This window comes from Oceanobacillus jordanicus (genome assembly GCF_022095695.1).
GTDB lineage: Bacteria > Bacillota > Bacilli > Bacillales > Amphibacillaceae > Oceanobacillus_B > Oceanobacillus_B jordanicus.
Window position 1 is genome coordinate 1 of the sequence record NZ_JAIFZM010000004.1, and the last position, 115,343, is coordinate 115,343.

The 115,343-nt window shown below is 38.1% G+C and carries 123 protein-coding genes, 5 tRNA genes, 1 pseudogene and 2 riboswitches (1 of these 131 running past the window's edge); of the genes and pseudogenes, 107 read left to right on the plus strand and 22 right to left on the minus strand.

Annotation, left to right across the window (positions count from 1 at the left end; all coding sequences use genetic code 11):
- Window positions 1–5: 5 nt before the first annotated feature.
- The 9 genes from aroE to K3T81_RS05750 all read left to right on the plus strand — a co-directional run bounded on the left by aroE (window position 6) and on the right by K3T81_RS05750 (window position 7,173).
- Complete coding sequence (gene aroE / locus K3T81_RS05710; protein WP_238019035.1) at window positions 6–848, plus strand: shikimate dehydrogenase; 843 nt, start codon at window positions 6–8, stop codon at window positions 846–848.
- Between the two features lie 4 nt (window positions 849–852).
- On the plus strand, window positions 853–1,143 hold the full coding sequence (gene yhbY, locus K3T81_RS05715; RefSeq protein ID WP_106896987.1) for a ribosome assembly RNA-binding protein YhbY: 291 nt from the start codon (window positions 853–855) through the stop codon (window positions 1,141–1,143).
- A gap of 16 nt (window positions 1,144–1,159) precedes the next feature.
- Window positions 1,160–1,726, plus strand: coding sequence for a nicotinate-nucleotide adenylyltransferase (locus K3T81_RS05720; RefSeq protein WP_106896986.1), 567 nt, complete (start codon window positions 1,160–1,162; stop codon window positions 1,724–1,726).
- A complete protein-coding gene (gene yqeK, locus K3T81_RS05725; RefSeq protein ID WP_238018789.1) occupies window positions 1,716–2,291 on the plus strand; it encodes a bis(5'-nucleosyl)-tetraphosphatase (symmetrical) YqeK in 576 nt (191 codons plus the stop codon). Before K3T81_RS05720 ends, yqeK begins: the two co-directional genes overlap by 11 nt.
- Window positions 2,292–2,642 carry a ribosome silencing factor gene (gene rsfS / locus K3T81_RS05730; RefSeq protein WP_036572473.1) on the plus strand — a complete coding sequence of 117 codons (351 nt, stop codon included), beginning with the start codon at window positions 2,292–2,294 and terminating at the stop codon, window positions 2,640–2,642.
- A gap of 4 nt (window positions 2,643–2,646) precedes the next feature.
- Window positions 2,647–3,405 (plus strand): class I SAM-dependent DNA methyltransferase, encoded by a 759-nt coding sequence (locus tag K3T81_RS05735; RefSeq protein ID WP_238018791.1) that lies wholly within the window; start codon window positions 2,647–2,649, stop codon window positions 3,403–3,405.
- A gap of 93 nt (window positions 3,406–3,498) precedes the next feature.
- A complete protein-coding gene (locus tag K3T81_RS05740; protein ID WP_238018793.1) occupies window positions 3,499–4,092 on the plus strand; it encodes a helix-hairpin-helix domain-containing protein in 594 nt (197 codons plus the stop codon).
- Between the two features lie 220 nt (window positions 4,093–4,312).
- Window positions 4,313–4,888: a ComE operon protein 2 gene (locus K3T81_RS05745; protein WP_106896982.1), complete on the plus strand. Its 576-nt coding sequence runs from the start codon at window positions 4,313–4,315 to the stop codon at window positions 4,886–4,888.
- 2 nt (window positions 4,889–4,890) lie between these two features.
- Window positions 4,891–7,173, plus strand: a complete 2,283-nt coding sequence (locus tag K3T81_RS05750; protein ID WP_238018795.1) for a DNA internalization-related competence protein ComEC/Rec2 — start codon at window positions 4,891–4,893, stop codon at window positions 7,171–7,173.
- Between the two features lie 181 nt (window positions 7,174–7,354).
- On the opposite strand, the gene K3T81_RS05755 is transcribed toward K3T81_RS05750, so the two are convergent.
- Window positions 7,355–7,489 carry a YqzM family protein gene (locus tag K3T81_RS05755; RefSeq protein WP_036572483.1) on the minus strand — a complete coding sequence of 45 codons (135 nt, stop codon included), beginning with the start codon at window positions 7,487–7,489 and terminating at the stop codon, window positions 7,355–7,357.
- Window positions 7,490–7,800: 311 nt separating this feature from the next.
- Between K3T81_RS05755 and holA the strand changes: the two genes are divergently transcribed.
- A complete protein-coding gene (gene holA, locus K3T81_RS05760; RefSeq protein WP_238018797.1) occupies window positions 7,801–8,817 on the plus strand; it encodes a DNA polymerase III subunit delta in 1,017 nt (338 codons plus the stop codon).
- Window positions 8,818–8,910: 93 nt separating this feature from the next.
- Here the strand turns inward: holA and rpsT are convergent, their stop codons facing one another.
- Window positions 8,911–9,177 (minus strand): 30S ribosomal protein S20, encoded by a 267-nt coding sequence (rpsT, locus tag K3T81_RS05765; RefSeq protein ID WP_106896979.1) that lies wholly within the window; start codon window positions 9,175–9,177, stop codon window positions 8,911–8,913.
- Window positions 9,178–9,399: 222 nt separating this feature from the next.
- On the opposite strand from rpsT, the gene gpr reads away from it, so the two are divergent.
- The 39 genes from gpr to K3T81_RS05960 all read left to right on the plus strand — a co-directional run bounded on the left by gpr (window position 9,400) and on the right by K3T81_RS05960 (window position 50,305).
- Window positions 9,400–10,500, plus strand: a complete 1,101-nt coding sequence (gene gpr, locus K3T81_RS05770; protein WP_238018799.1) for a GPR endopeptidase — start codon at window positions 9,400–9,402, stop codon at window positions 10,498–10,500.
- Between the two features lie 106 nt (window positions 10,501–10,606).
- The gene (spoIIP, locus tag K3T81_RS05775; RefSeq protein WP_238018801.1) at window positions 10,607–11,782 is read left to right on the plus strand and encodes a stage II sporulation protein P; all 1,176 of its coding nucleotides are present in this window, start codon (window positions 10,607–10,609) and stop codon (window positions 11,780–11,782) included.
- Window positions 11,783–11,785: 3 nt separating this feature from the next.
- A complete protein-coding gene (locus K3T81_RS05780; RefSeq protein ID WP_238018803.1) occupies window positions 11,786–12,103 on the plus strand; it encodes a hypothetical protein in 318 nt (105 codons plus the stop codon).
- A 549-nt stretch (window positions 12,104–12,652) separates the two neighbouring features.
- Window positions 12,653–14,461 carry a translation elongation factor 4 gene (gene lepA / locus K3T81_RS05785; RefSeq protein WP_238018805.1) on the plus strand — a complete coding sequence of 603 codons (1,809 nt, stop codon included), beginning with the start codon at window positions 12,653–12,655 and terminating at the stop codon, window positions 14,459–14,461.
- Window positions 14,462–14,536: 75 nt separating this feature from the next.
- The gene (gene hemW, locus K3T81_RS05790; RefSeq protein WP_238018806.1) at window positions 14,537–15,694 is read left to right on the plus strand and encodes a radical SAM family heme chaperone HemW; all 1,158 of its coding nucleotides are present in this window, start codon (window positions 14,537–14,539) and stop codon (window positions 15,692–15,694) included.
- A gap of 151 nt (window positions 15,695–15,845) precedes the next feature.
- Window positions 15,846–16,877 (plus strand): heat-inducible transcriptional repressor HrcA, encoded by a 1,032-nt coding sequence (hrcA, locus tag K3T81_RS05795; protein ID WP_106896974.1) that lies wholly within the window; start codon window positions 15,846–15,848, stop codon window positions 16,875–16,877.
- A gap of 81 nt (window positions 16,878–16,958) precedes the next feature.
- Window positions 16,959–17,540, plus strand: coding sequence for a nucleotide exchange factor GrpE (grpE, locus tag K3T81_RS05800; RefSeq protein WP_106896973.1), 582 nt, complete (start codon window positions 16,959–16,961; stop codon window positions 17,538–17,540).
- Between the two features lie 30 nt (window positions 17,541–17,570).
- Window positions 17,571–19,412, plus strand: coding sequence for a molecular chaperone DnaK (gene dnaK / locus K3T81_RS05805; protein WP_238018815.1), 1,842 nt, complete (start codon window positions 17,571–17,573; stop codon window positions 19,410–19,412).
- Between the two features lie 269 nt (window positions 19,413–19,681).
- The gene (gene dnaJ / locus K3T81_RS05810; RefSeq protein ID WP_238018817.1) at window positions 19,682–20,809 is read left to right on the plus strand and encodes a molecular chaperone DnaJ; all 1,128 of its coding nucleotides are present in this window, start codon (window positions 19,682–19,684) and stop codon (window positions 20,807–20,809) included.
- Window positions 20,810–20,915: 106 nt separating this feature from the next.
- Window positions 20,916–21,854: a 50S ribosomal protein L11 methyltransferase gene (gene prmA, locus K3T81_RS05815; protein ID WP_238018818.1), complete on the plus strand. Its 939-nt coding sequence runs from the start codon at window positions 20,916–20,918 to the stop codon at window positions 21,852–21,854.
- 64 nt (window positions 21,855–21,918) lie between these two features.
- On the plus strand, window positions 21,919–22,689 hold the full coding sequence (locus K3T81_RS05820) for a 16S rRNA (uracil(1498)-N(3))-methyltransferase (protein ID WP_238018819.1): 771 nt from the start codon (window positions 21,919–21,921) through the stop codon (window positions 22,687–22,689).
- Window positions 22,677–24,023 (plus strand): tRNA (N(6)-L-threonylcarbamoyladenosine(37)-C(2))-methylthiotransferase MtaB, encoded by a 1,347-nt coding sequence (mtaB, locus tag K3T81_RS05825; RefSeq protein WP_106896968.1) that lies wholly within the window; start codon window positions 22,677–22,679, stop codon window positions 24,021–24,023. The genes K3T81_RS05820 and mtaB overlap by 13 nt, the downstream gene beginning before the upstream one ends.
- Before the next feature lie 118 nt (window positions 24,024–24,141).
- Complete coding sequence (gene deoC / locus K3T81_RS05830; protein ID WP_106896967.1) at window positions 24,142–24,813, plus strand: deoxyribose-phosphate aldolase; 672 nt, start codon at window positions 24,142–24,144, stop codon at window positions 24,811–24,813.
- 143 nt (window positions 24,814–24,956) lie between these two features.
- Complete coding sequence (rpsU, locus tag K3T81_RS05835; protein ID WP_010650937.1) at window positions 24,957–25,133, plus strand: 30S ribosomal protein S21; 177 nt, start codon at window positions 24,957–24,959, stop codon at window positions 25,131–25,133.
- A gap of 15 nt (window positions 25,134–25,148) precedes the next feature.
- On the plus strand, window positions 25,149–25,595 hold the full coding sequence (locus K3T81_RS05840; RefSeq protein WP_036572509.1) for a GatB/YqeY domain-containing protein: 447 nt from the start codon (window positions 25,149–25,151) through the stop codon (window positions 25,593–25,595).
- Window positions 25,596–25,832: 237 nt separating this feature from the next.
- Complete coding sequence (locus K3T81_RS05845; RefSeq protein ID WP_238018820.1) at window positions 25,833–27,161, plus strand: NfeD family protein; 1,329 nt, start codon at window positions 25,833–25,835, stop codon at window positions 27,159–27,161.
- Window positions 27,162–27,197: 36 nt separating this feature from the next.
- Window positions 27,198–28,190, plus strand: a complete 993-nt coding sequence (gene floA, locus K3T81_RS05850) for a flotillin-like protein FloA (RefSeq protein ID WP_106896966.1) — start codon at window positions 27,198–27,200, stop codon at window positions 28,188–28,190.
- 31 nt (window positions 28,191–28,221) lie between these two features.
- Entirely contained in the window at window positions 28,222–28,737 is a 516-nt protein-coding gene (locus K3T81_RS05855; protein ID WP_106896965.1) for a hypothetical protein, read from the plus strand.
- A 159-nt stretch (window positions 28,738–28,896) separates the two neighbouring features.
- Window positions 28,897–29,178, plus strand: coding sequence for a sporulation protein YqfC (gene yqfC, locus K3T81_RS05860; RefSeq protein ID WP_106896964.1), 282 nt, complete (start codon window positions 28,897–28,899; stop codon window positions 29,176–29,178).
- Between the two features lie 22 nt (window positions 29,179–29,200).
- The gene (yqfD, locus tag K3T81_RS05865; protein WP_238018821.1) at window positions 29,201–30,427 is read left to right on the plus strand and encodes a sporulation protein YqfD; all 1,227 of its coding nucleotides are present in this window, start codon (window positions 29,201–29,203) and stop codon (window positions 30,425–30,427) included.
- Window positions 30,428–30,429: 2 nt separating this feature from the next.
- Entirely contained in the window at window positions 30,430–31,395 is a 966-nt protein-coding gene (locus tag K3T81_RS05870) for a PhoH family protein (RefSeq protein ID WP_106896962.1), read from the plus strand.
- Between the two features lie 191 nt (window positions 31,396–31,586).
- On the plus strand, window positions 31,587–33,650 hold the full coding sequence (locus K3T81_RS05875; protein WP_238019037.1) for an HD family phosphohydrolase: 2,064 nt from the start codon (window positions 31,587–31,589) through the stop codon (window positions 33,648–33,650).
- A 1-nt stretch (window position 33,651) separates the two neighbouring features.
- Window positions 33,652–34,116 carry an rRNA maturation RNase YbeY gene (gene ybeY, locus K3T81_RS05880; RefSeq protein WP_106896961.1) on the plus strand — a complete coding sequence of 155 codons (465 nt, stop codon included), beginning with the start codon at window positions 33,652–33,654 and terminating at the stop codon, window positions 34,114–34,116.
- On the plus strand, window positions 34,106–34,465 hold the full coding sequence (locus K3T81_RS05885; protein WP_238018822.1) for a diacylglycerol kinase family protein: 360 nt from the start codon (window positions 34,106–34,108) through the stop codon (window positions 34,463–34,465). Before ybeY ends, K3T81_RS05885 begins: the two co-directional genes overlap by 11 nt.
- 293 nt (window positions 34,466–34,758) lie before the next feature.
- Window positions 34,759–35,661, plus strand: a complete 903-nt coding sequence (gene era / locus K3T81_RS05890; RefSeq protein ID WP_420830798.1) for a GTPase Era — start codon at window positions 34,759–34,761, stop codon at window positions 35,659–35,661.
- 94 nt (window positions 35,662–35,755) lie between these two features.
- Window positions 35,756–35,899 (plus strand): YqzL family protein, encoded by a 144-nt coding sequence (locus tag K3T81_RS05895; RefSeq protein ID WP_081779328.1) that lies wholly within the window; start codon window positions 35,756–35,758, stop codon window positions 35,897–35,899.
- A gap of 42 nt (window positions 35,900–35,941) precedes the next feature.
- A complete protein-coding gene (gene recO / locus K3T81_RS05900) occupies window positions 35,942–36,685 on the plus strand; it encodes a DNA repair protein RecO (protein ID WP_238018826.1) in 744 nt (247 codons plus the stop codon).
- Window positions 36,686–37,023: 338 nt separating this feature from the next.
- Entirely contained in the window at window positions 37,024–37,902 is an 879-nt protein-coding gene (gene glyQ, locus K3T81_RS05905) for a glycine--tRNA ligase subunit alpha (RefSeq protein ID WP_238018828.1), read from the plus strand.
- A complete protein-coding gene (gene glyS, locus K3T81_RS05910; protein WP_238018830.1) occupies window positions 37,903–39,987 on the plus strand; it encodes a glycine--tRNA ligase subunit beta in 2,085 nt (694 codons plus the stop codon).
- An 88-nt stretch (window positions 39,988–40,075) separates the two neighbouring features.
- Window positions 40,076–40,705, plus strand: a complete 630-nt coding sequence (ccpN, locus tag K3T81_RS05915; RefSeq protein ID WP_106896955.1) for a transcriptional regulator CcpN — start codon at window positions 40,076–40,078, stop codon at window positions 40,703–40,705.
- Between the two features lie 23 nt (window positions 40,706–40,728).
- A complete protein-coding gene (locus tag K3T81_RS05920; RefSeq protein WP_106896954.1) occupies window positions 40,729–41,532 on the plus strand; it encodes a pyruvate, water dikinase regulatory protein in 804 nt (267 codons plus the stop codon).
- Window positions 41,533–42,016: 484 nt separating this feature from the next.
- The gene (gene dnaG, locus K3T81_RS05925) at window positions 42,017–43,834 is read left to right on the plus strand and encodes a DNA primase (RefSeq protein ID WP_106896953.1); all 1,818 of its coding nucleotides are present in this window, start codon (window positions 42,017–42,019) and stop codon (window positions 43,832–43,834) included.
- Window positions 43,835–43,862: 28 nt separating this feature from the next.
- The gene (gene rpoD / locus K3T81_RS05930; protein WP_106896952.1) at window positions 43,863–44,987 is read left to right on the plus strand and encodes an RNA polymerase sigma factor RpoD; all 1,125 of its coding nucleotides are present in this window, start codon (window positions 43,863–43,865) and stop codon (window positions 44,985–44,987) included.
- A 98-nt stretch (window positions 44,988–45,085) separates the two neighbouring features.
- Window positions 45,086–45,616 carry a hypothetical protein gene (locus tag K3T81_RS05935; RefSeq protein ID WP_238018832.1) on the plus strand — a complete coding sequence of 177 codons (531 nt, stop codon included), beginning with the start codon at window positions 45,086–45,088 and terminating at the stop codon, window positions 45,614–45,616.
- A 103-nt stretch (window positions 45,617–45,719) separates the two neighbouring features.
- Window positions 45,720–46,115, plus strand: coding sequence for a cytochrome c550 (cccA, locus tag K3T81_RS05940; RefSeq protein WP_238018840.1), 396 nt, complete (start codon window positions 45,720–45,722; stop codon window positions 46,113–46,115).
- A gap of 103 nt (window positions 46,116–46,218) precedes the next feature.
- Complete coding sequence (locus K3T81_RS05945) at window positions 46,219–46,947, plus strand: tRNA (adenine(22)-N(1))-methyltransferase (RefSeq protein ID WP_161465604.1); 729 nt, start codon at window positions 46,219–46,221, stop codon at window positions 46,945–46,947.
- A complete protein-coding gene (locus tag K3T81_RS05950) occupies window positions 46,922–48,040 on the plus strand; it encodes a Nif3-like dinuclear metal center hexameric protein (RefSeq protein ID WP_238018842.1) in 1,119 nt (372 codons plus the stop codon). Before K3T81_RS05945 ends, K3T81_RS05950 begins: the two co-directional genes overlap by 26 nt.
- A 34-nt stretch (window positions 48,041–48,074) precedes the next feature.
- A complete protein-coding gene (locus K3T81_RS05955) occupies window positions 48,075–49,388 on the plus strand; it encodes a DEAD/DEAH box helicase (RefSeq protein ID WP_238018843.1) in 1,314 nt (437 codons plus the stop codon).
- 23 nt (window positions 49,389–49,411) lie between these two features.
- Window positions 49,412–50,305 (plus strand): deoxyribonuclease IV, encoded by an 894-nt coding sequence (locus K3T81_RS05960; RefSeq protein WP_106896946.1) that lies wholly within the window; start codon window positions 49,412–49,414, stop codon window positions 50,303–50,305.
- A gap of 41 nt (window positions 50,306–50,346) precedes the next feature.
- Here the strand turns inward: K3T81_RS05960 and K3T81_RS05965 are convergent, their stop codons facing one another.
- Window positions 50,347–50,631 carry a DUF2624 domain-containing protein gene (locus K3T81_RS05965; protein ID WP_106896945.1) on the minus strand — a complete coding sequence of 95 codons (285 nt, stop codon included), beginning with the start codon at window positions 50,629–50,631 and terminating at the stop codon, window positions 50,347–50,349.
- A gap of 162 nt (window positions 50,632–50,793) precedes the next feature.
- Here K3T81_RS05965 and K3T81_RS05970 point away from each other — a divergent pair, with 162 nt between their 5' ends.
- A complete protein-coding gene (locus tag K3T81_RS05970) occupies window positions 50,794–51,192 on the plus strand; it encodes a hypothetical protein (RefSeq protein ID WP_238018845.1) in 399 nt (132 codons plus the stop codon).
- 99 nt (window positions 51,193–51,291) lie between these two features.
- Here the strand turns inward: K3T81_RS05970 and K3T81_RS05975 are convergent, their stop codons facing one another.
- Window positions 51,292–51,600 (minus strand): hypothetical protein, encoded by a 309-nt coding sequence (locus K3T81_RS05975; RefSeq protein WP_238018847.1) that lies wholly within the window; start codon window positions 51,598–51,600, stop codon window positions 51,292–51,294.
- Window positions 51,601–51,674: 74 nt separating this feature from the next.
- Here K3T81_RS05975 and K3T81_RS05980 point away from each other — a divergent pair, with 74 nt between their 5' ends.
- The 11 genes from K3T81_RS05980 to phoU all read left to right on the plus strand — a co-directional run bounded on the left by K3T81_RS05980 (window position 51,675) and on the right by phoU (window position 60,315).
- Complete coding sequence (locus tag K3T81_RS05980) at window positions 51,675–52,301, plus strand: NfeD family protein (protein WP_106896942.1); 627 nt, start codon at window positions 51,675–51,677, stop codon at window positions 52,299–52,301.
- A 230-nt stretch (window positions 52,302–52,531) separates the two neighbouring features.
- Window positions 52,532–54,160 (plus strand): Na/Pi cotransporter family protein, encoded by a 1,629-nt coding sequence (locus tag K3T81_RS05985; protein WP_238018849.1) that lies wholly within the window; start codon window positions 52,532–52,534, stop codon window positions 54,158–54,160.
- Between the two features lie 308 nt (window positions 54,161–54,468).
- A tRNA-Met gene (locus K3T81_RS05990) sits at window positions 54,469–54,545 on the plus strand.
- 16 nt (window positions 54,546–54,561) lie between these two features.
- A tRNA-His gene (locus K3T81_RS05995) sits at window positions 54,562–54,637 on the plus strand.
- Between the two features lie 16 nt (window positions 54,638–54,653).
- A tRNA-Ile gene (locus K3T81_RS06000) sits at window positions 54,654–54,730 on the plus strand.
- Window positions 54,731–54,739: 9 nt separating this feature from the next.
- Window positions 54,740–54,832, plus strand: a tRNA-Ser gene (locus K3T81_RS06005).
- A 235-nt stretch (window positions 54,833–55,067) separates the two neighbouring features.
- Window positions 55,068–55,143 (plus strand) — tRNA-Phe (locus K3T81_RS06010).
- 225 nt (window positions 55,144–55,368) lie between these two features.
- The gene (locus tag K3T81_RS06015; protein ID WP_036572569.1) at window positions 55,369–55,980 is read left to right on the plus strand and encodes a superoxide dismutase; all 612 of its coding nucleotides are present in this window, start codon (window positions 55,369–55,371) and stop codon (window positions 55,978–55,980) included.
- Window positions 55,981–56,112: 132 nt separating this feature from the next.
- Entirely contained in the window at window positions 56,113–57,384 is a 1,272-nt protein-coding gene (locus K3T81_RS06020; RefSeq protein ID WP_106896940.1) for an MFS transporter, read from the plus strand.
- Window positions 57,385–57,456: 72 nt separating this feature from the next.
- A complete protein-coding gene (locus K3T81_RS06025) occupies window positions 57,457–59,532 on the plus strand; it encodes a peptidoglycan D,D-transpeptidase FtsI family protein (protein WP_238018851.1) in 2,076 nt (691 codons plus the stop codon).
- A 126-nt stretch (window positions 59,533–59,658) separates the two neighbouring features.
- Window positions 59,659–60,315, plus strand: coding sequence for a phosphate signaling complex protein PhoU (phoU, locus tag K3T81_RS06030; protein ID WP_036572576.1), 657 nt, complete (start codon window positions 59,659–59,661; stop codon window positions 60,313–60,315).
- Between the two features lie 33 nt (window positions 60,316–60,348).
- Here phoU and K3T81_RS06035 read toward each other — a convergent pair whose 3' ends face one another.
- Together K3T81_RS06035 and K3T81_RS06040 are read right to left on the minus strand one after the other, a co-directional pair.
- Complete coding sequence (locus tag K3T81_RS06035; protein WP_238018853.1) at window positions 60,349–60,900, minus strand: endolytic transglycosylase MltG; 552 nt, start codon at window positions 60,898–60,900, stop codon at window positions 60,349–60,351.
- Window positions 60,901–60,939: 39 nt separating this feature from the next.
- Window positions 60,940–61,155, minus strand: a complete 216-nt coding sequence (locus tag K3T81_RS06040; protein ID WP_036572581.1) for a hypothetical protein — start codon at window positions 61,153–61,155, stop codon at window positions 60,940–60,942.
- 422 nt (window positions 61,156–61,577) lie between these two features.
- Here K3T81_RS06040 and rpmG point away from each other — a divergent pair, with 422 nt between their 5' ends.
- From rpmG to K3T81_RS06065, 5 genes are all read left to right on the plus strand, one after another.
- Window positions 61,578–61,727, plus strand: coding sequence for a 50S ribosomal protein L33 (gene rpmG / locus K3T81_RS06045; protein WP_011066322.1), 150 nt, complete (start codon window positions 61,578–61,580; stop codon window positions 61,725–61,727).
- A gap of 64 nt (window positions 61,728–61,791) precedes the next feature.
- The gene (locus tag K3T81_RS06050) at window positions 61,792–62,346 is read left to right on the plus strand and encodes a 5-formyltetrahydrofolate cyclo-ligase (protein WP_238018855.1); all 555 of its coding nucleotides are present in this window, start codon (window positions 61,792–61,794) and stop codon (window positions 62,344–62,346) included.
- Window positions 62,347–62,430: 84 nt separating this feature from the next.
- On the plus strand, window positions 62,431–62,628 hold the full coding sequence (locus tag K3T81_RS06055; RefSeq protein ID WP_036572586.1) for a hypothetical protein: 198 nt from the start codon (window positions 62,431–62,433) through the stop codon (window positions 62,626–62,628).
- A 125-nt stretch (window positions 62,629–62,753) separates the two neighbouring features.
- Entirely contained in the window at window positions 62,754–64,292 is a 1,539-nt protein-coding gene (locus K3T81_RS06060; protein ID WP_238018858.1) for a rhomboid family protein, read from the plus strand.
- A gap of 91 nt (window positions 64,293–64,383) precedes the next feature.
- Window positions 64,384–64,881, plus strand: coding sequence for a GNAT family N-acetyltransferase (locus tag K3T81_RS06065; protein ID WP_238018860.1), 498 nt, complete (start codon window positions 64,384–64,386; stop codon window positions 64,879–64,881).
- A 203-nt stretch (window positions 64,882–65,084) separates the two neighbouring features.
- Here the strand turns inward: K3T81_RS06065 and K3T81_RS06070 are convergent, their stop codons facing one another.
- Window positions 65,085–65,951, minus strand: a complete 867-nt coding sequence (locus K3T81_RS06070; protein ID WP_238018862.1) for a hypothetical protein — start codon at window positions 65,949–65,951, stop codon at window positions 65,085–65,087.
- Window positions 65,952–66,093: 142 nt separating this feature from the next.
- Here K3T81_RS06070 and K3T81_RS06075 point away from each other — a divergent pair, with 142 nt between their 5' ends.
- The 4 genes from K3T81_RS06075 to K3T81_RS06090 all read left to right on the plus strand — a co-directional run bounded on the left by K3T81_RS06075 (window position 66,094) and on the right by K3T81_RS06090 (window position 71,051).
- Window positions 66,094–67,548: a spore germination protein gene (locus K3T81_RS06075; protein ID WP_238019039.1), complete on the plus strand. Its 1,455-nt coding sequence runs from the start codon at window positions 66,094–66,096 to the stop codon at window positions 67,546–67,548.
- A gap of 152 nt (window positions 67,549–67,700) precedes the next feature.
- Entirely contained in the window at window positions 67,701–67,913 is a 213-nt protein-coding gene (locus K3T81_RS06080; RefSeq protein ID WP_238018864.1) for a YqgQ family protein, read from the plus strand.
- Between the two features lies 1 nt (window position 67,914).
- Window positions 67,915–68,895: an ROK family glucokinase gene (locus K3T81_RS06085; protein ID WP_238018865.1), complete on the plus strand. Its 981-nt coding sequence runs from the start codon at window positions 67,915–67,917 to the stop codon at window positions 68,893–68,895.
- A 239-nt stretch (window positions 68,896–69,134) separates the two neighbouring features.
- Window positions 69,135–71,051, plus strand: a complete 1,917-nt coding sequence (locus tag K3T81_RS06090; RefSeq protein ID WP_238018867.1) for an LTA synthase family protein — start codon at window positions 69,135–69,137, stop codon at window positions 71,049–71,051.
- A 133-nt stretch (window positions 71,052–71,184) separates the two neighbouring features.
- Here K3T81_RS06090 and K3T81_RS06095 read toward each other — a convergent pair whose 3' ends face one another.
- Entirely contained in the window at window positions 71,185–71,361 is a 177-nt protein-coding gene (locus K3T81_RS06095; RefSeq protein ID WP_081779330.1) for a DUF2759 family protein, read from the minus strand.
- Between the two features lie 166 nt (window positions 71,362–71,527).
- On the opposite strand from K3T81_RS06095, the gene K3T81_RS06100 reads away from it, so the two are divergent.
- Entirely contained in the window at window positions 71,528–72,154 is a 627-nt protein-coding gene (locus K3T81_RS06100; protein WP_238018869.1) for an MBL fold metallo-hydrolase, read from the plus strand.
- Between the two features lie 44 nt (window positions 72,155–72,198).
- Here K3T81_RS06100 and K3T81_RS06105 read toward each other — a convergent pair whose 3' ends face one another.
- The 6 genes from K3T81_RS06105 to comGC all read right to left on the minus strand — a co-directional run bounded on the left by K3T81_RS06105 (window position 72,199) and on the right by comGC (window position 74,468).
- Window positions 72,199–72,441, minus strand: a complete 243-nt coding sequence (locus K3T81_RS06105; RefSeq protein WP_036572606.1) for a DUF2626 domain-containing protein — start codon at window positions 72,439–72,441, stop codon at window positions 72,199–72,201.
- Between the two features lie 197 nt (window positions 72,442–72,638).
- The gene (locus K3T81_RS06110; RefSeq protein WP_238018871.1) at window positions 72,639–73,022 is read right to left on the minus strand and encodes a hypothetical protein; all 384 of its coding nucleotides are present in this window, start codon (window positions 73,020–73,022) and stop codon (window positions 72,639–72,641) included.
- Window positions 72,988–73,449, minus strand: coding sequence for a ComGF family competence protein (locus tag K3T81_RS06115; protein ID WP_238018873.1), 462 nt, complete (start codon window positions 73,447–73,449; stop codon window positions 72,988–72,990). Before K3T81_RS06115 ends, K3T81_RS06110 begins: the two co-directional genes overlap by 35 nt.
- On the minus strand, window positions 73,394–73,744 hold the full coding sequence (locus K3T81_RS06120) for a type II secretion system protein (protein ID WP_238018875.1): 351 nt from the start codon (window positions 73,742–73,744) through the stop codon (window positions 73,394–73,396). The genes K3T81_RS06115 and K3T81_RS06120 overlap by 56 nt, the downstream gene beginning before the upstream one ends.
- Entirely contained in the window at window positions 73,731–74,150 is a 420-nt protein-coding gene (comGD, locus tag K3T81_RS06125) for a competence type IV pilus minor pilin ComGD (protein ID WP_238018876.1), read from the minus strand. The genes K3T81_RS06120 and comGD overlap by 14 nt, the downstream gene beginning before the upstream one ends.
- 9 nt (window positions 74,151–74,159) lie before the next feature.
- Window positions 74,160–74,468 carry a competence type IV pilus major pilin ComGC gene (comGC, locus tag K3T81_RS06130; RefSeq protein WP_238018877.1) on the minus strand — a complete coding sequence of 103 codons (309 nt, stop codon included), beginning with the start codon at window positions 74,466–74,468 and terminating at the stop codon, window positions 74,160–74,162.
- A gap of 414 nt (window positions 74,469–74,882) precedes the next feature.
- On the opposite strand from comGC, the pseudogene K3T81_RS06135 reads away from it, so the two are divergent.
- Window positions 74,883–75,095 (plus strand): annotated as a pseudogene (locus K3T81_RS06135) (IS110 family transposase); the annotation flags it as partial.
- 153 nt (window positions 75,096–75,248) lie between these two features.
- On the opposite strand, the gene K3T81_RS06140 reads toward K3T81_RS06135, so the two are convergent.
- Window positions 75,249–76,292 (minus strand): type II secretion system F family protein, encoded by a 1,044-nt coding sequence (locus K3T81_RS06140; protein ID WP_275949819.1) that lies wholly within the window; start codon window positions 76,290–76,292, stop codon window positions 75,249–75,251.
- The gene (comGA, locus tag K3T81_RS06145; protein ID WP_238018879.1) at window positions 76,243–77,265 is read right to left on the minus strand and encodes a competence type IV pilus ATPase ComGA; all 1,023 of its coding nucleotides are present in this window, start codon (window positions 77,263–77,265) and stop codon (window positions 76,243–76,245) included. The genes K3T81_RS06140 and comGA overlap by 50 nt, the downstream gene beginning before the upstream one ends.
- A gap of 140 nt (window positions 77,266–77,405) precedes the next feature.
- Between comGA and K3T81_RS06150 the strand changes: the two genes are divergently transcribed.
- Complete coding sequence (locus K3T81_RS06150; RefSeq protein WP_249226087.1) at window positions 77,406–77,585, plus strand: YqzE family protein; 180 nt, start codon at window positions 77,406–77,408, stop codon at window positions 77,583–77,585.
- Window positions 77,586–77,812: 227 nt separating this feature from the next.
- Here K3T81_RS06150 and K3T81_RS06155 read toward each other — a convergent pair whose 3' ends face one another.
- Window positions 77,813–78,592, minus strand: a complete 780-nt coding sequence (locus K3T81_RS06155) for a YqhG family protein (protein ID WP_238018881.1) — start codon at window positions 78,590–78,592, stop codon at window positions 77,813–77,815.
- Window positions 78,582–80,234, minus strand: a complete 1,653-nt coding sequence (locus K3T81_RS06160) for a DEAD/DEAH box helicase (RefSeq protein WP_238018882.1) — start codon at window positions 80,232–80,234, stop codon at window positions 78,582–78,584. The genes K3T81_RS06155 and K3T81_RS06160 overlap by 11 nt, the downstream gene beginning before the upstream one ends.
- Window positions 80,235–80,386: 152 nt before the next feature.
- Window positions 80,387–80,499: riboswitch (glycine riboswitch) on the plus strand.
- Window positions 80,500–80,502: 3 nt separating this feature from the next.
- Window positions 80,503–80,599, plus strand: a riboswitch (glycine riboswitch).
- A 144-nt stretch (window positions 80,600–80,743) separates the two neighbouring features.
- Between K3T81_RS06160 and gcvT the strand changes: the two genes are divergently transcribed.
- Genes gcvT through gcvPB form a run of 3 tightly spaced genes read left to right on the plus strand, consistent with a single transcriptional unit; the run spans window position 80,744 to window position 84,668 of the window.
- Window positions 80,744–81,856 (plus strand): glycine cleavage system aminomethyltransferase GcvT, encoded by a 1,113-nt coding sequence (gene gcvT / locus K3T81_RS06165; protein ID WP_238018884.1) that lies wholly within the window; start codon window positions 80,744–80,746, stop codon window positions 81,854–81,856.
- Between the two features lie 12 nt (window positions 81,857–81,868).
- Window positions 81,869–83,218, plus strand: coding sequence for an aminomethyl-transferring glycine dehydrogenase subunit GcvPA (gene gcvPA / locus K3T81_RS06170; RefSeq protein ID WP_238018886.1), 1,350 nt, complete (start codon window positions 81,869–81,871; stop codon window positions 83,216–83,218).
- A complete protein-coding gene (gene gcvPB / locus K3T81_RS06175) occupies window positions 83,211–84,668 on the plus strand; it encodes an aminomethyl-transferring glycine dehydrogenase subunit GcvPB (RefSeq protein WP_238018888.1) in 1,458 nt (485 codons plus the stop codon). The genes gcvPA and gcvPB overlap by 8 nt, the downstream gene beginning before the upstream one ends.
- Window positions 84,669–84,732: 64 nt before the next feature.
- Here the strand turns inward: gcvPB and K3T81_RS06180 are convergent, their stop codons facing one another.
- Complete coding sequence (locus K3T81_RS06180; protein WP_036572633.1) at window positions 84,733–85,104, minus strand: rhodanese-like domain-containing protein; 372 nt, start codon at window positions 85,102–85,104, stop codon at window positions 84,733–84,735.
- 206 nt (window positions 85,105–85,310) lie between these two features.
- Between K3T81_RS06180 and mntR the strand changes: the two genes are divergently transcribed.
- Window positions 85,311–85,730 carry a transcriptional regulator MntR gene (gene mntR, locus K3T81_RS06185; RefSeq protein WP_036572634.1) on the plus strand — a complete coding sequence of 140 codons (420 nt, stop codon included), beginning with the start codon at window positions 85,311–85,313 and terminating at the stop codon, window positions 85,728–85,730.
- Between the two features lie 75 nt (window positions 85,731–85,805).
- On the plus strand, window positions 85,806–86,696 hold the full coding sequence (locus K3T81_RS06190; RefSeq protein ID WP_238018890.1) for a patatin-like phospholipase family protein: 891 nt from the start codon (window positions 85,806–85,808) through the stop codon (window positions 86,694–86,696).
- 12 nt (window positions 86,697–86,708) lie between these two features.
- On the opposite strand, the gene K3T81_RS06195 is transcribed toward K3T81_RS06190, so the two are convergent.
- Window positions 86,709–87,089 carry an SA1362 family protein gene (locus K3T81_RS06195; RefSeq protein WP_238018892.1) on the minus strand — a complete coding sequence of 127 codons (381 nt, stop codon included), beginning with the start codon at window positions 87,087–87,089 and terminating at the stop codon, window positions 86,709–86,711.
- A gap of 258 nt (window positions 87,090–87,347) precedes the next feature.
- Between K3T81_RS06195 and K3T81_RS06200 the strand changes: the two genes are divergently transcribed.
- The 26 genes from K3T81_RS06200 to spo0A all read left to right on the plus strand — a co-directional run bounded on the left by K3T81_RS06200 (window position 87,348) and on the right by spo0A (window position 109,521).
- A complete protein-coding gene (locus tag K3T81_RS06200; protein WP_238018894.1) occupies window positions 87,348–87,875 on the plus strand; it encodes a YqhR family membrane protein in 528 nt (175 codons plus the stop codon).
- Window positions 87,876–87,993: 118 nt separating this feature from the next.
- On the plus strand, window positions 87,994–89,055 hold the full coding sequence (locus K3T81_RS06205; protein WP_238018896.1) for a M24 family metallopeptidase: 1,062 nt from the start codon (window positions 87,994–87,996) through the stop codon (window positions 89,053–89,055).
- A gap of 32 nt (window positions 89,056–89,087) precedes the next feature.
- The gene (gene efp, locus K3T81_RS06210) at window positions 89,088–89,645 is read left to right on the plus strand and encodes an elongation factor P (RefSeq protein WP_106896911.1); all 558 of its coding nucleotides are present in this window, start codon (window positions 89,088–89,090) and stop codon (window positions 89,643–89,645) included.
- Window positions 89,646–89,853: 208 nt separating this feature from the next.
- Complete coding sequence (spoIIIAA, locus tag K3T81_RS06215; RefSeq protein WP_238018898.1) at window positions 89,854–90,831, plus strand: stage III sporulation protein AA; 978 nt, start codon at window positions 89,854–89,856, stop codon at window positions 90,829–90,831.
- Window positions 90,776–91,288 carry a stage III sporulation protein SpoIIIAB gene (gene spoIIIAB / locus K3T81_RS06220; protein WP_106896909.1) on the plus strand — a complete coding sequence of 171 codons (513 nt, stop codon included), beginning with the start codon at window positions 90,776–90,778 and terminating at the stop codon, window positions 91,286–91,288. The genes spoIIIAA and spoIIIAB overlap by 56 nt, the downstream gene beginning before the upstream one ends.
- 121 nt (window positions 91,289–91,409) lie before the next feature.
- Complete coding sequence (gene spoIIIAC, locus K3T81_RS06225; RefSeq protein WP_036572644.1) at window positions 91,410–91,616, plus strand: stage III sporulation protein AC; 207 nt, start codon at window positions 91,410–91,412, stop codon at window positions 91,614–91,616.
- A 6-nt stretch (window positions 91,617–91,622) separates the two neighbouring features.
- On the plus strand, window positions 91,623–92,015 hold the full coding sequence (gene spoIIIAD / locus K3T81_RS06230) for a stage III sporulation protein AD (protein ID WP_106896908.1): 393 nt from the start codon (window positions 91,623–91,625) through the stop codon (window positions 92,013–92,015).
- A gap of 40 nt (window positions 92,016–92,055) precedes the next feature.
- Window positions 92,056–93,237 carry a stage III sporulation protein AE gene (spoIIIAE, locus tag K3T81_RS06235; RefSeq protein ID WP_106896907.1) on the plus strand — a complete coding sequence of 394 codons (1,182 nt, stop codon included), beginning with the start codon at window positions 92,056–92,058 and terminating at the stop codon, window positions 93,235–93,237.
- 11 nt (window positions 93,238–93,248) lie between these two features.
- Window positions 93,249–93,875, plus strand: coding sequence for a stage III sporulation protein AF (spoIIIAF, locus tag K3T81_RS06240; protein WP_106896906.1), 627 nt, complete (start codon window positions 93,249–93,251; stop codon window positions 93,873–93,875).
- Entirely contained in the window at window positions 93,872–94,501 is a 630-nt protein-coding gene (gene spoIIIAG, locus K3T81_RS06245; RefSeq protein WP_106896905.1) for a stage III sporulation protein AG, read from the plus strand. Before spoIIIAF ends, spoIIIAG begins: the two co-directional genes overlap by 4 nt.
- 15 nt (window positions 94,502–94,516) lie before the next feature.
- Entirely contained in the window at window positions 94,517–95,104 is a 588-nt protein-coding gene (locus K3T81_RS06250; protein ID WP_238018901.1) for a SpoIIIAH-like family protein, read from the plus strand.
- A 258-nt stretch (window positions 95,105–95,362) separates the two neighbouring features.
- Window positions 95,363–95,950: a hypothetical protein gene (locus K3T81_RS06255; protein WP_238018903.1), complete on the plus strand. Its 588-nt coding sequence runs from the start codon at window positions 95,363–95,365 to the stop codon at window positions 95,948–95,950.
- Between the two features lie 163 nt (window positions 95,951–96,113).
- Window positions 96,114–96,611 (plus strand): acetyl-CoA carboxylase biotin carboxyl carrier protein, encoded by a 498-nt coding sequence (accB, locus tag K3T81_RS06260; RefSeq protein ID WP_106896902.1) that lies wholly within the window; start codon window positions 96,114–96,116, stop codon window positions 96,609–96,611.
- A gap of 13 nt (window positions 96,612–96,624) precedes the next feature.
- Complete coding sequence (gene accC, locus K3T81_RS06265; protein WP_106896901.1) at window positions 96,625–97,983, plus strand: acetyl-CoA carboxylase biotin carboxylase subunit; 1,359 nt, start codon at window positions 96,625–96,627, stop codon at window positions 97,981–97,983.
- A 31-nt stretch (window positions 97,984–98,014) separates the two neighbouring features.
- On the plus strand, window positions 98,015–98,413 hold the full coding sequence (locus K3T81_RS06270; protein WP_238018905.1) for an Asp23/Gls24 family envelope stress response protein: 399 nt from the start codon (window positions 98,015–98,017) through the stop codon (window positions 98,411–98,413).
- 174 nt (window positions 98,414–98,587) lie between these two features.
- Window positions 98,588–98,968: a transcription antitermination factor NusB gene (nusB, locus tag K3T81_RS06275; RefSeq protein WP_106896899.1), complete on the plus strand. Its 381-nt coding sequence runs from the start codon at window positions 98,588–98,590 to the stop codon at window positions 98,966–98,968.
- A 14-nt stretch (window positions 98,969–98,982) separates the two neighbouring features.
- Window positions 98,983–99,831, plus strand: coding sequence for a bifunctional methylenetetrahydrofolate dehydrogenase/methenyltetrahydrofolate cyclohydrolase FolD (gene folD, locus K3T81_RS06280; protein ID WP_238018907.1), 849 nt, complete (start codon window positions 98,983–98,985; stop codon window positions 99,829–99,831).
- A gap of 2 nt (window positions 99,832–99,833) precedes the next feature.
- Window positions 99,834–101,186, plus strand: coding sequence for an exodeoxyribonuclease VII large subunit (gene xseA, locus K3T81_RS06285; RefSeq protein WP_106896897.1), 1,353 nt, complete (start codon window positions 99,834–99,836; stop codon window positions 101,184–101,186).
- Complete coding sequence (locus K3T81_RS06290; RefSeq protein ID WP_036572668.1) at window positions 101,176–101,409, plus strand: exodeoxyribonuclease VII small subunit; 234 nt, start codon at window positions 101,176–101,178, stop codon at window positions 101,407–101,409. Before xseA ends, K3T81_RS06290 begins: the two co-directional genes overlap by 11 nt.
- Entirely contained in the window at window positions 101,409–102,293 is an 885-nt protein-coding gene (locus K3T81_RS06295) for a polyprenyl synthetase family protein (RefSeq protein WP_106898523.1), read from the plus strand. The genes K3T81_RS06290 and K3T81_RS06295 overlap by 1 nt, the downstream gene beginning before the upstream one ends.
- Before the next feature lie 744 nt (window positions 102,294–103,037).
- On the plus strand, window positions 103,038–103,646 hold the full coding sequence (locus K3T81_RS06300; protein ID WP_106896896.1) for a hypothetical protein: 609 nt from the start codon (window positions 103,038–103,040) through the stop codon (window positions 103,644–103,646).
- Window positions 103,643–104,470 carry a TlyA family RNA methyltransferase gene (locus tag K3T81_RS06305; protein WP_238018908.1) on the plus strand — a complete coding sequence of 276 codons (828 nt, stop codon included), beginning with the start codon at window positions 103,643–103,645 and terminating at the stop codon, window positions 104,468–104,470. Before K3T81_RS06300 ends, K3T81_RS06305 begins: the two co-directional genes overlap by 4 nt.
- 205 nt (window positions 104,471–104,675) lie before the next feature.
- A complete protein-coding gene (gene ahrC, locus K3T81_RS06310) occupies window positions 104,676–105,125 on the plus strand; it encodes a transcriptional regulator AhrC/ArgR (RefSeq protein ID WP_036572680.1) in 450 nt (149 codons plus the stop codon).
- Between the two features lie 33 nt (window positions 105,126–105,158).
- A complete protein-coding gene (gene recN, locus K3T81_RS06315; RefSeq protein ID WP_238018910.1) occupies window positions 105,159–106,877 on the plus strand; it encodes a DNA repair protein RecN in 1,719 nt (572 codons plus the stop codon).
- 289 nt (window positions 106,878–107,166) lie between these two features.
- Window positions 107,167–108,471 (plus strand): SpoIVB peptidase, encoded by a 1,305-nt coding sequence (gene spoIVB / locus K3T81_RS06320; RefSeq protein WP_238018912.1) that lies wholly within the window; start codon window positions 107,167–107,169, stop codon window positions 108,469–108,471.
- A gap of 273 nt (window positions 108,472–108,744) precedes the next feature.
- Entirely contained in the window at window positions 108,745–109,521 is a 777-nt protein-coding gene (gene spo0A / locus K3T81_RS06325; RefSeq protein WP_106896893.1) for a sporulation transcription factor Spo0A, read from the plus strand.
- A gap of 102 nt (window positions 109,522–109,623) precedes the next feature.
- Here the strand turns inward: spo0A and K3T81_RS06330 are convergent, their stop codons facing one another.
- Window positions 109,624–110,970, minus strand: coding sequence for an aspartate kinase (locus K3T81_RS06330; RefSeq protein WP_106896892.1), 1,347 nt, complete (start codon window positions 110,968–110,970; stop codon window positions 109,624–109,626).
- A gap of 171 nt (window positions 110,971–111,141) precedes the next feature.
- Window positions 111,142–111,384: a DUF2627 domain-containing protein gene (locus K3T81_RS06335; RefSeq protein WP_238018914.1), complete on the minus strand. Its 243-nt coding sequence runs from the start codon at window positions 111,382–111,384 to the stop codon at window positions 111,142–111,144.
- A 135-nt stretch (window positions 111,385–111,519) separates the two neighbouring features.
- On the opposite strand from K3T81_RS06335, the gene K3T81_RS06340 reads away from it, so the two are divergent.
- From K3T81_RS06340 to bcd, 3 genes are all read left to right on the plus strand, one after another.
- The gene (locus tag K3T81_RS06340) at window positions 111,520–113,583 is read left to right on the plus strand and encodes a sigma 54-interacting transcriptional regulator (protein WP_106896890.1); all 2,064 of its coding nucleotides are present in this window, start codon (window positions 111,520–111,522) and stop codon (window positions 113,581–113,583) included.
- Window positions 113,584–113,699: 116 nt separating this feature from the next.
- Window positions 113,700–114,611, plus strand: coding sequence for a phosphate butyryltransferase (gene yqiS, locus K3T81_RS06345; protein ID WP_238018916.1), 912 nt, complete (start codon window positions 113,700–113,702; stop codon window positions 114,609–114,611).
- Between the two features lie 12 nt (window positions 114,612–114,623).
- Window positions 114,624–115,343: the 5' portion of a branched-chain amino acid dehydrogenase gene (gene bcd / locus K3T81_RS06350; RefSeq protein ID WP_106896889.1), read on the plus strand. 375 nt of this gene lie beyond the right edge of the window; 720 of the gene's 1,095 nt are visible here — the first part of the coding sequence; its start codon is at window positions 114,624–114,626; its stop codon lies beyond the right edge, outside the window.

Here is a 115,343-nt window from a genome sequence, read left to right on the forward strand (position 1 = left end):
AGCTTATGGTCTATCGTCTTGGGTTAATTGGATATCCGATTGAACATTCTCTTTCTCCATGGATTCATGAGTCCTTTATGAATCAAGTTAGAGTAAATGGTAGCTATAGACGAATAGAAATTTCGCCTGATAAGAACTTTCAGGAAGAGATTTCCATGCTAAAACAGGAAAATTTAAAAGGCTTTAATATTACAGTCCCTTATAAGCAGAAGATTCTTCCCTTTTTAGACCAGGTCGATCCCGGAGCAGCTGATATTGGTGCTGTTAATACAATTTGTGTTGAGGATGGGCAATGGATAGGATATAACACAGATGGCATGGGTTATTTACGGTCGCTTGTAGAAGAATATCCAGAAATAATAAAACAGGATAATGTACATGTTTTACTACTTGGTGCAGGTGGTGCTTGTAGGGGAATCTATCATGCTTTTGTGAATGCAGGTTTTAAAAACGTCGATATTGCAAATCGGACAATAGAAAAGGCAGAGGAAATTGCACTTCTTCAAGGTGAGGGAACCGTGACAGAAGTGTTCACATTAGAAGAGGCAGCAAGACTAACTGGACGGTACGATCTCATTATCCAGACCTCTTCAGTGGGTATGAAACCAGAAACGGATACATCAATTATTCCATTAAACCAAATAAAAAAGGGCGCAATCGTAAGCGATATCGTTTACCAACCGATTAAGACTGCTTTTTTACAGCAGGCTGATGATCTTGGAGCAAAGCTCCACTACGGGCATACCATGTTATTGTACCAGGCACAGTATGCTTTTGAAATTTGGACAGGCAAGCGCGTACCTATTGGTGAGATGGATAGTGAATTAAAAACAATATTGGAAGGATGATACGATGTTAACAGGTAAGCAGAAACGATTTTTGCGAGCTGAAGCAAATCAGCTTAAGCCTATTTTCCAAGTAGGAAAAGATGGGGTAAATGACAACATGATAGAGCAAATAGGAGATGCACTCGAGAAGAGGGAATTACTTAAGGTAAGTATTTTACAAAATTGCCTTGAGGATAAGCATACTGTTGCGGAAAAACTAGCAGAGGGAACGGGAGCGGAAATTGCTCAAATAATTGGAAACAATATTGTGCTTTACCGCGAGTCTGAAGAGAACAAACAGCTTTTACTTCCCTAAAGAAGGGGTGTTTTATATGAAGAAAGTAGGTATCCTAGGTGGCACGTTTGATCCTCCGCATCTTGGTCATCTCATGATTGCTGAGGAAGCGCGTGAAAAACTTGAATTAGAGGAAGTTTGGTTTATTCCTTCCTTTACTCCGCCACATAAAGCGGATCTAGGTACAACTGCAGAAGATCGTATGAAAATGGTTAATTGTGCAATTAGTAATAATCCCTTTTTTAAGCTGAATACAATAGAAATAGATAGGACGGGAAAATCCTATACGATTGATACCATCAAGCGTTTAAAGGAAATGCACCCTGATCATGACTTCTATTTTATTATCGGCGCAGATATGGTGGAATATTTGCCGAAATGGTATCAAATTGAAGAGTTAGTTAACTTAGTACAATTTGTAGGGGTTAAAAGAGCAGGATCGACATTAGACACGGATTACCCTGTAATAATCGTTGATATTCCTAGTGTTGACATTTCTTCCACAGATTTGAGGCAAAGGGTAAAATTAAATCAACAAATCACTTATCTAACCACAGAACGTGTGCAAGCGTATATTAAGGAGAATTATTTATATGGAAATTAGTAAGGCGAAGGAGCTTGTAGAGCCTCACCTAACAGAGGCAAGGTTTGACCATTCACTTCGGGTAGCAGAAACAGCGCGCTATCTAGTTGATCTCTATGGTGGGTCAAAGGAAAAGGCGGAGTTAGCAGGAATTTTACACGATTATGCTAAGTATCGTCCTTTAAAAGAAATGGAACAGCAAATCAAAGCATTTAACTTGCCTAACGATTTATTGGACTTTCATTCTGAGCTATGGCATGCACCAATTGGAGCAATTTTGGTTGAAGAGGAATGTGGCCTAAAAGACGAAGATATTAAGGGCGCTATCAAATACCATACAACTGGAAGAGCCAATATGACGAAGTTAGAAAAGATTATTTTTTTGGCTGACTATATTGAACCAGGAAGAAGCTTTCCTGGCATAGAAGAAGTTAGAGAGTCGGCGAAAACAAATTTGGAGCATGCCTGCTGGCTAGCAGTTCGAAATACAATACAATATTTAATAAGAAAAAATGCTAAAATCTACCCGGATACATTCCATGCTTACAATGATTTAAGCAGTCACATAAACGGAGGTAATGAATGAATGGAAAATAAGGAAATTGTAAAATTAGCAGCAAAGGCTTGTGATGACAAGCGTGCAGAAGATATTACGGCACTTGATATGAATGAGGTGTCATTAGTTGCAGATTACTTTTTAATTTGCCATGCAAACACAGAAAGACAGGTTCAGGCAATAGCGCGAGGTATTAAAGAAGCGATGGATGAGGCAGGTGTAGCTGTTAGTCGAATTGAAGGCCTAGAACAATCCAGATGGGTTCTTGTTGATTTAGGTGACGTTGTATGTCATGTGTTCCATAGAGAAGAGCGTGTTTATTATAATCTTGAAAGACTCTGGGGAGACGCAGAACGCCTTCAGTTTGATCATGAGGGCTAGATAGATGGCCTATAAACAGATGGCTAACGTATACGACCGCCTCATGGAGAGTGCACCGTATGATGCCTGGCTTGAATTTACGCAATACATCTTTAAAGAATATGGAAAATCCGTACAAAAAATCGCTGATTTAGGTTGTGGCACTGGTGAGATAACCAAACGACTTGCGATGGAGGACTATCAGGTGATAGGTGTTGATTATTCCTCTGACATGCTAGCATATGCGGAACAAAAGTGTAGTAATGCAGGCCTTAAAGTCCAGTGGTTAAATCAGGATCTAAAAGAATTACAAGGCCTTGGGGATTTGGATGCAGCTATTAGCTATTGTGATGTAATCAACTATATTACTGAGGAAAATGATTTAACAAGCGTCTTTCAAGGAGTGGCGGATAGCCTTAAAGAAGATGGGCTGTTCATTTTTGATGTGCATTCCATCCATCAAGTCGAAAATAACTACGTAAACCAAACCTTTGCAGATGTACTGGAAGATGCTTCCTATATTTGGTTCTGTCATCAAGGAGAGGTGCCAGGAGAAATGTTTCATGAGTTGACTTTTTTTCAGTATCAAGAGGACGACACATATGTACGATTTGATGAAAATCATCACCAACGGACATATAAACCGAATTTTTATATAAATTTATTAAAGAGGACAGGCTTTAAAAACATAAAAGTACACGGGGATTTCCAGGAGAATGAAGAAATTGACTTGGAACATGCGGAGAGAATCTTTTTTTCAGCTGAAAAAGGGAAGGATAGTTAAACTATCCTCCTCTTTTTTTGTTTGAAGGAATACGAGAGTTGGTATCGAATATAAAAGATATCCCCTAATTTTAATGAAAGGAGATGGAAAACGTTGTTAAAAACAGTAAAAAAAGCGGGGATCTTTATTGTCGCGGCTGCTGTTATGATCCTGTTTCTGTTTCTCTCAAGAGATAATTCTACTACAGGTGATAAAAACCTCAATCAAGTAACCCCCTCCCAAACGGATGATCCTCCGGACGATACTGAAGATGCCTCTGTCGAGGATGTTTCAATTTATGTCGATATTAAAGGAGAGGTAAACAATCCTGGTGTCTTTGAAGCTACTCTAGGGGAACGAGTCCATGATATGGTCCAAAGAGCTGGTGGCTTCACAAATGAAGCTGATCAAACTCAAGTAAATCTTGCACAAAAGGTACATGATGAGATGAGTATTATTGTCCCGACAACCGGAGACGTTATTGAAAATGTGTCCAATAACGAGATAGGCTCAGAAAAGGTACATCTTAATTCGGCTGGCAAAGAAGAAATTGAGACACTGAGTGGGATTGGGCCGAGTAAAGCAGAGGCAATTATTGCTTATCGAGAAGAAAATGGACTTTTTCAATCGTTGGAAGATTTACTTAAAGTTTCGGGAATTGGTGAAAAAACAATCGAACAGTTACAAGATTCTATTCAAGTGCCATAACCACTTTATCCCGGTGCAACCGTCCGTAAGACTCCCACTTCCAAACATGAAGTGAAACTGTAAGTTATAGTGGGAATAAACGGACGCTAACACCCCGATTCGTTCAACTAACAATCAGTGGGGGAAATGAAAACCTCGCTGATTGAAGTTTCACTTTATTGACGAACAGAAATAACGAAAGGTAAACTACTAATAGCATATTGAAAAAGGGGGCTTAATAATGGAAAGAATATCGTGGGATCAGTATTTTATGGCACAAAGTCAGCTACTCGCATTGAGAAGTACCTGTACTAGATTGATGGTAGGTGCGTCCATTGTAAGAGATAAGCGAATTATTGCTGGTGGCTATAATGGGAGTGTCTCCGGAAGTATCCACTGTATTGATGAAGGCTGTTATGTAGTGGATGGTCATTGCGTACGAACCGTGCATGCAGAAGCAAATGCATTATTACAATGTGCTAAATTTGGGGTACCAACGCAAGATGCGGATGTCTACGTAACTCATTTCCCATGCCTCCAATGTTCTAAGCAATTAATTCAAGCAGGTATTAAAACGATCTATTATAAAGAAGATTATCGAAACAATGAATATGCCATTCAGTTATTTAAAGAAGCTGGCGTTTCTGTGAAAAAGGTTGCCTTGGATTACTTAGCTGTAGATTTAAATTATCAAGAAAAACAAAACTATGTTGACGAGTTGCTTGCTATGTTGTCGGATAGTACCGAGCATAAGGAATTTGAAAAACTAAAAGAGAAAGCGGATGCCTTATTTTCCGCAACAACTAGTAGGGGTTAAGCTTGAAAGGAAACTGGCATATCGTAGCGATGGCTGTCACGGTTAGTATTATCACCGTTCTGACATCGAATTATCTCTTTGGTACCTGCTATATTATATGGCTTGGATACTTATTATTTCAAAGAAGGCTGAGAAAGGTTACGTTACTTCTGGCTTCAGCCTTCCTTTGCTTTTTCCTCCTCTACATTCCAAAGATCCAAGATTCCCAACCTGGATTCTCAGGAACCTCGCTTCCTGAACAAAGCTTTATTGGTCAAATTAACGGGCCGATCGAAAAGAACCCAACACACATCCAATTCACCTTTGAAGATAACGCCACTAATCAACGTTACCTCGTTATGTACTTCCAAAATGATGCTCCAGAAACATTAACCTCATCTCATTTAAAGTCTGGCGCTACTTGCGAATTCCAGGGGGTTCCAGAACGCCCTAATCCGAGTACGAATCCTGGAGAATTTAACTATCGGGACTATTTAGCTTCGAAGAAAATAACGTATCAAGTAAATTTAAACGCTTTACATGACGTTACCTGTACAGGCCAAGACTTATTTCACCGCTTTTACACCTTACGTGAAAATTTATCCACCTATATAGATAAACGAGTATCTTCAAATACGAGTGCCTGGATGAAGGGCTTAGTACTGGGAGATGATTCCGCAATCCCCGAAGATACCATTGAACTTTTTCAACGATGGAGTCTATCTCATCTTTTGGCAATTTCAGGTTTACATGTTGGTTTATTTGTGGCTTTTTTGTATTTCGCCCTACTAAAACTCAATTTGCTTACAAAAGAAAAAGCACAGTGGCTTATACTATTTTTACTTCCTGCCTATGCAGTTGTAGCTGGAGGAGAGCCTTCGATTTGGCGTGCAAGCATGATGGTACTATGTTTTATCCTCTTAAGAAAATTTAAGAGAGCCTTTAGTTACACCGACGTCCTTAGTTTTGTGTTTCTACTATTTGTTTTAATCAATCCTTATATGGTTTACCATGTTGGGTTTCAACTTTCATTTCTCGTTACGCTAGGATTACTTCTCTCACAAAAATGGCTTTCTAATTCAAATTCACTGATAGAACAAGGGTTAAAGATTAGCTTTGTAGCCCAAATGATGATCCTTCCATTGTTGTTCCATCATTTCTACATTTTTCAGCCACTCTCTGTCTTGGTCAACACGCTTGTCGTTCCATATTTCTCTATTCTGATCATTCCCTCCATGTTCCTTTTTCTTCTCATTTCTCCTTTCCCGATTATCAATCTCTTCGATAAGTTATTTTCAATGGCGCAAAATGTACTTTTAACTTTGCTTACGTTCTTTGACGAGCATGTTAATTATCCATGGACAATGGACGGAATGGCAATTGAGTTTGTTGCTGTCTATTACGGGTTATTTTTTGTTTTTATGTATTATGTACAAAACAAAGACAACAAAAATGCATTTGTCGCCGGCTCAACTATCGTGATTTTTGTTTCGTACTTTGTAGCTATACCCTATTTCTCGCCGTATGGAGTGGTTACAATGCTTGATATTGGGCAGGGAGATGCCTATGTTGTTGAATTGCCATACCGCAAAGGAGTTTTTTTAATAGATGCGGGCGCTGGTGTATCGTTTCCTGAACGAACACCAACCAACTCGAAATATAAACAAATTATTCAGCCCTATTTAAAATCGAGAGGGGTTACCAAGCTTGATGCCATTATAATAACGCATAAGGATATTGATCATTCCGGTAGTGTCCAATATTTGGCAGAGGAGTATAAGACAGATCAGATTATAGTGAGTGATTATTATGAGATTGATCAGAGGTCAAAAGAATTATGGAATCAAAAAAATATTGCAGTTCAGCGTGTTAAACAGGGGGATCAACTTAATTTGGGCGGACAACAGCTACATGTGCTGGCACCAATGAATGATAAAGGATCTCCAAATGAAAATTCAATCGTACTACTAGCAGAACTTGGTGGACAATCATGGCTATTCACCGGTGATATTGGCAGAGAGGAAGAAAAGGAGCTTATGCGTTCTTACGAGCATTTATCTATTGATGTATTAAAAGTTGCGCATCATGGTAGTAGTTCATCATCGGATGATGCATTTTTAGACCATATCGAGCCAGAAATTGGGTTGATATCAGCTGGAAGGAATAATAGGTATGGCCATCCAACTGAGGAAGTCATTGCTGGATTGGAGAATATTGAAGCCACGATTTTACGAACAGATAAAGATGGAGCGGTACAGTTTGTATTTACCCAAGAAGCAGGAACCTTTTATAAATTTCTACCATAGGATAACGTATGACCAAAAGCGCAGTGTTAGGTTAAGAAGCAAAGCTAGCCTGATGGTGCTACTTTCATTAAAGAATGCTACGTGCTCATTTTATAACTCCAAGAAAAAAGAGACTGTATCGGAGCAGTCTCTTGGTTAATCAGCACGGCATATTGCTGACTACTTATTACTTTATTCACGTCTAACGGCCGGCTACGCTGATAATGACACCGATCGCAAAAATTAAAGTGAAGAAAATAAATGAAAAAGCAAAGCCTTTAATGGAATCAACTACATCATTGTTTTTGGATTGTACATTCTTTTCAAAATCATTCACTTTTACCCCTCCTATATCACCATTTAGTATAAATTAAAAACGTTAAAAAATCCACTTATGGCTAAATATTTGTTACAGACAATTTATACGTCTCCAATTATAGAAAGACTTAACAACCATACTTTAAGACATGATGGATACTCTATAAAGGAGAACAAATATCGTTTTGCTGATAGTTCCTAGGCCTTGAAGCAAAGCGTTTATATAGATATCGGAGGGAAATAACGAAGTTTATTTCCCTCTAAAAATTCCTTGCTATTCCACCTTTGAAGACGTACCATTATGGTATACATAGTAGTGGAGTGAGTGGAATGAGTTATCTGGAAGTCATGAAAAGTTTGAAAAAAGAAGTTGCTCCGGTTTATATGATTTACGGAACGGAAACATATTTTATCGAGAAACTTAAAAAGGAACTAATAAAGCAGGTGTTAGGTCAGGAGAAGGAAAATCTTTCGATATATGAATTAGATGAGACACCAATTCAAGAGGTCGTTACGGATACGGAAACCTATCCTTTTTTTGGTGGTAGGAAGTTAGTTTTTGCAAATAACCCAGTCTTTTTAAAAGCTAAGCCTGATAAATTATCCTTTGAACATGAGGTAAGTACATTAGAAACATACCTTTCTAATCCTGTTGATTACACGGTCCTTGTGTTGATAGCACCATATGAAAAAATCGATGAACGAAAGAAAGTAAGCAAGCTACTTAAAAAGCAAGCAACAGTGGCAGTATGTAACCCGGTAAAAGAATATGAAGTCAATAAATGGATTAAAGACTTAGCTGTTCAATTTAAAGTGAGCATTGCTCCTGATGCATTGGAAATTTTTGAATCAGAGTTGTCAACTAACCTGCAGATGTTAGAGAATGAATTGATGAAGTTGGCATTATATGTAGGAGAGGATGGAGTTATCACAAGGGAGATAGCAGAACAGTTAATTGCACATACTGCAGATAACTCATCGCTTCGTTTGGTTGATGCTGTAATAGAGGGAGATTTGTATAAGGCAATCTCTATCTCCAAAGATTTGCAGAAATTGAAGGAAGAACCAATTGCCCTAATTGGATTGCTTAGTTTTCAGTTTCGCACCATCTTAAGAGTAAAACTGTTAAAACAGAAGGGTTATACACAGTCCCAGATGCAAAAGCAACTTGGTGTACACCCTTATGTTATTAAAATTGCCTTAAGCAGGGAGAAGAAATTTCAGCTTCATGTGTTGCAACATATAATGGACAAGCTTGCTAATGCCGATGCAGCAATGAAAGTTGGCGGAATGGAAAAAGAGCTTACACTGGAACTTTTGCTTTATGATTTAGTCCAGATAAGATGATGTGGGTCATTGGAGGATTTTGGTCTAAGTAACGAAATTAGTTATTGGTAAGTAAAAAAACGATCCTTAGGGGATCGTTTTTTATTTGGTCTATTAAGCACCGATTGTATTAACTTTTTTAGTCAAACGGGATTTTTGACGATCACCGTTGTTTTGATGAATAATTCCTTTTTGAACAGCTTTGTCAATATGCTTGATTGTTGACTGTAAAGCAGCTTGTGCGTTTTCCGCATCATTTGCTTCTACAAGACGTTCAACACGTTTAATTTGAGAACGCATTTCTGATTTCTGAGCGTTATTTTGCAAGCGTTTTTTGCTGCTTGTTTCTACGCGCTTCATTGCAGATTTAATATTAGCCATTATTTCACCTCCTAAAAGAACTTCAACTTACATTCCAATTCTAATGTATCCCAATCTAATTTAAGCAAAGGCAATGCCTTCATTACTTTGTTAGTGGACAAGAGACATTTTACCAAAGGAACCGATTGTTTTCAATAGCTTTGTTGTCTTCTTCGGCAAATTGTATGTTTTAGGTGAATTTGTCAATTCTAATTACTAATGAGTTCTGAAAGGATGAGAGACATGAAGGAGCAACAAGATAAGGTATTTCAAGTCCGTACAGACCTTGCTATTGAAGCAAAGGATATGTACGTGGAAAAGGATCAATCTGATGAAAGAAAGCTAACAGGGGTGACCATTAAAGAGAGAGAGCAAGACAACATAAAGATATCCTATGTTGATATAGACGAAGAGGGAGCCAAAATGCTTGGAAAGAAACCTGGTTCATACATTACCATTTATGCTGATGGTGTAAAAAAACAGGATACAGCCAGGCAGGAAGCAGCGGCTAAAATTTTGGCGAAGGAGTTAGAAGAACTAATCGCCAAAAATAATATAGGACCAGACAGTACTGGTTTAATTGTGGGGTTAGGAAATTGGAATGTTACCCCAGATGCACTAGGACCGATGACGGTTGAGAAAATACTTGTGACGAGTCACTTGTTTAAGCTTCAACAGGAAACGGTCTCTGAAGGATATCGCCCTGTTGCTGCAGTTACTCCAGGAGTGATGGGTGTAACAGGTATAGAAACGAGTGATATCATCTTTGGGATTGTGGAGAAATTAAAACCGGATTTTGTTTTAGCAATTGATGCATTAGCTTCACGCTCTATTGAAAGAGTAAACGAGACAATACAGCTATCTGATACTGGGATTCATCCAGGTTCAGGGGTAGGGAACAAAAGGAAAGAACTAAGTAAAGATACACTTGGTGTTCCGGTAATGGCAATAGGTGTTCCAACAGTAGTAGATGCCGTAACTATTACTAGTGATACAATCGATTATATTTTAAAGCATTTTGGTAGGGAATGGAACGAGAAAGACAGACCATCTAAGGCGCTCGCACCGGCAAGTATGAATTTTGGCGCCAAAAAATTTACAGAGGAAGACCTTCCAGATGATGAAAAGAGACAAACCTTTCTTGGTATTGTCGGCACACTATCTGATGAAGAAAAGCGGAAATTAATTACAGAAGTGCTGACACCGATTGGTCATAATCTAATGGTAACACCAAAAGAAGTAGATGGATTTATGATTGATATGGCAAGTGTTATTTCTAATGGTATTAATGCAGCACTTCATGAAAAAGTAAATGTCGACAATTTTGCTTCCTATTCGAGATAGTAAATGACTCTCTATTAAAGTCATAGCATTCTAAAAGAATTAGTTCTACTTCCGAAACACAGCTCATAGAGTTAACTATAGAGTTGGATTTCGGGAGGTTAGATGTATGCTGCGGAGAAATAAAGGGATACAGACTTTATATAAAAGAGGTGGGCTATACTTGCTCGGTATCATCGTACTATTTATTGGTATCGGGATACTCACCACCATAAAGCCAGCTTACCGATTATCATCAGAAGTCATTACCAATTTGACCAGTGATATCGATAGCTCTACCTTCCTCTATCTACTTGGAATGGAAAATAGAGTCTATAGAGAAGCATATCCAGAGGACAAAAGGATGCCAAAAATATCTTCAGCATTATTACAAGTTGCAACTAGTGTAAAGCCAAATGATCCACGAAGCCTTCTCGGCAATGAATTACCTGGATTTTCGGAGTTTGACAGTCGTATTCTGATCGCTGGAGAAGGCACTAACTATACAAATTTACCAATGGAATCATCTCCCCCTTTAGAGGATGTTCTAAAAGATCGTAATGCAGTAGTCAAAGAAAGCGAAGGCAATGTAGAAGAGGATAAGGAGAAAATTGAGGAGACAGAAGATACGCCTACCACAGGTGATCGAGATGTCGTTTATATATACAACACACACAATAGAGAGTCCTTTTTGCCGCACCTTCCTGGTGTGACAGATCCAAATCAGGCGAGTCACAAAGAAGTTAATATAACAATGGTGAGTGATCGTCTTGCTGAATCATTAGAGAAAAATGGTATTGGTACCAGTGTAGATGATAGTGACATTATGAGTATACTGAATGGCAAGGGTTGGGGCTATGGAAAGTCATACGACGCTTCTCGGGAAGTCGCAGCTGAGGCACTGGCAACAAATAAGGAAATCCAGTATGTCTTTGATTTGCATCGTGATTCGATTGCAAGGGAAAAAACAACCAAAAAGCTAAATGGAGAGAATTACGCCCGGATCATGTTTGTAGTGGGATTAGAGCACCCAAATCATGAAAAGAATCTAAAAGTCGCCACGGAACTTCATCATCTAATAGAGAAAAAGTACCCTGGGCTGAGCCGTGGGGTAATAACGAAAGCTGGCGCTGGTGTGAATGGTATTTATAATCAAGATCTTACGGAAAATGCGTTATTAGTAGAGGTTGGTGGAGTGGGAAATAATATGGATGAGCTTTACCGATCAGCCGATGCAATTGCAGATGTGTTTAGTGAATTTTATTGGGATGCCGAGAAAGTTGATGCCAATGCGGAAGGGGAGTAATCGATGTTACGTTCAATCGTTGTCTTGTTATTGCTCGCTGTCTTTTTCCTGACGGGGATGCTATATGGCCTCAATAAGGACGAAGCAATGATCCTTGAAGAACCGAAAGCAGAACAGCTTGATGAATCGAAGGAAGAGCTACCTGTTTCGGGGAATGAGAAAGAGACAGAAGAGTCACCTGATAATTCTGCTACCTCTCTCCAAATGGAAGAACCAACAAATCTCACCCAAAAGACGGCTTCTATAATGGAGGCCGGTGTTAAAGGCTTTTATGAAGCAATTGTACAGATTATGTACCAAATCTCACAGATCTTTTTTTAGGGGGGGAGCAAGGATGCTTATAACATCTTTGCTTTTTTTCGTTCTATGAAAGGATGCGTTCACACATGCTACCTTTCAATACTAGCGAGATTTTCTCAACTTAACAAAGAAGATTTGCTATAGATTTCAGCCAGAGACTTTCTTTCTATCTCATAAGTCAGGTGGTGACGCTTTATTCGTATTTCGATATTTCTTGAATATAAGGCAGGCTATTGCTATAATCAATGCTAGCCCTTATCGTTGTTAGAAGTAGGAGTTTTTAAGAGGTTGCTCCACCCGAGTTATAGATTATTATTTGATAGTGAACTTAAAGGGGATTCATAATCCTTATATAAAGTGAAACTTCAATCAGTGGGGGTTTTCATTCTTCCCCCACTGATTGTTAGTTGAGCGAATCGGGATGTTAGCGTCCGTTTACTCCTACTAACGGTTTCACCTCATGTTTGAAGTGGGAGTCTTACGGACGGTTACACCGGGATAAATTACAACGATAAATTTGGAACTTTTATCTAATTTAAGATAAAAGGCATGTAGGAGTGAACACCAATAATGGCAAAAAAACAGAGAAATGTCCGTAACTTTTCAATTATCGCCCATATTGACCACGGCAAATCTACGTTGGCTGATCGGATTTTGGAAAACACCAAAGCGATAACACAACGCGAAATGAAGGATCAGTTACTGGACGCAATGGACCTTGAAAGAGAACGCGGTATTACAATTAAATTAAATGCAGTTCAGTTGGAATATACAAGCAAAAGTGGAGAAGAATTTATATTTCATCTAATTGACACACCGGGACATGTGGATTTTACATATGAAGTTTCTAGAAGTTTGGCTGCCTGCGAAGGAGCAATCCTAGTAGTGGATGCAGCCCAAGGGATCGAAGCACAGACGTTGGCGAATGTTTATCTAGCATTAGATAATGAACTTGAAATAATTCCAGTCATTAATAAGATTGACCTCCCAAGTGCTGATCCAGACCGGGTGAAGCAGGAGTTGGAAGATGTTATCGGCATTGATCAGGATGACGTTATTCTAGCAAGCGCCAAATCGAATATCGGTATTGAAGACATATTGGAACGGATTACCGAAGCAGTCCCTGCGCCAGCGGGAGATGTTGAAAAGCCCCTTCAAGCATTAATTTTCGATTCATTATACGATTCTTATCGTGGGGTTGTTGCCTATGTATGTATTAAAGAAGGATCTGTAAAAGTTGGAGACAAAATACAGATGATGGCAACCGGAAAAACATTCGAAGTGAATGAGCTAGGTGTTTTCGGACCGAAGCCTATTAGTAAAAAGGAACTTACAGTAGGAGATGTAGGTTTCCTAACAGCCTCCATTAAAAATGTTGGGGATTCTAGAGTTGGGGATACCATTACACTTGCTAATAGACCTGCTACAGAGCCGTTACCAGGCTACCGCAGACTGAATCCTATGGTATTCTGTGGTCTTTATCCTGTCGATTCGAATGACTATAATGATCTTAGAGAGGCGCTTGAACGACTTGAATTAAATGATTCTTCTCTACAATACGAACCTGAAACATCACAGGCATTAGGCTTTGGTTTCCGCTGTGGTTTTCTTGGTCTATTGCATATGGAAATTATTCAGGAACGAGTTGAGAGAGAATTTAATATTGATTTAATAACTACTGCTCCTAGTGTAATCTACGAAGTTGAGCAAACGAATGGAGAACTGATGGAGATAGATAATCCATCATTAATGCCAGATCCTCAACAAATAAGTCAAATTCGAGAGCCATTCGTCAAGGCTACGATAATGGTACCTAATGAGTACGTGGGTGCGGTTATGGAAATAACGCAGAAAAAGCGCGGGCAATTTATTGATATGGAATATTTAGATGACATTCGCGTTAATGTAGTATATAACATTCCTTTATCAGAAATAGTGTATGATTTCTTTGATCAACTAAAATCTCAAACAAAAGGGTATGCATCTTTTGATTATGAGTTAATTGGTTATAGAGAATCTACATTAGTTAAAATGGATATTCTTCTAAATGCAGAAACGATTGATGCGCTTTCCTTTATTGTTCATCGTGATTTTGCTTATGAAAGAGGAAAGCAAATTGTCGACAAATTAAAAGAACTTATTCCACGCCAGCAATTTGAGGTCCCTGTTCAAGCGGCGATTGGGAATAAAATCGTAGCCCGTTCCACTATTAAAGCAATGCGTAAAAATGTGCTAGCTAAATGTTACGGTGGGGACATATCACGGAAACGTAAATTATTAGAGAAACAAAAAGAGGGTAAAAAACGAATGAAGATGGTAGGCTCTGTTGAAGTGCCACAAGAAGCATTTATGGCCGTCTTACAAATGAATGATGATTAATCGTAAAGGGAGGGAGAACTTGTGGGTGTTAAAGCCTGCAGGTTTCCCTTTTCCTTTTACACTGGAGGATTTACATTGAAAAACGAAATTCAATCGGTTTATGTTCATATTCCGTTCTGTGAGCAGATCTGTCACTATTGTGATTTCACCAAGTTTTTCTTTAATGAAAAGCTGGCTACAGAGTATATAGAGGCATTAGCAAATGAAATTAATACGAATGTACCAGGTGAGAAAAACAAAATCAAAACAATTTTTATCGGCGGAGGAACCCCTACTGCATTGACTTTAACGCAGCTTACATCCCTTTTAAAAATTATTGATACAAAATTTGATGTTTCAAGTTGCGAAGAATATACGATTGAAGCAAATCCAGGTGATTTTGATGAACAAAAGATACAGCTTCTTGCAGCATATGGTGTCAATCGAATCTCTCTAGGAGTACAGGTGTTTGATGACCAAAAGTTAGAAGAACTGGGGCGACTGCATAAAATTAAAGATGTTTATCAAACTGTAGATAGATTAAAGCAACATGGTTTCTCAAATATAAGTCTTGATTTGATTTATGCTTTGCCGAACCAGACGGTAGACCAGTTCAAGGGATCATTAGAAGAAGCTATGTCTTTTGGACTTCCACATTTGTCTACTTATGCATTGCAAATCGAACCAAAGACAGTATTTTATCAGAAGCATAAAAAAGGGAAACTTCATCGTCCAGCACAGGAAGAAGAAGTTGACATGTATCATTTACTAAGGGAGACGACGAAAGCTTATGGGGTTGAGCAATACGAAATAAGTAATTTTGCGAAACCAGGATACGAAAGTAAGCATAATTTAACTTACTGGGGTAATGAATATTATTACGGCTTTGGGGCTGGTGCATATGGTTATTTACCAGGTAAACGTTACGGGAATATCAAGCCACTTCCAGCTTATACAAAGCAAGCAATGAAAGACGGCCACCCAATTCTTCATGTAGATACTATTACTAGGAAAGAAAGAATTGAAGAAGAAATGTTCCTAGGTCTTCGTAGAACGAAAGGGGTAAGTAAGAAGCATTTTCAAAATAAGTTTGGCATGGCCCCAGCAGATCTTTACAGTAATTCGATTGAGGAGCTTATTCGTAGAGATTGGTTGGCTGAAGATAAAGAATGGTTGCGTCTAACAGATGACGGTCTTCTTCTTGCAAACGAAGTATTTGAACGTTTCTTACTTGATGATCCGGTTACAATATAAGAAATGAAGATAACCAATCTTTTTTAAATGTTGGTTCTTATGTGGAATTTTCAATTTGTAAGGCATGGTCGTTGACAAAAAAATTATGATTTGATAATTTAATATTAGAATTAGCACTCGCTGCTAGAGAGTGCTAACAGGGGTGATCATCATGTTAACAGAAAGGCAGTTATTAATACTACAAGTCATTGTTGATGATTTCATCGAGTCAGCTCATCCTGTTGGGTCTAGAGCTATTTCAAAGAAAGAGCATATACCATTTAGTGCTGCAACAATTCGCAACGAAATGGCAGATATAGAAGAGCAAGGCTACCTGGAAAAGACACATTCTTCCTCTGGGAGAGTCCCGTCTGAAAAGGGCTATCGCTATTATGTTGATCATTTGATTTCTCCGGCGGGGCAAACTCACAAGGGGAATGTTATCAGCCATATGTTAAAGGATGGGTTTTTCGAATTTGAACAGATTGTTCAAATGTCAGCCGAAGTACTGTCTGAATTAACCAACTATACATCCATTATTTTGGGGCCGGAATTATTCGAAACGAAGTTGAAGCAAGTACAGTTGATTACGTTATCGGCACATACAGCTGTAGCTATCCTTGTAACGAATACAGGTCATGTTGAACACAGATCGTTTTCCATTCCGGCTGAGGTAAACCCATCAGATTTGGAAAGAATGGTAAACATCTTGAATACTCGGTTGCATGATGTACCTATTTTAAAGCTGCAAGAGATTTTCAACACAGAAATTGCAGCTATGATGAAGATGTATGTAGAGGATTTTGATCGATCCTATGATTACCTTAAAGCAGCATTTTTGTCAGATCACCCGGTCAAACTTTATATTGGTGGTAAATCTAATATTTTAAGACAGCCTGAATTTAACGATGTGGATAAAATCCGCTCTTTCTTTACCATGATGGATAAAGAAGAAGAAATAATTAGCCTGCTCAAACATACAGACCATGGTATTAATGTCTCGATCGGCAAAGAAAACGAAGTAGATGCAATTAAAGATTTCAGCTTAATTACCTCCTCCTACCAGTTAGGGGATGGGCAACTTGGAACGATTGCATTACTAGGTCCGATGAGAATGGAATACAAAAAGGTCATTTCGCTGCTGAACATTGTATCGAATGAAATGACAGATGCATTGTACATGTGGTATAAAAACAATGAGTAAACAGTTGAAGGCAGACCATTTTATCTACAGTACATGAAGTGGTATAGTTTAACAGGATGATTTAATAGGAGGTGGCACATAGTGGAAAACGAAGATAAAAACGTTATAAATGAAAATGAAACAGAAAATAATGAATCAGAACATATAGAAGTGATTGATTCAGAAGAAAGCATCATGGAAGAAGCTGGAAACGCAGGAGAGAGTCCGGACCCCTTACAACAAGAAGTGGACAAACTAAAGCAAGAAAAAGATGAAGTATACGGACGCTTTTTGCGATTGCAGGCTGAATTCGATAATTTTAAGAAAAGAACACAAAAACAAAAAGAAGCTGATCGCAAGTACAAATCACAAGACTTGGTAAATGATTTGTTACCTGCGGTTGATAACTTTGAAAGAGCCCTTCAGGTAGAAAGTTCTGAGGAAAATGCGGGGCTGGTTGAGGGAATTACAATGGTTTACCGTCAACTTAAGGATGCATTGAAGTCAGCTGGTGTGGAAGAAATTGAAACCACTGGCAAGGAATTCGATCCTAATCTTCATCACGCTGTAATGCAAATTGAAGATGCTGAATTAGAAGCGAACACCGTAGTAGAAGAGCTGCAAAAAGGTTATATGCTTAAAGATCGTGTTATTCGACCAGCAATGGTTAAAGTGAATAAATAAAGAGAAGCGCAGTTAAGGAGGAAATGGAAGATGAGTAAAATTATTGGAATTGACTTAGGTACTACTAACTCATGTGTGTCTGTAATGGAAGGTGGAGAAGCAGTTGTTATCCCTAACCCGGAAGGCAACCGTACTACACCATCTGTTGTAGCTTTTAAAAATGGTGAACGTCAAGTAGGGGAGGTTGCGAAACGTCAAGCAATTACTAACCCTAATACGATTCAATCTGTTAAGCGTCATATGGGAACAGATTATAAAGTTAAAATTGAAGACAAAGAGTATACACCACAGGAAGTATCAGCGATTATTCTTCAACATATTAAATCCTATGCAGAAGATTATATTGGTGAAAAGGTAGAAAAAGCTGTAATTACTGTACCTGCTTACTTTAATGACGCAGAGCGTCAAGCAACAAAAGATGCTGGTAAGATTGCTGGATTAGAAGTAGAGCGTATTATCAATGAACCAACTGCGGCAGCACTTGCATATGGTATTGATAAAGAAGATCAAGATCAAACTATCCTAGTTTATGACCTTGGTGGCGGTACGTTTGACGTATCCATTCTTGATATTGGTGATGGTACATTTGAGGTTGTTTCAACAGCAGGTGATAACAGACTTGGTGGGGATGACTTTGATAATGTAATTATTGATTACATGGTTCAAGAATTCAAAAAAGAAAACGGCATCGATCTTTCTAAAGATAAAATGGCGACACAACGTCTTAAAGATGCAGCTGAAAAAGCGAAAAAAGATCTTTCTGGTGTATCTCAAACACAAATTTCACTACCATTTATTACAGCTGGTGAAGCAGGACCACTTCATTTAGAAATGAACATGACGCGTGCTAAATTTGAAGAGCTTTCTTCAGAATTAGTTGAACGTACAATGGTTCCAACAAGAAAAGCATTGCGAGATGCAGATCTTTCTTCAAATGATATTGATAAAGTTATTCTTGTTGGTGGTTCCACACGTATCCCAGCGGTACAAGAAGCAATTAAACGAGAAATCGGGCAGGATCCTTCAAAAGGTGTTAACCCTGATGAGGTTGTAGCACTAGGTGCAGCAATTCAAGGTGGAGTGCTTCAAGGTGATGTGAAAGATGTTGTTTTACTTGATGTAACACCACTATCTCTTGGTATTGAAACAATGGGATCTGTCTTTACTAAATTAATCGAGCGTAATACAACCATTCCAACTAGTCATTCACAGGTATTCTCAACTGCTGCTGACAACCAAACAGCTGTTGATATTCATGTTATGCAAGGTGAACGTGAAATGGCTGCAGATAACAAAACACTTGGCCGTTTCCAACTAACAGATATCCCGCCAGCACCAAGAGGAGTACCTCAAATCGAAGTATCCTTTGATATTGATGCTAATGGTATCGTAAATGTACGTGCTAAAGACATGGGTACGAACAAAGAGCAATCTATTACCATTAAATCTTCTTCTGGTCTATCTGACGAGGAAGTAGAAAAAATGGTTCAAGAAGCAGAAGAAAATGCTGATGCAGATAAAAAGCGTCGTGAAGAAGTAGAACTGCGCAATGAAGCAGATCAGCTTGTCTTTACTACTGATAAGACTATTAAAGATCTTGGAGACAATGTATCTGACGAAGAAAAACAAAAAGCAGAAGCTGCAAAAGAAGAATTAAAATCTGCAATCGAGTCTGATGACCTTGATCAAATTAAAGAGAAAAAAGATGCATTGCAAGAACAAGTTCAACAGCTGTCTGTTAAGATGTATGAACAAATGCAAAAAGATGCAGAAGCTCAACAAGGTCAAGAAGGCCAAGAAAACAGTGGCGATGATGTAGTCGATGCTGACTATCAAGAAGTAGATGACGAAGAAGGTAAAGAAAATAAATAATGCAGGATATCTCGCTATAATATAAATATAGTGGGAGAGATCTTACCCTGTAATCCAAAGTCAAAGTCAGGATTCTCTTGGCTTTGACTTTTTTACACATTGTGAAAGTAAAAAAATCACCTATATAGGATTTTGTTGTTTCAAGTGTTCAAATTCATTTTGTTGAGTGGTTGTGGTTTTTACAGAAAGCTAAAACCGATTTGCCATGCGAGTTAACTTGATGATATGATAAAATTTATGCAATAGTGTGTGTCGGGAGAGTGATGGAGTTGAGTAAGCGAGATTATTATGACGTTCTTGGGGTAAGTAAAGAGGCTCCAAAAGAAGAAATAAAGAAAGCTTATCGTAAATTGGCAAGAAAATATCATCCAGACGTGAATAAAGAAGCAGATGCATCAGAAAAATTTAAAGAAGCAAAAGAAGCTTATGAGGTGCTTAGTAACGAGCAGAAACGTGCTCAATATGATCAATTTGGTCATGCAGATCCTCAAGGACAGGGATTCGGTGGATTTGGCGGCGGAGCTCAAGACTTCGGTGGTTTCGGAGATATCTTTGATATGTTCTTCGGCGGCGGGGGTAGACGAAGAGACCCCAATGCACCGCAACAAGGCGCTGATTTACAATATACTATGGTTCTCGATTTTAAAGAGGCCATATTTGGCAAGGAAACAGATATTACAATTCCTAAAGAAGAAAACTGTGATACATGTGATGGGTCTGGAGCTAAACCTGGGACTAAAACAAAAACATGTTCGCACTGTAACGGTTCTGGACAGTTAAATATGGAACAGAACACTCCTTTCGGTAGGGTTGTAAACAAACGAGTTTGTAATTACTGTAGCGGTACCGGTAAAATAATTCCTGAAAAGTGTAATACTTGTGGAGGAAATGGAAAAGTCAAGAAGCATAAGAAAATCCATATTACAATACCAGCCGGAATAGATGAAGGTCAGCAAATTCGAGTTTCTGGTAAGGGTGAAGCAGGCGTAAACGGAGGACCTCCAGGCGATTTATATGTTGTGGTTCAGGTGAGAAGAGATGAATTCTTTGAACGTGAAGGAGATCATATTTTCTGTGAACTGCCACTAACCTTTGCACAGGCTGCACTTGGTGATGAAGTAGAAGTTCCGACGGTTCATGGAAATGTAATGCTTAAAATACCAGCCGGAACCCAAACAGGCAAAACTTTCCGTATGAAAGGGAAAGGGGCACCCAATGTTCGTGGTTATGGACAAGGTGACCAACATATTAAAGTCAAAATAGTTACACCTACCAAGTTAACTGAGAAACAAAAAGAATTATTAAGGGAATTTAATGATATAGCTGGGAATGAAGCTACAGATGAGCAGGAGAGTTCTCTGTTCCAGCGATTTAAAAAAGCTTTTAAAAGTGAATAAGCGGTGCGTTAAGCACCGTGTACATATTATGAGAATAGGAAAGATTGAAAGCTGGTGCTTTAGATAAATAGTTTCTTAATTTCTCAAGAGAAATGGGTGAGCGGTAATGAAATGGTCAGAGGTCTGTATTCATACAACAAATGAAGCAATTGAGCCAATATCTAACATTCTTCATGAAACAGGGGCAAGTGGCCTGGTGATTGAAGATCCAATGGACTTAGTGAAAGCACATGCGACTCCATTTGGTGAAGTATTTGAACTTGACCCTTCTGAATATCCTGAGGAAGGAGTCTATATTAAGGCATACCTTCCAGTTAATAGCTTTTTTGGAGAGACAGTTGAAGAGATTAAACAGGCGATTAATGAATTAATGCTTTATGATATTGACCTCGGAAAGAACCAAATCTCTCTAAGTGAAGTAAATGAGGAAGAGTGGGCTACTGCTTGGAAAAAGTATTACAAGCCTGTTAAGATCTCAAAAAGAATTACGATTACACCAACTTGGGAAGAGTATGAGCCCGTAACAAGTGATGAGATTATCATTGAGTTAGATCCAGGTATGGCATTTGGTACAGGTACCCACCCAACTACGGTTTTAAGTATCCAAGCCTTAGAGCAATTTTTGGCAGTAGGAGATGACGTAATCGACGTCGGTTCAGGTTCAGGTGTGTTGAGTATTGCAGCTGCTTTGTTAGGAGCAGAAAAAGTAGATGCCTTTGATTTAGATGACGTAGCTGTGACGAGTACACGATTAAATGCCAAGCTAAACAAATTAGGTGAGAAGATACATACAAAGCAAAATAATCTTCTTGACCATGTGAACGACCAGGCTGACGTCATTGTATCGAATATACTCGCTGAAATCATTGTACGCTTTGTTGATGACGCGTGGAGAAACTTGAAGTCAGGTGGCTACTTTATTACTTCAGGAATAATTCAAAATAAAAAACAGCTTGTAAAAGATAAATTAGAGGAACAAGGCTTCACGATTATCCAAGTCAATGAGCTAGAAGACTGGGTCTCCATTGTAGCAAGAAAAGCATAGAGCGCCGCATGGAGTCGTCAAATATAAGTAGATATTAAGTAATATGGAGGTAGGTGTGTGAGGCGTGCAACAATACTTTGTACCTGAGGAAAATTGGCAAGCCGAATCCGTGACGGTTTCCGGTGATGATGTCCATCATATTAACCGTGTTGTTCGACTAAAAGCAGAAGATGAAATAATTTGCAGCCACCCAGCTGGGCATGCCGCACGCTGCATTATAGCTTCTATTGAGTCAGACGCAGTTCATGCTACCGTGATAGAGTGGCTAGACAATTCTGTTGAACTACCAGTTGATGTTACCATTGCGCAAGGCTTACCCAAAGGGGATAAATTAGACCTTATCATTCAAAAGGGAACCGAGCTAGGTGCCAAAGCTTTTATACCTGTTCAGGCTAAGCGTTCTGTAGTAAAGTGGGACGATAAAAAACGCCACAAGAAAAAAGTGCGATTTGAAAAAATAGCGAAAGAAGCAAGCGAGCAAAGCCATCGAAACCTTATTCCACAGATAAAAACAATTATGTCATTATCAGAGTTAATCGACGAAAGTAACCAATATGATGTGAAAATTTTTGCCTATGAAGAAGAAGCAAAAACAACCAACTATCAATCGTTTAGTACGATTTTGCAGGGGATGAAAGAAGGACAAAAATTGTTAGTGCTCATTGGTCCTGAAGGCGGTATTTCGGAAGATGAAGCAGCACAGTTAAAAGAAAGTGAATTTAGTCCCGTTCGTTTAGGGCCACGTATTTTACGTACTGAAACAGCTGCCCTGTATATGCTTGCGAGTGTTTCTTATCATTTTGAAGAATTGAGGTGGAATGAATGCCAACAGTAGCATTTCATACATTAGGGTGTAAAGTGAATCATTATGAAACAGAGGGGATTTGGCGAATGTTCATGGATAACGGCTATGAGCGAGTGGATTTCGACCATGACTCTGATGTTTATGTAATTAATACTTGTACTGTAACCAATACAGGAGACAAAAAAAGCAGACAGGTAATCAGACGTGCAATTCGGAAAAATCCGGAAGCCATTGTTTGTGTAACAGGTTGTTATGCGCAAACTTCCCCTGGTGAAATCATGGAAATACCTGGAGTCGATGTTGTTGTCGGCACACAGGACCGTAAGAACATGATTAAATACATTGAAGAACATAAACAGACTCGTGAACCAATTAATGGTGTAACCAACATAATGAAAAACCGTGTGTTTGAAGAAATGGATGTTCCTGAATTCACTGATAGAACACGTGCCTCACTGAAGATTCAAGAGGGCTGTAATAATTTCTGTACCTTCTGTATTATTCCTTGGTCTCGAGGCTTACTTCGTTCAAGAGATCCTGAAAGTGTAATTAAACAGGCACAGAACTTAGTGGACGCTGGTTACAAAGAAATTGTACTAACAGGAATTCACACAGCAGGGTATGGGGAAGACCGTAAAGATTATAACTTTGCAATGTTGCTTAAGGATCTGGAAACAAAAGTGGAAGGGTTAAAGCGTATCCGCATTTCTTCAATTGAAGCCAGTCAAATTACAGACGAAGTAATTGAAGTGTTAGATCAATCCGAAAAAATTGTTCGCCATTTGCATATTCCCTTACAATCAGGCTCAGATACTGTTCTTGCCAGAATGCGTCGGAAATATTCTAGCGATTTTTATAAAGAGAAGGTTATGAAAATACGTAAAGCCTTGCCAGGACTTGCAATTACATCAGATGTTATTGTTGGGTTCCCAGGTGAAACGGATGAAGAGTTCCAAGAGACCTATGCGTTTATTAAAGAAATTGGATATTCTGAGTTACACGTATTTCCTTTTTCCAGAAGAACGGGGACACCTGCCGCAAGAATGGACAACCAAGTGGAAGAGGATGTTAAAAATGACCGTGTCCACAAACTTATTGAGCTATCTGATCAACTTGCAAAAGAATATGCTTCAGAATTTGAGAATCAGGTACTTGAAGTAATACCGGAAGAGCGAGTCCATGATGAAAACAATCCGGAAATGCTTGTAGGTTATACTGACAATTATCTTAAAGTACGTTTTGAAGGAACACACGATATGATAGGAAAGCTTGTTCGAGTAAAAATTAACCAGGCCGGCTACCCATATAACGAGGGAACATTTGTTAGGGTGATGGAAGATGCTCCAGCAGTAGCAGCGAAATAAAAAACCGGTCTGCGGACCGGTTTTTCTTATTCGTTGTTTTTCATAAAATTAGATTTCTACTATGCTACATGATATTATGGAAGAAAAGCACGTGCTGCAAAAGAGGAAGGATGACACGATGAGTAAAAATTTAGCAAGCTATATAGATCATACCCTATTAAAACCCGCTACAACACAAGAACAAATTGAAAAAATTGTGGAAGAAGCAAAAGAATACCACTTTGCATCTGTTTGCGTAAACCCATATTGGGTTCCGCTTTGTTATAAACATTTAAAAGACACGGATGTAAAGGTTTGTACTGTAATTGGCTTCCCACTTGGTGCTAATTCCACACAGACAAAAGTATTTGAAACAAAACAAGCTGTTAGCGATGGGGCTACAGAGGTAGATATGGTAATCAATGTTGGTGAACTAAAAGCTAAACATGATGACCTGGTAAAAGCAGATATTCAAGCAGTTGTTGAAGAAGCTAAAGGACAAGCGTTAACGAAGGTTATTATTGAAACATCATTGCTAACCGACGAAGAAAAAGTACGTGCATGTAAGCTTGCAAAACAGGCCGGAGCTGATTTTGTTAAAACATCCACTGGTTTTTCTGGGGGTGGAGCATCAGTAGAGGATATTAAACTTATGCGCGAAACGGTTGGCCCAGATATGGGTGTGAAAGCTTCCGGTGGTGTTAGAGACCTAGCTTCCACAGAGGCGATGATAGATGCTGGTGCAACTAGAATAGGCGCAAGCGCTGGGATTGATATCATTAACGGCAATACTGGAGCTTCCGATTATTAAAGTTTTTATGCAAAACTTTAACAGAATGTAAATAATTTGTTGACCAATAACTAGGAATATATTATACTTTAACAAGGCATGTGATAGCAGATTACATATGCCGGTACAATTCTTTTTTGTGCTTCGGAGGGAGGGAAATTAGCATGTCAAATACAACTCGCGTTCGTAAAAACGAGTCTCTTGAGGATGCTCTTCGTCGCTTCAAGCGTAGTGTGTCAAAAAGTGGTACACTGCAGGAATATCGCAAGCGTGAACATTATGAAAAACCTAGTGTTAAGCGTAAGAAGAAATCTGAAGCTGCTAGAAAGCGTAAATTCTAAAGTGGGTGCAAGAGCATGGGATTACTTGAACAGCTGAATCAAGATATGAAGCAGGCAATGAAGCAGAAGGATAAAGAAAAACTAAGCGTTATCCGTATGGTTAAATCTTCATTGCAAAATGAATCAATTAAGCTTGGTAAAGACTCAATTAGTGAGGATGAAGAATTAACAATCCTTTCAAGAGAGTTAAAGCAAAGAAAAGATTCCCTCCAAGAATTCAAATCAGCTGGACGCGAAGATCTTGTTAAAAAACTTGAAGTTGAAATCAATATTTTGCAAGAATATATGCCGAAACAGCTTACAGAAGAAGAGCTTGAGGTAATTGTTCAGTCAACGATTCGGGAAGTTAACGCAACATCTAAGAAAGATATGGGTAAAGTGATGAGTGCTGTCATGCCAAAGGTTAAAGGTAAGGCAGATGGCTCTCGGATAAACAAACTCGTACAACAGCATTTGGACTAATCTAAATATAAAAAATCCCTGCTAGCAATAGCAGGGATTTTTTATATACGAACTTTTCTTCTCAACCATAATTTTTGTAACTTGTATCAATTATTAATAGTCTAAGTAAGTTTGTTTAAAATTTACAAACAGTCTCGAATGTATGATACTATTTAGAGGAGTATAAAGAAAAATGAAACTTTACGCCTTACTATTCCGTATATAAAGAGGAACCGTTTAGAGGAGGTGAATCCTATATTGTCAAGAAAGAGGCTGCTACCATACATAGTACTAATATTTACCGTTTTATTTTTATGTAGCCCTTTTATAAAAAGCATTGCTCATGCTGATAATGGGGCAGGTAAAACAGTTTATGTGATTCCTATTGAAAAGGAAGTAGAACGGGGTCTGGAAGCTTTTTTGAAAAGAACGACAGATGAAGCTGTTGAACAGGGTGCAGATCATATCATCTTTGAAATAAATACACCAGGAGGTCGAGTGGATTCTGCTGGACAGATAGCAGGCCATTTACAGGCGTTGGAAATTCCAACTACATCATTCGTAGTAAATGAAGCATTGTCCGCTGGCTCATACATTGCATTAAATACGGATACAATATACATGCGTCCACAAGCGACCATGGGTGCAAGTGGTGTTATTACTTCTGATGGAAATGCTGCAGATAAAAAAGCACAATCTGCGTGGCTTGCATCGATGCGAAGTGCTGCGGAGTCTAAAGGCAGAGATCCGCTATATGCAGCTGCCATGGCAGATCCAAGTATTGATCTATCCGAGTACGGTGCAGGAGAGGGAGAGTATTTAACCTTAACTCCAAGTATTGCAACAGAAGTTGATTATTCAGAGGGTACGGTTGATGACAGAGTAGAACTATTAAATGAGCTTGGTCTTTCTGACGCTACTATTGTTGAAAAAGAAACAACAATTGCTGAGGAGGTAGCTAGATTTCTGACCAATCCGATTGTCATTCCGATCCTACTATCAGTAGCCAGTCTCGGCTTGATTGTAGAACTTTATTCTCCAGGTTTTGGTGTGCCAGGATCCATGGGCATTATCGCGTTAATCTTATTTTTCTATGGCCACTTTGTAGCAGGTTTGGCAGGTATGGAAGCCATGATCCTTCTCCTACTAGGAGTTGTGCTACTAATTGTAGAATTTTTTGTCCCGGGGGGGATTCTTGGGTTATTGGGAATTGGCGCTATCATTGGATCTCTGCTGATGTCTGGGTATGACATTGGCCATATGTCTATGAGTATCGCAATAGCCTTTATGGTCGCTGTTATTGCCTCCGTCATTTTATTTAGAAGAATTGGTCTAGACAAAGGGGTCTTTCGCCATATCATTCTAAGAGACCAAACAACTACTGAACTGGGATATGTGTCAACAGCAAATCGCTTAGAGCTATTAGGGCTGGAAGGTAAGACGGTTACGCCACTTCGTCCTGCCGGTACAGCAGTGTTTGACAATGAGCGTCTCGATGTAGTGTCAGAAGGTAGTTTCATTGAAACAGACCGTAACGTGAAGATCGTTAAGGTAGAAGGAGCTCGTATTGTAGTTAGAGAAATCTAACTTTAATAAATAAAACAATTAACAGGAGGAACTTACATGGAAATACAAGATCTAATGCCGTTAATCATTATAGCGGTAATATTGATTGCAGTAGCAATTTTATTTACTTTCATACCCGTGATGCTATGGATTAGCGCACTAGCTGCCGGTGTGAAAGTGGGCATCTTTACATTGATTGGTATGCGTCTTCGTCGTGTTGTGCCAAATCGTGTTATTAACCCATTGATTAAAGCACATAAAGCCGGACTTGATGTGACAACGAACCAGCTTGAGAGTCATTATCTTGCTGGTGGTAATGTGGACAGAGTAGTTAATGCGCTAATTGCCGCTCACAGAGCAAATATCGAGCTTCCTTTTGAACGAGGAGCAGCTATTGACCTTGCTGGGCGTGACGTACTGGAAGCTGTACAAATGAGTGTAAATCCTAAAGTAATTGAAACGCCATTTATTGCCGGTATTGCGATGGATGGTATTGAAGTAAAAGCAAAAGCGAGAATTACAGTTAGAGCAAACATTGACCGTTTGGTCGGTGGTGCGGGCGAAGAAACTGTTATTGCCCGTGTTGGTGAAGGTGTGGTAAGTACAATTGGTAGCTCAGAAGCTCATACCAAAGTACTGGAAAATCCGGATTCCATCTCACATAATGTGTTAAATCGTGGACTTGATGCTGGTACAGCCTTTGAAATCCTTTCGATCGATATTGCAGACGTGGATATCGGGAAAAACATCGGAGCCATTCTGCAAACTGATCAGGCAGAGGCTGATAAAAACATCGCTCAAGCAAAAGCCGAAGAACGTCGTGCGATGGCTGTTGCTCAAGAACAGGAAATGGTTGCTAGAGTACAAGAAATGCGTGCTAAAGTGGTAGAAGCAGAGGCAGATGTTCCATTGGCTCTTGCAGAAGCATTACGTTCAGGGAATCTTGGGGTAATGGATTATATGAATTATAGAAATATTGATGCAGATACTGACATGCGTGACTCGCTTGGTAAATTGTCTGAAAATCACGATGACAACGATCAAAACTAAGCGCTTTGGTATTAAAGGAGGCGTTTCGTAAATGGATGCTATATCCAATTTAATGGAAGCGATTTTTGGCAATATTTTCATCCTAATTGCCATTGTTGCCGGTATTATTGGCTTTTTCAAAAATGGTTCTGATAATAAGGGAGATCAACAGTCTCCCAATCAGCCCCGGCCAACTTCAACACCGTCGGGAAGAACGAATATGCCGAGCCAAAGAACATCTACTTCCACAAATACTCAACATAGTACAGTAGATACTTCTTCTGTTGAGGAGAGGCATCAACGCCAACTTGATCAGTTGGCTGATAGGTATGCTACAACTAAACGCTCTGCAAATAGCATTCCAGACAATCTGCAGAGAAGCTCCTCGTTGAGGGAAGGAAAAGAAAAGAAAGAAGAACAGTTATCTACCAAACAAAAAAAGTTTAAGAAACGGTTCGACCGCAACCTCACAAAGCAAGGTGTTGCAAATGGGGTAATCATGGCTGAGATACTTGGACCACCAAGAGCTAAGAAGCCTTATCGAAGTGTAACGTCAGAAAGAAAATAATAGATAATCCAGAATGAGGAATATATCCTTCCTTGTTCTGGATTTTTTTATTGGAATTTTTATTTTGTAAATGCTTGTTAAGACAGGTTGTTTTCTACGTTTCCAGTTCTTATTAAAGTATTGGAAACATAAATATGTAGAGGAGAGGGGGCTGCATCTGTGAAGAAATTGCAACAAGGCATTCGCCCATGGTTAATAAAATATCTTGCGCTTCCTTCTGATATAGTGCTTGAACTTCCACGCATCACTATTATAGGACAGTTACATGTCTACATTGAGAATCATAAAGGCCTGGCCACATATTCTGAAACAGAGCTCAAGCTAAAAATAAATAAAGGATTTATTCAAATAACGGGATCGGCCTTTGTATTAAAGATGATGCTACCGGAAGAAATCTTATTAGAAGGCACCATTCAGGAAGTGAAGTTTGTACCAGAATAACTAGTGTGTTGAGGGGGAAAAAATGAAACAGGTACAGGATTCTTATCTGACAGGTTATGTTACATTATCCGTCACAGGTGAAAAGCCTGAGCTTTTTTTTCAACATTGTACAAGCGCTGGAATAACGGTTTGGAATGTTAGAAAGATAGCGCCTGATAGGTGTGATGGCAACTTAAAGCTACGAGATATTAAATATATTCGTAAACTTAATAAACAAACCAATTACAAATTAAAATTTACCGATAGAAAGGGCTATCCCTTTTTATTTCGAAGATTTGTTAGACGTAAGGAATTATTGCTTGGCATAATCCTTAGCATGTTTCTAATTTTATTTCTTTCTAATATTATCTGGGAGGTAAAAATAACAGGGGTTCCTAAAGATATTGAAGAAAAAATTAACAAGCAACTACAAAGCGATGGCATACATCCAGGGGCTTGGATTTTCTCATTAAAGTCCCCGAATGAGATTCAACAGAAATTAGTTAAGGATGTACCTGAGCTATTATGGGTCGGTGTGGAGCAAAAAGGGACAACCTTCTCTCTTGAAGGGGTAGAGAAAATCATTGTCGAAGAAGAAGAGCCTATAGGACCGAGGGATCTAGTAGCAACCAAAAAGGGGATCATCAAGAAGATGTATGTCTCAAATGGGCTAGCAAAAGTTCAAGTTAACGATTATGTGAAACCAGGTGATAAGCTTGTTTCAGGTGTTATAAACGAGACAACTAAAGAAGATAATAAGGAAGAAGATAAAAAGAAGGAAGAAAAAAAAGAGCTAGTAGCAGCTGAAGGTGAGATTATTGCAACCACTTGGTATGAAGTGAACGTGACAGCTCCATTGGAAACAAGCTATGAGAGCTTAACAGGGAATAAAGAAAAAAAATTCTTCTTAAAAACTGGAAATTTTCATTTGCCAGTATGGGGTTTTGGTACCCCAGATTACAAACATATTCATAGAGAAATAAACCAGAACAAGATAAAATTTTTAAAATGGGAGCTGCCTGTAGAATTTGTTGAAACCACTTTGAATGAAAAAACGTATACTAGTGTAGAACGTTCTCAGGAGGAAGCGGTTAAAGCAGGAATAGAGCAGGCAAAACAAGAGTTGACACTCCAACTTGGCCCTGATGCGGTAATCGTTTCCGAAAAAGTTTTGCATGAAACAATCGAGAATGGTAAAGTTAAATTAAACTTATATATTAACGTTGAAGAGAACATAGCTAAAGCCCAACCTTTAACCCAAGGAGATTGATTATGTCAGAGAACCTAACGGAAATTGATTTACAACTCAACAGTCCAAATGAAGCGTTAGCCTTGTTTGGAACAAACGATAAATATCTTCTTCAATTGGAAGAACAGTTGAATGTCTCTATTGTTACAAGGGGAGAAGTCGTTCGCGTATCAGGAGATGAGACCAATATTACGCTTGTTCAGAACATACTCTTAACCATGTTATCTCTTATTAGAAAAGGGTTAACCATTTCTGAACGCGATGTCGTATATGCTGTTGACCTGGCAAAAAAAGGTAAGATTGATCAGTTTGAGACGTTATTTGAGGATGAGATAACTAAAAATGTTAAAGGGAAATCCATCCGTGTCAAAACGCTTGGTCAAAAGAAGTATATTGCTTCTATTAAAGCAAATGATCTTGTGTTTGGAATTGGACCAGCAGGAACCGGTAAAACGTATCTAGCGGTTGTAATGGCTGTACATGCTCTAAAAAATGGCAATATCAAGAAGATCATCTTAACACGACCAGCTGTGGAAGCAGGAGAAAGCCTAGGTTTCTTACCTGGTGACCTAAAGGAGAAAGTTGATCCATACCTTCGTCCCTTGTATGATGCTTTGCACGATGTTTTAGGAGCAGAACATACGCAAAGGTTAATCGAACGGGAAACAATAGAAATTGCTCCTCTTGCTTATATGAGGGGGAGAACATTGGATGACGCTTTTGTCATTTTAGATGAGGCTCAAAATACGACACCTGAACAAATGAAAATGTTTTTAACAAGATTAGGTTTTGGTTCAAAAATGGTTATTACCGGTGATGTTACCCAGATAGATCTTCCAAAAGGGAAAAAATCCGGATTACAGGCTGCTGCACAGATGCTTGATCAGGTAAAAGGTATTTCTTTTACCTACCTGGAGCAAACCGATGTTGTCCGTCATCCCCTTGTACAACGTATTATAAATGCGTACGAAAAAAGGGAATCAAGCTAAATAAGACCCTGAGAAGGGTCTTATTCTCTATTCATTTTAAAATTCAAACTATACAGAACTACTAAAAAGGGGTATTTCAGTTTTTCTATTTAGATGGATGTGGGGGGGAGAAATTGAAAAAGAACAAAGGGTTTAATAAGAGGGTTTATCGAAGTTTAAGAAAGAACTGGTTTCTTATATTAATATCGACCATGCTGCTAGCAGTTTTCTTCTTTTTCATAACACTGGGAAACGTACATACAGAGATATACAATATAGAACGGTTTGCAAATGCTACGGAAACAATCCGTTCTCCAATCACCATAGAGAATGAACAGGAAACACAGAGGAAAACGAGAGAGACCGTACAGTCTGTTGAAGACAGGTTCAATATCTCAGAAGAAATTACAGAAGAGCGTTTATCTTATACGAACGAAGTTTTTGAAGCGATTTCTAAGCTTGAAGAAGAGAATCCAAATCCCGAAGAGAATAATGAAGATGCAACAAGGGTACCGCTGACTAGTCAGGAGAAGGTGCAGCGTTTAAAGCAGATTCTTTCGGATGAAATTACAGAGGAGTTAAGTGATTCTGTATTATCAAGTCTCGTTAACATGCCTCAAGCACAGCGTGAGAAAGGCAAAGAAGTACTTCTTGAAGCACTAAAAGCTACTTTTGAAACGGGTGTAAGAACAGAAAGCTTAGCTAGTGCAAGGTCAAATGCCAAGGAAATTATTGCATATTCCTCATTAAATGAAGATATTACAAAAGTATTATCAGAATTAGCAAACTTTGCAGTAGTGGAAAATTCTATCTATGATGCAGAAAGTACAAGCGAAGCGCGTAAAAACGCTGCTAGTAGTGTAGAGCCGGTGATGATACGAGCTGGTGAAGTTATTGTACGTGAAGGTCAAACCATTACAAATGAAGTTTATGAAGAAATGAAGCTTGTTGGATTGCTTAACAATGAGCGTAATATATACCCAATCATTGGCTTAGGCTTCTTAGTCATTTTACTATCCTGTTTTGTGGCATATGAAATGAATTGGGTTACAAAAAAGTTTCACGCAGATAAGCGCAAAATTGCTTCCATTGTGCTGATAAGTGTCATTGTTGTTTCCTTGATGAAAATTGTTAGCTTATATACGACACAAAGTAATCAGTTATTCTTTGTAGTTCCGGTGGCGACGGGTGTGCTGCTCATTAAACAATTAATCCATGAGCGCTCAGCTATTGTTTTAAGTGTAATATACGCCACTTTGGGAAGTATTATTTTCAATTATCAAATCCCAGGTTCACTAAATATTGAAGCTGGTATTTATTTTCTGCTATCACAGCTAGCAGCTATCATTTTTCTAATGAATGTGAAGGATCGTTTGGCGATTTTGAAGGCCGGAGCAGGGATGTCCATTGTAAATATTGTAACGCTACTATCATTTGTATTTCTATCCTTCGAAAAATATGCTATTGGAGATATATTTATTCAAACAGCATATGGAATCGGAGCGGCTTTCTTGTCAGCAGTATTAACTATAGGGTTGTTACCATTTTTTGAGACTGTCCTTGGTATCCTTTCTGATATTAAATTGTTGCAGCTTTCTAGTCCTAATCAGCCACTGCTAAAAAAACTGTTAACAGAAGCACCCGGGACCTACCATCATTCGATTATGGTTGCTAATCTCAGTGAAACAGCATGTGAAGCGATTGGAGCAAATGGTTTGTTAGCGAGGGTCGGGGCATATTATCATGACATGGGAAAAACCGTAAGGCCCCATTATTTTATTGAAAATCAGCTAGCCATAAAAAATCCACATGATGTGATTAGTCCGAAGCAAAGTGCAGAAATCATTATTAGCCATCCTTATGATGGAGCTGAAATGCTACAAAAATATCGCATACCAAAAGAGATCATCGATATTGCATCCCAGCATCATGGAACAACACTACTAAAATATTTTTATTACAAAGAAAAGGATAAAAATAAAGATGTGAAGGAATCAGACTATCGTTATCCCGGGCCCAAACCACAGACAAAAGAAGCTGCCATTATTTGTATTTGTGATTCTGTTGAAGCAGCTGTACGATCTTTAAAAGAACCGACTGAGGAAAAAATAGAGGAAATCGTAGCCTCCATTATTCGAGATAGAATGACAGATGGGCAGTTGGATGAAAGTCCATTAACGCTTCAAGATTTAAATTTAGTACAACGCACCATATGTGATACACTCAAGGGGATATTCCATTCAAGAATTCAATACCCAATGAAGGAGGCAAAATAGTATGTATATTGATTTTCATGACAGTACGAATACAGTGAATAGCGACTATATTGATATGCTTCAACAACTTATAACATTTGCAGCAAAAGAGGAAAAAATCTCTACTGAGGCTGAAATGTCGATTAATTTTGTAGATAACGATGAAATTCAAGAGCTGAACAGAAATTATCGACAAAAGGATGTTCCTACAGATGTCATCTCTTTTGCGATGCAGGAAACAGTTGAAGGCGAGTTAAACATCGTTGGCGACGAGATGCCACTTATTCTTGGTGACATCGTCATCTCTGTTGATAAGGCGAAAGAACAAGCTGAGGATTATAATCATTCACTTGAGCGTGAATTAGCATTTCTCACACTTCATGGTTTTCTTCATTTACTAGGATATGACCACATAAGAAAAGAAGACGAAGTGGTTATGTTTAAAAGACAAGAAGAAATCTTGGGTGCATTTGGCATTGAAAGATAATCGAAAGTCCATTGGCTTTAAATATGCCTGGAACGGTATTATAAGTGTGGTGAGGTCGGAAAGGAATTTCCGAATTCACCTGCTTGCAACTGTTCTCGTCATCACGGCTGGGTTGGTCATGCAACTGAGCCAGGTAGAATGGTTATTTATCGTAGTAGCGATAGGTAGCGTTCTAGTAACGGAATGTGTGAACAGCGCAATTGAAAAAATGCTTGACTACCTTAATCCAGAGATTCATCCAAAAGCAAAAGTAGTGAAGGATCTGTCTGCGGGGGCAGTGCTGCTTTGTGCTATTATGGCGACAGTAATAGGACTGATTGTTTTCATCCCTAAAATAGTGGGTATATAAAGTCCCGAGGAGGGGCTTTTTTTCACGTAGGTAATTAAAAATATTTTATCTTGAAGAAAACTCTAATACTCAGTAGCGAAGCAAAATCCGGATTATATTCGCTAAAAGTCGAGTGAACCCCTGATTTTTCTAATTTAAAAAATAATTAAAAGCTTTTCAATAGGAACTGATGAAATAAAATACGTGTAATATTCTTGCAGAAGATAGAAAGTTTTTAAAGGTTTTGTCGATTATATGAAAGTAGCTAGTATTTGTAGTATGATAATAAAAAGAAATCTCGTCTTGGAGGAAACATCATGGAAAATTTCAAATCAGGATTTGTAGCAATCATCGGTAGACCCAATGTAGGGAAATCAACGTTTATGAACAAAGTAATTGGACAAAAAATTGCGATTATGAGCGACAAAGCACAAACCACAAGAAATAAGATTCAAGGGGTACTCACACAGGATGACGCCCAAATTGTCTTTATCGATACCCCAGGGATTCACAAACCAAAGCATCGCCTTGGGGATTTTATGGTCAAGACAGCGGAAAACACACTTAATGAGGTGGATTCCATTTTATTTATGATTAATGCAAAAGAAGGGTATGGAAGAGGAGATCAATATATCCTCGACATGCTACAAAATGTAAATCGACCAGTCTATCTTGTTATAAATAAAATAGATCTGATCCACCCTGATGAACTTTTCCCTCTAATTGAGCAATACAAAGGGAAACTGGAATTTGAAGAAGTCATTCCTATTTCGGCGCTGGAAGGCAATAATGTGACCCACTTATTAGATGTTTTGAAAGGTAATTTGCCTGAAGGTCCTCAGTATTATCCCGAGGATCAAGTGACGGATCACCCTGAGCGTTTTATTATTACGGAATTGATCCGAGAAAAAGTATTGCAATTAACAAGAGAAGAGATACCACATTCCATTGCTGTTGTCATGGAAAACATGGAAGAACGGGATAATAACTCGCTGTTTATTCAAGCGACTATTGTGACAGAAAGAAAGACACAAAAAGGCATTCTAATTGGTAAACAGGGAAGTATGCTGAAAAATATTGGGAAATATGCTAGACAAGATATTGAAGCTTTACTTGGATCAAAAGTTTATCTCGAACTTTGGGTAAAGGTAAAAATAGACTGGAGAAACAAACAAAATCAGCTTCATGAATACGGGTTTAGAAGTGACGAATATTAAACATGGTAAATTTTTATACTAATTGTTTTAGCCCGTGTGGTCATTCTAATTAATGAGTTACATTTTCAAACTAAAAAGAAAGGTGGGGTTTCTTGTGATAGACTTAACCTGGAGAGTTTTTAGTCAAACGGGAAACATTGAAACCTATTTATTAATGAAAGAGTTGGAAAATGAACCAAACAATACGATTACTGGACAGACGGAGCAGGAAGAAACTTCAATGGATTCACAGCTTTAGTAAAAAAACTTGGGCACATTCCGTTAGAAAAGGGGAAGGTCTGTGTTAGAGAAAATAAATGGCTTCGTAATTAAAACGACGGATTATGGTGAAACCAATAAGATAGTCACGATCTTTAGTAAAAAGGTAGGCAAGTTCTCTCTCTTGGCAAAGGGTGCTAAAAAACCTAAAAGCCGAATGGCTGCCGTTACGCAGCCATTCATTTATGGAGAATTTTTCGTTTATCTAAATAGTGGGTTAAGCACCCTGCAGCAGGGAGAGGTTCTTCATTCACTGCGCGCGATACGAGAAGATATAGTAAAGACCTCTTATGCCGCTTATATCTCAGAATTGCTGGATAAATTAATGGACCAAAAAAGTCCGGACATCAATATATATGATGAATTCGAGCGGACTATGCATTGGATTGCGGAAAAAGAAGATTCTATAATTCCCATAATGATGCTGGAAATGAAACTCTTTCAAAAAGGTGGTTTTGCTCCAACCGTTGACCGTTGTGCCAATTGTGGGCAAAAGCAAAGCCCTTATGCTTTTTCCATACAAGAAGGTGGACTTCTCTGTAGACAGTGTCGTTATTTAGATGGCGCTGCAGTAGAGCTTCCAGATTCCGTTACACGGCTTTTGTATGTATTTTCAGCAGTTAATTTAGACCAGGTCGGATCTATTTCGGTAAAAGAGGAAAATAAAAACCTCCTTCGACTGTTGTTGAACAGCTACTATGATGCATATGGGGGTTTTTATTTAAAATCAAGAAAATTCCTCTCTCAGATTGACTTGTTCTCATAAGGGATTCAACTTGACAAGACAGGAGTTAATGTCGTATTATTTTTACATATTTCAATGTGAATAATAGCTACAGTGATAGAGATTAGTACTTATTGTAATCTGTGAACAGCGAATTCGGGATCGTGCAAGCCGGATGACAGTACATAAAGGAATGGCACTCTAGAGTAGCTCCAATAAAGTGGCTCATTCTTGCTTGAGCAAATAGGGTGGAACCGCGGCTAAAACCCGTCCCTATGTCTATTGATTAGACATAGGGACGGGTTTTTTGTACGTTAGGAAAGGAAATTTATAGCCATTAAGCAATGACATGACAATTGATAAAACGGAGGTTTGTGACAATGAATATTCAAGAAATGATTTTGACTTTGCAAAAGCACTGGTCAGACCAAAATTGTATTATCATGCAAGCATATGATGTGGAAAAAGGTGCTGGTACGATGTCACCCATGACATTATTGAGAAGCCTTGGACCTGAACCATGGAATGTCGCATATGTAGAGCCATCAAGACGGCCAGATGATGGCAGATATGGAGAAAACCCGAATCGCCTTTATCAGCACCACCAATTTCAGGTGATCATGAAACCATCACCTGATAATATCCAGGAGCTATATCTAGAATCACTTAAAGAGCTTGGGATTGATCCTTTAAAACATGACATTCGGTTCGTGGAAGATAATTGGGAAAATCCTACATTGGGTGCAGCGGGGCTTGGATGGGAAGTTTGGTTAGATGGAATGGAAATCACACAATTTACTTATTTTCAACAAATTGGTGGTTTAGAAGCGAGTCCGGTTACAGTAGAGCTTACTTATGGCATTGAGCGCCTCGCATCATACATCCAAGATAAAGAAAATGTTTTTGACCTTGAATGGACTAAAGGTGTCACGGTAAAGGATATTTTTTTCCAGCCTGAATACGAGCATTCTGTCTATACGTTTGAGCAGTCGAACACAGATATGCTGTTTCAGTTATTCGAAATGTACGAACAAGAAGCCAAGGTGACGATGGAGAAAGGTTTAGTCTTTCCTTCCTATGATTATGTCCTTAAGTGTTCACACACCTTTAATTTACTTGATGCCAAAGGTGTTATTTCCGTGACAGAAAGAACGGGGTATATTGGAAGGATACGTAATCTTGCTAGAAGCATTGCAAAGGCATATGTAGCGGAACGGGAAAGACTTGGTTTCCCTATGCTTCAAAAGGAGGAGAAGTAAATGGCAAAGGATATCTTACTTGAAATCGGACTAGAAGAACTACCTGCCAGATTTGTCGATGATGCAGAAACCCAACTAAAAGAGAAGGCCGCCAGTTGGTTTAAAGAACAACGGATCGCTTTTAATTCTATTAAGAGCTATTCTACTCCTAGAAGGCTTGCAATCCACATTACAGGTGTAGCTGAAGAGCAGGAAACGATCGAAGAAGAAGCAAAAGGACCTGCTGAGAAAATTGCCAAAGATGAGAGTGGTAATTGGTCTAAGGCAGCTATAGGCTTTACTAAAGGACAGGGGAAAGATGTCTCCGATATTTATATCAAAGAAATAAAAGGAACAAACTATATTTATGTCTCAAAAGTTATTAAAGGAAAGCCAACATATGAGCTACTTCCGGCATTTCAATCCATTATTGAGTCCATCCAATTTGGTAAAAACATGCGTTGGGGAACGCAATCATTACGTTATGCAAGGCCGATTAGATGGATTGCTGCTTTATTTGGCAGTGAGGTCATTCCATTTGAAGTAGCAAGCGTGGTTACGAGTAATGTCACATACGGCCACCGCTTTCTAGGAGATAAAATCACACTAACAAATCCAGAAGAGTATAAGGGAAAACTAGAAGAGAGTTATGTGATTGTTGATTCACGTGCAAGGGAGAAGATGATTCTAGATGAAATAGAGTCAGCTGAAGAGGAGAATGGTTATCAAATACCAGTCGATAAAGAATTACTGGCAGAGGTTCGAAACCTTGTTGAGTACCCAACACTATTTATTGGTTCTTTTGAAGAACAGTATTTAAAGCTTCCTTCTGAAGTACTCATCACATCTATGAAGGAACACCAACGATACTTTCCGGTTAAATCAATGGAAGGGGAACTACTGCCTCATTTCGTAGGAGTACGGAATGGTGATTCAAACGGCTTAGAGACTGTAATAAAAGGAAATGAGAAAGTGCTGCGTGCTCGTTTATCCGATGCAGCTTTCTTCTACAATGAAGACAAAAAGCATTCCATAGACTTTTTCCAAGAAAAATTAGGTAAGGTTGTTTTCCAGGAGAAACTTGGCACAATAGGTGATAAAACAAAACGTATTATCGGAATCACAGGTGAATTAGCCAAACAGCTAGACAGCAACGAAGAAATTACAAAGCAAGCATTAAGAGCTGCAGAAATCTGCAAATTTGACCTTATGACGAACATGGTAAATGAATTTACCAAGCTTCAAGGGATTATCGGCGAAAAATATGCCCTCCACTTTGGAGAAATAGATCAGGTTGCCAGTGCAATAAAAGAACATTACTTGCCTGTCCAAGCAAATGGTACACTACCTGATAGTGAGATTGGCGCAATGGTTAGTGTAGCAGATAAATTAGATACCATAGTTGGTTGTATTGCAATAGGGCTTACGCCAACAGGCTCACAGGACCCATATGGACTAAGGCGTCAAGCTCTTGGTGTAATGCGTATTCTTGAAGCAAGAGGATGGAATATTACGCTTGAGGAAATGCTGACTATCACTGTACAGCTACTAAAGGAATCCGGTATACAGATAAAAGAAGAAACCAATGTGCAGAAAGAACTACATTCTTTCTTTACTGCTCGCGCCAGCTTTATCTTGAAAGAAGTAGGAGTCGAACAAGATATAACACAGGCTGTATTGCATGAGGAAATTGGCAATGTGTCTTACACTATTTCAAAAGCACAAGCATTGTCTGCAGTTAGAAATGATGAAGCGTTCAAGCCAGTACAAGAGGCGCTTGTCCGACTCTTGAATCTCACCAAGGAAGAAAAGCACGGTAATGTGGATACAAGTTTATTTGAAACAGATTCTGAAAAAGAATTGTATCAGAACTTCCAATTAGTACAAGAGAAATATCAAGATAAAAAAGATGGGAAAGAGGCAAAAGATGCATTAGACGTTCTTTCTACCCTTTCTGAATCTATCCATGAATTCTTTGAACATAACATGGTTATGGCCGATGATGAAGATATCCGTGCTAACCGCTTAGCACTTGTTCAGCAAATCGCAATGCTGATTAGAGATTACGCTGATCTTGCAAATATCGAATGGAAGCAGCATTTCTAGTAACATTTGTTGCTATATTTTCCTTTTCCTTGTGTATAAGCTATAATATGATGCAAGTATGCAATATTGATCGCCAGGTGGTGGCTTGATGGAATTATCGAAAAGACAAGAACGAATTATAGAGATTGTAAAAGAAGCTGGGCCGATAACTGGTGAAAACATCGCGGAAAAATTAAGTCTCACGCGTGCAACTTTAAGACCAGATCTGGCCATCCTGACGATGGCCGGTTTTCTTGATGCTAGACCGCGAGTGGGTTATTTTTTCACAGGGAAGACAGGATCGGAGTTACTTACAGAACAAATCAAAAAATTTAAGGTTCAGCAGTACCAGCATGTTCCGATTGTGGTAAAAGAAAGTGTGTCTGTGTATGACGCTATATCAACCATGTTTCTTGAAGATGTGGGGACATTGTTTGTCGTTGACGATCATTCCTGTTTAACTGGTGTCTTATCTCGTAAGGATTTATTACGGGCAAGCATTGGCCAGCAGGACTTAAACAGCGTGCCAGTACATATTATAATGACCAGGATGCCGAATATAACGATCTGCAGAAGAGAAGATTTATTAATTGATGTTGCGATGAAGCTGATAAATAAGCAAATAGATGGAATTCCTGTAGTACGAGACACAGAGGCAGGCCTTGAAGTCATTGGCCGAATTACTAAGACTACTATTACCAAGGTGTTTGTCGAGCTGATTACAAATGACCAAGTTTAATTTATAATGAAGGGGGCACATGAATGACATTGACACCGGTTGTATACGTTATTTCTGACTCTGTCGGAGAAACCGCTGAACTTGTAATCAAAGCGGGGCTTAGTCAGTTTAATAATGGAGAGTATAAAATACATCGGATCCCTTATGTAGAGGATACTGGTACGATTGATGAAGTAATGCAACTAACGATAGAGAATAAAGGAATGATTGGATTTACTCTAGTTGATCCGGTTTTAAGAAAGTACCTAAACGATCGGGCTATAGAAATGAATATTGAAGCAATAGATATCATGGGTCCTATGCTTGCTTCTATGGAACGTGTTTTTGATAACTTGCCGAGGATGGAAGCAGGGCTGGTTCATAAACTCGATGAAGATTACTTTAAGAGAGTTGAAGCTATTGAATTCGCTGTTAAGTATGATGATGGCCGCGACGCAAGAGGAATTGCACGTGCTGATATCGTATTGATCGGTGTTTCAAGAACATCAAAAACACCATTGTCCCAATTCCTTGCACATAAACGGTTAAAGGTAGCCAATGTTCCTATTGTTCCAGAGGTTGATCCACCAGAAGAACTTTTTGAGGTGCATCCTGATAAATGTATCGGGCTGCGGATTAGCCCAGACAAATTGAATGAAATAAGAAAAGAGCGATTAAAGGCGCTCGGACTTGGTGGGCAGGCTACATATGCCAATATAGAAAGGATACATCAGGAGCTTCGTTATTTTGATGATGTTGTCAATCGAATTGGCTGTAAAGTAATTGATGTTTCGAATAAGGCTGTCGAAGAGACAGCGAATAATATATTACAATTAATTCAGGACTAGGGAGATAACAATTTAACATTCTATTCATTAAATAGAATGTTTTTTGTTACGACTTATTTATCAAATTAATGTGCTAAATTCTGGCGTTTTTGGTTAAAGTGTATTATAATCGTAATTTGTGTAAAGATATATATAGAAACAATCGTTCTATTTATATGACTGTTGCATATTCTGAAAAGTAAAACATTCAATTAAAAGAAGGATTCTTTATGGAATATGTAGAAATAGTGTAAAGCAAGTAACTATTTAGTTCGTATTAATTCGTTTAACCTTGTTTAGGATAGTCATTATTACGGAGCTTCATACCTGTATTTGATGGAGTAAGTAAAATAACAAAATAATTGCATGTGTTATTTGCAACTAATCCTTCTAAGAAATACTTCGCGAATGAAGGAATTTTTTCTCCGTAAAGAAAAAATATTGTCGAATAATGAAGGATTTTCTTTCTTATGTGACGAATAGTAATGATAGTATGGTGATGTCAATGGCAAATCAAATTCCCGAAACAGTAATCGAAGAAATTCGACAAGCTAACGATATTGTGGATGTTATCGGGGACTATGTCCAATTGAAAAAACAAGGTCGGAATTATTTTGGACTTTGTCCGTTTCATGGAGAAAAATCTCCTTCCTTCTCCGTAACACAGGAAAAACAAATATTTCACTGTTTTGGTTGTGGTAAGGGAGGCAATGTTGTAACCTTCCTAATGGAAATGGAAAGTTATTCTTTCTATGAAGCACTACAATTTTTAGCGGATCGGTCTGGCAAGGAATTACCTGACACGGAGATTAAAAAAGAATCCTCCTTATCACAGGAAAGCCAGAGCGTTCTGTCTGCTTATGAATGGGTTACAAAACTTTACCATCACTTATTACGATATGCGAAAGATGGCAAAGAGGGATACCACTATTTACAAGCTAGAGGGTTAGCTGAAGAGGCAATTGATGCATTTCAGTTAGGTTTTGCACCAAATGCAAAGGATTTTACTGCTGAATTCCTAGAGAAAAAGGGGTTTCATAGACAAATCCTAGTCAAAGCAGGTTTAGTTTCGCTTCTGAATGATAATAGTGTAAGTGACCGGTTTCGGGGCAGGGTGATCTTTCCAATCCGAAATCACTTGGGGAAAACAGTTGCATTTGGCGGGCGAGCTCTAGGGGATGATCAAGAGCCGAAGTACTTAAATAGCCCAGAGAGTGATTTGTTCCAAAAAGGTAAGCTACTGTTTAACTTCGATTTAGCTAGGAAGTACATTCGCAAAGAAGGCGAAGCAGTTTTGTTTGAGGGATATATGGACGTTATATCCGCCTACCAGGCCGATGTCAGAAATGTAGTTGCTACAATGGGAACATCGCTGACGGAATATCAAGCGAAATTGTTAAAACGTTATGTGAACACGGTTATTATTTGCTATGACGGAGATAATGCTGGTGTCGAAGCAACGAGCAAAGCCGCCGATTTATTGCGCACTGTTGGTTGTGAAGTGAAAATAGCAAGATTAAAGGATGGACTTGATCCAGACAGCTTTATTCAGAAATACGGCAAAGAGGCCTTCCAGAATGAAGTGATAAAAGCAAGTGAGACCTTTATCGCGTTTTATATGCGATATCACCGTCAAGCGTATAATTTAAACCTTGAAGGTGACCGTATTAAGTATATTGAAAAAATGCTTGAGCAGCTTGCGATGATTGATAGTCCAGTGGAACGGGAATATTACTTAAAAGAGTTAAGTAAGGAATTTGACATATCACTGGATACTTTAGCTGGTGAGTTACAGACATACCAAAGCAGAAACGGCAAAGTGAAGGATAAGAGCGAAAAGAACAGATATACTAATAATGGTACAGCATCTGTTCGAAACAAAAAATTACTACCTGCTTTTCAAAATGCTGAAAAAAAACTCATTTGCTATATGTTACAGGATGCATCCATTGCTGAAAATGTTCGTGAAGAACTTGGCGCGGCATTTAATGTGGATGAGCACAAAATTATTGCTACCCATTTATATGCTTTTTATGAAGACGGTCATTCAGCCGACGTAAGTTTATTCATTGAACGGCTAACTGATCAAAAATTAAAGCAGATGGTGATTGAAATCGCAATGGCCCCTGTTTTTGAAGATATCAGTGATAAAGAGATCAACGATTATATTAGAGTGATTCGTACCCAAGCAAATGATGTAACGGACATTCAATCGTTAAAAAACCAACAAGTAATGGCTGAGAGGCAGAATGATCCATTAAAAGCAGCTCAGATTGCTAAACAAATTATGGAAATACGAAAACAGTTAAAGAATACGAATTAATTTAACGTATCTGGAAGGAGGGGGACTCATGGCCGAAAACAAGCCTTCAGAAACCAAAGAAAATAATGAGCCTGAACTAACCATTGAACAAGCAAAAGATCAATTACTTGAGATGGGGAAAAAGCGCGGTGTGCTGGCATATGAGGAAATAGCTGATCGCCTATCTAATTTTGTAATCGAATCTGATCAAATGGATGAATTTTATGAGTACCTTGGAGAACAGGGTGTCGAGATAATTGGTGAATCAGAAGAAGATCCGAATATGCAGCAAATCGCGAAGGAAGAAGAATTTAACCTTAACGATCTGAGTGTCCCGCTAGGAATCAAAATTAATGATCCTGTTCGTATGTACTTAAAGGAAATTGGACGAGTGGATCTATTGTCTGCTGCGGAAGAGATTGATCTTGCAACAAGAATTGAAAAAGATGATGACGAAGCAAAGAGACGACTTGCTGAAGCAAACCTTCGTCTAGTTGTAAGTATTGCTAAACGTTATGTTGGACGAGGTATGCTTTTTCTCGATTTGATCCAAGAAGGAAACATGGGTCTGATGAAAGCTGTTGAGAAATTTGACTACCGAAAAGGGTTCAAATTTAGTACGTATGCAACTTGGTGGATCCGCCAAGCTATTACGCGTGCAATTGCCGACCAAGCCAGAACCATCCGTATTCCGGTTCATATGGTCGAAACCATTAACAAGCTTATCCGGGTACAACGTCAATTACTACAGGACTTAGGTAGGGAGCCTACACCAGAAGAAATTGGTGAAGAAATGGAACTCTCGCCAGACAAAGTTCGTGATATCTTAAAAATTGCACAAGAGCCTGTATCATTAGAAACACCAATCGGTGAAGAAGATGATTCACATCTTGGCGACTTTATAGAAGATCAGGAAGCAGTGTCACCATCTGATCATGCTGCCTATGAATTATTAAAAGAGCAGCTTGAAGACGTACTTGACACACTAACAGATCGTGAAGAGAACGTATTACGTCTACGTTTTGGACTTGACGACGGACGAACTAGAACGCTTGAGGAAGTTGGAAAAGTCTTTGGAGTGACACGTGAGAGAATCCGTCAGATCGAAGCTAAAGCTCTTAGAAAGTTAAGACATCCTAGCCGAAGCAAACGATTAAAGGATTTCCTTGATTAAATAGTGGTACGGTCATTGTACATGTTGCATGTTCAATGGCCCCTTCTATTACTATAAGGAAAACGCTCTATTAGCATTCTTTTATAGGAGTGTGAGGGATGTCAGAGGATAGAATTGCTACAATTGTGAGAGAGATTAACTACTGGAAAGAACACCACCTGCTTCCTGATACATACTGTGATTTCCTACTTGCATTATATACCAATGGAGAAGGTGTTACAGAGACGGACAATAACGCTAAAAAACGACCTAAGAATAGCTTGCAAATAATTTTAGTGTCTATTTTGTTACCGTTCTCATTCTATGTAATTTATTTTACTCAAGTAGAACTGTTTTTGCAACTTGGTATGCTACTCCTTTTTCTATGCTATAGTGGCTGGACGTATGCCTCTATGAAAAACAGGTATAATGCGCTCTATCACACAGGTTTAATTACAAGCTTATTTCTTATATTCTTAATAACGTTGACGCTTGGGAAGTTATTTCACTTCCACGATATTTATACTAGTTTGTTTTTTGTAGTGAATTTCTGTTCTTGGATCTTGATAGGAAGACGTCAACGGCTTAAATATTTAGTTTTTACTGGTATAGTTGCTCTATTATTTACTTGCCTTTACATTATTTTGTGAATTTTAATAGGTAAACTCTTTAAACAATTTGGTTTTTCGAGTAAAATATAAATAGTCTTTTCTAGCTAAATAGAACATGGGGATTACATAAGGAGGAAACGCAATGAGAAGAAACCCAGTTGTCCCATATGCATTAATAGCTCTATTGGGAATACTTGCAGTAATTGTTATATCTGTTATTGGTTTGGACCAACGTGAACAAATTCACCAGGCTGAAGAAGGAGAACAAACCGAAGAAGGCGGGGAGTCTTCTGAGGGAGAGTCTAGTGAAGGGGAAACATCTGACGACCCAGAAGCAATCTTTAAATCTAATTGTTCAAGCTGCCACGGTGCTGACCTATCCGGTGGGGTAGGACCGGATTTAACTCAGGTAGGAAGCAAATTGTCAGAAGAAGAAATACATGATGTTATTATTAATGGTCGCGGTTCTATGCCAGCAGGAATGGCAACAGAACAAGAAGCGGAAGTCTTGGCTGCTTGGCTTGCCGAGAAAAAGTAGTTTTAACGATATGAAATCCAGATAGTTAAGCTTTCTGCCAATTACGACAGAAAGCTTTTCTTATTACCTAGAAATTACGATATAATAGAAAGTTGAGATAGTTATGTCATCTAATATTAATTTATCTGAAAGATTAAAGAAAGTAGCTTCTCTATTACCAAAAGAAGCGTTTTTTGCAGACATCGGTTCGGACCATGCCTATTTACCATGCTATGTGTGCCTTCAGGATCATTCTTCTCAAGCGATTGCTGGAGAAGTAAATGTAGGTCCCTATGAGAGTGCAGTAAAAACAGTAAAGCAATTTAATATGAATGATCGTATAGAAGTACGGTTGGGAAATGGATTGGCAGTACTTGAAAAAGAGGAAGTAGACCAATTAGTTATAGCAGGGATGGGCGGTTCGCTTATTCGTAGTATATTGGAAGACGGTAGAGACAAGCTTGATTCGGTTAAGCAAATCATCGCGCAGCCAAATATAGATGCTAGAAGTGTAAGAAAATGGTTTCTAGATAATGATTACATAATTGAAAATGAAGGTATTCTAGAAGAGAATGGTCATATATACGAGATATTATCCGCCAAACGAGACGATACGTCTTCACCTTACCAGGATGAGCTACTTGAAAGACAGCTGCTCTTTGGGCCGTATTTGATGAAGGACCGGAACGTAGTGTTTTATAAAAAATGGCGTCACGAGTATGAGAAGCTACAACGCGTTCTTTTGCAAATGGAGCGAGCAAAAGTGAAAGACGAGGTTAAAATAAAACAATTTACTCAAGAGTTAAAATGGATGGAGGAGATAATCAATGACAAAAACAAAGATCACGAATAAAAATGTTTTTACTGCGATGGAAAGACTTGCTCCAAAATCACTAGCTTACGATTGGGATAATGTCGGTTTGCAAGTTGGCTCTTTTAGTACGCCTGTTAAAAAGATTATGGTAACATTAGATGTATTGGAAGAGGTAGTGGACGAAGCTATTGCAAAAAATGTGAACTTAATCATTGCTCACCATCCATTGCTGTTTAAACCAGTCAAACAGCTCAGTACAGATACACCACAGGGGCGTGTACTACACAAGCTATTACAATATAATATAACCGTTTATGCTGCACATACAAACTTGGATATTGCTGAAGGTGGAGTGAATGATGTACTTTGTGAGAAACTAAAAATAAAAAACACAGAGGTTCTTATAAAAGAGAGGACAGAAACACTTTATAAATTAGTAGTTTATGTACCTCAAACACATCAAAAAGTATTACGTGAGGCAATAGGAAAAGCAGGAGCAGGTCATATCGGAAATTACAGCCATTGCACCTTTCAAACTATGGGGGAAGGGACATTTAAACCATTAGAAGGGACAAACCCTTATATTGGATCTCAAGATAAAATGGAATTTGTTCCTGAGGTGAAAATAGAAACTATTGTTCAAGAAAGTCTGCTAAATAAGGTTCTTGCTGCCACAATTGCCGCACACCCATATGAAGAGGTGGCCTATGATATCTTTCGACTGGAGAATGAAGGAAAGAAATATGGCCTTGGCAGAGTCGGTACATTAGAAGAAGAACTAACTTTACAAGAATTCAGTTCACTAGTTAAGAAGCAATTAGACATATCTGGGGTACGCGTTACAGGCGACCTTGACCGCCCGGTAAAAAAAGTTGCTGTTATAGGCGGAAGTGGAGAAAAATATATACGCGCTGCACGCAATGCAGGAGCTGATACTTTTATTACGGGTGACATGACCTTCCACACTGCTCAGGATGCTTGGCAAACAGGCCTTGCTATTATTGACCCAGGTCATTACGCGGAAAAAGTAATGAAAGAAGCTGTTGTTCAATACTTGGAAAATGAATTTAGTGAAAATGGTGTTGAGCTATTGGCATCTACTACCAACACTGATCCTTTCACGTTTATTTAAAATAAAAATATGTATAAAAAGGAGTTCTATTTGAATGGAACAAAACAACTTTAGTGAATTTTCTTTTCACCCAATCATGCAGAATGTTATAGAGCGATTGGGTTTCAAGGAACCGACAGAAATACAGAAAAAGGCTATACCATCGATTTTAAAAGGGACCAGTGTAATTGGACAATCTCGTACTGGTTCTGGTAAAACCCATGCTTTTCTACTGCCCATGTTTAATCAGATTGACACGAACAAGAAAGAAGTACAATTTGTCATTACTGCTCCCACTAGAGAGCTGGCAACACAGCTTTATGATGAAGTGAAGCGTATTATCCATTATGCGGATAGGGAAAAGCAATGGGTTGCGAAATTACTAATTGGCGGAACAGATAAACAGAAAATGGCAGAAAAATTAAAACAGCCACCGCATATTATTGTTGGAACGCCTGGTAGAATTCTTGATTTAGTGAAAGATGAAGCAGTTTCCATTTATTCAGCAAAATCCTTTGTCGTGGATGAAGCAGATTTAATGTTGGATATGGGCTTTATTACGGATGTCGATCAACTTTTGGTACGGTCAGCAAAAGATATCCAACTTTTAGTATTTTCAGCGACTATTCCCCAGCGTCTACAGCATTTCTTTAGAAAATATTTAGAGAATCCGTTATATATAAAAATTAAAGATCATTTTTCACCCGAAACAATGGAGCATCAACTAATTGCCCTAAAACACCGTGATGAAGCACAACTTCTTTTTGAAATTTCCAAAACAATTCAACCCTATTTAGCCATTATTTTTACAAATGGAAAAGAAAAAGCGAACCAGTTGGCAGAGTCGTTACAACAAAAAGGGTTAAAAGTTGGTCTTATTCATGGTGGATTAGCACCCAGAGAGCGTAAAAGGGTGCTTAAAGAGATCCAAAGTCTTCGCTATCAATACATCGTTGCAACAGATTTAGCATCACGAGGAATTGATATAAAGGGTGTCAGCCATGTGATAAATGCTCAGCTTCCAAAAGAAGAGGATTTTTATATTCATCGCGTTGGTCGAACTGCTAGAGCAGGTATGGAAGGCACGGCGATTAGTATTTACCAGGATGATGATATAAAGCTAATTCAAAAGCTAGAGCAAAAAGGGCTTACTTTCACTTATACAGATCTCCGTAAAGGGGAGTGGACGGAAGCAAAACCTTGGAATCAACGTAAACTTCGAACGAATACAACAACAGATGTGGAACAAGAAGCCTGGAAACGTGTTAAAAAGGCTAAAAAAGTAAAGCCAGGGTATAAAAAGAAAATGAAATATCAACAGACCAAGATAAAAAGAGAGATGACACGTAAAAATAAATTTAAAAAATAAAATAACGTGGAGAGGTGCTTAAGTTGTTGAAGATAGGATCACATGTTTCAATGAACGGAAAGAAAATGTTATTAGGATCAAGTGAGCAAGCAGTTTCATATGGGGAAAACACGTTTATGATATATACAGGAGCCCCACAGAATACAAGAAGAAAGCCTATAGAAGAATTAAATATTTCAGAAGGGCTCGAACATATGAAGCAACACGGAATACAAGACATTGTAGTTCATGCTCCATATATTATAAATATTGGTAACACAACAAAGCCACAAACCTTTGATTTAGGTGTTAACTTTCTGCGTAGCGAAATTGATAGGACAGCAGCACTCGGTGCAAAACAAATTGTATTGCATCCCGGCGCCCACGTAGGTGCAGGGCCTGAAGAGGCAATCAAGAAAATTGTCGAAGGCTTAAATGAAGTATTAGAAAAAGAAAAAGATGTACAAATTGCGTTGGAAACGATGGCTGGCAAAGGGTCTGAGATTGGACGGACCTTTGATGAAATTGCCAAAATAATTGATGGTGTCACCCATAATGAAAAGCTGTCTGTATGTATGGACACTTGCCATATCCACGATGCTGGATATGACATTGTAAATGATTTTGATAGTGTATTAAATGAATTCGATAAAATTATCGGAGTCGATCGCATTAAAGTTGTCCATGTAAATGATAGTAAAAACGAAAGAGGGGCACATAAAGACAGGCATGAGAACATTGGCTTTGGCCATATTGGGTTTACGGCTTTACATAAAGTCATACACCATCCACAATTAGAAGCATTACCAAAGATTTTAGAAACACCTTTTGTTGGTGAAGATAAAAAAGATAAAAAAGCGCCATATAAACATGAGATTGACATGATCAAGTCCGGCGAATTTAATGATAATCTAAAAGAAGAAATAATGGGAAACTAACGTAAAAGGCAGGAACGCTTATAGCAGCTTCCTGCCTTTTATTATTCGAATAAATGTTCAAGTCCATAGGAAGTAATTAGTTCTGTAAAAAGCTTGTGTGCCTTTTTTGCCGTAGAAACATCCGTTCTCTTAGCTAATTCTTGGACCATTGTATTGCGACCTTTCTCTGTAAAGGGGTCTACATTATGTGACTTTAAGTACTGAGCTATAGAATTGGCTTCTTCTCTTGTGATCGTGAAACCATATTGTTTTGCGTATTTCAATAGTTCCTCGGGTGGGAGTTGCTTTAATTTAGAAGTTATCATTTGCTTTATGAAAAAAGACATGTTGTTCCTCCTTTAGTTTTTGTTTTACTTCGTAGCTTATGCTCCGATTGCAGAAATCGTTAACAAAAAGAAACGCCTCTCCAAAAAATACCATAGGTAATTCAGTTATAAATACATAGACTAAGACTGCACCTCAAGTAAATAAAGGAGGTTTCCTTTAATATGGATGAGTTCAAATCATATCAAGATAAGAACCAAGTTGAGCAAGCGCCAAATCATGGTGAAAACCGTAAGAATGAAGATTATGTTGGGATAGAACCAGATAGCACCAGAGACGAAGAGTACGCTGCTGAATTAACCGCAGATGACTATAATGCCTCTTTAATGGAAGATGCTAATACAACCTCTGAGACGGAATCTGATGTGAATTACACATATGGATGGATTGCAATTGCGCTCTCAGTTATTTCATTTTTTGTATGGCCTGTTATTATGGGAGCTGCGGGAATTATTTTCGGATTTGTCTCCAGGAGCAAAGGTGCAGACACGCTGGGCAATATAGCAATAGCTGCAGGAACTATTTCAATCGCCATTACGTTATTTGTACTGCCATTTATTTAAATAACTGTATGGTAAAAAGGGCTGAGGGTATCAGCCCTTTTTTTCTTGTCATAAAATCTTTGTAGATATACTGTTTTAATATGTGGATGAGTTTCGTACTCATTCATAAACAGGAAAATAGTAGTAACGGTCTACTTGTAAGTGAAATGGATCAGCTTCCGCATTAAGTACTTGAAAATCTTTTATAAAATTATCGACACTTACTTTGGTTAAAGTAGGGTTAATTTTCTCGATTATAGAAAGAACTGTTTCACCTTGCTGTACTTTTAATTGTTTCGCGGTATAATTTGTATTAGTCTCATTATTTTCTGGAGTCGTAGGCAAACTTCCTTTTGTTAAATCTGTATAGACAGCTGCAATGAGGAATACACATAATAAAAAAAGTGTACATCTTTTTAAAAATGACATACATTTTGCCCCCTTTTTTTGAAACTTAACCGCTCTGTCAAACGTACCATTAGATGTAGGGAGGAGGATTTCTCTTGGATATATTAAATTTAGAATGGATTGCACTTGTTATTACTGGTTTTGGTACTTTGTTTCTAATTGGTGAAGTACTCGTTAATATGCGTGGTTTTTTTGCATTATTGGGAATTGGATTTATTACAGTATATTTTGGTGCTTATGTTGAGACAGGTTCTGTTATTCTTATGCTTATTATCTACTTTATAGGATTATTACTTATCATCATTGATGGTAAACTCCTGAACGATGGCACGCTTGCCACCATCGGACTTGCAGCTATGTTAACAGCAGTGGCTTTACCTGCACCTAATTTGACAGCCGGTCTTTATGCTGTATTAGGCGTGTTGCTAGGGACCGGTGCATCATTTCTATTTTTAAAAGTATTTAAACGTAGGGATATGTGGAATAAGTTAACATTAAAGGATCAGCTTTCAACGGAAGCGGGCTATAATTCGATAAATGAAACTTATGCCACACTTGTTGATCAGGAAGGTGTAACACTGACTGATTTAAGGCCTGTAGGGACAATTAGGGTTAACAATAGGGACTATAGTGCAGTATCAAATGGACAATGGATAACAAAAGGGACTTCAATACGAGTAGCGATGGTTGATGGAACAAAAATTTTAGTTGAAAAACAATAATAGTTACTAATAAAATCTTTTATGGACCAATCGGTTTGTAAAAGATTTTTTATTTGCCTATTGGTTGCATTTTAACAACAGGAGTAGGGAACTAAATAAAAGGGAAGCGATAAACGGTTTGTAAATTTAATGTTAAATTTGTACGTAAATCCTTTACAAAGTATTTAAATTTATTAATAATAGTCTAAGTGTGCGACAAATTTCTACATGAATGAAGGGTGGTAAAGGGATTGGAATTAGATCTGCAAACACTGTTATTTGAATTTATCGGGGGATTAGGGATCTTTCTTCTTGGTATAAAATACATGGGAGAAGGACTTCAAAAATCGGCAGGAGATCGGTTAAGAAACATTCTTGATAAATTTACAAGCAATCCTTTTATGGGAGTTTTAGCTGGAATTATTGTAACTATCCTGATTCAAAGTAGTTCAGGTACAACCGTTTTGACGGTTGGTCTAGTAAATGCAGGTTTTATGACATTCAGACAAGCAATTGGTGTAATAATGGGAGCGAACATCGGGACAACCGTAACCGCGTTTATTATTGGGGTTGACCTGGGGGAATATGCGCTGCCAATTATTGCAGTGGGCTGTTTCTTACTGTTTTTCTTTAAAAACACACTGGTTAACGCCTTTGGACAAACTATATTTGGTTTTGGTGCCTTATTCTTTGGCTTGGAGCTAATGAGCAGTGGTATGTCACCATTAAGAGAACTGGAATCCTTTCAGCAGTTGACTTTAAATATGAGTGATAGTCCAATACTAGGAGTGGTGATTGGAACAGTATTTACCTTAATTGTGCAAAGTTCCAGTGCCACTATTGGGATTCTTCAAGGTCTATTTTCAGAAGGTGCCATTGAGCTTAAAGCAGCTATACCTGTGCTTTTTGGGGACAACCTTGGTACAACGATAACAGCGGTCCTTGCGTCTATTGGTGCATCGGTTGCAGCAAAGCGTGCTGCATACACGCATGTTATCTTTAATTTGGTTGGTGCCACCATATTTATTGTCTTTCTTGGAGTCTTCACCCAGGTAATTACTTATCTGCAAGGACAATTTGACTTGAATGCGGAAATGACAATAGCATTTGCTCATGGTACTTTTAACGTAACAAATACGATTATCCAATTTCCATTTATCGGTGCCTTAGCATGGCTTGTAACAAAAATAATTCCTGGAGAGGATACGATAGTTGAATATAAACCAAAGCATCTAGACCCAATTTTTATTCAGCAATCATCCACCCTGGCATTGGATCAAGCAAAAGCCGAAGTTATCCGAATGGGGGAATATGCATATCAAGGACTGGAAGAGACAAATCTCTATTTAAACAATCATTCCCAAAAACATTCAGATATGGCTATGCAGGTAGAGGGTGCTCTAAATAATCTCGACCGCAAGATTACCGAGTATTTAGTGAGTATTTCTGCAGGCTCTCTAACAGAGCTAGAGAGTAACAAGCATACTGCCCTCATGGACTCTGTACGCGATATTGAACGTATTGGAGATCATTTTGAAAACATTATAGAGCTTATCGACTATAAGATTTCCAATAAAGTAAACCTTACTGATAAAGCGAATGAAGATCTTAACGAAATGTTTGAGCTGACTATCGCTACGGTGAAGCAGGCTATACGTTCTCTTGAAAAAACAGATCGTGAAGAAGCTCTAGCAGTTGTACAAAAAGAAGATGAAATTGATAAGATGGAGCGGAAGTTTAGGAAAAAACATATCATTCGAATGAACGAAGGGTTATGTAGTGGTTCCGCAGGGATCGTTTTCGTAGACATTATCAGCAATCTTGAACGAATAGGGGATCATGCCGTTAATATTGCGGAAGAAGTGTTAGGAGAAGAGTAAATGAAGGAGAGTCTATTTAGACTCTTCTTTTCTATTTTAAAAGGCTTCAAAAAATGTTCAATGTTCAAAATAAAACAAAAAACAATTTTGTTATTGAATTTGAGTTAGGAAAGTGATATATTATATATTGTCGTTTCCGAGGACAAACTACATAGATTGCAAAAAGAAAAAAACTTTTTTAAAAAATGATTGACAGTTTTTGTCGAACGTGGTAAATTATATCTTGTCGCCGAAACAACGCGTAACAAAAAAGACAAGGTAATTAGGTTACATTGTATCCTAGCAGTCACTACTAACAAGATAAACATGGCGGTGTAGCTCAGCTGGCGAGAGCGTACGGTTCATACCCGTGAGGTCGGGGGTTCGATCCCCTCCGCCGCCACCAATTTCATAAATTTATGGCGGTCGTGGCGAAGTGGTTAACGCACCGGATTGTGGCTCCGGCATTCGTGGGTTCAATCCCCACCGGTCGCCCCATAAATATAAAAGCAAAGGACCCTTAGCTCAGTTGGTTAGAGCTATCGGCTCATAACCGATCGGTCGCAGGTTCGAGTCCTGCAGGGTCCACCATAAAAACTCGGAGGTATACCCAAGTCTGGCTGAAGGGATCGGTCTTGAAAACCGACAGGCGGGTCAAACCGCGCGGGGGTTCGAATCCCTCTACCTCCTCCATACATACTTTGGATAAAAACTTCTTAAGAAGGAAGAAAACAATTTAATATCCTAAATGGCTCGGTAGCTCAGTCGGTAGAGCAAGCCGTAACTTCATCGAAATACTACTATGTGCAGGCTTGCGAGGAGTGCGACTCCTTGGTTTAGCATGCAACACGACGAGCACAAAACTACGAAGCAATGCACCGAAACTTCTTAAGCTGAAGGAAACAAAATAATAATATACTATAAAAATGGCTCGGTAGCTCAGTCGGTAGAGCAAGGGACTGAAAATCCCTGTGTCGGCGGTTCGATTCCGTCCCGAGCCACCATTTTAAAATGATTCTCAGGCGAAGGCCTGTTTTTTTGTGTTTTCAAAAGTTACCTACATAGAAGCGACGTAAATTTTGAGTAGAAATAGGGGACTTGTTTCTGGAAGTTTAAATTTGGTACTCATGCATATTAGTTGCAACTGCATGCATGCTTTGATACTCTTTCCATAAAGGGTGGATACATTCCTTTTAATAAACATATTTATTAGAGGAGGAACATTAATTATGGCAAAATTTGAATTACCAGAACTACCATACGCATACGACGCGTTAGAACCAACTATCGACAAAGAGACAATGAACATTCACCACACGAAGCATCATAACACTTATGTTACGAAGCTTAACGGAGCATTAGAAGGGCATGCAGATCTTCAAAATAAATCATTAGAAGACCTTTTAAGCAATTTAGATGCTGTACCAGAAAGCGCACGCACTGCCGTTCGCAATAATGGTGGCGGACATGCAAACCATACTTTATTCTGGAACGTATTATCACCAAATGGTGGCGGCGAGCCATCAGGTGAACTTGCAGATAAACTAAACAGTAAGTTTGGCAGCTTTGACAAATTCAAGGAAGAATTTGAAAATGCTGCAACAACTCGCTTTGGATCCGGCTGGGCATGGCTAGTTCTTAACAATGGAGAGCTTGAAGTAACAAGCACACCAAATCAGGATACACCTCTAATGGATGGAAAAACTCCTCTATTAGGTCTTGATGTTTGGGAGCATGCTTATTACTTGAAATATCAAAACAAACGCCCTGATTATGTATCTGCATTCTGGAATGTAGTTAACTGGGATCAAGTAAACAAAAACTACAATGAAGCAAAATAAAAATAGTCTTTAATTCAAAGAGCGCAAGGCATAGAGCCTTGCGCTCTTTGAATATGGATTAGTAAAAAGCATACTGCATATCTCCATTACTTCTGTTCAAACTAAGAAAGGATTCATGAAGGAGTATGATTCATGCGGAAGGCTATACAATTTTACCAAGAGAAATTAGATATAAATAAAGATCTACTTTTTTTACTTGTTATTGGCGGATTGTATTCTCTTGGAATATTCTTGTCCAATACTTTTGTAAACATATATTTGTGGAAGCAGTCGGGTGATTATATTACGATTGCCATCTACAACCTGGCCATATACCTATTTCAACCCGCTACATTTATTTTAGCGGGGAAATTAGCTAAAAAAGTGGATAGGGTGGTCGTCCTCCGGCTTGGAGTAATCTTTCTGTCCATATTTTTTCTAAGTGTTCTTCTTATTGGAGAACAAGCTTCAAAGTACAATTTTTTATTAGGGAGCCTACTAGGGATTGGTTATGGCTTCTACTGGCTTGCTTTTAATGTACTTACTTTTGAAATTACGGAACCTGAAACACGTGACTTTTTTAATGGCTTCCTAGGGGTGCTTCAGTCCTTTGGTGGTATGATTGGCCCGTTGCTGGCCGGGATAATTATTGCTCGTATGGAAGCAAATATTGGGTACACGACCATCTTTACAATTTCCTTTATCCTGTTTATTTTGGCGGTCGCTTGTAGCTTTTTTCTTAATAGGCGAAGAGCTGAAGGAAGCTTTCACTTTAGAAGAATCTTACAGGAGCGTCATCATAATAAGAATTGGCGAAGGATCTTACATGCGCACACTTTTCAGGGACTTCGTGAGGGTATTTTTGCTTTTATTATTTCTATATGGGTTTTCTTGATAACCCAAAGTGAATTTTCACTTGGTATGTTCAACTTAGTCTTATCAGGGCTCTCTTTTGTGTTTTATTTCATCGCAACAAAGTTTATTAAAAATAAACTGCGCAAAAAAGCGATTTTACTTGGTGGACTAATTCTCTTTTTCTCCACCTTTATTATCCTGTTTAATTTAGGTTACGTCCAATTAATCATATATGCTGTTTTTATTGGAATTGCTTACCCGATCATTAATGTCCCATACGTCTCCATGACGTATGATGTGATTGGTAAGGCTTGGAAAGCCAAGGAGATGCGCGTGGAGTACATTGTTGTAAGAGAACTATTTGTAAATTTGGGAAGAGTTGCTTCTATTGTCCTCTTCTTAGGAGCAGTTATGCTGTTCTCAGCAAAGCAAGTGATTCCAGTTTTGCTTATAATTCTTGGGAGCGGACACTTGATCATCTACTTTTTTGTTAAGAATATTTACCTCGGAACAAAGCAAAAGAAAGAGGTCTTAATAAAAGATCAAATAACAGATGAAAAAAACCGATAAATCCATTTAGATTATACTATCAGACGTGTTATAATAAAAATATATGACTATTTTTATTATGGGGGAGAAGCGATGGGTAATAAGAAAAGAAAGAAAAAAGCACAACTTCCCTTTCGGATTAACATATTGTTTTTTGTTGTGTTTCTTATGTTTTCCGTACTGATTATGCAGCTTGGTGTTGTGCAAATACTAAATGGGGAAGCATTTCAGGAGGAAATTGACAGAACGATTCAAGACACCACAAAAATACCAGTACCGCGCGGGAAAATTTATGACGCTAATCACAATGTGGTGGTCGATAATAAACCACTTTATTCCATTACCTATACACCAGCAAAAGGGACCCAGGCTGAAGATAGGCTAAAGGTTGCTAAAAAACTTGCAACATTTATTTCCATGGATAGTGAAGATTATTTAGACGGGATTACGGAAAGAAACATACAGGAATATATATATTTACAAGACATTGACAAAGCAGAAGACCGCGTAACTGCTGAAGAACAAAAGGAGCTTAGTAATTCTGATTTCTATAAGCTTGTTTTAGAGCGTATTCCAGAGGAAGACATAGATCAAGATAAATTTTCGAAGCAAGAGTTAGAAGTCATTGCAATAAAAAAAGAGTTAGACAAAGCTTATTCTTTAACACCACAAATTGTTAAAAATGAAGATGTTACAGCAAAAGAATATGCCCAGGTGGCGGAGCATCTTGGTGAATTACCTGGTGTTAATGCAACGACTGATTGGGACAGAGAATATCCATACAAGGACACTTTCAAAGGCTTACTCGGTTCCATTACTTCACAGGAACAGGGTATTCCAGCTGAAAGTGAAGACTATTACATGACAAGAGGTTATAGCAGAAATGACCGTGTCGGCAAGAGTGGTCTGGAAGAATATTATGAAGAATCTCTTCGTGGCAGAAAAGAGCAGATTCAATATACGACAACCAAGTCAGGAAGAGTTATTGACTCTAAAACAATTGTAGAAGGGGAACGAGGAAAAGATCTCGTACTCACAGTTGATATGGAGTTTCAAGAAGAAGTTGACAAGATTGTTCGTGAAGAGTTAAAAGCAGCTAAAGAAAAGCATCCTTATGCCAACAGAACGTTAGAGGACGCAATTGCTGTTGTAATGAATCCGAAAACCGGTGAAATTCTAGCAGCGAGTGGGCAAGCATATGTTGATGGAGAATATAAAAATGCTGAGTTAAGAACCTTATATAACGCCAACCTCCCTGGTTCTACAGTAAAAGGTGCAACCGTTCTAGCTGGGTTACAATCAGGAGTAATTACTCCTGGACAGTATTTCTATGACAGACCAATTAAGATTGGAACATTGAAGCCGAAGGGTTCCTACAGTGAATTGGGGTCTGTAAATGACCTACTAGCTTTACAAAAATCTTCTAACGTTTATATGTTTTATATTGCTTTGAAAATGGGAGGAGAAAATAGGTATCCTTTTCCTAATGGCAGCAAAGCGTCGTTCGATTCTTCTGCATGGCAGCAGATGCGCAACTACTTCCAACAATTCGGTTTAGGGGTAAAGACTGGAATTGACTATCCTTATGAAAGTGTAGGTTATGTAGGGGAATCTGGAAATAGCCCTGGTTTGCTAATGGACTATGCCATTGGACAATATGACTCATTCACAGCAATGCAAATGGCCCAATATGTGTCAACTATAGCAAACGATGGGTACCGTGTACGACCACATTTTCTAAAAGAGATCCGCGAGCCTGGAACTTCTGAAGAACAATTAGGTTCGGTTTATCGTACTGAGAATACTGAAGTGCTAAATAAAATTGAGATGGACCAATCTTATATTGATAGAGTACAACAAGGCTTCCGTCTTGTGGCTACTGTTGGGACTGCCAGCGAACTTGCAAATAAAGATTATATGCCAGCAGCCAAGACAGGAACTGCAGAAAGTTCTGTAAAAGATGAGAACGGTAATTTGGTTTATACTGAGAACCTTTCATTAGTTGGTTATGCTCCTTATGATGATCCGGAAGTGGCGTTTGCGGTTATCGCGCCGAATACAGGAACAAGTGAGTACCGTATCCAGCATAATATGGCTTCACGCATTCTCGATGCATATTTTGATATGAAAGATGGAAATGATGAAGATAGTGAGGAAGAAGAAAACTAAGTAGAAAAACAGCTCACCTGCGGAGGAGGGCTGTTTTTGTTTACGAAAATTTTACAAAGAGTAAATAGTAGCTTAATACTTACCTGTTACCCTTATAGTATGTTAGACAGAATAGGGGGGGATTCCATGGCAACACGTGGACAGTTTCACCATGAACTGGAAGAGATAAATAATGATATCATCCGGTTAGCAGATGCAGCCGAGGAAGCATTAGAGAATGCAATTAACGCATTATTTAACAAAGACACAGAGCAAGCTAAGGCAATTATTGAACAGGATCATAATATTGACAGGTTGGAAATTGAAATTAATGATAAAACCATTTTACTTATTGCAAAGCAACAACCGGTAGCAACAGACTTGAGAAGGCTCATTATTGCTTTAAGGATTGTAACAGATTTGGAACGTATGGCAGATAACGCAAAAAATATTGCCAATGCTACGATCTATTTAGGTGAATATAATGAGGTTGTATTACCAGAAGGATTAAAGAAGATGCATGAAATTGCTAAAGACATGCTTCACACGGCTTTAAAAGCATTTAGAGAAGAAGATATAACACTTGCAAGCAGTCTATCTGCGATGGACGATAAAGTGGACCGATTGTACAAATTAATTATCAGTGAATTGCTTGGTGAAACAGCTACAAATCCTGACAAAATTCAATATGTTATGCAAGTCTCATTTTGCGCTAGATATTTGGAGCGCTATGCGGACCATATCACGAACATCGGGGAAAGTATTTTGTTCCTTGTTAAAGGTGAAAATTATAATTTAAATTAAAAGCAGTATGGCAGTTAAAACCTGCCATACTGCTTATTTTGTAATTGCCTCAGCTACTTCATAATGGCTCATGCCAGTGGTAAGTTCATATTCACCTATTTGTACTTTCAGGTGATAATCATTATCTATCAAGTATTCATTAAACTCTCCTGCATCATCAATAATATCGTTATTTTCTAATACAGAGCTGATATCAGAAGAGGCCATTCCTTCTTTTATCTTTAACTTATAGGAAGTTTTTTCCTTTTCTTCTTCCTTTTCTGCTTTTTCGCTATCATTTTCATCAGAGTTTTCTTCTTTGGCTTCAGCATTCTCAGTTGCTTCGTCTTCTTTATCTTTCGAAGCATCCTCTTCTTTAGAATTAGTTTCAGCGGAAGCTGTTTTGCTTTCATCTCCAACCGAAGCAGCAATATATTCTTCTTTATTTAAGACATAGTAGCCTTTTTGTTCAACAAGGTCGATTAGGTCCTCTGCAGCTAAATCCTCTACTTTCTCTCCACCGGTACCAAAAAAGAATATCCCGCCAAGTAGCAGTATACCTGCAGTAAATAACCCTATAGCAAACGATCGTACACTTTGTTTCATTGGTTTCTCCTTTTCAAATACAGATTGTTACCTTTTGGATCAATTGCTTTTAGTTAAGTCTTCTGGATAGTTTTCAGTAAGTAATTCTTCTTCCAAAATCTTAATCTTCTTCTTCATTTGATATGTATCTTGCATTGTTGAAATAGAAAATTGCTCGAGCTGGCTTTCCAAATCTTCCAAACGGTCATTCATAAAGAAAGACAGAACGAATAACACAATAGCAACCACAAGAATAGCAATGACTGCGAATAACATTTTTCAACCTCCTTATTATCAGAAATGCTTAATTTGAGTCATTTCGCTTTTATTCTACATTACTAGTTATATCATATAAACAAGCAGTAGACCATAGTAAATATATGGTTTCAAAACGAAATCCGAATAAACAATGCTTGGTGGAATCATAGATTGAGCTAAATAATTACCCGCTCATAATCTATCATAAAGGCTTTTTAAAATAATAAATTTAATTGAAAAGAATAATAATAATGAGAAATATGTTTTACCATCTAAATAAAAAGAGATGTGGCAGTAATCCACGTAAAAGAATTATAGAGAGTTAAAATATTTTTTTTGTTACTTCTTGATAGTTTGGCGAAATTCTGCTATTATTATTAAGTCTGAAATGAATGCTGAGCTGCCTATAAGCAAGTTTCTTATAGTTTGGAGGGAAAATTATGCGCGTAAACATTACATTAGCTTGTACTGAAACAGGTGATCGTAACTATATTTCAACAAAAAACAAACGTACGAACCCTGAACGTATCGAGCTTAAGAAATATAGTCCACGTCTTAAAAAACACACTTTACACCGCGAGACTAAATAGTTTTAAACGAAACTCCTGTCATTGATGGCAGGGGTTTTATTTCTATTTTAGGGAGCTGATTGTTTTGACAAAAGCAGAATTGCGTGCAAGATCGATAGAATTTTTAAAAGGGATTAGTAAAGAAGACAGATACATAACAGAAAATAAACTTAAGGATCAATTGGTTTCCAGTTCTATTTGGGAGCAAGTAACTACTATTGGGTTAACCGTCTCCCAAGCAATGGAATGGGATACCAAGCCGATTATTGAAGAAGCTTGGAAGGCTGAAAAAATCGTATGTGTTCCGAAATGCTCGCCAAAGGAAAAGACGCTTACCTTTTATAAATTAGAGTCATTTAATCAATTAGAGATAGTTTACTATAATTTGCTTGAGCCAAATCCAACTGTGACACAACCAATGGCTAAAATGGAAATTCAGCTATTATTAGTCCCAGGTCTCGTTTTTGACAAAAGGGGTTACCGAATTGGTTTTGGTGGAGGATATTATGACCGTTATCTTGCCGATTATCCGAATGTAACAGCTTCACTCATGCATTCCGAGCAACTTGTTGATCAAATACCAGCAGAGTCCTTTGATATTCCAGTTCAACATATCATAGCAGCAGAGAAATCTTGGTAGAGAGCAAATAAGCTAGATGTATAAATAATGATGAACCACCTCAAACTAAGTTCACCATCTAAAGAAAGAGAAGGTGAAAAGTGTATGCGAGTTACGACAATTGTATTAGGAATATTAGGTATCATAGGTATTGTGTATAAATGGCGATACAGAATCGTTAATACATTACTGGCAATTAGTTTTTTACGACGTCTTGCTGTTACCTTATCCATGAATATGCCAACTATTCGATCGAAAATATTACCTGGTTTGTTTGGAAAGCAACAATCGAATGAGATGTAAAAAAAGAAGCTGCCATGTCAGCTTCTTTTTTGTAATTTCCCCACAAAAAATCACTAGCATGGAGAGCACTTTATCAGGATAAGTATATAAAAGTTTGGTATGATGGAAAGGCAGGAGGGGAGACCATGTACTTAGATGAACAATATTCAATGTATCAACTGGCGCATCACTTCGTAACGAAACACCAGTTCGAGGTACTATATATAAATAATAAAGAGGAAGAAATTTGGCTAGAGCAAAATGTGAAGCGAAACTCCAATGTGATTAGACTTATACATAAGGGATTCGACTGGAAAAATCATTTACGCAATGATATCGCGATTACATTTCATCGACGTAAAGCATTGAGTAAAGTAATCACTGGAAAATTTATTACAATACATAATGTTTATTTTTCTTCACACCCACCAGTTGATGACTGGGAATTTCTAAAAAAGCCTATGCAATTAAAAGAGAAAAATACCACGAAAATGAATGTCTATTATATTACTAACGAAAACAGCCAAGAAGAAAAGTCACGGTTATTCCATTCACTTGAAGTGGAGCCAACGTTAGAGGGGAAGTCCAATGAAGAGAAGGAAACTGCTGTTTTAATTTATAAAAAGGCATTACAGGATGCACTTTTTGCAAAGAAAAAAGAAGTAGATAATCTATTTTTTTATGGTAAACCATTCTTAACGTATTTGTTGTTAGCGATAAATATTATTTTATTTATTTGGTTGGAAGTACGAGGTGGAAGTGACAATATTCACAATCTTATTGAATCTGGGGCAAAATACAATCCGGCAATTATTGAAGGAGAATGGTGGAGAATAATAAGCTCGATGTTTTTACATATCGGGGTTTTGCATTTAATGATGAATATGCTGGCTGTTTATTACCTAGGTTCCACTGTAGAAAGAATCTACGGATCAGCAAGATTTTTATTCATCTACTTCCTAGCTGGTATTGGAGGGGGACTTGCAAGCTTTGCCTTTTCCTATAATCTTTCTGCCGGTGCTTCAGGTGCATTATTTGGTTTATTTGGCGCCTTATTGTTTTTCGGAGTGATATATAAGAAAATCTTTTTTCAAACAATGGGGCGTGGCGTCTTAATCATTCTAGCTATTAATATTGTTTTTGGATTCCTAGTGCCTCAAGTTGATTATAGTGCACATTTAGGTGGACTTGCTGCAGGGTTTATTGCTTCTGCCATTATCCATTTGCCACACAAGAAAAAGATTGCACTCCAACTTAGCGCATTGGTAATCTATTTTTTACTGTTAAGTGGGCTGGTAGCTTTTGGTATCCAGCATAACGAAACTAGTCAAGAATATTATTTAATGCAAATAGATGAACTTATACAGCAGGAAAAGTTTCAGGAAGTTGTAGAGGTTGCCACTGAGGGGCTGGCAAAAGAGGGAGAATTGGAGGCGAATCTGCTTTTTCAACGGTCGTATGCTTATATACAGTTAGATCGATCAGAAGAGGCGGAGACAGATCTTGAAAGAACAATAGAAATTGACAATAGCTTGTCAGAGGCTCACTATAACTTGGCGGTCCTTTATGCAAATAAGGGAGATTTGACAGAGGCGAGAGAAGCGATTGAACGTGCTAGTCAGCTTAACCCTAAAGATGAAAATATTAAGAGTTTATATGATCAATTACTGGAACAAAGTCCTTAAAAAGTATCTATTGCTTTTTTTCAAGTAAGCTAGCGGTCAATGAGAGAATGAGGCATTCACTTAGAAAAAATTTGAGTTGGGGGTAAATCTGTTGCAAATCGTAGAAATAAAAGATATAGCTGCTTATCAGGAAGAATTGGCAACTTTGTTTCAAGAAGTAGTAGCTGAAGGTGCTTCACTTAATTATTTATATCCCATGCATTACGAAACAGCCATTCATTACTGGAAAGATGTTGTATCCGAGCAGGTTCAATTATTTATTTGTCTCCTTGACGGTAAGGTAGTAGGTACAGTTCAGTTACACCTCGCAAATAAGGAGAATGGAATGCACCGAGCCGAAATTGCCAAGTTAATGACACATTCAGAAGCAAGTAGGAAGGGTGTAGCGAGAAAACTCCTTCAGTTTGCCGAACAAGCAGCCAAGCAAGAAAAGAGAACGCTTCTATTATTGGACACAGCCAAGGGATCTTCAGCTAACATGCTTTATCAATCAGAGGGGTATGAACTATACGGAGAAGTACCAGCTTATTCGCAGGATGCCTTCGGTAATTACAAAGATAATAATTTTTATTATAAGATAGTTAAATAGTGAAACCTGCATTTACTGCGGGTTTCCTACCTTTCCTAGCAAAGGATAGATTAACGAATCAGACCTCCACTGGCAGTTGTCTCTTGCTTGGAATACTTGGATTTCCCTCGGATTTTTGGCGGGGAGCTTACTACCAATCAAGGCGAGGAATTTCCTGAGAAAATCTATGGGGATAAAATAAAAAAGTGCCATAGGCACTTTTTTTAGCTTTCAGTAAGACTGTACTTCTGTATAAGCTGATTTTTTCTCCCATTTAGCTCAAAAAGGACAAGTAAATGATCTTGGTCTTTACTAAAAAGAATAATGGGGATGTAGCTAGTAGGTTTTTTGTTGTTTTTCGTTGTGGCAGGTACAATATAATTCTTATAGAGCCCCTCCCATAACTGCCCCATGATTTTGTCTGTTTCCTGCTGTGTTAAAGAAGGTAGTGGTTCTGTTTGATAAGTAGCCAGGCTCGTCAAAGGGACTGATAGATAGTTGCCACTATCTATATCAAAATGAGTAAATAGCTGATTCCAATGGTATAAAAGCTGCTGACGAGTGGTTTTTTCCAAGAGGTTTTTCCACTCCACCTCATAATTATTCTGTGGTTTTTCAAATGATTCTAAGGCAGTAGTTGGAGAATCAATGACATATAGTTGATCTGCAGTTATTTGTTGCATACTATGAATGGATTTACCTTGTTTATGAATCTCACCGTGGTGAAACGTGATGGCTTGAAATAAGCTGCTGTCTTCATGGAATAACCGTTCTTTCATTATGATACTATCTGTATCTTGCTTCCATTTACTTCTTACCCCACGTAGTCTCCCATTATCGAATAATAGAGAAGCGTCTTGCCTAAGATAGGTTGGAGCTTCGCTTACAGAGGTTGCTGACCAAATAATTTCATATGAATCATTCCCATTTTCCGAAAACAGCGATATATCTGTTTGTACTTTCTCAAAGCGCTGATCCTCTGTTATAGGAAAATAGGTTATGGCAGGCAACGTATGAATGTTTATTATATAAATGATGACAGCAGCACTTATTGAAACAATAATGATCGAAAGAAATCCCCATTTATTCATCAACTATTCACCCTCTAGAGTAGCTTGTCTAATCCATTGTATGAATTTAGGATAGAAGATATGTTAGATGTATAGAAAACAACCCAGCTTGTCAAACTATCATTATGAAGAGAAAGAGTTGGGTGAGGATATGTCAGAAGAAATGAACGAAAAAAAAGTCATGTACACGAGCTATGATAAAAATGTAGCATATTTATCAAAAAGACTTGGTGTCGATAAAAGCTTTGATATTATACAACTGGATTTAGAGTACGCTGGAAGAAGAATGGCACTGTTTTTAATAGATGGATTTGCAAAAGATGACATTCTCCACCTTCTGATGAAGTTACTTGCAAAGTTGGAGCCCGAAGATATTGAACCTGATCCATTAGCCAAATTACTTAAAACGTATATTCCCTACGTAGAGATAGAACAGGTGGATGATCTCAACCTGGCTACTAAGCAAATTCTTGCTGGGCCTTCCGCATTGATCGTAGAAGGTATTAATAAAGTAATCATGATCGATGCCAGAACATATCCCGCTAGAACCCCTGCCGAACCAGATTTAGAAAGAGTAGTACGAGGATCTAGGGATGGATATGTGGAAACGCTTGTATTCAATACGGCTTTAACAAGAAGAAGGGTACGTGATCGAACGCTAAGAATGGAATATACCCAGGTCGGGCGCCGTTCTTTGACAGATGTTTGTATTTGTTATATTGAAGATATTGCAGATATGGATAGAGTCGAACATTTGAAAGGCGTATTAGATAAAATCGATACAGACGGACTACCGATGGCCGAAAAAACGATAGAAGAATTTCTTAGTGGGCGTTATTGGAACCCATACCCGACAGTTCGATACACAGAAAGACCTGACACTGCTGCATCTCACCTTTATGAGGGACATGTATTGCTTATCATCGATGGCTCACCAAGTGTCATGATCACACCCGCAACGTATTGGCATCATCTGCAACACGCGGAAGAATACCGGCAGAAGCCATTGGTAGGTGCCTATTTACGTCTGATAAGGTTCATTGCTGTATTCGCTTCAATTTTTATTCTTCCACTATACTATTTATTTTCTGTAAACCCTGAACTGCTTCCAACTGGATTAGAGTTTATCGGCCCAAACCAAATGGGCGTTGTGCCTATAATTGCACAGTTTATAATTGCAGAAATAGGAATTGATGTCTTGCGCATGGCTGCCATTCATACACCATCTTCTTTAGCCACTGCTCTGGGACTAGTGGCAGCCATACTAATTGGACAAATTTCTGTGGAAGTTGGATGGTTCTCTAATGAAGTTGTTTTATACTTGGCCGTAGCTGCTATTGGAACTTACGCAACACCGAGTTATGAAATGAGTTTAGCAAATCGGCTCGTACGTATCTTTTTATTAATTTGTACTTCTTTGTTCGGTGTAATGGGATATGTAACTGGAATTACACTTTGGATTCTTTATCTTGCCAGAATGCAATCGTTTCATATACCTTACTTTTGGCCGTTCCTGCCTTTTTCCTATCGTCCATTTCGGGACATTTTTGTACGGGCACCAATCCCATTAAAAAACAGAAGACCTCTCTTTTTGAATCCGCAGGACCCTGACCGCTAACAGGGTACTTGCGGTTTTTTATGTGTAATGAACTGAGTTATGCCGACATGGAACAAGGAAAAGGTGTATTAGATTGCTTCCCCGTGGGTAACCGCATTTAATGTAGTTCCTATTACAAAAAAAGTTTGCTATAATTAAATTTGGTGATTTTTATGAAAACAATTTATGATGTCCAACAATTACTTAAACGATACGGTACATTTGTGTATACTGGTGATCGATTGGGAGACTTAGAATTAATGGACATGGAACTAACAGAATTGTATAAGTGGGATTTTATTAGTGGAGAAGATTATACAATGGCCAAGTTACTTTTGCGAAGCGAAATATCTAAAGTAGAAAAAGAAAGAAGGGGGAACGCTTAACATGACTCAGAGCGAATGGATTGTTGGGGTTGATGTTGGAGGGACGAGTGTAAAGATAGGTATTATTTCAGCAAAAGGGGATATTTATAAGAAATGGGAAATTAAAACAGATAAATCAGATGGTGGGCAGCGTATTATGGAGGATGTCTGGAACTCTGTCCAACAAAAGCTATCTGAATCAAATATCTCATCAGATAATATATTAGGGATTGGTTTAGGCGCACCTGGGTTTATTGACGGAGATACTGGTTATATTTACGAAGCAGTCAATATTGGCTGGAAGGAATATGATTTACCAGGTCATTTGAAACAACTTTCAGGACTCCCAGTTTTTGTAGAGAATGATGCCAATGTTGCTGTGCTAGGCGAGAATTGGCAGGGAGCAGGTCGTCAAGAGAAAAATGTTATCGCCATTACGCTTGGAACTGGTGTAGGGGGCGGCATTATTGCGAACGGTGAGATTGTAAACGGTGCAAATGGGATGGCTGGTGAGATTGGACATATGACGATTGAAGCAGCTGGAAGACCTTGTAACTGTGGAAGAACAGGTTGCCTAGAAACAATAGCTTCAGCCACGGGAATTGTAAGACAGGCGATGGAGTTAATTGAAACGGGTAATAGTGAAAGTAAACTAGTGGAACATTTTGAAAATCACGGTGTCTTAACTGCTAAAGATATTTTCAACTATGCGGCATTGGGAGATCAAGAAGCTAGTTCTATTGTTCACTATACTGCCGATGTACTTGGTTTAGTTATTGCTAACATGGGTGCTCTCCTTAACCCGTCCAAAGTATTAATTGGCGGTGGCGTATCAAAAGCTGGAGATCAATTACTTGATGCGATTAAGGCATCATTTGAAAAATATGCTCTTGAAAGGGTAAGCTCCATTTGCGATATGAGGGTTGCAGAGCTGGGAAATGATGCGGGCATTATAGGAGCGGCCTTCCTTGTAAAACAAAAAGTTCTTCATGTTTCTTTCTAGTTTTTTTACCTTTTCCTGTAAATTATTATAATCCTTCATTTTTTTATGTAGCTTTGAAACTTTTATTATATTCAATACGTCATATACTTATATGTGCTTTACAGAAATCATACATGGATTTATCTTTGCGTTTATAATGTAAAGGCAGGGGAATTGAAAATTAGTGACAGTAATACATTCTTAATGTACAAATATGTTATTTTGACAATGTTGAAAGGGAAAAGCAGGAGGAAACAAAGATGACCTTTATTCAAAAGAAAATGCCTTTATTTATCATTGCGACTATATTATTTGGGGTAAAAACATACATTGTTTACCGCTTTATATTTAATATCGACCTTGAAAATATAATGCAAGAGTTAATCCTATTTATAAATCCATTTGTTTCAACCTTTTTGTTGTTTTCGATTAGCGTCTGGTTCAACAAAAAATCAAGACAAATGAAGTATATACGGTATACAGCATTACTTGCTTCCCTAATAGTGTTTGCTAATATTGTGTTTTATCGATCGTTTGCCGATTTTATTACCATTCCTCAGTTATTACAGGGAAGTAATGCTGCTGATCTAGGGAAAAGTATCTTATCCTTGATGAGACCATATGACATTTTATTGTTTATCGACGTAGCAGTAATATGGCATTTAAGCAAAAGAAGAGCAGATAGTTTCATTATAGATTTTTCAAGGAGAGGAAAAGTATTTGCTTTAGCAATGTCACTTGTACTACTTGCAGGAAACTTTTTTTTGGCGGAGATGGAGCGCCCGCAGCTTTTCACGCGTGCATTTGACCGCGAATATCTTGTGAAAAATATAGGGCTATTTAACTACCATATATACGACATTGCAATTAATACAAAAGCAACTACACAGAAAGTTTTTGCGGACGGCAATGAAATTCCTGAAATTAAGAAGTACGTAGAGAATAATGTTAAGGCTGATCAAAAATCAGAGATGTTCGGGGTTGCGGAAGATAAGAACGTCATCTTTATCAATGCCGAGTCTTTACAAAGTTTTGTAATCAATAATGAAGTAAATGGGGAAGAAGTTACGCCATTTTTGAATAGCTTAACAGAAGACAAAGACACGTATTACTTTGAAAATTTCTATCATCAGACAGAGCAGGGAAAAACATCTGATTCTGAATTTTTGATTGAAAACTCCCTGTACCCTTTGTCACGAGGGGCTGTCTTCTTTACACATGGACAAAATGAATACAATGCAATGCCTGAAATTCTAGGTCAAGAAGGTTACACTTCTAATGTTTTCCATGCAAATAACAAAAGTTTCTGGAACAGAGACCAGATGTACGAAAGCCTAGGTATTGATGCGTTTTATGGGAAAGAGGCTTATGAGGTAACAGACGATAATTCTGTAGGCTGGGGATTAAAAGATAAACCTTTTTTCGAACAATCTATTGAACATATTAAGACATTGAAGGAACCATATTACTCTAAATTTATAACGCTGACGAATCACTTTCCTTTTGAGTTAACGGATGAAGATAAGTCTATAGAATCTTATGATTCTAACTCAACTACTTTAAATAATTTCTTCCCGACAGTCCGTTATATGGATGAATCCATTGAACAGTTTTTCGAAGAGTTAAAGGCTGCAGGATTATATGAAGATTCGATTATCATCATTATGGGAGATCATTATGGGATCAGCGCCAATCACAATAAAGCGATGAGTCAGTATCTAGGAAAAGAAGAAATTACTCCTTTTGATCATGTTCAGCTTCAGCGTGTACCTTTCTTTATTCATATCCCTGGTCACGGGAAAGGGGAAGTACGTTCTGAGGTATCAGGACAGATTGATGTCAAACCGACTATGCTAAGCTTGCTGGGGATTGAAAATGAAGATGATATATACTTTGGAAATGATTTGTTCTCAAATGAACGAAAAGATTATATTGCCTTAAGAAATGGCGATTTTATAAATGAAGATTCTGTTTATACAAGCGGTATTTGCTATGATCGCCAAACAGGTGAGCCAGTAGAAGGGGAAAGTGAAGCCTCTCTAGATGTTTCAATTGATGAAGAGGTGACTGCTTGTACTCCTATTGCGGATAAAGTAGATCAGGAACTTGCTTATTCAGATGACATGATTTACGGAGATCTATTTCGGTTTATTGAACTTGAGGATAAAGAAAAATAACAATAAAACGGAGGACCATGGACTGCTGAGCAGTCACAAGGAATCCTCCGTTTTTTAATAGGTTAATCTGATTAAATAAAAAAGCCCGGACGAGTTAAATAACCGTACGAACTTTTTGTTGTTCACTCTTATTTTAATTCATTCCCGAAATCTCAGTGATAAGCGTTGCTATAGAGAAAAATCCAAATGCAACAGCAGCAATTGCGGAAAAAGCTAGAGCGAAGAAATTTTTGTATTTAAGCTGACGAATAACAGATACAACTGCAAGTAGTGCAACCAATAATAATAATATTGCCAAAACGATATGCATCTTAGTTAACCCCCTTGTTCAGTTCATAAAATTGATAGTGACAACCGTTTATACTATTATGTAACTAACCCAATATATTATTTATTTTATAGTATTTCGTATCATTTGTCGAGAAATACATGGACTAAAAATTAATGAATAGCTATAACCAGTTGGAGGGATAGAAATGGAAGTGAAAGTGTTACCATTAGGGCCTATAGGAACAAATTGTTACATCATACATAACGAAGGAAATGCATTGATTATCGATCCAGGAGGAAATCCAGAAAAAGTAATGGCACTTATGGAAGACCTTATACTGACTCCGAAAGCCATTTTATTAACACATGCTCATTTTGACCATATAGGAGCAGTCCAAGAATTAAGAGAAAAATACCAAATAGATGTTTATTTACACTCTGAGGAAAAAAATTGGCTACAGGATGCTTCATTAAATGGTTCACTAGGTCTTATGGGGCAAGAAATAACCACTTATGAGGCAGAACATGAGCTCCAAGAAGGAGATACGGAGATGTATGGCTTTACGTTCGAGATTAGACATACACCAGGACACTCGCCAGGGAGTGTAAGCTTTGTTTTCCATGATCAGTCTATCGTGATTAGTGGAGATGTACTATTCAAGCAAGGGATAGGAAGAACGGATCTAACTGGCGGGGACATAAATGTGCTAGAAAAAAGCATCCGAAACAAGTTATATAACCTTAGTGACGGCTATACTGTCTTTCCAGGTCACGGTCCGGAAACCACTATTGGGTTTGAAAAGCACCAAAATCCTTTTTTCCCTGACCATTAAAAAACAGGGCATCGGTCAAAATAATTGACTGGATGCCCTGCTTTTTAATGTCCGAAGCCTGGTACTAGTATAAACTCCGAGTACCATGTAAAGCCGATAAAAAATACCGTACAATAAGCCCCGAATAAATACATATACATACGCTCAGATAATTTCAAATAACTTACTGTAAGGAAAAATGCCGTTTGAACCAGGAAAAGAAGAGCTGCTCCATGCATATCACCGATAAATAACATGACGGTGAATATGCCAGTCCAAAAGGCAAGCACGCGAAACATACGATCCATGCTTCCCCCTCCTTCTAGGTAACCTTTTCATTGTTATTATAAACGACCTTCTGCTACTTGTAAACGAATCTTGCTAAACAAAAGAAAGATTTGCAAAATAAAGGGAAATTTAGCCGTAAACGATTGCATCTGCATATCATTAATCCTTCCTTTGTTTAGTATAACCAACTCATAATAAATTATGATTTTTGAATTACCTAATCCAATAGTCCGCTTAGCACAAGTGGGCTTTCAATATTTTTTACATCATTTCCTTTAGTCCTAATGGTAAAGGCCAATAAACAGGTAGCTTCATTAATTCGCTCTATATTAATAAATACCTCTCCATGTGGAAAATGATAGGAGGCGTGATCTGTTACATTACCGGTAACTTTAATCTCTTCAATCAGTAGTTGCCTGGAAGATTGAAAAAGTGTTTCTATTCTTGTTTGCTCCATTTGCATATCAGTCATGTGAAGTTCATTACGATAACCTGCAGTTCCGTGAAAAAGCAAAAGAAAAATGATTGAAAGAACTACCAGTACATAGGGAAGAATAAACCCCCTTTCATTCGTCATCGTACCATATGATCGTCTTTTCAAATGTTTCACCATCCTCCATCGTAACAAATATGGAAAATCCGTAAGCAGCTGGTTCAAAGCGGAGATTTGCTATATTTCTTAAATAAATCTCATGCCCCGTGCTGTTTACCCTGCGACGAATCAAGTTACCATATTTCTCAAGCGTGGTATTCGCTCCGCCGACAAGGTTGAGTTCTAATATCTTACCAGCATCTTTTAATTTAAAGCTAGTTGCATTTTTTACATCGTCTTGTAGAAAGGTAAAGAATTGTTGGATAGAAAGCTCCTGTTCGTGAAGAGGTATGTCGGCAGCTTTCAGAAGGGAGGCAAGAAAAGGGAGGCTTAAGGCGAGAAAGCTAATTGCTAACAATGATTGGATCATGGTGAATCCACTACTTCTTTCTAGAAACACCATATAAACAGATTGTTTCTCTTTTTTCTTTAACATTCGTCCATTCGACACATCCTTTTATCAATTCACGTTCTTGCGTAAAATGGTATACGGCTTTCATTCCGTTTCCTTGAAAGGTTGTATGTTGAGATTGGGGGAGAGAACGGCCAGGTGACCATAGAAAGGGCTGTAGCTCATCAAGTAATTCTTGGTTCATATATCGTCTGTCTGTAAGGGTCTCGCCTTCAAGTATTAGTAACTGAAGTAAGGGGATCACTGTAATAACAACACCTAATAGGATTGATACTGTAATAAGAACTTCAATTAAGGTAAAACCTTTATTGTCTTTCAAGATAAAATCTTCCCTTCCCAAAAGGAAACACCATCCTATAGCTGTTTAGCGATGAGACAAGATAAAGTGTTCTTGGATTTTTTATATTCCCATTATAATTGAAGGTGATATTTCGATCTGTTCGTGTATCAATAGTCAGCCCTTTAGGATAGGCTCGATTCATACTTGGTCGTCCATCTACTATGATTCGATAGCTGTTTTCATTAAAAGTTATCCGATTCATCCCACTTGTTAGGGTGGAACGTTGCTGGATATATAAAACGTCAGACGCTAATGTTTTTAAAAATTGTTTTTCTTCCTGTTCTTTTAATACATTAAACTGTAAGGGGAAAGCGAGTAAAACTAAGGTCGAGATTATACCTAACACCATAAGCATCTCAATTAGTGTAAAGCCGTCCTCTTTCATATCAAAGCCCTACAAGCTAGGTGCTGTTACCTTGCCATCTGAATATCCTAAAGAAAGGTTATTACTACAAGTTGTTTGTTCTGTTGTTATATAATCTCCTTCTACAAGGATAGCGAGTGTAGCAGGATATTCTCTTTCGTTTAAATAGTAAGCATCAACCTGGGCTTGGACTAATGCTACAAGTGCTTCACAGCCTGTTGAGTTCACTTCTTCGCTCTTCCCGCTAAGACTAGGTATAAAGAGCAATATTAATACCGAAATAATCATTAATACGATTAGCATCTCAATTAGTGTAAAACCGCGCTCGTTTTTTAACATGATAAGTCTCCTTTTTATAGTATATTTAGGCATTCACTTTTTGCCTATTTTCTCTTTCATTTTTAAAGTCAAAAAACAGTTAAACACCGTTACCTTTCACTACAGACGGACGCTTTCCGTGGGGCATGGCTTGAGCCTCCTCGCTCACAAAGAACGTTCGCTGTGGGGTCTCAAGTCTCATGCTATTCCCACAGGAGTCGCCGTCTTTCGCTCTAGGTAACTTCTTTTACGTTACTGCTCCAAGGAATTTATATCAATCACTTGGACGCTCTGTGATGTTCTTAGATAATGGTCTTAGGATCATTTGGGGAAATTCTGGTTCTCCTAGCGGACAAAGCGCATTAGAAAGACTGTTTCCCAGTGTACGTGTTGATCTTCATACACACAGGCCTGTACTAAACTTCCATCTCATGCAACGGAAACCAATACTTGCGATATTATCTTGTAGAAGCCGCCAACTCGATAAGAAGGCATGTTCCCGAATTTAAAGATTATTATGTGAAAAAGTACAGGGAAGTAACGAAACATCAGCACAAAAGAGCACTCGTTCTAACCGCAAGAAAAATTGTGCGTTTGGTTGATGCGCTACTACGCAAAAACCAAATCTACACGCCGAAAGGAGCGTAGATATATGAAGGATTAATAGCTTCTAGATCCTTTTAAACAATTCCAGTAATTTACATTTTTCTGGTCTAGTTTCGTGATGCTATATTTGTAAGATTTGTTCCTTGATAATCAAATATCTAATCAATTTTATCTTGACATATTTCCGCAGGTCTTTTATATCGTTTTAATTAGTTCGTACATTGGCCACATGATTGTTATATAAATAAAAATAATGAAGCCTGCTAGTACTACGAAAAATACTGGCTGGATATATGTCACAAGTCTAAGGGCTCTCCGCTTCATTTCTTCTGTTAATACTTCTGTAAACATATCTAGGTCTTGCGTTAAGTGCACTGAACTTGCATCTTGATTAAATAATAAAGATAGTTTTTTATCAAATAGCGGTAAAGAAGCTAGTAAGGAAGACATCGTATAGCCTTTTGATAGTTCTTCTTTTAAGTAAGATGAATAGAAAGAAATGATACGTTGTTTTTTTAATCCTGACATCTGCTGAACAATGTCATAATAGGAAATGCCTGTTTTTAGAAGAGAACTGAAATGTGCTGCAAAGAGTAGGGATGTCTGGGCCTTAATATAGCTGCGACATAGGGGAAGGGATTGATAAATTTTGATAAGCGTATTTGTGGTTACTTTCCTCGTGTAAATTGGCCAAAGGAAAACAATGAACAATCCAATGAATGCCATTGTGACAAGGAGATAAACTACATAATCTACTAGGAGCATAAAGAGAACAAGGGTGGAGGAGGCGGAGGTTGATTGGAACAGACTAGAAAAGGAAGGAAGTACGATCTGTTTCATGAGAAATAACAGAATGCAAAAGATGAATAGAAGAAGTAGAGGATATCTAGTTATTTGTTTGATCTTATTGAAATAGAATATGCGGTCTCTGAATGTGTCTGCTGCCTTACTTATGCTTTTCTCCAAGTTCCCCGTCGTTCTGCTCAGATAGAGGTGGCTGACTATATGTGGGTGGAATGCTGCCAATTCAAACGCTTCATCAATTGTTTTCCCAGCTGTTAATGCCTGAGTTATTGTGTCAGCTAACTTTACAAACCTATCTTCCCACTTGGTTCGCTCCAATGCAGGCATGAGAGGGTATCCTATTGATAAAAGCCGATGCAATCTGGTTAGGAATTCCAATTGTATCTCATGAGTAGGTTTGTAATTCTTTATAAACACTTTCGGAAATAAATCCATAAGCAAGAGCCTTCTTTCTTAAATGGTCGAAGGAATGAAGTCGTTCTACCATATTACTGCTTCTATTAAGAATCGACTCTTCCAACTGTTTTCCTTCAAGTAATTCCATAATAGCTCCGCGTCGCTTGGTTGTTCCGTCGATCTGTAAAGGGAGTAGCTCGAGTGAAGCTACGGCCAGCAAGGATTGCTCCAAGTCACTTTGTTTTAATCCCATTTCCAGCAATCTATGAATGGTCCCTGTGGTATTTTTGGCATGAAGCGTACTGAAAACTAAATGCCCTGTTAGAGATGCGTCAAATGCAAATTTAGCCGTGAAGGAATCACGTATCTCACCAACCATAATAATATCTGGATCATGCCTTAAAGCTGCTTTAAGCCCTGCTTGATAAGTAACTCCAGCCTTTTCGTTTACCTGAACCTGAAGCATATTATCCATTTTTCTTTCGATTGGGTCCTCTAAAGTGATGGTTTGGTAGGATTTTTCTTGAAGAATGGTCTGAAGTAATGCGTAAAGAGTGGTCGTCTTTCCACTCCCTGTCGGGCCTGTAAATAGAATGATACCAGAACGGCTAGACACCCATTTTTTTAATTTTTGTAATTGGTAAGAAAAGAGAAAGAGCTGATCAAGTTTCAATAGATTTTGCTCGGGAAGTAGTCGTATTGCTAAGCTTTCATTTTCTTTTACAGGGAGGGTGGAGAGCCGAAGGGAAATTAATTTATCTATTGCTTGGTGGGTAAGTGTACCGTTTTGTGGTTTTCTAATCTCGCCAATGTCCATACCTGAAGCAAATTTGTAATAAGAGAGTAAGGAACGATAAGTGGAAGTGGGAAGCGAAGTGTGATACACACGTTTGCCGTGAATTCGAAAATAGACATCTGTACCTGTTTCAAAAGGATAGAAGTGAATGTCTGTGGCTAATTGACGGAATGCTTCGTTGAAGAGCTTTTTGGATAGTGCGGTGGCGTGTTTCAAAGGACTCACCTCCTGCATATTATTGCACCATACCGACTAGATTCGACATGTTTAGTGAGATTCCTTCTTTTAATTTAATTTTTTTAGCATAAATCGAGAAGGATTTGGACAAGCTAATCAAAACAAGATCTGTAAGGGTGATGAGCGTGTCTGGTAACGATTATCTAAAATTTATGACAGAACAGGTTGTAGCCTATTTGGATTTGCCGCAGGAGGAACGAAAAAAAAGGAAGAAGAAAGAAAAGGTTCCTCGGCCAGTATACAGCTCACGCTGGCTTGGCGTTTTGCCTTTCGCAGTCAAAACCTTTCTGCGCAAATAATTAAAGTAAAAATGTATAAAACGGTTCTAATTTATCGCCACCAGACAAGGAATGACAACTTGTCTGGTGGCTTTTGTTACATTATTTTTAAAGGACGGGAACAAGTCGGCCTTTCCCACTGTTGAGCGCAGTTCACTAAGGGGAGCGGAAGGAGCTGAATTATACCTAACAACCATGAAAAGTTATCTATAATCAACGGTCGTTAGTAAGCCGCTCTCCGCATTTGGTTACACCTTGGAAAGATAAAACATGCCGCCATTTATAACCTCATAAGAGATAACAGGTCGATATCTCTCTTCAATCTCTGCAATTTCTTTTTCCATAGTTTCTGTTTCTATATCGGTTTGTTCAACATAAAAGTGTTTTAGCGTGTCAATATCTTCCTTCATAGCTAAAAGGGAAGCTTTTGCCCACTCATGAGTTTGGTTCTCAATGTAGTTGTCTATTACAGCCTCCATTCGCTTATAACCACTGTTCAGACGAATAATTGGTGATATTGTATAACAATAGTCAGAAATAGTTTGCTGTAAAGGTATGGTTCGAAGTGTATTCATCATCTCTGCTCTCATTTCACCTGTCACCATTTGTAAACCTAGGGAGAATATTTCTTCTTTTTTCTGTTTGCCCTTATAACTTATTTTCAAATTGACGACAAGCCAGGGATACATAGGGGTATTAACATGTGGATCAACACGCTGAAAAAGCTTTGTGTATTTCTCATTTTGCTTTAAATGACGAAGGATTTGTTGCAGGCGAGGACTGCCAAAATGAATCCATTCACCTTGTTCTTCTCTTTTGTCAGGGTTTGTTATAAATGTGAGCTGTTTTGGTTCCCCTTCACGGCCCATTTTTTTAATATAATGCCAATAAAATGGTCTGTTCATTAATGCTCGGTCCATCTCTTCGGTTAGTTGAACCTGCAGGATGCCATTCTTATTACTGAGCAACTGACAGTGATGGGATTGGAAATAACCAGCGAGAAATTCATTTAAGTTTTCAATTGCCATATTGCTCCTCCTCAGATCCAGTATGGAACGTGTTCTTTAAGACATGTGAAAGATTATCAAGCTTAATTTTTGCTTCACCCATTGATTCTGATTCGGAATATATAGTTGCAATCTCTTTTTCCATGTTGGTTATTTCGAGTTCAGCTAATATATTATCAAGATGTCCGATAACCTTCTCAAATAGTTCTATTTTTTCATAAAGTAATGTCATTATATGTTCCTCAATTGTTTCTCTAATGGCAAAATTATATATGTGAACGTCCTTCTCCTGTCCATAACGATGGATTCTACCAATTCGTTGCTCTAATCGCATTGGATTCCATGGTAAGTCATAATTAATCATATAGTTACAAAATTGAAGGTTAATTCCTTCTCCTCCTGCTTCCGTTGCGATGAGCACTTGAGCATGGTTTTCAAACAATTGGCGCATCCAATCTTTCTTTCCGCGTTTGAAGCCACCGCGAAATGGGACAGAAGAGATTCCATGCTGTTGCAAATACCATTGCAAGTACAATTGGCTAGCACGATACTCTGTAAAAACGATGACCTTTTCATCTCCTATATCTTTTATCAACTCAACCAGCTTCTCAGCTTTTTTATGGTGCGGAAGTGTTTCAATTTTACTGGTGATTGTTTGAATTAATTCATTGGGATTATTTATATCATTAAGTTTTGCTAATGAAAGGTAGCATGCCTCTCTTGAGGAACAGAACTCTCTTAAATAGGTTATTTTTGCGAAAGAGCTTTTGTGAATACTATTCTCCAGTAACTGGTATACTTCTTTTTCAGGTTCAGAGAATTCCAGCCAGACTGTTTCGATATTCCGTTTCGTGTTTTTAATGGTGGTTTCCGCTCTTGTGTTCCTAACCATCACCTTTTGAACTAATTGCTTAAGAAATAGATCGTCTTTCATCTTTGTTCTATCTTTGCCAAACTTAGTAAGGAAGTCATCATAATTACCAAGATGCCCTGGTTTAAGAATGGAGACGAGGTTAAATATCTCTACAAGCTTATTTTGCACAGGTGTAGCGGTTAGTAATAAACAATATTTCTTTTTTAATGAACGTACGAACTCATAGTTTTTTGTTTTGTGGTTCTTTAGCTTATGTGCTTCATCTATCAGAATTAAATCATAATCAATATCAAGTATTTTCTCTCTATGTGGAGAACGCTTCGCTGTGTCCATCGATGAAATTAAAATATCGTATTCTTCCCATGCATAGTTTCTCCGATGACCTATAGCAGGTATGTAAAACTTTTCATTTAATTCTCTTTCCCATTGGTTAACAAGGGAAGCGGGAACTAAGATTAAAATCTTTTTAACTAATCCTCTAATCATATACTCTTTCATGACTAAGCCAGCTTCTATCGTCTTTCCAAGTCCAACCTCATCTGCTAGTATGGCCCGCCCATTCATCTGTTCAATAACCTGTTGAGCGGTTGAAACCTGGTGATCCATAAAATTCACATGCGGTAAGAAATCGAGCGACCGTAGACCATGGAATTCAGGTGTCATCGAGGTTAATTCAGCTTCGTACGTCATTGAAAATAGTTCCCAAGAAGACAAGGCTTCTCCTTTTTCGAGCTCAGCTTGTAATTGATCGATATAGTTAGAATCCTTTTGGATTGATATTTTATTCATAAGATACTTCCTTTATAAATAGTTTTATTAAGAGTTTCTTCATAATTTCTACTTTATAAAACATTTCTATGCTATAATGAATTTGAAATTAGAGCATTCCCTGTAATAAGTAGTACATAGTATATCCAACTTCAACTATTTCATAAAAGCGAATGATTACATGGGGAGAGATTATCGTTCCATTTCGTTAGTCAATTTGGAAAGATAACGCCGAAGGAGCAAGCAAACATGCGAATCTCTCAGGCAAAAAGACTCTTGTAGGACGCACCTCTGGAGAGAGTTTACATAAGTAAACCACCCACGAAGCAAGTAGCTGTATGTACATAATAGGGACAGCTATGCAACTTTCTGGTCTAAGGACAGAGATTTCATTGATAACAGTGGAATCTCTGTCTTTTTTTGTACGCTTGGAATGAATGCATAATAGCGATCCAAGTTTATAAAAAACATTCATCGTCGCTAGAGGTGAATAAATTTTTACTAAAAAGTGGTGAAAAGGAGTGAAGATAATGACTGATTTACAGCGTACCCCATTGTATTCCGAGTATAGTAAAAGTGGGGCGAAAACAATTGATTTTGGCGGGTGGGACCTTCCAGTTCAATTCTCAAGCATTAAACAAGAACATGAAGTTACAAGGACGAAAGCAGGGCTGTTTGATGTATCGCATATGGGCGAAATACACGTAACAGGACCAAAAAGCAAAGAATTCCTCCAGGGGATCACAACAAATGACGTTACAAAACTTGTTCCAGACAGAGCGCAGTATACATTAATGTGCTACCCAGACGGTGGAACAGTAGATGATTTAATTATTTATATGCTTGCAGAAAATGATTATCTTCTCGTGGTAAATGCTGCAAACACGAAAAAAGATTATGAATGGTTAGTAGAAAATAACACTTACTCAAATGAAGAGGTTTCGATCAGTAATGTATCCGATGATTATGCGCAACTAGCCTTACAGGGACCATTGGCAGAAAGGATTTTACAGCAACTGACTGACACTGATTTAGGTGCAATAAAATTCTTCCGATTCGCACAGGACGTTAAGATCGGCAATATTCCAGGACCTGCCCTTGTTTCCAGAACAGGATATACAGGGGAAGACGGCTTTGAAATTTATATTAATAAAGATTATGCACCAGATCTATGGAATCTTTTATTAGAAAAAGGGGCAGACCAAGGACTTGAACCAATTGGACTTGGAGCAAGAGATACCTTGCGTTTTGAAGCAAATCTAGCACTCTATGGACAAGAGTTATCCGCAACCATTACGCCAATTGAAGCTGGATTAACATTTGCTGTAAAAGTGGATAAAGAAGACTTTATTGGTCGTGAAGTTCTAAAGAAACAATTAGAAGAAGGTCCTGATCGTAAACTTGTCGGTATTGAAATGATAGATAAGGGGATTCCGAGACATGGTTACAAAGTTCTCTATGAGGGAGAAGAAGTCGGATTTGTGACATCGGGAACACAATCTCCAACTTTGAAAAAAAACATTGGCCTGGCACTAGTCAAACGAGAATTAGCTCAATTAGACCAACAATTGACTGTTCAAGTAAGAAACAGAGAATTAAGTAGTGTTGTAATTAAAACACCTTTTTATAAAAGAGAGAAATAGGGAGGGACCGAGATGGAATTTAGATACTTACCGATGACAGACTCAGACAAACAAGAGATGTTGGCAACAATTGGTGTGGACTCTACGGAAGAATTATTTGCTGATATACCAGAACAGATTCGCTTTAGAGGAAGTTTAAACTTAAAAAAGCCAGCAAATGAAGCACAATTAAAGAAGGAACTTGCCGATATGGCAAATAAAAATGTAAATCTTAAAACACATGCTTCTTTTTTGGGAGCTGGTGTTTATGATCATTATATTCCATCTGTTGTAGATCATGTAATTTCACGGTCCGAATTTTATACAGCTTATACGCCCTACCAGCCAGAAATTTCCCAAGGCGAACTACAGGCAATTTTTGAATTTCAAACTATGATATCCGAATTAACTGGATTACCTGTAGCCAATTCATCTATGTATGATGGTGGAACATCTCTAGCAGAAGCTGTTAATTTAAGTGCAGCTCATACAAAACGGAAAAAAATACTAGTTTCCAAAGCAGTACATCCAGAATCACGTGCTGTTATCGAAACGTATGCAAGAGGACCAGAACTCGAAATTGTGGATATTGACTGTGAAGATGGGTATACGAACTTACAGCAATTGGCAGACGCAATCGATGAGAATACTGCAAGTGTCGTTGTGCAATATCCAAACTTCTTTGGTCAAATAGAACCATTGGAAAAAATAAATGAGCTGGTAAAGAGTCAAACCAAAACAATGCTCATTACTTCAAGTAACCCGCTTTCACTTGGCTATTTGACACCCCCAGGGGAGTTTGGCGCTGATATTGTGGTAGGTGATACGCAGGTCTTTGGTATTCCTGCGCAATTTGGAGGGCCACATTGCGGATATTTTGCAACCACGGATAAATTAATGCGCAAAGTACCTGGACGCTTAGTTGGTCAAACTGTCGATGAGGACGGTGTCCGAGGGTTTGTTTTAACATTACAGGCAAGAGAACAGCACATTCGAAGAGATAAAGCTACGTCGAATATCTGTTCCAACCAGGCATTAAATGCACTTGCAAGCTCTGTTGCTATGAGTTCAATTGGAAAACACGGCTTAAGAAAAATGGCTGTTTTAAATATGAAAAAAGCTCGATACATGAAACAGAAGTTGAAAGAGACTGGCCTGCGAGTTGTTCACGAAGGAATGTTCTTTAATGAATTGGTAGTGGATATTGGGTCCAACGTAAGTGAAATTAATAAACAGCTTTTAAATAAAGGATTTATCGGTGGATATGATTTGGAAGTGAACTATCCTGAATTAAAGAATCACATGTTGATTGCTGTTACGGAAAGCCGTACAAAAGAGGAGATAGACATCTTTGTGAAGGAATTGGGGGATTTGCATGAATAAGAAGGATTTTCCGTTAATGTTTGAACGTAGCAAGGAAGGACGTACAAGCTATAGTTTACCTGAGTTAGATATCCCGGATTTTGATCTGGATGCTGATATAGAAAGTAATTATATCCGAACTACCCCAGCAAATTTACCTGAAGTAAGTGAATTGGACATCATGCGCCATTATACAGGCTTATCAAATCGAAATTACGGTGTAGATTCCGGATTTTATCCACTAGGTTCTTGTACAATGAAATACAACCCAAAAATGAATGAAGATGTAGCACGATTTGATGGGTTTAGTCATATCCACCCATATCAGGAAACAGAAAGTGTCCAAGGAGCGATGGAAATGATGTATGACCTGCAGTCTTCTCTTAAGGAGATTACAGGGATGCATGAAGTTTCTTTACAATCAGCTGCCGGAGCTCACGGCGAGTGGACTGCCCTCATGATGATCCGTGCTTTCCATGAAGCCAATGGAGACACGAATCGAACAAATGTTATTGTGCCAGACTCAGCCCATGGTACAAATCCTGCATCCGCAACAGTAGCTGGCTTTAAGGCTATAACGGTAAAAACGAACGAAAATGGTTTAGTTGATTTAGATGACTTAAAACGTGTTGTGGATGAAAAAACAGCTGCACTTATGCTGACAAATCCAAATACGCTTGGGTTATTTGAAACGGAGATAATAGAAATGGCTGAGATCATTCATGAGGCAGGGGGGAAATTGTACTATGATGGTGCAAACCTTAATGCCATAATGGGTTATGCAAGACCTGGGGACATGGGGTTTGATGCCGTGCATTTAAACCTTCACAAAACATTTACAGGCCCTCATGGCGGGGGTGGTCCTGGATCTGGACCAGTAGGTGTATCGGAGGAACTTGCGGCCTATTTACCAAAACCTCTACTTACCAAAAAAGAAGAAAAATATGTATTTGAATATGATCGTCCTTCTTCTATTGGTAGAGTAAAGCCTTACTATGGCAATTTTGGAATCAACCTTCGTGCCTACACATATATTCGAACAATGGGTGCTGAAGGGCTTAAGAAAGCAAGTGAATATGCAGTTCTTAACGCAAATTATATGATGAGAAAGTTGCAAAAGGAATATGATTTACCATATGACCAGCACTGCAAGCATGAATTTGTATTATCCGGGAAGCGACAAAAGAAGCTAGGTGTTCGAACGCTCGACATTGCTAAAAGGCTACTTGATTTTGGCTACCATCCACCAACCATTTATTTTCCACTTAATGTAGAAGAAGCGATGATGGTGGAGCCAACAGAAACGGAGTCTAAAGAAACATTAGACGCATTTATAGATTCCATGTTAGCTATTGCAAAAGAGGTAGACTTTAATCCAGAAATAGTTCAGGAAGCCCCGCATAATACGATTGTGAATCGAATGGATGAAACGCTTGCTGCAAGGAAACCAGTCTTAAAATATCAAAAATAGAAGCATTTTCTATGGAAATAAATAAAAATCCTGGGGTACATTTTATTTGTACCCCAGGATTTTTTTACTTGGCTTTAATTTTACCTGTCCATTTTTTAAATCCGCCTTTTAGCTGATAAATATCTGTATAGCCTTTTTTATTTAGAAGTTGAGCCGCACGTGCTGATCGTGACCCGCTTTGGCAGTATAGATATACAGGCTTGTCCGGCCTCATCTCAATTAAACGTTGTTTCATTTGTGTCAGTGGTATATTTCTTGCGCCAAGGATATGCCCCTTGTCAAATTCCTGTGGCTCCCTGACATCGATTAATTGTGCTTTACGATAGCCTTCTCTAAACTGTTGCTCTGTAAGTACCTTCAGGTAGTTTTTCTGTCTAAAGTAGCGAAATACGCCAACAACCAATAAAGCAACAATAGCGATTACTAAAAATTCCATGCTAGTTTTTCCCCCGTCTGTCCGTATACTTCTTCTCTATTATATGCGCAAACAGCTATTTTTTCAAAGTATTTTCGTTCTTTTGAACCAAGTCAATAGAGTTGGTATATTTGCAACTACTTGTATAACAATATTATTTCATGTATCCTTTTATTAGAAACAGTTTTGCGTTAGATAAAAAAAGATTCTTGAAATGAGGAGAATACATGCCTACACCAAGTATGGAAGATTATATAGAGCAAATCTACAACTTAATGGAATCGAAGGGATATGCAAGAGTTTCCGATATTGCCGAAGCACTAGAAGTACATCCTTCTTCCGTTACAAAAATGGTGCAAAAACTTGATAAAGATGATTATTTAAATTATGAGAAATATAGAGGCTTCATTCTTACAGCTAAAGGGAAAAAGGTTGGAGAAAGGCTAGTCTTCCGCCACGAATTATTAGAAGACTTCTTAGAAATCATCGGGGTTGAAAAAGAAAATATTTATGAAGATGTTGAAGGAATTGAGCATCATCTAAGTTGGAATTCCATTGACCGTATAGGTGACCTAGTGAACTACTTTAAGCAAGATAGTAAGCGGGTTAATCAATTAAGAGACATCCAAAAGCAAGCTGAGAAATAAAAAATAGTTCTATTATGTCATCCTTATGCTTAAAAATGTATAAACATCATTTGTCAGGCATAAGGGAGTGGTGTCATGAAAATCGATGGCGTTTTTTCAGGCGGTGGTGTTAAGGCCTATGCATTTCTTGGTGTCTTAGAAGTGTTGAAAAGTAAGGAATTGAAGCTTGAACGTGTAGCTGGGACATCAGCTGGCGCTATTGTTGCTTCTTTTTTAGCTTCTGGATTTGATGTCGATGATATTCGTTTGAAGTTAGATGAACTTGATCTTAAAATGTTCCTTGACCCGCCTCTGATTACGAAGTGGTTACCGTTTAGTAAGTGGGTCTTTCTCTATTTTCAACTTGGCATTAACAAAGGGGACAAATTAGAAAATTGGTTATATAGCCAGCTTGCCGAGAAAAACATCTATACATTTAACGATCTCCCCAGAGGGTATTTAAAAGTAGTGGTAAGTGATTTGTCTCTAGGTAAGCTTGTCGTTATACCAGATGACTTGGAAAGAGTTTATGGTATCAACCCACTTCATTTTCCTGTAGCAAAAGCTGTCCGCATGAGCGCAGGATTTCCTTATTTTTTTATGCCTAAAAAGCTTCCGGGGAAAAGTAATACTAAAAGTATTATTGTGGATGGTGGGCTGTTAAGTAATTTTCCATTATGGATATTTGATAACCAAAAAGGAAAACAGGATAGACCAATTCTCGGTGTTAAGTTAAGTGAAACTGTAGAAAATACAGATCCTAGACGAATACGAAATGCACTGGATATGTTTCAGGCGCTTTTTGCCACAATGAAAATGGCCCACGATACACGTTACATATCTACAGCGCAAAAAAGAAACATTATCTTTGTCCCGGTAGAAGGAATTGGTGCAATTAACTTATCTATTAATGAAGCAACGAAGGAGAACCTTATAAATATAGGAATAGAAAGCGCTGAGGTTTTCTTACAAAAATGGCCAAAATAAAAATGACCCTACTTAAAAAGTAGCGCGGTCATTTTTTTTCTGTTTATTTCCTTCAATTACTCTAAGATGAGAAGCTCGTTTTGACACTTTTTTTCTAGTAGGTGCTGCAACTGGTTTAGTTCCCTTTGACTGTGTTTGGTAAACGGGCCGATTGTCCTTATATTTTGCTTTCGATTGTTTTACTGCCTGCTTGTATTTTTTCATGTCATCCGAAGTAGTTCGTTTACGCAAGAATAAAAAATAAATAACACCAAAAAAAACAATTCCCGTACCAATCATGACAAAGACGTTAGTAAAAAAACCACTTGTATTTGTCAAAAGTTGAGATACTAAACCGATAGCAGCTAATCCAATAATGAGATAAATAAATATGGAGATTTTATTCCGTTGCATTGTTTTTCCTCCATTCTGAAATTAATTCCAATTCTTCCTAACGAGGTTATCGCACTATTTAAACCAAAAGCCTATTTTCTATATGCTCTTATTCTTTATTATTTCCTATAACACTTAAAAGTATTCAGTTTTACTAGAATGGTTTGTTTTTATTTTACTTGATTTTGTCGCTAAAAACCAGTTACTCAGAAAGAAAACATCACATTATTTTGGATTGCAAATTCTTATATTGGTCATAATATTAAGCGAGGTGATCAAATGAGCGATAAGAAACAATTAGACCAAAAATTAGACCAAAATAAAAGAGAAGAGCCTTTAACATTATTTAGTCGGTCCGCAGTAACCGGATTTGTCGGTGGTGTATTCTGGGGGCTTATTGCTACAATTTTAGCTTACTTTAACTTTACAGAGGTTGCACCAAAATCATACGTTTTGCGTTCCTGGACAACAGCTACATGGACTGATGGATGGCTTGGCACCGTAATCACGATTATGATCTTAGGTGGTTTGTCTGTATTGGTAGCATTTATCTATTACCTTTTCATGAGGAAAATAAACTCCATGTGGATGGGAGCTGTATATGGGGTGATCTTATGGGGAATCTTGTTTTTTATATTAGATCCAATTTTCACTAATATTAAACCCATTCAGGAATTTAATCAAGAAACAATTGTGACTACTATTTGTCTCTATGTATTATATGGAACATTTATTGGATATTCATTATCTTATGATTACCATGATAAAGTGATGAAAGAGAAGAATGAACATAACAAACAGGCATAGCAGGCTAAATTGAAGAGCAAATGAACGTAAATACTTATTAATTACGAAGGTTTATGATAAACTGAAGTCATCCATTGTTTTACGTATAGAAATGTAATAGAGAAAGGGATGATTTTTAGTGGGGAAGCTAACAAAATTACGTGAATTGCTAGAAAAAAATGAGTTGGATGCAATTCTTATCACTAGTTCTATTAACAGACGCTACGTGTCTGGATTTACTGGAACTGCCGGGGTAGCACTTATTAGTAAACAGCATGCACGTTTTATAACAGATTTTCGTTATACCGCTCAGGCTACTGAACAAGCAACGGAATTTCAAGTTGTAGAGCATAAACAATTAATTGAACAAGAAATACGTGACCAGCTAAAGGAAATGGGTATTAAACATCTTGGTTTTGAAAAGGATCATGTAACCTTTGCTCAATATGAAAATTATAAAAAAGTATTTAATGTTGACATGAAGCCTATTAGTGGTCTTGTTGAAGAGATGCGACTTATTAAAACAGCTGACGAATTAGCAGTAATGAAAAAGGCTGCTAAGATTGCGGATGATGCTTTTATACATATACAGTCCTTTATTAAACCTGGAGTTAAAGAAATTGATGTCTCGAACGAACTTGAATTTTTCATGCGTAAGCAGGGGGCTGTTTCTTCCAGCTTTGATATTATTGTGGCATCTGGCCTTCGTTCAGCATTACCGCATGGCGTGGCTTCAAACAAAGAAATTAACTCAGGTGAGTTGGTAACGCTTGACTACGGAGCATGGTATGAAGGGTATTGTTCAGATATTACAAGAACCTTTGCAGTTGGAGAAATCAGTGACGAACTCACTACCATTTATAATACAGTCTTAGAGGCACAGCTTCTTGGTGTAGCGGGTGTTAAGCCAGGTATAACGGGTAAAGAAGCAGACGCACTGACACGGGATTATATTACAGAAAAAGGATATGGAGACTATTTTGGCCATTCAACAGGTCATGGTCTTGGTCTAGAAGTACATGAAGGTCCTGGATTATCCTTTAGAAGTGATAAGAAGCTAGAAGCCGGCATGGTAGTAACGGTTGAACCAGGAATTTATATTCCAGAAGTTGGCGGATGCAGGATTGAAGATGATATTATTGTAACCGAGACGGGCAATGAACGCCTCACACATGCACCAAAAGAATTAATACATTTATAAGTTGAGCTTTCGATGAGGAGGAAAAAATAGGTATGATTTCAGTAAATGATTTTAAAACAGGACTAACAATTGAAGTTGATAATGGTATATGGCAGGTTTTGGAGTTCCAACACGTAAAGCCTGGTAAAGGAGCAGCCTTTGTTAGATCTAAACTACGTAATCTCCGTAATGGGAATATTCAGGAAAAAACATTCCGCGGCGGAGAGAAAGTAAGTAAGGCTCATATTGAAAATAGAAAGATGCAATATCTTTATGCTTCAGGTGATGCTCATGCATTTATGGATTCAACCTCGTATGAACAAATTGAGCTAACAACAGATCAAATTCAATATGAATTGAAGTTCATTAAAGAGAATATGGAAGTTCATATCATTACTTATGATGGCGAAATATTAGGAGTAGACCTTCCAAATAACGTAGAGTTAGAAGTTATTGAAACAGAGCCAGGGATAAAAGGCGATACAGCAAGTGGTGGATCTAAACCAGCAAAACTAGAGACAGGCCATTCTGTACAAGTTCCATTTTTCATTAATCAGGGAGACGTGCTTGTTATTAACACCTCTGATGGAAAATATGTATCAAGAGCATAAATTTCAAAGCATGAAGAAATAAAAAAGAGGCTGTACCAATTCATTTTGGTACAGCCTCTTTTGTTTTTTTGCGCTGATATCTAGCATTACCCCACTTGGTTTTCGCTTAAATAGACTTACTGGAAGCTGAGCTACTTTCTAAGTCATAAACGCTTAACTTCATCATACATTTAGTAATAAGCTATCAATCAAAGTGAGGAAGTTTTATATGGAAGAAATAATCCGGTTGTTTCCAGAAGGATTGCAAGTGCCCCTTCAAAAGCATATTGCTGGTAGGTGGAATGAACTTCAGGAAATACGATGTCGACTGAATAAGCAGCTAGAAATTATCCTAAACACGAGGAACGAATGGGATACAGCGATCACGCTAACAAAACAGGATTTTACCTATATGGTAAATCAACTTAGTGAGTTCTCTTTATATCGAATGGAGGACGAACTACGCGAAGGTTATATTACGATTGAAGGCGGACACAGAATCGGAATTGCTGGGAAAGTTAATACAATGCAAGGAGCAGTAAAAGCGATTCAGCATATAACGTTCTTAAATATTCGTGTAGCAAAGGAAAGAATTGGCTGTGCAGATAAAATTATGCCTTCTCTTTACCACCAAGACTATCTTAATACATTATTCGTTGGTCCTCCGCAAACAGGAAAAACGACACTTCTCCGTGATACTGCAAGGCAAATAGCTTCAGGTTGGAAGAACATTTCGGCAAGGAAAGTTGGAATTGTCGATGAGCGCTCCGAGATTGCCGGCTCAATAAAAGGAGTACCACAACATAATATAGGTACTAGAGCTGATGTCATGGATGCCTGTCCGAAAGCAGAAGGAATGATGATGATGATACGCTCCATGTCTCCAGAAGTCTTAGTCGTCGACGAAATTGGTAGCAAAAAAGATGTACAAGCATTACTAGAAGCGATAAATGCTGGTGTTATTATTATTAGTTCCATCCATGGAAAAAGCCTTGATGAACTAAAAAAACGACCATCTTTGCACAATCTTTTTGAGCAACACGTTTTTCAACGGTTTATTTTATTGGACAGGAAACAAATTCCTGGGCATATTAGCAAAGTTTATAACGAGTATGGTGAGATCATTTCAGAGGTAACGGAGGACAGGCCACATGCAATGGATTGGGGCACTTCTTTTCGTCATAACGAGCACGTGGGTAGGATTTGAGTGGAGTAGCAGACTCTCTAATAGACCAAAGCAAATAAGGCAACTAAAGAATGCATTGCAAATACTTGAGGCTGAGATCTTGTATAGTCAGCTTCCACTAAATGAGGCTTTTTTGGTAATTGCCAAACAAACACCTCAACCAACTAGCAAGTTTTTTGACACCTTATATTACGAACTACAGCACGATAAGCGCGACCTATTTTCTGTATGGGAACAATCAGTTGATGGGCTGATGAAGTACTCAAGTTTAGGCCGTAATGAACAAGAAATTATTAAGCAATTTGGAAGAACCCTGGGACAGCATGATTTTCACCAACAACAAAAGCATATTCAACTCACGCTTAGTCACCTAGAACGCGAATTAGAAGAAGCAAGGGATCACCATATGAAATACGGCAAGATGGCGAAAAGTCTCGGCGTTTTGTGCGGACTGTTTGTTGTTTTACTTCTTTTATAAGGAAATGCACGAAGCCCTGAATTAATGAGTACCGTGTGTTTGATGTAATATTTTCCAAACAACATAGGAGAAACATAATCCACCTTTATGGACACGCATTATTAGTGAAAGGAGCCAGTCCATGTTTACAGATGCATCCATTCTATTTCAGATAGCTGGCATTGGCATTATTGTGGCGCTTATTCATACCATTTTAAAACAGATGGGGAAAGAGGAAATTGCTCAATTTGCTACACTGATAGGTTTTATTATCGTACTCGTTGTGGTTATTAACGGACTATCAGATCTTTTCCAGCAAATTAAATCAGTCTTTCTCTTTCAAGGGTAATCGTTAATGGATATTGTACAAATTGTAACACTTGGTATCGTTGCTAGCATTTTATATATCATTTTAAAAGAGATAAACAGCTCCATGGCGTTTTTTGTCATCCTGATTACCGGGATAATTATCTTCTTTTCGGTTATCCAGCAGATTAGCAGTATCTTTCAGCTGATTCAATCATTGGGTACAAAAGCGAACGTGGAAGGTATGTATATGGATACCATTCTAAAAATAATAGGAATTGCTTATATTGCTGAACTTGGGGCGGGGATTACAAAGGATGCTGGGTTAGGTTCAGTAGCTGCAAAAATTGAACTGGCAGGGAAAATATTTATCCTTTTACTTGCGGTTCCGATTATTAGCGCTGTAATCGAAGCCATTATACGTTTTCTACCTACAACGTAGTCAAATCCCTCCATTCCTTTGAAGGGGGAAGTTATAGTGAATGAAGCCAAATAAGAAGTCGATCCTATTCCTAACCGTTTTTTTCTGTTTGTTGTTTGGACAAGCCTCGGTAAGTGCATCGCCTACAGTTAGTGGGGAAGAACCTAGCGATAAGGTACTTGAAGAAGTCTCCTTAACAGAGGTACAAAGCTATTGGACAGACTTGGTAAGTGAATATGGTGGTTACCTTCCAGAATTGGAGAAGACGAGTGTATATGAGTTTATTAAAGATAACGGTGAACTTTCTATTAAAAATGCAATAAATGGGTTACTAGAATTTTTATTTCATGAACTGATTATAAACGGTAAATTACTAGGTCTGTTAATTATGCTTATCTTGTTTTCCGTGCTTCTGCAAACAATGCATAATGCATTTGAAAAGAGCTCTGTAAGTAAAATCGCCTACTTTGTAGTCTATATTGTTTTAATATTCATTGCACTGAACAGCTTTTATCTCGCTGTTTCCTATGCTAAGGAAGCCATTGATACAATGAGCAGCTTTATGATTGCCTTACTTCCATTAATGCTTGGCTTAATGGCTACTTTTGGGAACATAGTATCCGTATCATTCTTCCATCCAATCATTATTTTTCTAGTGAATTTTAGCGGTATTCTCGTCTCTACTATTATTTTACCGCTTTTATTTTTATCAGCGCTTCTACTAATTGTAAGTAGTCTTAGTGAGAATTATAAAGTAACGCATCTCGCAAATCTGTTCAAAACAGTAGGGTTGGGGATTCTTGGTGTCTTTTTCACGATATTTCTTGGGGTTATGTCCGTCCAAGGTGCCACCAGTGCAATTCAGGATGGTGTCGCGATGAAGACTGCAAAATTTATTACAGGTAATTTTATTCCTGTCATTGGCAGAACATTTACGGACGCAGCGGACACCATTCTTAGTGCCTCTTTACTATTGAAAAATGCAGTGGGGTTAGTCGGGTTACTACTCATTATATTTATTGCTTTATTCCCTGCATTAAAAATATTTGCGATTGCGCTCATTTATAAAATTGCAGCAGCAATATTACAGCCGCTAGGCGATGGACCAGTTATTTCAAGTATCAATACGATCAGTAAATATATCGTATACATTCTAGCATGCATGCTGGCTGTGTCGTTTATGTTTCTATTAGCAATTGTGATTATAGTCATAGCTAGTAATTTAACGCTGCTTTTACGATAGGATGATGAAAAATGGATGCTTTAATCCAATGGGTAACCCAAATTATCATATTTGTACTACTAGCTACCATAATAGATTTATTAATGCCCTCCACCTCCATGAAGAAATATATCAAGTTAATTGTAGGATTAATTCTAATTTTGATCCTTTTAAAACCTGTTTTCTATTTATTTCAAATTGATATAGGAAGCCAGTTAAACCGTTCATTTCAGCAGGTGATACAGCAGGGAAATGAGGGAGAAGATGTAGAAAGTTTAATCGAATTTCAAAAAAGTGAAATAGAAACATCTCAGTCTGCATATATTTTAGAACAAATGGCTGTCCAACTTACGGATCTTGCACAGGATCCATTACTGGAGGACTATCAGGTCGAGATTACAGATATAAGCTTCTTGTTTTCTCAGGAGGATGAAATATCATTCGAAGTTCTCGATGAGGTCATTGTTAGTATAAGAGAAATAGAAGAAGATGGGGAGGGAGCAGTGAGTATAGTTGAAGATGTGGTAATTAACACGGAAGAGCCAGCAGTCACAAAAGATAATGAAGAAGAAGAAAAACAAATAGTAAGTCTGTTAAGAGATGTTTGGGATTTACAAGAGAAAGAACTGACCATCATTTGGGAGGGAGGGGCATCTTGAAACAACTACTGGATAAACTTTTTAAAAATGGAGCCAAAGGTACTTCGAAAAAGACAGGCTATATGCTTATTCTTGCACTTGGTGGTCTGATGTTAATCATTGTAGGCAATTTATTTACTTCTTCTGACGAGACACCACCGCAGCAAGAAATAACACACCACCTGGATGAAGAATCAGAAGAAACTGCTAAACAGGTTAAATCAAATGAGGACATGACCACTTCAGACATATCCGAATTGGAAGAAAGCTATAAAAAAGATCTCGAATCCATGCTAAACAATATAAAAGGTGTATCTGAGGCTGAGGTAATGGTCAATCTTGAATCAACTAAAATTAAAGTCTATGAAAAAAATCTTATTTATGGCCAGCAATCAACAGATGAATCAGACAAAAATGGTGGCACAAGAAAGGTACAGGACAGTACAGAAGAAGCACAAACCGTATTAGTCAGGCAAGGTGAAGGGGAAGTCCCATTGCTTATCCAAACAAAGAAACCGGAAGTAAGAGGTGTCTTTGTAGTCGCCAAAGGGGCAGACCACGCTTCGGTAAAGAATTGGATAATAGAGTCAACATCTCGCGTACTTGATGTTCCAACACATAGAGTATCAGTAATGCCAAAGAATTAAAGGGAGGAAGAAATAATGTTAAAAAAGCAAACTGTTTGGTTACTAACTATGTTGAGTCTCATGATTGTGTTGAGTGTGTATTACATGACTTCACCTGATAGTGAAGATCTAGCTTACCTAAATAATGGACAAGATGATTCAGAAGAAGCAGCATCAACTGATCCTACTGAGGATGATGGAGAAGCAAATGGCAACCAAGATGAGACAGAAGTGGATAGTATCTCAAATCTTGGGGAAAATGAACTATTTACAACAATTAGAATGGAACTCACCGATCAACGAAGTAAAACAAAGGATCGACTTACTGATGTTGTGGCTTCAAGCTCAAGTTCACCTGAAGAAAAAGATGAAGCTCTAAAAGAGATTGACGTGATTGAAGAAGTTGAAACAAAAGAAACAATTCTAGAAGGAAGTATCGCAGAATCTGGTGAATACCCAGATGTTCTCGTCCGCTCTGAGGACGATAAAGTACACGTGCATGTAAGAGCTGAAGAACTATCTCCGACTGAGGCAAATAACATTATGCAGATGGTAAGGGATGAATTTGATAGAGATGTGGTTGTAGATGTAAATTATCAGCCAGCAAGCAGTGAAGAAGAGTAATAAGAAAAACCGGACACTTTAGGGTGTTCGGTTTTTTATGTATCGTGAAATGAAATTTAATTTTGTAGCGCTGTTAGTAGTTAGACAAAAAAATCTTTTCTGAAAATATCTGAAAATATACTACATAGTACTCCAGTTTCTTCCAAAGATCGTTTATACTTATAGTTAGAAGTAATCCACAATAGTCTGTTTCACCTAAGTAATGAAGAATAATAAATGTAATTTATGAAAAAAGGCTATTTAGAAAGGGGGATTTGTTTGAAAATCACGGTTATCGTATTATTTCTAATACTTATTGCTTACCATATTATGCGTTACATTCACGTTTTAGTGAAGATGAGAAAGAAAGCCATTTTCCCAGTTGAGGAGAAGGATATTATGGCGATCAGAAGACATCCTGTAAGGCCAGTAGTTCGGCCAACTTATAAGGACCAGAAAAATGGTATCATAATATATGGAGTATTCCTTTTGTTTATGCTGGCATTGTTTATATATACAGTATCGCTTGAAAACTGGCCACTACTTCTGACTCCGGCTATTTCGCTTTTATACTTGCATAATTTATTCAATATGTTTTCTATTGCAAAGGACGGTCTCTTGGTTGGAGGGCGGTTTGTACATTGGAAAGACATAAAATCCTTCCAGTTCAAACCAATTGATATCGACCATCGTTTCTATGGCCATACGAAAGAGGTAAACGAAGCAGGATATGAATTAGTCTTCAATCGGCGTCTATTTAGTTCCTACTGCATTGTGATATCTGAAGAAACAAAAGAGAAGATTACGGAGATTCTTATAGAGTATGGGAAGGTGGCAGAAGAGCCGTTGAAGCCTCAAGAAGCATAGTAAAAAAAGTGTTCTTTCAGTCAAACCCTAAATTAACTATAATGGTTCTGAGAGTGCAATAGTGAAATTATCTTGATGTTTACCATACATTTATCGTACTATATTAAGAGGAGTTATTAGTACCTAATATTAAAGTTATAGAAATGAAAGGGTGCCTGTAAATATGTTAAAGGTAGAAGAAATACGTGAAATAATTAAACTAATTGATGAATCATCTATTGATGAATTTTCGTATGAAACGAACGGAACTACCGTGAAAATGAAGAAAAATAATGAGACTGGTGTCCCAGCAGTGACTGCGCCAGTGCCTAATGTATCAGCTCCAGTCGCAACACAAAGTGAAAAACTTGTTAATACAACAGAAACCCAAGCACCAACAGAAGCAGAAACATCAAACAATGAAACTGAAAGCAAGGATTATGACTATGAGATTGTTTCACCAATGGTGGGAACTTTCTACATGGCACCTACGCCTGAAAGTGATCCTTTTGTGAAAAACGGCAGTAAAATTGATCCTTCTACTGTTGTGTGTATTGTAGAAGCAATGAAATTATTTAATGAAATTGAAGCCGAAGTAAAGGGAGAAATCGTGGAAATTCTTGCAGATAATGGCGATCTAGTTGAATACGGACAGCCGTTGTTTAGAGTAACCACAAAGTAAGGGGATGTATGGTGTGATTAAAAGATTATTGATTGCTAATAGAGGAGAAATAGCTGTTCGGATTATTCGTGCTTGTAAGGAAATGGGCATTGAAACAATCGCTGTTTACTCTGAAGCAGACAAAGAAGCACTTCATGTGCAAATGGCAGATGAAGCATATTGTATTGGACCAACTTTATCGAAGGACAGTTACCTTAACTTTACAAATATTATGAGTGTGGCTACATCTACTAAAGTAGACGCCATTCATCCAGGATACGGTTTTCTAGCAGAAAATGCCGATTTCGCAGAAATTTGTAGAGCATGTAATATTACATTCGTTGGACCAACCCCAGAAGCAATTCAAAAAATGGGGATTAAGGATGTTGCAAGAGAAACAATGAAACAAGCAAATGTTCCGATTGTTCCGGGTTCTAATGGTATTATTGAAAATGAGGAGCAAGCGAAAGGATTAGCTTTGGAAATTGGTTACCCAATTATTATTAAAGCCACTGCTGGTGGTGGCGGTAAAGGGATTCGCGTTGCACGTACAGAGGAAGAGTTAGTTAAAGGAATCCAGATTACCCAGAATGAAGCAGAAACAGCTTTTGGAAACCCTGGTGTTTATCTTGAGAAGTATATTGAAGATTTTCGTCATGTGGAAATACAAGTGTTGGCAGACAGACATGGGAATGTTGTACACTTAGGGGAAAGAGATTGTACAATACAACGACGTCTTCAAAAGTTGGTTGAAGAATCACCATCTCCAGCCTTAACAGAAGAAATACGACAAAAAATGGGTGAAGCATCTGTGCAAGCTGCTAAGGCGGTTAATTATGAGGGTGCAGGGACCATTGAATATATCTTTGACAGAAAATCAAATGAGTTCTATTTTATGGAGATGAACACTCGGATTCAAGTTGAGCATCCAGTAACAGAGCAAGTTACAGGTGTAGATTTGATTAAAGAGCAAATTAAAATTGCAAATAATGAAGAGCTCTCTTTCAAACAAGAAGACATCCAGTTTAACGGTTGGGCACTAGAGTGTAGGATCAATGCAGAAAACCCATTTAAAAATTTCATGCCATCTGCTGGGGAAATTAACATGTATTTAACACCAGGTGGTCTAGGTGTTCGAGTTGATTCTGCCGCATACCCTGGTTATTATATTCCACCGTATTATGATTCCATGGTTGCTAAGTTGATTACATATGGTGCAACACGTAAAGAAGCGGTTGACCGTATGAGAAGGGCACTCGATGAATTTGTTATCGAGGGAGTTCATACAACAATCCCGTTCCATCGTCAACTGATGGAACATGAAATTTTCATCGAAGGTGATTTTAATACAAAGTTTCTTGAAGATCACCCAATCCTCGAAAAAGGTGAATAGAAGAAAGTATTAATAAAGGAGTGGTGAGACGATGAGTGAACAGCCTTTGTTAAATGTGAGTGATGATACGAGCCTTGGTGGTGTGGAAATTGCACCTGAAGTAATAGAAGTAATCGCTGGTATTGCAGCTGCCGAAACCGAAGGATTATATGCAATGCGTGGGAACTTTGCATCCGGGGTAGCAGAACGTTTCGGGAAAAAAGCACACAGTAAGGGTGTCAAAGTAGAGCTGACAGAAAGTGGCATATTGATTGATCTCTACGTAATATTGCATTTTGGCGTCTCCATTCCACAGGTTGCTCAAAATCTACAGACAAACATACGTCAAACACTGAAGAACATGACAGCATTAGAAATTGATGAAATAAATATTCATGTTGTTGGCATTCAGATGGATGGTAAAGAAGAGCACGACAATTCCGAAGAATAGGGAAATGCTTTAGACAGGATCAGATAGTAACTTCTTCTGATCCTGTTTTTAATTTTTCTTAGTCCTGTGGTGGTAAGCTCTTTTTGACGTGTGGGTTATTAGTTTGATTCTAGCATTGGGATTTCAATCATGTTATGATTTGTAGGAGATAAGGATAAAAGGAGCTAATATAGAATGAATAGACATGCAGCAAGGGAGAAAGCATTTCAAATACTCTTCCAATTGGATATTAATGATAATGAACCGAAACAGGCTATCGCTGAGTTTCTTGAATCAGAGGAGAATGATGCTTTTTTAACACTGCTCGTTGAAGGAGTAGCGTCACATAAAACGGAATTGGACAAGACCATTTCCGAAAATCTAGAGAACTGGAGTCTACAACGGATCGCTTCTGTTGAAAAGACAATTATACGAATTGCTGCATTTGAGATGAAGTATCTCGAAGACATTCCAGTTAATGTATCCATAAATGAAGCCGTAGAACTAGCTAATACTTACGGCGATGATAAATCTGGTAAGTTTATTAACGGTGTATTATCTAAAATAAATAAATAAAGGGGAAGTAATCAATGGCTGCAGAAATAATAAGCGGAAAAGACTTAGCACACGAATTGAGACTGGAAATGAATCAGAAGGTATCAGAGCTAAATGATCGTGGTATTTATCCCAAATTAAGCGTTATTTTGGTTGGTGACAATCCTGCTTCGAAAAGCTATGTCAACGGCAAAAAGAAAGCGTGTAAGGAGACAGGGATCCTTTCGGATGTAATCGAAATGGATAGTGACACGACTGAGACACAATTGCTGCAGCAAATTGAAATACTTAATGAAGACCCATCCGTTCACGGTATTCTTGTACAATTACCACTTCCTAAACAAATCCGGGAACAAAAGGTAATTGATACAATTTCCTATGAAAAAGATGTAGATGGTTTTCATCCCATCAATATTGGCCGGATGATGACTGGTGAGGATGCATTCTTGCCATGCACCCCGTTCGGCATTATTACAATGCTTAAATCAAAAAACATTCCTATTGCTGGAAAGCATGCAGTTGTAGTAGGACGGAGTAATATTGTCGGAAAACCAGTAGGTCAATTGTTGTTAAATGAACATGCTACTGTTACATATTGCCATTCAAGAACATCCAATTTACAGCAATTGACGCAGCAAGCCGACATCCTTATTGCGGCAGTTGGCAAAGTAAATGCCATACGTGCAGAGCATATTAAGGAAGGAGCTGTCGTGATCGATGTAGGGATAAATCGATTGGAAGATGGATCCCTGACAGGAGATGTAGATTTTGAAGCAGCAAAAGAAAAAGCATCTTACATTACACCTGTTCCCCGTGGGGTTGGTCCTATGACGATCACAATGTTGCTTGAAAATACGATTAAAGCCGCAAAAGGACTGGCATAGAAGTGAAAGACAAGTATTTAACAGTTACTGCATTAACTAGATATTTGAAGCGTAAAATGGATACAGATCCTCACTTAAGAAATGTATGGCTAAGAGGGGAGATTTCTAATTTCAAGCAGCATAGTCGTGGACATATGTACATGACTATTAAAGATGAGCAGGCAAGAATGCAATCTGTCATGTTTGCTGGCAATAATCGGTCTTTAAAATTCAGGCCAGAAAATGGAATGAATGTGCTAATCAAAGGCGAAATAAGTGTCTATGAAGCCCACGGGCAATATCAGCTTTACATACAGGATATGGAACCAGATGGAATAGGGGCATTATATCTAGCCTATGAGCAGTTAAAAGAAAAGCTGAGCAAGCAAGGCTACTTTAACGCGGAATATAAAAAAACTCTTCCACTTTTCCCTGAACACATTGGTATTATAACATCACCAACAGGCGCAGCGGTTAGGGATATTATCACCACAATTAAAAGAAGATATCCCATTGCCGCATTAACCGTTATACCAGTCTTGGTCCAAGGGCCTAATGCTGCTAAGTCAGTAGTGGAAGCAATAGATACTGCGAATAATCGACTCTCCCTTGATGTACTTATTGTAGGGAGGGGTGGTGGATCAATTGAAGAACTTTGGTGTTTTAACGAAGAAATAGTTGCAGAAGCTATTTTTAAGTCAAAGACCCCTATTATATCGGCGGTTGGTCATGAAACTGACACAACGATTAGTGATTTTGTTGCCGATTTACGTGCTCCCACTCCAACTGCAGCAGGAGAAATTGCCGTACAATCTCAGGATGAATTGTTTGAAAGCATTAGGAAAAGTAGAAAAACGGTACAAAGAGAGCTAGAAAGACTACTAACGATTCACCAGAAACAGTTGAAGCAATTAAAACAGTCATATGCTTTCAGGTATCCTGAACAGCTTATTAAACAAAAGGAGCAAGCACTAGATACTGCAGTAGACTCTTTAACAAAAGGGCTATCCTACCAGGTTAGAACCTTGCAAGAGCGTTATCGGAATTTGCATAATCGCATTGCCCTCCAACATCCAAATGAAAAAATTAACCGTGCAGGTGACCGTCTTATTGAGATGAAAAAACGGCAAAATGCTAATATGTCGCAAATATTGCAGAGAAAAACCACCGAGTGGAGTAGTCTAATTGACAAATTGACCTTGCTTAACCCGTTAGAAACAATGAAAAGAGGATTCGCCCTTCCATACAGTTCAAAGGGTGAACTAATTAAGTCCGTTAAAGATGTTAAGAAAAAGGATTATATTGAAGTAACACTAGCAGATGGTAAATTAAACTGTCAGGTACAGGATATCGAGGAGGAGAGCAATGACAGATAAACAAGAACTTTCATTTGAAGAGGCAATGAAGGAGTTGGAAAGCCTAGTTGAAAAATTAGAAGAGGGAGATGTCCCATTAGAAAGAGCCATCACCTATTATCAGGATGGAATGAAGCTTTCTAAACTTTGTAATGACAAATTAAAAAATGTGCAAGAAAAGATGACAACTATTATGAATGAGCAAGGAGATTTAGAACCTTTTCATGTAGAGGGGGAAGAGTGATTTTGACGGACTTAAGTGTATATATCGATCGTAATAAGGAACTGGTTCAAAAAGAATTAATAAACCAGCTTGATCAACTAACAATTCCTGAGGTACTTAAAGAATCAATGCTATATTCTGTGGAAGCTGGTGGGAAAAGACTTAGACCAATCCTACTATTAGCAAGCTACGAGGCTTATGCGGATAAACTTGAGAAGGCCTTGCCAACTGCTGTTGCCCTTGAAATGATTCATACCTACTCCCTTATCCACGATGATTTGCCAGCTATGGATAATGATGATTTTCGGAGAGGGAAACCTACGAACCATAAAGTCTTCAATGAAGCTACAGCAATTTTAGCTGGTGACGCTCTTCTAACATACAGTTTTGAAATTGTGGGAACTGATACAGGTCTCTCTGATGAACAAAGAATTCGCTTAGTCAGAATGCTTGCACAAGTAAGTGGTCCTACTGGGATGGTAGGTGGACAATTACTTGACATGGAAGCAGAAGATCGTGCGGTTTCTTTGGAAGAGTTAGAACGGATTCATACATTAAAGACAGGGGAATTGTTAAGGTTTGCTGTCTTTGCGGGCGCATATATTGCTGGTGCGAATGAAAAACAACTTGTAGCTTTAGAAAAATTCGCATATTATCTTGGTCTCATTTTCCAAGTGCAGGATGATATTCTTGATGTAACAGGAGATCAAGAGAAATTAGGGAAGCCTGTTGGAAGTGATGAAGAAAATCAAAAGAGTACTTATCCAAAATTACTAGGACTTGAAGGTGCTCAAAATAGAAAAGACTACTATGTAATAGAAGCAAAAAAAGCATTGCAACTTGCTGGAGCTGAAGGCTCGACTCTTATGGAATTAACCGATTATTTTAGCAATCGTGATTATTAATTTCCTTTTATAATAAACCATACAGCAATATCGCTTCAGTATAAATCTTACTGGAAAACTGCTTAAATAAATGAAATACGTGCGAGTTTGTGCTATAATATTTTTATAAAAGGAATGGTGCAGTATTCTAGTCAGTCTTCCGTTTCTGAAGGCGGGCCTAAAAATTCGCCAAAGGGCACATCGATGAAGTTCCTTGTGTAGGCTTGAGGCGCCCAGCCTTGGGTTTATGCTGGGAGTTAAGGTTTTTGGGCGATCCACAAAGGCATGTGGGCGTTGACCCGATTACCGCGGAGGCCCATCTCTGTAGTAGCGACTAAGCCTAGGAGCTATTATGGAATGGGGTATGAACCTGCACAATATGGTAAGGGACATCATATTTGCAGCGTAGCCTGCCTTGAGTGGTGTTTGAGGGGATTAGAGTCATAGGTAGCAACTCATATGGCCAATGGGTTGACTATTTTCATCTCTATGAAATCAGCACTGCAAAAGAGGCTAGGGGACGGTTAAAGGCTGCTGAGGAAATCTCCTAGACTGTTCGAAGACTTTTAAAAGGGATTATAGTGTGGACTAAGTGGTAATCCAGTCTAGCAATTGGTGACAATGCTAAGGTGATTTTAAAGGGGAACCGCCTACATGGCAACATGAGGTAATCATCTGGGAAAACCTACTGGACCTAAGCCACAGTTTTTACCTTTTAAATGACCATTCCTTACTACATATTTTAACAATAAATCGAGGTATGAAATGAATCCCAATATAAAGCGTTCTTTGAAGTTTAGCTTAACCATTGCCGTTATCACTTTTGTGCTAGCGGCTATTTTTTCAGTTATCTCTTCCTCTATCTTAGGGGGGGTAGTTTGGTTTGTAGGATTGTTCATTGTCCTATTAATTGTCCTCATCGGTATTTTATTTGATATGATGGGGATTGCTGCAACAGCAGCAGATGAAACACCTTTCCATGCCATGGCAGCAGAAAGGGTACCTGGAGCTAAGGAAGCAGTTATGATCGTAAGAAATGCTGACAGATTCGCGAGCTTCTGTAATGACGTGATCGGAGATATCTCCGGAATTGTAAGTGGTACGGCAACAGCTATCGTTGTTTTACAGATCGCCAACCTGTTTGGTAAAGGCGATGGTTCTACCCTGCAAATTATTCTTTCAGTTGTTTTAACAAGTATTGTAGCTGCATTAACTGTAGGTGGGAAAGCATTAGGGAAATATTTTGGGATTAATGCATCCACAAGAATCATTTTTTTTGCTGGGAAAGTAATATCCCTACTGGAAAATAAATTAAAAATCACTGTGTTTTCTACTACAAAAAATAAGACACGTAATAAAGGACAGACAAGATGACAAAAACAAGATTAGACATATTACTAGTTGAACGAAATTTAATTGAATCTAGAGAAAAGGCAAAGCGAGTCATAATGGCAGGATTGGTTTACTCGGAACAGGAACGCCTCGACAAACCTGGTATGAAAGTCGATAGTGCTATCCCCCTTACTGTAAAAGGTAAACTTATTCCGTATGTCGGAAGAGGTGGACTAAAGCTTGAAAAGGCCTTAAAATATTTTGATATATCAGTAAAAAATAAAATAATGGTGGATGTAGGTTCTTCTACAGGTGGTTTCACTGATTGTGCTTTACAAAATGGGTTGAAGCGAAGCTATGCAATCGATGTTGGCTACAATCAACTTGACTGGAAGCTACGAAATGATAATCGTGTCGTTGTAATGGAACGAACAAATTTTAGATATGTCACCAAGGATATGCTTCAGGAAGGTACTCCTGATCTTGCTACAATCGATGTTTCCTTTATCTCGCTAAGACTTATCTTACCTGTACTGCGACAATTGCTTGCAGAAAATAGTGATGTAATTGCGTTAATTAAACCGCAATTCGAAGCGGGAAGAGAACAAGTGGGGAAAAAGGGAATTGTTCGTGACAAGAAAGTTCATAAACAGGTATTAAAGGATATTATTCATTTTGCAACAGAGGAAGAGTATGAATTAATTGATCTTACATATTCTCCTATTACCGGTGGAGATGGGAATATAGAATTTCTTGCGCACTTTGGCTGGCGAAAAGAAAAGGAAGGAATTCCTGAGTCTAATGTCGAAATAGAAGAGATAGTAGAGCATGCACACCATGAGTTCCATACATCACAAGAAAAATAACGGGCTACCGATGTAGGCCGTTTGTGTTTATCCCGGAGCAAGCGTCCGTAAAACTCCCACTTCGAAACATGAAGTGAAACCGTTAGTTTTTAGTGGGAGTAAACGGCCGCTAACACCCCGATTCGTTCAACTAACAATCAGTGGGAGATGAACAAAAACCTCCACTGATTGAAGTTTCACTTTATAGAAAATGAAGAGGTGTTATATGAGTAAAATACAGCGTCATATTAAAATACGTGAGTTAATAACAGAAAATGAAATCGAAACACAGGATGACCTGGTTGATCGGCTAAAGAGATTAGACTATAAAGTCACCCAAGCAACGGTTTCACGTGATATAAAAGAACTCCATCTAGTAAAGGTTCCTGCATCCAACGGAAAATATAAGTACAGTCTTCCTGCAGATCAACGATTTAACCCACTAGACAAGCTAAAAAGGCTCGTCATGGATGCTTTTGTGAAAATAGAACATGCGAGTCATCTGATTATCCTTAAAACACTACCAGGAAATGCACAAGCAGTTGGCGCATTAATTGATAATCTAGATTGGGAAGAAATTATGGGAACAATCTGTGGTGATGATACATGCCTAATTATTTGCAGAACAGAGGAGAACGCAGCACTAATTAAAGAACGATTTTTAACGATGCTCTAATGATTTTTTCTAAAATGGAGATGAATGTTATATATGTTAACAGAATTATCTATTCGGGATTTTGCAATTATTGATCAAATATCCATAACATTTAATGAGGGGTTAACTGTGCTGACAGGAGAAACTGGTGCTGGTAAGTCTATTATAATTGATGCAGTTCAATTATTAGCAGGTGGCAGAGGATCTGTTGAATTTGTTCGCCATGGAGCCAAAAAAGCTGAGATCGAAGGTTTGTTTACTCTAGATCGAAAAGAGCACCCCATTTATAAAGTGGGCAGGGATTTTGGTATTGAGATATCTGATGAACAAGTCGTTCTTCAACGGACCATAACCTCGAACGGTAAAAGTATATGTCGGGTCAATAGCAAGCTTGTGACTTTAGGGATTCTGCGTGAATTTGGCAAAACATTAATCGATATTCACAGTCAGCATGAAACACAGTCTTTAATGGACCCTGAAAGCCACTTAGAATTGCTTGATCTTTATGATCCGGAAGCAATGAAACCTACAAAGAAAGAATACAGCTACCTTTATGAACGTCTTAGTAGTCTAAAGACAAGGTATAAAGAACTAAGTGAAAATGAACAAGAAATGGCCCACCGTTTAGATTTACTGGAGTTCCAGCTCCAAGAGCTAGAACAAGCAAACTTGGAACCAAATGAAGATACGACGCTTGAAGAAGAACGAATGTCTTTAGCTAACTTCGAAAAAATTTATACCGCTTTGCAAGATGCTTACAATGCTTTATATGGAGAACAAAAAGGACTTGAATGGGTGAACAGTGCCCGTACGGCGTTAGATGTAAGCAGTAATTTTGATTCGTTTATTAGTGATAAAGCGGAGGAAATTTCCAATCATTATTATGCCCTGGAGGAATTAACCTATTCTTTGAGGAACTATAGTGAATCACAACAATATAATCCGGAAAGGCTAAATGAAGTAGAGTCCAGATTAAATGAAATCAACAGATTAAAGAAGAAATACGGACCTACTGTTAATGATATTCTTCATTATATGGCGAAGATAGAAGAAGAAATTGAAGAGATAACCAATAAAGATTCCCACCTTGCTAAACTTTCTGAACAAATAGAGGACGTTAGGAAGGATGCATTTCTTGAGGCCAAACAGTTGCATGATATACGAGTAAAAAATGCGAATGCATTAATGGAAGAGATTAAGAACGAGTTAAAAGATCTTTATTTAGAGAAGTCGACTTTTTCAATATCATTCCAACAAATGAATCAAGATGAAGCGGGACTCGATGAGCAAAAGCAAAAGTTGCATAAGAATGGCTTTGATAGAGTGCGCTTTTTAATTTCTACAAATGCAGGCGAGCCGTTGAAAGATCTTCATAAAGTAGCATCAGGTGGTGAATTATCACGGATTATGCTGGCGCTGAAAAAAATCTTTGCCAAGCATCAGGGTGTAACTAGCGTTATATTTGATGAAGTCGATACTGGAGTAAGTGGACGTGTAGCTCAATCTATTGCGGAGAAGATTTATCAAATATCAAGTAGTTCTCAGGTGTTATGTATTACTCACTTGCCACAGGTAGCAGCCATGGCTGATACCCATAAACTCATTGAAAAAGCTGAGAGTAACAACCGTACTGCTACAAAAGTTGAAGAATTGACGACTGATCAACAAGTGGTGGAATTGAGTAGGATGATTACTGGCACGAAGCTTACTGAAACTGCCAAGGATCATGCAAAGGAATTACTTGACATGGCTCTTACATTTAAATCCAAATAAAAAGGATATTTTTTCTTAAAAAGTCAGATGCTATAATAACTGGCTTTTTTATTTTGCTTTAATTAAGCCTTCGGAACTACTGCGGTTTGATACATATGCAAATTTCTTCCAACCTGTTGTGAATACATACGAGAAAAGCTCCTTTATAAAAGGTTATACCAAAATTAACGGTGATAAAAAAGGAAATGTTACACATCTTGCTTAGGTTTCACCAGTTTAAAACAGGTCTTGTTCGGTCAAATTAGAAGTACAGAAATAAATAAGTTGGTATGGGTTAGGAACGAGGAGAGTGAATGGAAACTTGAAACCACAAGAAAATAAAATACGACTATGGGTTGGCTCGATATTGTTTGCTTTCGTATTATCCATACCCTTTATATCCCCTGTAAAGCAGTACCTATCCATTCCAGATGAAATTGTTACTTTTCATAACGAGTCACCGATTGAACTGCCAAATTTAGGAGAAAAATCGCACATTGCCTCAAGCAGTCAAGCTGTACAGGCTGTAGATAGTTCTGTTTTTGAAACGAAGGATTCTGGAAATAGTCAACTTATGTATGAAGTTGCAGGCTTGCCAATAAAAAAAGTTGATGTATCTGTCTTAGATGATATGAAAGTAATTCCAGGAGGGCAATCCATTGGGGTACAACTACACACACAAGGTGTATTGGTTGTTGGGCATCACTTGGTAAATGTTGCAGATAAGTCGCTATCTCCAGGTGAAGAAGCAAAAATTAAGGTTGGCGATATTTTGTTGGAGATTGATGGTAAACCGATCAAAGAAATGAAGGAAGTAAGACCATTTGTAGAAAAAGCTGGTCAACAAAATAAGTCATTGGATGTAAAAATAAAAAGGGGCAAGGAAATAATTGATACGAAACTGACTCCGGTGTTAGACGATAAGGAAGAAGATTATAAAATTGGTCTATATATCAGGGACTCGGCAGCCGGAATTGGTACGATGACGTTTTATGAACCCAAATCGAAGAAATACGGTGCTTTAGGGCATGTTATATCAGATATGGATACGAAAAAACCTATTGAGATACACGACGGTACCATTGTGAAATCGACTGTTACGGCCATAGAAAAAGGAAATAATGGCGTCCCCGGGGAAAAACAAGCAAGGTTTTCTGTGAAGGAAAACCAAATTGGATCCATCACAAAAAATACACCGTTTGGCATATTTGGTAAGTTGGAAGAGACCATTAAAAATGGCAAAAATGACAAACCTTTGCCAGTAGCTTTATCCCATGAAGTAAAAGAAGGACCAGCAAAGATACTAACCGTACTTGAGGATGAAAAAGTGGAGGAATTTGATATTGAGGTAGTAAGCTCTGTTCCTCAAAAATTCCCGGCAACAAAAGGAATGGTCATTCAGGTTACAGATAAGGAGCTCCTGAAAAAGACAGGAGGGATTGTTCAGGGCATGAGTGGTAGTCCTATCATACAAGATGGTAAGATAATTGGGGCCGTGACACACGTTTTTGTCAATGATCCTACATCAGGATATGGGGTTCATATTGAATGGATGCTTCAAGATGCTGGGGTTAATATATATAAGCAAACAAGAGAAGAGCAAAAAGCGGGTTAAAGTAGTGACTTGTATGGATATTTTCCATCCAAGTCACTTTTTTTGTAATTAACAGAAAACAAAACGCCAAATTATGTTATACTTACAATGTAAATATTTTTCGACAAATCATGTATATATTTATCGAATCATAGCGTAACTCGTAGTAAAACGGTGATATTTTTAGTATCTGCAGAAAAAGCCAAAGTTTTTTAAATAAATAAAGGATATTTAGAAGTTATGTAGAATAAGTAAGAATAAGAAGAGTTTACTACATAAAGGAGGAGCTTTTGAGTGGATAAAATTTCGGTTTGTTTGGTGGATGATAACAGAGAGTTAGTGCAGTTAATGGAGGATTACTTTGAAGAGCAAGAAGATATTGAGGTGATTGGTACAGCATTCAATGGCAGAGATTGTCTTACAATGTTAGAAGACCATGAACCCGACGTGTTAATATTAGATATTATTATGCCACATGTTGACGGTCTTGCCGTTTTAAATACAGTTCGAGGAATGGATGGCAACAAGCCAAATGTAATTATGCTAACAGCATTTGGCCAAGAGGAAGTAATGAAAAAGGCCGTAGATTTAGGTGCTTCCTATTTTATATTAAAACCGTTTGACCTTGACAACTTAGCTGATCAGGTTCGTCAGGTTCAGGGAACAAACTCGATGCCTTCTTCCGCCAAAAAGGTGGTACGTAAGGAAAAAAAGAAGCAAGATCTTGAAGCGAGTATTACGAATATTATTCATGAAATTGGTGTGCCTGCACATATTAAAGGCTACATGTATTTGCGAGAGGCAATTACGATGGTATATAACGACATAGAATTACTTGGTTCCATTACAAAGGTTCTTTATCCGGATATTGCTAAGAAGTTTAACACAACAGCTTCTCGTGTTGAAAGGGCGATTCGCCATGCGATTGAAGTAGCTTGGAGCAGGGGGAATATAGATTCAATTTCCGCTTTATTTGGTTATACCATCTCCATTACAAAAGCAAAGCCAACAAATTCCGAATTCATCGCAATGGTTGCAGATCGTTTGAGATTAGAACATAAAGCAAGTTAAGATAACATAATAAAAGGAAAAAGATGATTCGCCTCAAGGGAATCATCTTTTTCCTTTTATATTAATGTAGGATAAGAGGGTGTCTGCAAATTATTGCAAAACTTAATCAAAAAACACATGATATAGCGATTCTACAGAACGGTTAAGGTCCGCCGCTTTTATCCCGAACATCATAGAAACCTCTGAAGAACCCTGGTTAATCATCTCAATATTCACGTTAGCACTTGCAAGCGCGGTAGTTGCTTTTTGTGCAACACCAACAGTGCTAACTAAGCCTTCACCTACCACCATAATCATAGCCAAGTCCCTGTGCATGATTATCGTGTCAGGATGTAGCTCATCGTATATACGCTTTGTTATGTTAGCTTCTTTCTCTTTTGTTAGCTTGCTGTCACGTATAATGACGGACATGTCATCAATACCAGACGGTGCATGCTCAAACGAGACGCCTTCATCCTCTAAAATGTTCAATAGTTTCCTACCAAAGCCAATTTCTCTGTTCATAAGGTATTTACTTACATACAAACTGCTAAATCCGGTGTCACTTGCAATACCAACGACACATTTTTCGTCTTGTTTTTTCTCAGCTACAATATTTGTTCCTGGTAAGTGTGGTTTATTTGTATTTTTAATACACACAGGAATTTGTTCTTTAAAAGCTGGTATAAGTGCTTCGTCGTGAAAAACAGAAAATCCTGCATAGGAAAGTTCTCGCATTTCTTTGTATGTTAATGTCTTAATTTCTTTTGGATTTGCTACGATGGATGGGTTAACCGCATAAACGGAATCCACATCTGTAAAATTTTCGTAGAGTGTTGCTTTTACTCCTGCTGCGACAATGGATCCGGTTATATCAGAACCACCTCTAGAAAACGTCATTAATTCACCGTGCTCTGTGTATCCGAAAAATCCAGGTATAACTAATATTCCGACTTTTTCACGTAAGTTGTATATTCTTGCAAAGCTACCATCCAAAATTTGTGCATTACCTGGATCATTACTCACGATAATGCCAGCATCCTTTGGATTAATATAAGAAGCATCTAACCCAATCGAACAAAGATAGGCACTAAGAATCTTTGCAGAACTATCTTCCCCAATAGACTTTAGTGCATCTAGTTTGTAAATTGAGGATGCGTCTTGACTTATTACGGATTTAATTGTTTGTTCAATGTCCTCTAGCAGAGCTATATCAAGCGAAAGGTCTTCCGTTATCTCTCTAAAACGATCGATGACTTTTTCATAGCTTTGCTCATATGATTCACCATTTATGTATGCTTCCCCGAGCTGAATTAATAAATCGGTTATTTTTACATCATCAGGTGTCCTTTTACCTGGAGCAGAGACGACAATAATTTTTCTTGCGGGGTCGTCTTGAATTATATTACCCACTTTTTGAAGTTGGGTTGCTGTTGCCATCGAGCTTCCCCCAAATTTTGCTACTTTCATAAAAAGCCTCCTGAATCAATAATTTTTATATAAAATAATAACACACTTCCAGAAATATGGACACTAAAAAACAGTAGAGATACCTCTTCGTTTTATCGCACTGAGTTAAAAGTTTTAAAAAAGAAGAATGTCGAGCTAAAGGGAGAACCTTCTTTCCATAAAAAAAGATGGCTACTTGTCCATCTTTTTTGTTTGTTCTTTGTTTTTTTGTCTTTTCCGATCCCGATAAACAATAAAACCTCCGATGAAGCCTAAGCCTGCAATGAAAAAGAGAAGACCGGCAACAAATTGTACACCTGTATGTAGAAAAATAGGATAGAATTCAGAAAAAAGTGCGTCTCTCATAAGTTTAATGCCAAATGCTGCAATAATACCTGGAATAAAGAGAACAATTAAGGCAAGTGATCTACTCATATGATTTCCCCTTGGATTATATATTCCTTATTATTATATCAGAGGTTGGACGCTAAATGTACCCCAAAGGTATTTGCCAAAGTATGCAGGATAGCGTATTATAGAACTGTGCAAATTAATGCAAGGTGGGATGAGATGAAGCGTGTACTTATCGTTGGGGCAGGTAAAGGCGGTAGTATTCTGTTAAACATACTTTATCAGGCAAACCAGATGAACATTGTAGCAGTAATTGATGTAGACAAACAGGCTGAAGGTTTAGAGGTTGCCCAAAAGTATGGAATTGAAATAGGTCATGACTGGAAAAAGTGGATAGACAAAGATATAGACATTATTATTGAAGCAACAGGGAAAGAACAGGTACTGGATGAAATTGTTGACAAACGAAACAGAAAAACAGTTGTAATCCCAGGAAGTGTTGCATACATAATCTCGGAGCTTTTTAACGAGAAAGAAGCCTTGCTTGAACGCATAAAGCTGGAGATGAACAATCAACATCTTATTTTAAATAACATTCGAGACGGAATGATTGTTGTTAATAATCAAGGTGTTGTTCAGTTTGTGAATAAAAGTGCTGAACAAATTATTGGTCTAGCGAAAAAACAAGTAGAAGGGAAATATATCCAGACCGTTATACCCAATACTCGTCTACCAAAGATTCTTCGCAATAAGCGTAAAGAGGTAAACCAAAAATTAACGCTTGATAACGGGAAACAGATCATTACTACGAGAATTCCTGTTATAGACGCTGAGCAAAATTTGGTTGGTGCGTTTGCTGTTTTTAAAGATATTACAGAGGTTGTGAACCTTGCAGAAGAAAATACGGACCTAAATGAGATAAAAACGATGCTAGAGGCAATAATTCATTCATCTGATGAAGCCATTACCGTCGTAGATGAAAACGGGAACGGGATGATGATTAACCCTGCTTACACGCGAATCACTGGATTAAAGGAAGCAGATATAATCGGTAAGCCGGCAACAGTGGATATTTCTGAAGGGGAAAGCATGCATTTAAAGGTGCTGCAGACCCGCAGAGCTGTAAGAGGAGTTAGAATGAAAGTTGGCCCAGGACGTAAGGATGTTTATGTCAACGTAGCACCTATCATCGTGGATGGAAAAATAAAGGGTAGCGTCGGTGTTTTACATGATGTCTCAGAAATTCAGTCGCTAACCAGTGAACTAAGACGGGCTAGACAAATCATTCGTAACCTTGAAGCGAAATACACATTCCGAGACATTCTTGGGGATTCAGTGGAAATGAAGCTGGCTTTGGAACAGGCAAAGGTAGGAGCCAAAACACCAGCAATTGTATTGCTGAGAGGTGAGTCAGGTACTGGGAAGGAACTATTTGCCCACGCAATTCATAATGAAAGTGACAGGAAGCATAATAAATTCATTCGGGTAAATTGCGCGGCTATTGCTGAATCGATTTTGGAAAGTGAGTTATTTGGTTATGAAGAGGGAGCGTTTTCGGGAGCCAAGCATGGTGGGAAAAAGGGTTACTTTGAAGAAGCAAATAACGGTAGCATTTTCCTTGATGAAATCGGGGAATTATCTTTAAATATGCAAGCGAAATTATTGCGTGTACTCCAAGAGCAAGAGATTGTACGGGTAGGTGGCACAGAGCCAATTAGCATAAACGTTCGTATTATTGCTGCGACAAATGTTAACCTTGAAAAAGCAATAATAAAAAAATCATTTCGTGAAGATCTGTATTATCGGTTGAATCGCCTCCCAATTTACATTCCAAGACTAAAGGAGAGGTTATCTGACCTGCCTGTTCTTGTTCAGCATATGATTCTAAAAATCAATGAAGATTATGGACGTAATGTCCAATCGATTTCGGATGAAGCACTGAATAAGTTAAAGAACTACCATTGGCCAGGTAATATTAGGGAGCTAGAAAATGTAATTGGACGTGCCATGATATACATGGACATGTCACAGGAAGAGATAAAAGCAAAAGATCTTCCTAATCTTCAATCAGTTCGAATAGAAACAGATACCCAGAATTTTATTCCAAGGCAAGGACAACCACTCCAAGAGGCTATGGAAAAATTTGAACGTACTTATATATATGAAACATACAAGCAAAACAACTTTAATAAAACAAAAACAGCTAAAGATTTAAAAATATCCATTCGTAATCTTTATTACAAAATGGAAAAATATAAAATTGAAAAAAACGACATGCAATAGTTTGCATGTTTGCATGCTTGCGTCAAATCAATAGCACCTTAAATACGCGTTAATACGGCAAAAGGAAGTTGGCATGAAATTTGCTACATATATAATGGGCAGACAGGAGGTCAAACTTGAAGAGTTTAGATGCGCTTATAACAACCAATCGAAATACAGAAAACAGAAAAACCGTGTCCATTGCAAATGCAGGAGATAAAGAAGTGTTACTGGCTGTACGAGATGCTTTAGAACAAGATCTATGTTCATTTATACTATTCGGTAACGTGGAGAAAATTAAAGATGCAGCAATAGAGATTACCCTCGATTTGGAAAATCCTTTTATTAATGTTAAAGAAACAGCGACACCTGATGCAGCGGCTCAAGCTGCTGTTAAGGCAGTTTCACAACAGGAAGCGGATGTTTTAATGAAAGGGAATATTGCAACAAAGACGCTATTAAAGGCTGTTTTAAACAAGGAATTTGGACTTAGAACGGGAAACATTTTATCACATGTTGCGCTTTTTGAAATTCCCGGCCGTGAACGCTTGGTATTTTTAACAGATCCAGCAATGAACATCACGCCAAATTTAAAGGAAAAAGCCGAAATTATTAAAAATGCTGTGGTGGTAGCTAGAGGCATCGGTTTAGAGAAACCAAAAGTCGCGGTCCTAGCTCCTGTTGAAACAGTGAACGAGGCAATGCAGTCCACCGTTGATGCAGCATTACTTACGCAAATGCAAAAACGTGGCCAAATTAAAAATTGTATTGTCGATGGTCCATTAGCTTTTGATAATGCTGTTTCTATTGAAGCAGCAAAGCATAAAGGTATCCAATCTGAAGTAGCAGGGGATCTAGACATTTTGTTAGTACCGACGATTGATGTTGGCAATGCACTTTATAAATCATTTATTTATTTTGCAGGTGCAAATGTGGCGGCTATGGTTAGTGGTGCAAAAGCACCAATTGTTTTGCCGTCGAGATCAGATGATGCAAAGAGTAAATTATACTCATTGTCTTTAGCTTTAGCTACTACAACTACTTTTTAGGAGGAAATTATAATGGAAATATTTACTTATATGGAGAAATATGATTATGAACAGCTTGTTTTTTGTCAGGATAAGAGCTCTGGACTGAAGGCCATTATAGCCATACATGATACAACTTTAGGACCTGCACTTGGTGGGACTAGAATGTGGACATATAAATCTGAAGCAGAGGCGATTGAAGATGCACTTCGACTTGCTAAAGGCATGACATATAAAAATGCAGCTGCTGGATTAAATCTGGGTGGAGGGAAAACCGTTATTATCGGGGATCCGAAAAAAGATAAGAATCCAGAAATGTTCCGTGCCTTTGGTAGATATATTCAGGGGTTAAATGGTCGTTATATTACGGCAGAGGATGTTGGAACTACTGTCCATGATATGGATTTAATTCACCTTGAAACAGATTTTGTAACAGGAATTTCACCTGAATCTGGTTCATCAGGCAATCCTTCCCCTGTCACTGCCTACGGCGTTTACAAAGGAATGAAAGCAGCAGCTATGGAAGCTTATGGTAGTGATTCACTAGAAGGAAAAACAGTTGCTATACAGGGAGTAGGAAATGTTGCGTATGCGCTCTGTGAATTCCTACATGAGGAAGGTGCTAAACTAATCGTAACAGATATCAATAAACAATCTGTTGAGAGAGCTGTAGAGGCATTTAATGCAACAGCGGTAGACCCGGATGATATCTATGATGTTGATTGTGATATTTATGCACCTTGTGCATTGGGT

Coding starts and splice junctions, on each gene's coding strand:
- aroE (WP_238019035.1), top strand. CDS start 6: ATGGTCTATCGTCTTGGGTTAATTGGATATCCGATTGAACATTCTCTT.
- yhbY (WP_106896987.1), top strand. CDS start 853: ATGTTAACAGGTAAGCAGAAACGATTTTTGCGAGCTGAAGCAAATCAG.
- K3T81_RS05720 (WP_106896986.1), top strand. CDS start 1,160: ATGAAGAAAGTAGGTATCCTAGGTGGCACGTTTGATCCTCCGCATCTT.
- yqeK (WP_238018789.1), top strand. CDS start 1,716: ATGGAAATTAGTAAGGCGAAGGAGCTTGTAGAGCCTCACCTAACAGAG.
- rsfS (WP_036572473.1), top strand. CDS start 2,292: ATGGAAAATAAGGAAATTGTAAAATTAGCAGCAAAGGCTTGTGATGAC.
- K3T81_RS05735 (WP_238018791.1), top strand. CDS start 2,647: ATGGCCTATAAACAGATGGCTAACGTATACGACCGCCTCATGGAGAGT.
- K3T81_RS05745 (WP_106896982.1), top strand. CDS start 4,313: ATGGAAAGAATATCGTGGGATCAGTATTTTATGGCACAAAGTCAGCTA.
- holA (WP_238018797.1), top strand. CDS start 7,801: ATGAGTTATCTGGAAGTCATGAAAAGTTTGAAAAAAGAAGTTGCTCCG.
- rpsT (WP_106896979.1), bottom strand. CDS start 9,177: ATGGCTAATATTAAATCTGCAATGAAGCGCGTAGAAACAAGCAGCAAA.
- gpr (WP_238018799.1), top strand. CDS start 9,400: ATGAAGGAGCAACAAGATAAGGTATTTCAAGTCCGTACAGACCTTGCT.
- spoIIP (WP_238018801.1), top strand. CDS start 10,607: ATGCTGCGGAGAAATAAAGGGATACAGACTTTATATAAAAGAGGTGGG.
- K3T81_RS05780 (WP_238018803.1), top strand. CDS start 11,786: ATGTTACGTTCAATCGTTGTCTTGTTATTGCTCGCTGTCTTTTTCCTG.
- lepA (WP_238018805.1), top strand. CDS start 12,653: ATGGCAAAAAAACAGAGAAATGTCCGTAACTTTTCAATTATCGCCCAT.
- hrcA (WP_106896974.1), top strand. CDS start 15,846: ATGTTAACAGAAAGGCAGTTATTAATACTACAAGTCATTGTTGATGAT.
- dnaK (WP_238018815.1), top strand. CDS start 17,571: ATGAGTAAAATTATTGGAATTGACTTAGGTACTACTAACTCATGTGTG.
- prmA (WP_238018818.1), top strand. CDS start 20,916: ATGAAATGGTCAGAGGTCTGTATTCATACAACAAATGAAGCAATTGAG.
- mtaB (WP_106896968.1), top strand. CDS start 22,677: ATGCCAACAGTAGCATTTCATACATTAGGGTGTAAAGTGAATCATTAT.
- deoC (WP_106896967.1), top strand. CDS start 24,142: ATGAGTAAAAATTTAGCAAGCTATATAGATCATACCCTATTAAAACCC.
- rpsU (WP_010650937.1), top strand. CDS start 24,957: ATGTCAAATACAACTCGCGTTCGTAAAAACGAGTCTCTTGAGGATGCT.
- K3T81_RS05840 (WP_036572509.1), top strand. CDS start 25,149: ATGGGATTACTTGAACAGCTGAATCAAGATATGAAGCAGGCAATGAAG.
- floA (WP_106896966.1), top strand. CDS start 27,198: ATGGAAATACAAGATCTAATGCCGTTAATCATTATAGCGGTAATATTG.
- K3T81_RS05855 (WP_106896965.1), top strand. CDS start 28,222: ATGGATGCTATATCCAATTTAATGGAAGCGATTTTTGGCAATATTTTC.
- yqfD (WP_238018821.1), top strand. CDS start 29,201: ATGAAACAGGTACAGGATTCTTATCTGACAGGTTATGTTACATTATCC.
- K3T81_RS05870 (WP_106896962.1), top strand. CDS start 30,430: ATGTCAGAGAACCTAACGGAAATTGATTTACAACTCAACAGTCCAAAT.
- K3T81_RS05875 (WP_238019037.1), top strand. CDS start 31,587: ATGCTGCTAGCAGTTTTCTTCTTTTTCATAACACTGGGAAACGTACAT.
- ybeY (WP_106896961.1), top strand. CDS start 33,652: ATGTATATTGATTTTCATGACAGTACGAATACAGTGAATAGCGACTAT.
- glyQ (WP_238018828.1), top strand. CDS start 37,024: ATGAATATTCAAGAAATGATTTTGACTTTGCAAAAGCACTGGTCAGAC.
- glyS (WP_238018830.1), top strand. CDS start 37,903: ATGGCAAAGGATATCTTACTTGAAATCGGACTAGAAGAACTACCTGCC.
- ccpN (WP_106896955.1), top strand. CDS start 40,076: ATGGAATTATCGAAAAGACAAGAACGAATTATAGAGATTGTAAAAGAA.
- K3T81_RS05920 (WP_106896954.1), top strand. CDS start 40,729: ATGACATTGACACCGGTTGTATACGTTATTTCTGACTCTGTCGGAGAA.
- dnaG (WP_106896953.1), top strand. CDS start 42,017: ATGGCAAATCAAATTCCCGAAACAGTAATCGAAGAAATTCGACAAGCT.
- rpoD (WP_106896952.1), top strand. CDS start 43,863: ATGGCCGAAAACAAGCCTTCAGAAACCAAAGAAAATAATGAGCCTGAA.
- K3T81_RS05935 (WP_238018832.1), top strand. CDS start 45,086: ATGTCAGAGGATAGAATTGCTACAATTGTGAGAGAGATTAACTACTGG.
- cccA (WP_238018840.1), top strand. CDS start 45,720: ATGAGAAGAAACCCAGTTGTCCCATATGCATTAATAGCTCTATTGGGA.
- K3T81_RS05945 (WP_161465604.1), top strand. CDS start 46,219: ATGTCATCTAATATTAATTTATCTGAAAGATTAAAGAAAGTAGCTTCT.
- K3T81_RS05950 (WP_238018842.1), top strand. CDS start 46,922: ATGACAAAAACAAAGATCACGAATAAAAATGTTTTTACTGCGATGGAA.
- K3T81_RS05955 (WP_238018843.1), top strand. CDS start 48,075: ATGGAACAAAACAACTTTAGTGAATTTTCTTTTCACCCAATCATGCAG.
- K3T81_RS05965 (WP_106896945.1), bottom strand. CDS start 50,631: ATGTCTTTTTTCATAAAGCAAATGATAACTTCTAAATTAAAGCAACTC.
- K3T81_RS05970 (WP_238018845.1), top strand. CDS start 50,794: ATGGATGAGTTCAAATCATATCAAGATAAGAACCAAGTTGAGCAAGCG.
- K3T81_RS05975 (WP_238018847.1), bottom strand. CDS start 51,600: ATGTCATTTTTAAAAAGATGTACACTTTTTTTATTATGTGTATTCCTC.
- K3T81_RS06015 (WP_036572569.1), top strand. CDS start 55,369: ATGGCAAAATTTGAATTACCAGAACTACCATACGCATACGACGCGTTA.
- K3T81_RS06020 (WP_106896940.1), top strand. CDS start 56,113: ATGCGGAAGGCTATACAATTTTACCAAGAGAAATTAGATATAAATAAA.
- K3T81_RS06025 (WP_238018851.1), top strand. CDS start 57,457: ATGGGTAATAAGAAAAGAAAGAAAAAAGCACAACTTCCCTTTCGGATT.
- phoU (WP_036572576.1), top strand. CDS start 59,659: ATGGCAACACGTGGACAGTTTCACCATGAACTGGAAGAGATAAATAAT.
- K3T81_RS06035 (WP_238018853.1), bottom strand. CDS start 60,900: ATGAAACAAAGTGTACGATCGTTTGCTATAGGGTTATTTACTGCAGGT.
- K3T81_RS06040 (WP_036572581.1), bottom strand. CDS start 61,155: ATGTTATTCGCAGTCATTGCTATTCTTGTGGTTGCTATTGTGTTATTC.
- rpmG (WP_011066322.1), top strand. CDS start 61,578: ATGCGCGTAAACATTACATTAGCTTGTACTGAAACAGGTGATCGTAAC.
- K3T81_RS06055 (WP_036572586.1), top strand. CDS start 62,431: ATGCGAGTTACGACAATTGTATTAGGAATATTAGGTATCATAGGTATT.
- K3T81_RS06060 (WP_238018858.1), top strand. CDS start 62,754: ATGTACTTAGATGAACAATATTCAATGTATCAACTGGCGCATCACTTC.
- K3T81_RS06070 (WP_238018862.1), bottom strand. CDS start 65,951: ATGAATAAATGGGGATTTCTTTCGATCATTATTGTTTCAATAAGTGCT.
- K3T81_RS06075 (WP_238019039.1), top strand. CDS start 66,094: ATGAACGAAAAAAAAGTCATGTACACGAGCTATGATAAAAATGTAGCA.
- K3T81_RS06080 (WP_238018864.1), top strand. CDS start 67,701: ATGAAAACAATTTATGATGTCCAACAATTACTTAAACGATACGGTACA.
- K3T81_RS06085 (WP_238018865.1), top strand. CDS start 67,915: ATGACTCAGAGCGAATGGATTGTTGGGGTTGATGTTGGAGGGACGAGT.
- K3T81_RS06090 (WP_238018867.1), top strand. CDS start 69,135: ATGACCTTTATTCAAAAGAAAATGCCTTTATTTATCATTGCGACTATA.
- K3T81_RS06095 (WP_081779330.1), bottom strand. CDS start 71,361: ATGCATATCGTTTTGGCAATATTATTATTATTGGTTGCACTACTTGCA.
- K3T81_RS06100 (WP_238018869.1), top strand. CDS start 71,528: ATGGAAGTGAAAGTGTTACCATTAGGGCCTATAGGAACAAATTGTTAC.
- K3T81_RS06105 (WP_036572606.1), bottom strand. CDS start 72,441: ATGGATCGTATGTTTCGCGTGCTTGCCTTTTGGACTGGCATATTCACC.
- K3T81_RS06115 (WP_238018873.1), bottom strand. CDS start 73,449: ATGTTAAAGAAAAAAGAGAAACAATCTGTTTATATGGTGTTTCTAGAA.
- comGD (WP_238018876.1), bottom strand. CDS start 74,150: ATGAAAGAGGACGGCTTTACACTAATTGAGATGCTTATGGTGTTAGGT.
- comGC (WP_238018877.1), bottom strand. CDS start 74,468: ATGTTAAAAAACGAGCGCGGTTTTACACTAATTGAGATGCTAATCGTA.
- K3T81_RS06140 (WP_275949819.1), bottom strand. CDS start 76,292: ATGGATTTATTTCCGAAAGTGTTTATAAAGAATTACAAACCTACTCAT.
- K3T81_RS06150 (WP_249226087.1), top strand. CDS start 77,406: ATGAGCGTGTCTGGTAACGATTATCTAAAATTTATGACAGAACAGGTT.
- K3T81_RS06155 (WP_238018881.1), bottom strand. CDS start 78,592: ATGGCAATTGAAAACTTAAATGAATTTCTCGCTGGTTATTTCCAATCC.
- K3T81_RS06160 (WP_238018882.1), bottom strand. CDS start 80,234: ATGAATAAAATATCAATCCAAAAGGATTCTAACTATATCGATCAATTA.
- gcvT (WP_238018884.1), top strand. CDS start 80,744: ATGACTGATTTACAGCGTACCCCATTGTATTCCGAGTATAGTAAAAGT.
- gcvPA (WP_238018886.1), top strand. CDS start 81,869: ATGGAATTTAGATACTTACCGATGACAGACTCAGACAAACAAGAGATG.
- gcvPB (WP_238018888.1), top strand. CDS start 83,211: ATGAATAAGAAGGATTTTCCGTTAATGTTTGAACGTAGCAAGGAAGGA.
- K3T81_RS06180 (WP_036572633.1), bottom strand. CDS start 85,104: ATGGAATTTTTAGTAATCGCTATTGTTGCTTTATTGGTTGTTGGCGTA.
- mntR (WP_036572634.1), top strand. CDS start 85,311: ATGCCTACACCAAGTATGGAAGATTATATAGAGCAAATCTACAACTTA.
- K3T81_RS06190 (WP_238018890.1), top strand. CDS start 85,806: ATGAAAATCGATGGCGTTTTTTCAGGCGGTGGTGTTAAGGCCTATGCA.
- K3T81_RS06195 (WP_238018892.1), bottom strand. CDS start 87,089: ATGCAACGGAATAAAATCTCCATATTTATTTATCTCATTATTGGATTA.
- K3T81_RS06200 (WP_238018894.1), top strand. CDS start 87,348: ATGAGCGATAAGAAACAATTAGACCAAAAATTAGACCAAAATAAAAGA.
- efp (WP_106896911.1), top strand. CDS start 89,088: ATGATTTCAGTAAATGATTTTAAAACAGGACTAACAATTGAAGTTGAT.
- spoIIIAA (WP_238018898.1), top strand. CDS start 89,854: ATGGAAGAAATAATCCGGTTGTTTCCAGAAGGATTGCAAGTGCCCCTT.
- spoIIIAB (WP_106896909.1), top strand. CDS start 90,776: ATGCAATGGATTGGGGCACTTCTTTTCGTCATAACGAGCACGTGGGTA.
- spoIIIAC (WP_036572644.1), top strand. CDS start 91,410: ATGTTTACAGATGCATCCATTCTATTTCAGATAGCTGGCATTGGCATT.
- spoIIIAD (WP_106896908.1), top strand. CDS start 91,623: ATGGATATTGTACAAATTGTAACACTTGGTATCGTTGCTAGCATTTTA.
- spoIIIAE (WP_106896907.1), top strand. CDS start 92,056: ATGAAGCCAAATAAGAAGTCGATCCTATTCCTAACCGTTTTTTTCTGT.
- spoIIIAF (WP_106896906.1), top strand. CDS start 93,249: ATGGATGCTTTAATCCAATGGGTAACCCAAATTATCATATTTGTACTA.
- K3T81_RS06250 (WP_238018901.1), top strand. CDS start 94,517: ATGTTAAAAAAGCAAACTGTTTGGTTACTAACTATGTTGAGTCTCATG.
- accB (WP_106896902.1), top strand. CDS start 96,114: ATGTTAAAGGTAGAAGAAATACGTGAAATAATTAAACTAATTGATGAA.
- K3T81_RS06270 (WP_238018905.1), top strand. CDS start 98,015: ATGAGTGAACAGCCTTTGTTAAATGTGAGTGATGATACGAGCCTTGGT.
- nusB (WP_106896899.1), top strand. CDS start 98,588: ATGAATAGACATGCAGCAAGGGAGAAAGCATTTCAAATACTCTTCCAA.
- folD (WP_238018907.1), top strand. CDS start 98,983: ATGGCTGCAGAAATAATAAGCGGAAAAGACTTAGCACACGAATTGAGA.
- K3T81_RS06290 (WP_036572668.1), top strand. CDS start 101,176: ATGACAGATAAACAAGAACTTTCATTTGAAGAGGCAATGAAGGAGTTG.
- K3T81_RS06300 (WP_106896896.1), top strand. CDS start 103,038: ATGAATCCCAATATAAAGCGTTCTTTGAAGTTTAGCTTAACCATTGCC.
- K3T81_RS06305 (WP_238018908.1), top strand. CDS start 103,643: ATGACAAAAACAAGATTAGACATATTACTAGTTGAACGAAATTTAATT.
- ahrC (WP_036572680.1), top strand. CDS start 104,676: ATGAGTAAAATACAGCGTCATATTAAAATACGTGAGTTAATAACAGAA.
- recN (WP_238018910.1), top strand. CDS start 105,159: ATGTTAACAGAATTATCTATTCGGGATTTTGCAATTATTGATCAAATA.
- K3T81_RS06330 (WP_106896892.1), bottom strand. CDS start 110,970: ATGAAAGTAGCAAAATTTGGGGGAAGCTCGATGGCAACAGCAACCCAA.
- K3T81_RS06335 (WP_238018914.1), bottom strand. CDS start 111,384: ATGAGTAGATCACTTGCCTTAATTGTTCTCTTTATTCCAGGTATTATT.
- K3T81_RS06340 (WP_106896890.1), top strand. CDS start 111,520: ATGAAGCGTGTACTTATCGTTGGGGCAGGTAAAGGCGGTAGTATTCTG.